Origin of the sequence: Viridibacillus arvi, from assembly GCF_001274945.1 — a bacterium.
GTDB classification, from domain to species: domain Bacteria; phylum Bacillota; class Bacilli; order Bacillales_A; family Planococcaceae; genus Viridibacillus; species Viridibacillus arvi.
On the sequence record NZ_LILB01000001.1, the window covers coordinates 1,874,691 to 1,961,011 of the forward strand.

The following is an 86,321-nucleotide window of genomic DNA, read 5'->3' on the forward strand; positions in this document are numbered from 1 at the left end:
TCTACTTCTGTTTCAGCAATAGCTTGGACTTCCTCTACTTCTGTTTCAGCAATAGCTTGGACTTCTTCTACTTCTGTTTCAGCAATAGCTTGAGCTTCCTCTTCCTCTGTTTCAACATTAGATTGGGCTGCATTTATTTCTGTTTCAGTAATAACTTGAGCTTCTTCTACTTTTGTTTCTACAATAGTACTTTCTTCTGTAGCAGTAATGTGTTGTGACTCTATTACTTCTATAGTAGCCTGTTTCGTTACTTCTAAATGATTTTCAGTCTGTTTTAGTTCATTGGATTCATTGCCCTCTAGCTGGTCATGAATAGAACGTACAGGTGGCTTTTGAAAACCATAAACGGGTGAAGGTACATTTGTAGGTTTGAACTTTTGTTTTTTTACATTCTCTGGCTTTGTGGTAGTTACAGTTTCGGTTTCACTCTCAACTGATCTACGACCTAGTGAAGAACTTGGTCGTTCCCTATAAGGTGCAGTAGTATCATAATTTGGCTTTGGATTAAACGGATTAATACGCTCTTGTTTTGATGGTGCCTCGTTATAACGATTCTTCGTTGTTGGTCTCCGCTGCTCTCGTGTTTCGAAACGAGCTGGCTCCTGATATTGCTGTACCTGATTATCAAATGGTGACCTTCTATTTTGCGATGTTGTTTGATTTTGAGCAGTTGGTTGAAAACGATCTTGTTTTTGCCTTTGTCGTTGTTCTTGCCATTGATCTGGTTGAACGGATTGTGGCTTTGGTTTAACCTTTTTATTCGATTGTAGTGGAGCTTGCTTGCTTGGAGTTTCCTTCTGTATCATTTGCGAGCGCTCTGAATCAGATATAACCGGGAAACGGAAAGCATCTCTTTTACGTAAAAATGCGGGAATAGAATCTTCTTGTTGTACTGTTTCAAATTCTTGTTCTATATATTCTTCATATGTATCTTGTATTTCAATTCTGTCATTATTAATCTTTTTTTCATTATCATATTCTTCTATTTCGTCACCCATAATACGAGCAACTACATTTTTAAACCATTTCATAAGAATCACTCTTTTCCAAATCGTTGCATTCATTTTATCAGTAATAACGCCAAGTATGCAATGAGAAGCGAAAGAATGTACTAGAAAATTACCATTTTTCTCAAATTCATTTCGTATATTAATATAATTATTTCTTTTTTGTTACAAAATAAAAAATCGACATACCTATATTACGATATGTCGATCTAACAATATTTTATTTAAGCTTGAAAAGGTGTACCTTCAACTGCATCATCTTCAAGTACTAAAATACCTTTTACTTGAGGAGCGTTTGGTATTGCTAATTCGCGAGCTGAACAAATCATTCCAGATGAAGGAACGCCACGTAGCTCAGCATCTTTGATTAACATACCTGAAGGCATAACTGCTCCCACTTTAGCAACAACTACTTTTTGACCTGCTTCAACGTTTGGAGCACCACATACGATTTGTAATATTTCATCTCCAACATTTACTTTACAAATATTTAATTTATCTGCATTAGGGTGTTTTTCTTTTTCTTCAACAAGACCAACTACAAATTTCGGAGTTAGGTCAACATCTAAGTTTAATGTTGCGCCATTTTTAGCGATAGTTGCATCAATTGCTGCTACTAGCTCTTCCGTAATTTCAACGTTGCCTTGTTGTTCAATTTGCATATACTTACTTGCATTAAAAAGGTTAAACCCTTTTACTTCGCCAGTAGATTCTTCTTTTAAAAGAACTAAATCTCCGTGCTTTTCTAAAACTGTTTTTACGATTGCTTCTGTCGATAATTGAACGAGTAAAACGTCTCCAACATAAGCTTTGTTGTATGATACGATCATTTTTTCTCTTGCTCCTTTTTCACTCTGTTTTTAGCTAATATAAAGATTGGCTCTAAATCGCCATCTTCATATATAAATGACAGTGATGTAATTGGTACAGTACCTACAGTAAAGAAATGCATAGTCATTTGTGCTAATACATCATATCCTGCTTCATTACGAATATCACCTATGATTAGCACGTCTTGATGCGGTACTGACACAGTCATATCCCCTTCAATCTTACCACGCATTTCCTTTAAAAAGGCATCATTTAAAATACGACTTGCATCATAACCATCATTTTCATTTAAAAAATAGAAAACATTTTCGGCTACTACGTCTTTTTTTACTTTCGTATTCAGCTTTCTTATTTGAAAGCGTGCAGCTTCTGTTATTTGCTCTGCTGATACATTTAGCTTGTCCAACATATCAACATCGATTAGACGATACGTATTGCCAAGATCAAGAGCATAGTAAATACGTGTTTCTGCTGTGTGATCAGTTGTTACGAAAGCATGACCATCTTTTGATTTTTTCGGAAAAGATGTGGAGCGAATGATTGGGAAAATATTATCTAGATTCTTAAATCCTTCTGCATGCTCTTTTTCCATTGCTGAAAATGTCTCTTGAATTGTATAAATCACTTCATCAATTGCAAGTTCTTTTTTCGTTTCATATTTAGAAAGGATACCTGGTAAAGATATGTCCATCCCTTTACCTAGCTCTTTATGATCTAATCTTACTTTGTTGTGTTTTTCATCAAATTGCCATTCAAAGTGAGTATCACTCAATCGTTCTTGTAGCTTTTTGACTAGCTCTTTAGATTTCAACTGCTTCAACTCCCTTTATTTTCACATAAACAAACGGTTCACTTTTTTGTGAACCGTATCACATAGCTTTAATTTCACTATCTCTAATGACTTATAATGATTCTAAAAACTCTTCAATTTCAATTTGTGTTTTACGATCTTTACTTACAAACCGACCACTTTCTTCACCATTTTCGAATGCGACGAAGCTAGGTATACCAAATATATTTAAGTCTCCACATAAATCGATAAAATCATCACGATTAACTGATACAAATTGAATATCTTCGAATTTTTCTTCTATTTCTGGCATAAACGGATCGATAAAATGACAATCTGGACACCAGCCTGCTGTAAATAGAAAGACTGTTTTTCCTTGTGATTTTAAGTCTGAAAATTGTTCAATAGTTTGTAAACTTTGCATGTTCTTAACCTCACTTTTTAGTAATCTTCACTGATCGAACAATTTGCATCATTTGTTCTATTAGTTCATCGATATTTTCACCCTTTGTAATGGTCGTCAATTTAACACCACCACTACTTACAATGATCTCATATTGTTTGTCTTCTTTCTTTATAACACTTGCAAATCCAAATCGGTTCTTCTTTTTAAATGTTTGTTCTTTTACTATATTAGCTTTTTTATCGGCTTTCAAAGCTTTATAAAATCTTTCACTATCATTACTTTCATTAGGATTAATAAATAGAACAAATGCATTTTCATCTTTAGATAATAAAATATTGGTATCATCTGATGAAGTTTCTTTTGTAAAACCTGAAGGTAGATAGAAATTAATTTTATTGGCTTGCTCTGTACTTTTCTCAGGTTTGGCGTTAAATACACTTTTGGCATTCTGCATTCCCTGATCCATCTGTTCTTCAATAGTTTGTCCGCAACCTGCTAGACTTGCTAGTACAGAAATGATTAGTAACAATACAATGGTATATCGTGACATGCCATCCTCCATCCTTGCTTGAACTCCATTCTATTTTAAAGATGTTATAGAGTCCATGCAACTTTAGTGCTCTCCCCACTAAACTGCTAATAAAGAGGGAAAAGTCATGCTTTTTGGAAGAAGTATTGCCCAATTAACAATTTTATAACATGTTCAAACATTTCTTTTCGATCAATTAAATCATGAGTGAAAATACCAATTGCTCCAGAATGTTGTCGAATATCATTTTGTTGAGTATATTCATCCATTACAGGACCTAGCTCTCTGCCACTTTTCACATCTTCTGCAACTGTTTCTGGCAATGGAATTTGAGCCCCTGCAGCTGTAATGACTTGTCCATCTTTTAATACAAGAGCTCCCCAATTGCAAACATACATAACCCCATCAATTTCTTTTACTCCACCTTCTAATCCAAATGAAAAATCTGCATTAGATACATTACGCGTATTTTTTGCACGATTAATTGCACCTTCTCTTGTTTCAGCATCTGTCATCGGTTGTGCGGATACGCCCGATGCAACTTCAACATGTTCGAATACTAATTCTTCATTTACAAATTGTTTTACAACTGCTTCAACAGCACCTGTCTTAGCTTTATTTTTTGTTCCTATTGCTATTAGCATTTTCATACTCCTTCAATTAATCATTTATGTACAGAAAAAGAGGGCCCTTGTCGGAACCCCCTTAATAGTATAACAAATTAGCCATTTGCACGGATTGTTTCTAACGTAGTACTGTCTGCATTTTTGACAAGCTTCACGATTAATTCCTTCGCTGCATCTAAATCATCCGTATGAATGATTGAAGCATGTGTATGAATATAGCGTGAGCAAATACCGATAACAGAACTTGGTACACCATCATTAGAAATATGTACATTTCCTGCATCTGTGCCACCTGGTGAGACGAAGTATTGATATGGAATATTATTAGATTCAGCTGTATCTAGAATGTATTCACGCATTCCTCTATGAGTAATCATTGTGCGGTCTAAAATACGAAGTAACGGACCTTTACCTAGTTGACCGAATTGTGTTTTATCACCTGAAGTATCATTAGCTGGGCTGGCATCTAAAGCAAAGAAAAGATCAGGTTTAATCAAATTAGCTGATACTTTAGCTCCGCGTAGTCCAACCTCTTCCATTACATTCGCACCTGAATATAATGTGTTCGGTAGTTTTTCGTCTTTCAGTTCTTTTAATAGTTCAATTGCCAGTCCACAGCCATAACGATTATCCCACGCTTTTGCCATAATTTTTTTCGGGTTTGCCATCGGTGTAAATGGACATACTGGAATAATTGATTGCCCTGGAATAATGCCCATCTGTTCTGCATCTGCTTTATCGTCTGCACCTACATCGATTAACATATTGCTAATTTCCATTGGTTTTGACTGCAATTCTGGTGTTAATAAATGTTTTGGAACAGAAGCAATCACACCTGGTATTGCACCATTTTTTGCATATACTTCAACACGTTGCGCAAGCATTACTTGATTCCACCATCCACCTAGAGGTTGGAAACGAAGCATACCATTTTCAGTAATTGAAGTTACCATTAAAGCAACTTCATCCATATGACCTGCAACTAGAATACGTGGACCATTTTCGTCACCTTTTTTTAATCCGAAAATGCCACCTAAATTATCCTGCACAATCTCATCAGCATACTTAGATAACTCTTGTCGCATAAAAGCGCGCACGGCACGTTCATCACCCGGTGCCCCCGGTAATTCAGTTAATGTTTTAAACATATCTAAAGTTTCTTGATTCAATTGAAAAGCCTCCTTTAATGAGCCACTATATCTTTTATTTTATCCAAAAACTGCTTTTAATACTAGCACTTTATTTCGGCAACCGAAATGTGGAAGGCGCTCATTCAACTAACAGCGTGGCCAGCATGTATAAAACATCCCTCATTTTGAAATAGTATCCCCAAAAGTGCCACCCTCACATTTTCACTCCATATAATGGATGTGGTACACTAGCTTCATATGAAATTTAGGGAGGCAATGATCTATGAAATTACGTGATTTCCTACTTGGCGTTGCAACAGGACTTGCTGCAGCTTATGTAATTAAAGAAGCTAGCGAAAAAATTTATCCAAATAAACCAGCTAACTCAGTATTGACTGACATTAAAAACTTATTTAAACAAGAAGGTCCTATCGATGGATCATGGATTTTCATGGAACCAGAAGTATTCAAAAAAGAAAACATCGAAATTCCTGTGTATAAAGGCGGTATTTCTCGCGTTCATAATGGGGAAACGCAAAGCTTTGAATTCGCTGCAGATGCGAAAACAGGCTCGATTATTGACTTAGTACGTGTTTAAACCTTACGTTCTTCTAAAACTCCTCGTTATAGAGGAGTTTTTTTCATTCTTAAACCTGTAACTTCTCACTTCCGTAGTTAACCACTCTCCTATTCACATAAAAAAGGTATCTCATGAGCCGACCTTCCAGCTCAGAGATACCTACTATAATGAAAAGAAAAAGAATTATCCTTTAAGGACAGTCTCTTCTTTCATCTCTTCTCTTGTACGTTTCAATTCTCCGATTACTTCTTTACCTGTCTCATTCCACTTAATGAGTCGATAGTATGCATCATGATAGAAGCTAAACCAATAGCCTTTTTCTAATGCTTCCTTCATTAACTTTTCTTTCGCGAAAACTGATGTCATTGGATAATCATCGTAAGCAAGTACCCATAGTGGATTTTGGTGAGCATGTGTTGGCATAATGTCCGCCATATGTAGAATTGTCTCACCATTTTGCGTTAGCTTGATAATACTATGCCCATTACTATGTCCACCTGTGTGGACCATTTCAATTCCTGGTAATACGTCTAATTTATCAGTGAAAGGTGCTACTAAATGTTGCACCGGCTCCCAATTCTCTTTCCAATACGTATTAGCTGAACGAATATTTGGCTCGCGCATTTCATCCCATTCAACTTGTGATACAAAAATTTTAGCATTCGGGAAAGTTGGTACCAGCTTGTCCTGTTCCCATTTTGTTAGACCACAAGCATGGTCAAAATGTAAATGTGTCATAAGTATATAATCTATGTCTTCAGATAGTAATCCCATTTCGACTAAGCCATCATCGATAAATGATTGCTCTGTCACACCGAAATTTCGCAACTGCTTTTCAGTAAACTTGTTGTTGCCAACACCTGTATCGACTAACATATTCTTACCTTGATACTGAATAAGAATTGGATCTGTCGGTAGTTCAATTTGGTTATTTTCATTGACTGGATACTTGCGTGACCAAAGTGGCTTTGGCACTACCCCAAACATTGCTCCACCATCTAAAAAAGTGGTTCCCCCTTTGAGCCATGTTAATGTCATATCATGAAATTTAAATTGATCCATTTCCTTTTCCCCCTTGTTAAAAATTAAGGTGCAAGCATTTCTATTTTTATACAAAAATGAATATTCCCTCATATAAATTGTAACATGTACAAAAAAGTTGTTCTATTTTTTTCTATCCTTTTCCATTTTCACAAACAAAAAAATGCAGTAGCTTTATAAAAGCTCCTGCATTTTCAAAATCATTATTTTTCTTCTGGTAATTGGAATTGTGCTTCCACGCGATAAATAGGTTGACCTTTTGCAGAGAATTTCTCTTCGTATTCAGTCATAATATTATCTTCAGGCATTTCTTTGTGTAAGTCTAAAGAAACATAAACAAGTTTCATACCATATTGTGACATACTCACTAAAGAGTATTCAAATAGGCCTCGGTTATCTGTTTTGAAGTGGACTTCACCGAAATCAGGTAAGATATTCTCATAAATACTTAAGAAACCAGCGTGTGTTAATCTTCTTTTTGCATGACGTGTTTTTGGCCATGGATCAGAGAAGTTTAAGTATAAACGGTCAACATCGTTTTTCTCAAAAAACTTTTCTAAATCCGAACCGTTTACTTTTAATAATCGTAAATTTGATGGCTGACCAGCAGCTTGTACTTTTTCAACCGCCTTTACGATAACACTGTCAAAAAGCTCAATACCGATATAGTTAATCTCTGGATTAGCAAGCGCCATACCAGTGATAAATTGTCCTTTACCCGTTCCTACTTCAATATGCAATGGATTGTCGTTTTTAAATACTTCATTCCATTTACCTCTTTGTTCTTCAGGATTTGGAACGACGATGTCTGGGTGACTAGCGATAAATTCTTCAGCCCATGGTTTATGTCGAAGTCTCAATTGTTTTCCTCATTTCTGTTATTTCTACTGTTCAACTACTCATTATTAAAGAAAGCTTTCCATTCGTCAAGAAGACTTTCTTGCCAATTGCCAAGCTTTATTGATTACGCCAAAGTGAATCGACTCATATTCTTTAGTCTTACCAGCAAATTCCCCATCTGTATGAGCCTTAACCTCGTTATGAATTTCCACTTTGAATTCCTTAGCAGAATACTGCTGAACTGCTTTTAAACGAGTATGTTTACCAAAAAAGACAGTACTAAACAGAAACAATAGTTTTAAACGAGAGATTGCATAAACAATGGTCAATTCGATATGGTGATCATTTGGGATAGAGTATGGCGAGACTTTCATTCCACCACCAAAGTATGGCTGATTACTTGCTACAACAAGCCATACTTTTTCAAAAACTTTCTCTTGCCCATTATGTACAACTTTAGCCGAAAATGTTTTAAAATTTAGTAATGCCTTAAGTAAAAAATAAATATATGTCAGTTTCCCCAAACGAAGAATATTAAAGTATTGTTTAAGCTTCGATTCATTCGCCTCCTTGGCTATATATGCGTCGATGCCAATTCCTGCGTTATTAACAAAATAATATGTATCGCCATTTCTTTGCATAGTACCGATATCCATTAATTGACCAACACTATGTTGCTTAACATACGCTTCTATTTCTGCTGCTGTTTTAAATGTTTCATATCCTCTTCCAAAATCATTTCCTGAACCCGCTCCAATTGCGCCAATACATACTTCTTTATTCTCTAGAATGCCTTGTACAACTTCATGAACTGTTCCATCTCCACCAATCGCGATCAATAGATACTTTTCTGATTGCACTATCGCTGAATTAGCATATCGTTTTGCAATTTTGGTTGCATGACCTGGGTAAGCTGTAAACTCTATTTGATACGGGATTTGCAAGGACTTTTCTAGATAGCTCCATTTCCTCATAGCAGCTCCATTTCCCGCTTTTTCATTAATAATAAAGACAACTTTCACTGATCCATATCCTTTTCCTCAATCTTTGTATCCCAATTCGTACGATGAAATGATGTTGTTTGCACGGTATTTAATATCGACTGTGCAGCTTTAAACTGCATATGCTTCATAGGAGATGGGTTCTTTTTTAAATGTGAAAACCATTCTGGGAATTTGCGTTTATCGATAAACTGAACACCATATGCAGAACCTGGATAGTCGATATAGCCATTACGTGATAAGACGATCTTATGGATTGGTATATCAATTTGGTCATTTGTAAACAATTGTTTCAATATAGATTCCATACGATTTAAACTAATTAATGGACTTAACACTTTTTTGTCTGATGTACCTACTTTTTTCAACCAAAAGCGATCTCCACTACCGATAAATGAAGCTCGTTCTTCCTCTTCAAGAACTTGAATACATAGACAACTTGTTGGTGTTAATAAAATAACCCCCATCTCAATAGGTGCTTTTTTCAATTGTAGAATAGGATAGTAGAACAACAAATAACTATCTGGAAGGTTTTGAGTCAATGTTCGTAATAACGAATCACGTTGATACCTTGGTTCAACATATGATTTTTCTCTTAAAGTTGAACTAGCCCATTTTAATTGAAAGTGAAATAGCTGATCAACATACATTCGTTTTAATTCTTCAGCCGTTTGTGGTCGATAAAGTATATTTGGTTCAAAATCCAAAGTCATTATTTCCTCAGGCATGTCTTCCTCATCTGTTACGCTATGACTTAGACTAGATTCATCTAGTAATTCGTCATTTTGCTCAAGCTCATCTTGCTCAAAAGCTTCATCTTTCTTTTTAAGAGAGAAAGAGAATACCTTTTTAAAAAACGGATTACGTTGCTTTTTTTCTAATTCTTCAGACTCATGCTCCCATTGCTCTATTTCAGCTCCAGTTTCCCATTCCTTTTTCATACGTTCCCATTGAATCTGTTTTAATCGTACAAATTGCGATGGATAGCGTTTTAAATTAATTTGATAGCGTGAAATATAATCTTGTAGCTTAACTAATTGTGCCATTTTATAAGCGTCCCTTCTAAAATAAATTCGTTCAAAAGTAGGGTTATTTCTACTGCTTTATCTACCCATTCTACATGACGTAATGAAAAAAAAATAGAGAAGGCGTTGATTTCGCCCCCTCTATCTCTATATTTTGTAAAATTATAAGGACCCTAACTGCTGTACACGTGCATCAAAAGCAGCTTGTAATTTTCTAGTCCATTCACCTGGTTTTCCATTACCTATAATGTTGTCATCAATTTGAATAATAGGCGTAATTTCAGAACTTGTTGAAGACATAAAGAATTCATCCATGTCTATTGCTTGGCCTGTTGTGAATGCTTCTTCTATAAAAGGTAAACCAATTTCTTCACAAAGAGACATTATAACTCTTCTTGTAATCCCATTTAGGATTAAATTGTTAGTTGGATGTGTATAAAGTACACCATCTTTTATACCATACATATTTGAAGAAGAACCTTCAGTTACAATTTCACCACGATGTTGGATTGCTTCATAGCAACCTGCTTGTTGTGCAGCTTCTTTTGCTAACACATTCCCAAGTAAGTTTAAACTTTTAATATCACAACGTAACCAACGAATATCTTCTACAAATTTAGCTTTTACACCCTTTTCATACTTCTCAATTGAACGCTCACCTTTCATTGTATAAGCGATGAAGACTGGTTCAGGCGTAGGCGTTGGGAATGCATGAGCACGAGGTGAAGAACCACGAGTAATTTGAAAATAGACATAGCCATTAACAATTTCGTTGGCTTCAATCAAATCATAGACCATTTTATGAAGTACATCTTTTGTATACGGAATTACTATATTAATTTTTTCAGCACTTTCATAAAAACGGTCAATATGCTCAGTTACTGTGAACATTGAGCCATTATAAATTTTTATCACTTCATAGACGCCATCACCAAATTGATAGCCACGGTCTTCTATAGAAAGTTTGATTTCTTCCTCTTTTACCAAACGATCATTCCAAAGCATTGTTGTCATTCAAGCATCTCCTCAAGTTGTTTCTACACTAATTTTACTCTTAGTTATCTGCATCATTTTTATCACAATCACAAAAAAAGCGCAATGAGTAAATATACTTCATTGCACTTTTAGGGATGAAATTTAATTAGAGGTATTATTTTTTTAGATATACTTTTTCTGGTTTTAAGTAATTTTTAAACTCTTCATTAGATATTCGGATAAAATCTTCTTTCATGTTCTGTCCATTGTTCATAGCTAATGCTTTTTTATTCGCTTCACTTAAATCATTGAAAATAGTTTCATATTCTTCCCCTGGTCCATTATTCTGCCAAACAATAAATTGCATCGCACGGCTTACGTTAGTAAACACGTTATTTTGGAAAGTAGGATTCACCGCACCACTTGCTAAAATACCACGTAAATTACCTTCATTTACATTTGTAATTGTATTATTTTCAATAACTGAGTTTGACCAATTCATCACACGAATTGCATCTGAACGTGTATTGGAAATTTCATTGTTTCGAATAATAATGCGATCATGGTATTTTCCGCCTGAATACTTATGTGTGCCCACTGCTCGGTCAAGTAGATTAAATTTATTGTTTTCTATAACTACATTGAAATTTGGTTGTGCGTCAAATTTACTCCAAATTTGGCTCCAACCGCTTGTTTTTGCATCTGGTGTATCAATGTTGATGGCTTCTTTATTATAGCCCATATAGTTTCTAGAGCCGTCAAATGTACAGTTTTTCACAACTACGTTTTTTGAAGCATCCATCTCAATAAAATGTCCTGAGTACATATTTAAAAATGTAATATTATCTACAACTATATTTTGGTTATGTCCCATAATAATGGAGATAGCAGAAAGATCATAATCCATATCAATCGTTACTTCTCCACGGCCGATTAAGGAAATATTTTTTTCCCCTTTAAATTTTCCAAATGCATCATCTTCTTTTGCTTTAGAAGGTCTCACAAATTGGAATATTGACTTGGCTGGTTTCATGCTAGAACCCGTATCTGTTCCCTTTATTATTCTAACACCATCTTCAAATTCAATCGTTACATTAGATGGTACATAAAGTGCATTTGTAACTGTATATGTACCTTCATTCAAAATCAGTGTTCCGCCACCCGTACTTTCTAGTTTTTCTAGATATGAACGTAACATATAATATTGCATCGTTTCACTAGTAAATGTGGAATAGGTCATATAATTTTCATTGATGGGATCTGATAAAGGAGTAACTGTGTATACAGGCTTATCCTCTGCATTTGCTGATTCTGTAGATATGTATAATAGTAGACTGAAAAATAGAAATGTTGCTCCAAATAAAATACTTATTCTCTTAACATTAAGCATTGATCTAAAATCTCCTTTATGTTGAGTATAATATTTAATAAACCCCCATCCAAATATTAGAAAGGGGGTTAATATTTAGTGTACTATACTTTTCCATTTCAAAAAAGGTAAATCTTACTTAGTTGCAAGTTCGACAATGGCATCTGCATAAATAGCAGCGGCCTTCACTAAGTTTTCAACTACCACAAACTCATCTGCCTGGTGCGCGATATCAGGCTCACCTGGGAATAGCATACCAAAAGCTACACCTGTTTTTAATTCACGTGCGTAAGTACCACCACCAATTGATAATAACTCGGCTTTTTCCCCAGTATTACGCTCATAAACTTTAACTAGTTTCTGGATTAACTCTTCTTTTTCATCTACATAATGAGGAGCTGAGTTTTCTGCTATATCTAATGCAAAGCCATTTTTGGCAAGCTGTTGTTGAGCTGCAGTTATTTTTTCATCATATGGATATGTGACAGAATAGCGCAAACTTACTTGCACTTCTCCACCTTTCCCTGATTCGAATGATACTACCCCTGCGTTAAGTGTAGTATCTCCAGACATATCATCATGAAAATTAAGTCCTAGAGCATGACCACGTGTTTCTTCACCAAATGCAGTTACTAAAAACTGTACAAATTCTTTTGAACCTGTAGTGGTTAATTGTGTATTCAAGAATGCTGCTAATTTTACCGCTGCATTCACACCAGCATTTGGCTCCATTGCGTGAGCAGATTTCCCCTTAATAGAAACAATAAACACTTCAGATACCTTTTCAATCGCTCCTTGTAAGCTCTCTTGTTGCAAATATGTTTGAAATGCTGCTTCAAAATCAGCAGATACATTTTGAATTTCAGCTGTTGCATTATCAGGTACCATATTCGTACGATGACCTGCTTTGAAAGAAATTAATTGTTCGTTTTCAGCTATTTTTTGCTGTTGGCTAAATACTAATACAGCTATTCCTTTTTCAGCATTAATAATTGGAAAATCAGCATCTGGGGCAAATCCTAAAGTAGGCATTTCTTCTTTTTCAAAATATCGAGTTACACAACGGAATCCAGTTTCTTCATCAGAGCCGATAATTAATCGTACCCGACGATCTAGTTGAATCCCTGCATCCTTCACCATTTTCATAGCGAGCCAAGCAGCCATTGTTGGACCTTTGTCATCAATTGACCCTCGTCCAAATAATTTGCCGTCCTCTACAACACCACCAAACGGAGGATGTTGCCAATCACTCCCTGCAGGTACTACATCAACATGACAAAGGATTCCGACTAGTTCTTCACCTTGTCCCATTTCAATATGCCCTGCCATATTATCGATATTCTTTGTCGTCAACCCTTGCTCTTCACCTTTTTGTAATAGCCATTTCATCGCTTTTAATGGACCTTCACCAAAAGGTGTTTCTGATGTGATTGTTGTTTCATCTAAAACACTTTCTATTTGTACTAATTCCTGCAATTCTTTAATCAATTCATCTTGTCTTTCTTGAGCTTGTTTTAACCAATTCAAATTTGTTCCTCCTTACACTTTTTCATAAATCCATTTTACACGGTTACTTACTTTGAAGATAGAAATAACATAGACTTAGGTAAAACACGAACATTTTACCATTTTAACCATAAAATAATTCGTAAATGACCATAAACATACTGTTGCAACTTTGTAAATTCAAACAAAATGTTGGAAAAGTATAAGATTTTTCGTTATAATCGAATTGTCAGACAATCATATTCTGACGATCAACTAAGAGAAGGGGATGTCTAAGGCAAAAGAAAAAAAGGCCTGAAATGCCTCGCATATATTATCGTCCGCTAGTCTTTGCCATGAGAAATAAGATGAAGGAGTGGTTCAACTTTGAAACCAACTACTGATCGGATGCTCAATCGTATTAAAGATGTGTATATGTACATTCTTAGCAATGGGACTGTAACTACACAAGATTTAGTCGATGAATTCGGCATTACTCCTCGCACCATTCAAAGAGATTTGAATGTGTTAGCCTTTAATGACTTGGTGGAAAGCCCAAGTCGAGGTAACTGGACAACGACGCGTAAAAAAGTGAAAATGACATCATAGAACCATTCGACGAGTTAGATCTCACGCTTTTCGTTGAACAAGACGTTAACATTTGCCTTTATTAAGATTTATCATGCTGATTGCAAAAACGTCTTTTCAAAACTACTTTTAATTTTATTACATGTAAAAAAAGAATGACCATGCTGCGTCGCTTGGTCATTCTTTTTGTTTTAGGATTTTAAGCTATTTAATTCTTCCTCAGTTAACTCGCGGTATTCACCAAGTTCTAATTGCTCATCTAATTGTAATGACCCCATTGATAAACGTTTTAAATAAGTCACCTTTTTCCCAACTGATTCAAACATACGCTTCACCTGATGGAATTTCCCTTCTGAAATCGTTAATTCAATTTCAGATGTAGGACCAGCATTTAAAATAACTAGTTCACCAGGCTTTGTCATATAGCCATCTTCTAACATTACCCCTCTAGAAAATGCTTCAATATCAGCTTCTGTTACTTCACCATCGATTTTAGCATAATACACTTTCGGTACATGCTTTTTCGGGGACAATAAGTTATGTGTCAATCCTCCGTCATTTGTGATCAACAGTAAACCTTCTGTATCTTTATCTAAACGTCCTACAGGGAACGGCTCAAAATGTGCATGAAAAGGGTCTAGTAAATCGATAACCGTCTGATCATGCAAATCTTCTGTTGCTGAAATAACACCCGGTGGCTTGTGCATCATTAAATAAATGAATTCTTGATAATGCACACGCTCTCCAAGTACTGACACATTTTGTTTTACAGGGTCTACATGTTTTGATACATCTTTTGCTACTTCGCCATCAACAGTTACTGCTTTCATTTTCAGTAACTGTTTAACTTCTTTACGCGAACCGTAGCCCATATTTGATAGTAATTTATCTAAGCGCATTTTTTCCTCCTACATGCCAAGCTTGCGTGAAATTCTTGTAATTCGTTCTCCTAATAATTTTTGGGCTAAGCCAACTCTCAGAGAACAATATCCGTATACAACGACTCCTACAGTTGCACAAATCGTTAAGTATAGTAGTGCTTGCCATTTTGTTTCTGCCACACCCATTAACAATAATAGTTTATGGACGATGATAACAGTAGCAGCCATTATGGCCGTTAAAATAGTTATTAAGATTGAACGTCTAATAACAACAAATGATTTGTAATTTAACGCTTTTTTCAGGACGACCATATTGATGGCGATTGATACTGTATAGCCAATCGCAGTCGCAATGATTGCACCTTTTGCTTGGAATGCTTCAATTAGTGGTATATTGACGATAAGTTTTACTAAAATCCCTGTTAATAAACTGAAGACAATCCACTTTTGATAATCGATTCCTTGTAATAAGGCTGCTGTCACTTGGAAAAAGGCAAATAAAATCGCTACTGGTGCATATGCTGCTAAAATACTTGCTCCCATTGCATCATTTGAATATAACAAATGATAAATATCTTTAGACAGTATCGAGATTCCAACTACAGCTGGTAAAGTGACAAATAATAAAATTTGATACGTTTTATCCATCGCTTGAATAAGCTGTGTATGCTCTCTGTTTGTAAAATATTTTGTAATTGTTGGTACTAAAGCCATCGAAAAACCTGTTGCAAGCATGACTGGAATAATAACAATTTTATGCGTTGTAAAATTCAACATACTTAAATATAAATCCGTTACACTCGATAAACCTATATTGCCCATCGCTGTATTAAATGTTAGCATATCAACTAACTGGAATAGAGGATTTGCTACCCCAACAAATACAAATGGAATGGAATAACGAATGACTTCGGAATAAATTTCTTTATACGATAACTTACCAGAAGAAACACTTTGAGAAAGCTTCAAATCAAACTCCGGTTTTAATCGTTTCCAATAATAATAGAGAACAAATAATCCCCCAAGTGCTCCGATAAATGCTGAGAACACCGCAAATGACACAGCAGTCTCTGCTAAACCTCCAAATACTTTCACTATTAAAAATGAACCTATTAATAGCGCAATAATACGTGCAATTTGCTCAATCAATTGGGAAATAGCAGTTGGTTTCATATGGTCATAACCTTGGAAAAAACCACGAACTAAACTCATAAATGGTACGACAATAAGCGCGAAACTAACCCAGCGAATAACTGATGCTATTTGAGCAACAGAAAAAACTTGCTCTTCATCTTTAATAACTAAATGAGCAATCGGCGTTGCTAATAAATAAAGGACTAAAAAGGATAAAAAACCAGTGATTGTCATGATGAGTAATCCAGACTTCACAAGTTTTCGCCCTGACTCATAATCACCTATACTATTGTATTTCGATACAAATTTTGAAACTGCAATTGGTGCGCCTGAAATCGCCACCGACAGCATTATTGTATATGGAATGTAGGCATACGAATATAACGCAACATTTTCTTGCCCTATGATGGCGTAAAACGGGAATACGTAAACGAGGCCAAGTACTTTCGATAAAAACATGCCAATGGTCAAAATGGCAGTGCTTTTCATTAATGATGACATACAACCCTTCCATTCTTCGTAAATCTAATGAACCTAAATGATAGTTTACAACTCAAAGAACAATTACTCAAATAGTTTATTTAAATCATGTATAATAAATAAAAAAAGAAAGTGAGTTCACATATATGTATGACGTCATAATAATCGGTGGGGGTCCCTCGGGCCTAATGGCTGCAATCGCTGCTGGAACTGAAAGAAAGAAAGTATTACTGCTTGAAAAAGGAACAAAATTAGGTAAGAAATTGGCTATCTCAGGAGGCGGTCGCTGTAATGTCACAAATCGTCTACCTGTTGAAGAAATCGTCAAACATATTCCAGGAAATGGTCGATTCTTATATAGTCCGTTTACTGTTTATAACAATGAAGATATCATTGCCTTTTTTGAAGGCTTAGGCGTCGCTCTAAAAGAAGAAGATCATGGACGTATGTTCCCTGTCTCCAATCGTGCACAAGACGTTGTAGACTCTATGATTAATGAATTACACCGCTTAAAAGTAGATGTTCGATTAAGTACAACCGTTAGTAAATTATTAATGGATGATGACAAAATTCTAGGTGTGCGTTTATCAAATGGCGAAGAAATACGTTCAAATGCCGTCGTAGTTGCAGTTGGTGGTAAAGCTGTACCACAAACAGGTTCTACAGGAGATGGCTATCCCTGGGCTGAGAAGGCCGGCCATACTGTAACAGATCTCTATCCAACTGAAGTACCCCTATTATCTAACGAAAACTTCATCCGCCTTCGCGAACTACAAGGATTAGCATTACGTGATGTAGCTGTTTCTGTCCTAAACAAAAAAGGTAAACCACTAGTAACACATCAAATGGACATGCTATTTACCCACTTTGGTTTAAGTGGACCTGCCATTTTACGCTGTAGCCAATTCGTTGTAAAAGAAATGAAGAAAAACGGTGGTAACCCAGTAACTATTCGCATTCAATCATTAATGGATTACAACGAAGAATCTGCATTCCAAATGCTCTTTAAACTAGCAAAAGATGAGCCGAAAAAAGCATTAAAAAACGTGTGGAAAGGTATTGTACTTGAGCGATGGCTATTATTTCTTCTAGAGCGTGCTGGCCTTGACGCACAATCGATTGGTGCTGACCTTGCTGCAGAGAAAACACGTTTATTTGCAAAAGAGTTGGTCGCATTTGAAATGACTGTGAATGGTACACAACCATTAGAAAAAGCTTTCGTAACTGGTGGCGGAGTTTCAGTAAAAGAGATTGAGCCTAAAACAATGGCTTCTAAAAAGAAACTCGGTCTTTATTTCTGTGGTGAAATTTTAGATGTCCACGGTTATACAGGTGGTTATAATATTACTTCTGCACTTGTAACTGGGCGAATTGCTGGTATGAGTGCTGCTCAATTTATGAACTAGCTCCAATTTTTAATTCTTTCATTTCATTATTAAAGCCATTATTTCGAGTGAAATCGAAATAATGGCTTTTTATGTTATTTATAAAGATTTTTTATGAATTGCTTATATTATAGATAAAAATAAGTATCGACTTTATAAACCTAAATTTTTGGCAATGATTACTTTCATGATTTCGTTTGTTCCTGCGTATATAGACGCGACAGGTATATCTCGATATCTTCTAGCAATCTTATATTCTTCCATATAGCCATATCCGCCATGTAATTGCATACACTCACTGGAGATTTGCCTTGTAGATTCTGTCAGCCAATATTTCGCCATTGACACTTTTGTAACAATATCTTTTCCAGCTATATGATCTTCGATTAGAGACTCAAGGAATGTTTTTCCAAGTTCAATTTTTGTCGCAATCTCCGCAATTTTAAATTGAGTATTTTGGAAAGATGATATTGATTTTCCAAAAGCTTTGCGTGATTTTATATACTCCAACGTTGTCTCCAACATATCTTCTGCAGCTATTTGAGTTGAAATAGCAACTACTAACCTTTCTTGCTGCAGTTTTTCCATTAGATAACTAAAACCTCGCCCTTCTTCACCTAATAAATTACTTACAGGGACTCTACAATCTTCAAAATATAATTCAGCTGTGTCTTGTGCATGCAGACCGACTTTATCTAATTTGCGCCCTTTAGTAAAACCAGGTATACCATCTTCAACAACGATTAAGCTAACACCTCTATGCTTTGGTTCCGCTTGCGGATTTGTTTTAACAGCTACGACAAATAGATTGCCGTTAATGCCATTTGTTATAAACGTCTTTTGACCGTTCAACACATAGTAATCACCTTCTCGAGTAGCTGTCGTTTGAATATTTGCTAAGTCTGATCCAGTTCCTGGCTCTGTCATTGCAATCGCTGTAATAGTATCGCCCGTCACACAATTCGGCAACCACCGTTTCTTCTGTTCCTGTGAAGCAAATGACTCAATATACGGAACAACAATATCATTATGTAGGCCAACTCCTACTAAACTAGTTCCTACACGTTCTAACTCTTCTGAAATAATAACATTAAAAGTAAAATCTAAACCAAGACCACCATATTTCTCTTCTACTTGGGGACATAGGAAGCCCATCTCAGCAAGACTCTTCCAAAAGGCAATTGGAATTATTCGATTTTTTTCCCACGTATCATAAAAAGGTGTAGCTTCTTTTTGTAGAAACTTACGCAGCGATTCCCTGAACATCTCATGTTCTTCTGTTTCAAATCTATATCTCGTCATACGTATTCCTCCTTACTCTATACGTTCAATAATAGTCGCATTTGCCATACCCATTCCTTCACAAATGGAAAGTAAACCGTAGCGGCCACCAGTACGTTCTAATCGATTCATCAAAGTCACTAAAAGCTTAGTTCCAGTAGCTCCTAACGGATGACCAAGTGCAATTGCCCCACCATCAGGATTTAACTTTTCAGGGTTGGCACCTACCTCTTTCAGCCAAACTAATGGAACTTGTGCAAATGCTTCATTGACTTCATATGTGTCTATTTCATCTATAGTAAGACCTGCTTTTAAAAGCACTTTCTTAGTTGCCTCAATTGGTCCTGTTAACATTAGTGTTGGATCTGATCCTGTAACACTTCTAGCAACGATACGGACTTTCGGTTTCAAACCAAGCGCATCTGCTTTTTCACGTGACATTAGAAGAACAGCAGAAGCTCCATCACTCATCTGACTTGCATTACCTGCAGTGATCGTTCCATTTTCATCAAAAACTGTCTTCAACTCACCTAAAACTTCCACAGTAGACCCTTCACGAGGTCCTTCATCAATTGTGAAGCTCATTGTATCCCCATTTTTTAATTGAACATCTACAGGAACAATTTCTTTTGTAAAATGCCCATTTTCGATTGCCTCAAATGCTTTTGTATGGCTTTCTGATGAATATTGATCAAGCTCCTCACGTGTTAAATTCCACTTTTCAACCATTCGTTCCGAGGACAATCCTTGATTAATAATCTCGTATTTTGCAGTTAATTTTTCACTTGGTTTTGCTTCTCTAATGTTCGAAAACATAGGTTCTCTTGTCATACTTTCTACTCCTCCAGCAATGACGATATCCATGTCCCCTGAAGCAATAGCTTGTGAGGCAAAATGGACTGCCTGTTGACTAGATCCACATTGTCTATCAATCGTGACACCCGGCACATGAATTGGGAACCCCGCAATTAGTGCTGCTGTTCGCGCAATATTACCAGCTTGTTCTCCTGATTGTGTTACACATCCTAAAATAACATCATCGACTTCAGCCTTATTTACACCTGTACGTTTTACAAGTTCATCAAGTACAACTGCCGCTAGCTCGTCTGATCTATAGCCAGAAAGCATTCCTTTTCTTCTCCCTACTGCTGTTCGTACTCCTTCTACAATTACCACTTCTGTCATTTTAATCCCACCCATTCAATTAATTAATATCCAAGAAACTCAGCTTTTCGCTTCTCTACAAAAGCTGCTCTTCCTTCTGTGAAATCTCTAGTTTGAAATACAATAGATTGGCCATACGCTTCCATTTCTAGAACACTTTCCAAGGATGCGTGTGTAGCTTGGTGCATAATTCTTTTAGCAATACCAAATGACTTTGTCGGTCCTTTTGCCAATGAAACTGCAAGTGCTCTACCTTTTTTCACAGCTGTTCCATCTGGAACAACTTCGTTAATCAAGCCACAATCCAGCGCTTCATGGGCCGTTACTTTTTTGCCAGTGAACACTAATTCCGCGGCTTTATGCATGCCAATCTTTTGTGGAAGGAAATATAATCCCCCCATATCAGGGATTGCTCCTACTTTTGCGAAAATCTCTGAAAATATGGCACTTTCATCCGCAACGATCAAATCACAGCAAAAAGCAATATTGCACCCTGCTCCAACTGCCGGGCCATGAATCGCTGCAACAACAGGCTTTTCCATATTATAAATACCCGTAATTGCCTCATGCCCTTTTTGCAAAAACTCTTTAACTGCAACTGTATCAGTGGTGTCGATTCCGAAATCTTTCAAATCACCGCCCGAACAGAAACCCCTTCCGTTTCCATATAGTAAGACTGCTCGTATATTCTGATCATTTTTTGCCTCCGTTACCGCTGCGGCTAAATCAGATACTAATTCATAATTTACTGCATTTAACTGATCTGGCCGATTTAACTCAATTTCATAAACGCCATCTTTAAATCTAGTAATAACTGTAGACACCAAATTCCCCTCCTTTAACGAGGTCTAATGCTATGACAAATTGTTCATACTGAGTCATGTTGTAGTTTTTTGATTTAAATATTCTTCACGTATCACGCGCTTCAATATTTTACCTGCTCCGCTTTTTGGCAGCTCCGATAGAAATTCAATCGATTTTGGTACTTTATAATTTGAAACTATTGGACGGATGGAAGTAAGAATCTCCTCTTCTGACGCAGCAGTATCCTGTTTTAATACAACAGCAGCTCTGACAACTTCTCCCCACTGCTCGTGCGGAACACCAAATACCGCGCATTCTAATACAGCCGGATGGCTTGATAGTGCTTGCTCGACTTCCACTGAATACACATTTTCTCCACCCGTAATAATCATGTCTTTTGCTCGGTCAACTACATAGAAAAATCCTTTTTCTTCTTTATATCCCATGTCTCCAGTAAAAAACCAACCATTCCGAAGAGCTTGCGACGTTTCCTCAGGCAAATTCCAATAGCCCTTCATGACATTGGGACCCCTTGCGATAAATTCGCCCACTTGACCAATTGGTACCTCATTACCTTCCTCATCCACTACCTTCATTTCGATGAACTGAACAGGTTTCCCACATGAAGCAAGACGCTTTTCCTCTTCCTTCGTCCCATTAATAATATGATCTTTCGGCTTCAAGAGAGTCAGAACCGGAGATGCCTCGGTCATGCCATATGCCTGAAACAACTGCGCGTCAGGCAACATTGTCATGGTTTTTTTTAGTAGTCCCGTAGCCATAGGTGAAGCACCGTATAACATTAACCTAAGTGAAGTCGTGTCATATTTCTCGAAATCTGCTGAATGAAGTAGCATATTAACCATCGTGGGCACTAACATAACAGCTGTCACCTGTTCTTTTTCGATGACATGCAATACATCTTTCGGTGTAAACTGGCGCACCACTGTGTGTGCTCCTCCAGCTAACGTTACCGCAAAAGTAGATGCTTGGTCCGCAAGATGGAACATAGGTGCAGCATGCAGATAAATATCACTTTCCATATATTCAAAATTCAAAGCAACATGAAGTGCATTTGTCAGCAAATTTTTATGTGTTAACATGACGCCTTTGGAGCGCCCAGTTGTCCCTCCTGTATAGAACAAACCAGCTACATCCTCTTCCTGTACGTCTTCGTAGACAAGCTCTTCTACGGACTCCTCATCAAGCAAGGCCTCATACGAATGTATATCTGAGTACTCATTTAGCTCCGGAGCATCTCGATTTTCAGACAAAATTACATGTTTGATACCAGATACTCGCTTTTTCAACTCGTCAACGATAGGTAAAAATTCTTTGTTGACGTATAAAATCTCTACCCCTGCATCATTTAGCACATAGGCGTTCTCTTCTAAACTAAAGCGCGTATTCAGTGGCACAACGATTCCGCCCATTGCTGTTATACCGTATATCAATTCAAGATAGCGAAAATCGTTCAGCAGGAGTAAGGCGATACGCTCTCCTTTTTTCACTCCCAATTTTTTTAGCGATTCTTTCAGTTTCGCAGTCCGCCCCTCTAATTCCTTATAACTATATCGATGATGCCCGTCGACAACTGCCAGTTTCTCTGGACAATTTCTAACCGTACTAAGTAGACTTTTTGTTAGAATCATTATCTTTCACCTCGGTATAAGTTTTTTAACGTCTAATTGTTGAAAAAAAGAGTCCCTACAAATCCGCTCCGGCTGCCACTTGATATGCGCCTATACTCAATTTATATAGTTATTTATTCATTAATTACTTTTAACTGTCTCTCGCAGTTGAAACTTCATCAATTTCCCAGAAGTATTGCGGGGCAATTCGTTTTCAAATAGCACTTTTCTTGGAATTTTATAGCCCGATAAATTCTTTCTACAATAAGCTTCCAACTCTACAAGATCTATCGTCTCTCCATTTTTTTGTACAATAACCGCCGTCACGACTTCTCCCCACTGCGGATCGGGTGTTCCAATGATTGCGATATCTGCAATTTGTGGGTGTGCGCTTAACACGTTCTCAACCTCAACAGAGTAGACATTTTCTCCACCTGAAATAATCATGTCTTTACTTCTATCAACTATAGAAATGTATCCTTCGTCATCTTTTACTCCTAAATCTCCGGTGTATAACCAACCATCTCTTAAAGTACTTGCCGTTTCCTTAGGCTTTTTATAATATTCTTTCATAATCGTACTACCTTTAAGAATAAGTTCTCCAACTTCACCTGCCTTTGTTTCAAGCCCATTAGGTGCAACGACTTTCACTTCCGTTAACAACAAGCCGTCCTTACCAGCTGATCCAACTTTTGTCTTATGTTCCTCCGGAGATAAGAAAACACCTGTAGGACCTCCTTCTGTTAATCCACATAAGCTGTAAAAATTATGCGTTTTGAAAAATTTGATACATTGATTGACTTGTTCAGCAGACATAGGTGCTGCACCATAAGAAAAACGGTTAATAGATGAAACATCGTATTGATCTTTATCCGCATATTCAAGCATTAATTTATACATTGTTGGAACAGCGAAAAAGTTCGTGATTTTATATTTCTCAATGTCTCTAAATATAGCTGCAGGGTTAAATTCACGGTGTATCACGTTAAATCCACCTACGAAAAAACTACTTGTTAAACATATTACTAGCTGCGCCGCATGATATAACGGCGCAATATGAATAAATTTTTCCTGTGCGTTGTAACCAAACGTTCCTATCATCCCCACATTTACATTTGTCACACGTTGATGGTCAAATAGTGCACCCTTTGGATCCCCCGTAGTTCCTGAGGTATACAAAATATGAAGGTCGTCCGTACCATTAATTTCAATAGATGGCTCAGAAGTATCCTTAGATAAGATAGCTTCAATTGACAAATTTCCTTCAATGCTTGGCGTTTCAACAGTAATCACTTGGCGGATAGCAGGAATTCCATTTTTAGATGCTTGAATTAACTCTTCATAGTCTTGATCGCAAATGACAAGGACACTATCAGATTGATTCAAGATGTAATTCGCTTCTCTTTCAACTAACCGAAAATTCATCGGCACAATGACTGCACCTATTTTGGCGCATGCATAATAAGAAATAGCGAAGAAATCGGAGTTTTTCATCATAAGAGCCACTTTTTCTCCCTTGTTCACTCCCAAGTCAAGTAAACCGTTGGCAAATCGGTTCACAATTTCATTAAACTCGCCATACGTATATGAACGGTCTTCATAAACAACTGCCATTTTTTCCGGGTGTCTTACTGCATTTTGCGCTAAAATATTTACAATGTTCATCCATCCATTCCTCCATCGCAATTTAATTGAATATTTAGAAATTTATTTAGACATTTTGATATAAAGTAACGCAGTCCGCTTCGTTTCTACTGAACCATTCCTTAACGTGGAGACATCCGAATTCCACCATCTAGACGAATCACTTCTCCGTTTATATACTCATTTTCTACCATGAATAGTACCAATGATGCGTATTCAGTCGGTTTTCCAAGACGTTTCGGAAACTCGACCATGCTTTCCAATTTCTCAACCACTTTTTCTGACAAAGTCTCTGCCATTGGTGTACGGAACAAACCTGGCGCAATCGTATTAATTCGAATGCCAAAAGAAGATAGGTCGCGTGCAACTGGCAAAGTCATTCCTGCAACTCCAGCTTTACTTGCACCATAAGCTGCTTGCCCCATTTGACCATCAAAAGCAGCTACTGACGCCGTGTTAATAATAATTCCACGCTCGCCAGCATCTGTAAGAGGTTCATTTTTTGCCATTTCTGTCGCTGCCAATCTCAATACATTAAACGTCCCATTTAAGTTGATATCTATCACTTGTTTAAAGTTTTCTAAAGGCATTGCTCCTGAACGGCCCAATGTCTTTTGAGGTGTTCCGACACCAGCGCAGTTCACACAAATATGCACAGCTCCAAATGTCTCCATCACTTTCTCGATTCCAGCCTGTACAGATGCATCGTCCGTAACATTTACAAGAGCGTAAACAACGTTTTCACCCAATTGCTCACATGCCAGTTGTGCTTTTTCTTCATTCAAATCAAAAATGACTACTTTTGCTCCTCTTTCTACTAAACTTGTAACCGTACCAAGTCCTAAACCTGAAGCTCCACCTGTAACAATTGCTACTTTACCTTTTATATTCATGTTCTCCACTCCAATTCTTTTATTAATCAAAATTTGTGGTTTTCACCACTAGTATTCTTTTTATAAAGTAATAGTTTGAACTACTAATGATTAAGGTTAATACCCTTCAAAAACTGGTTTTCTTTTTTCTGTGAAAGCTGCTAATCCTTCTGCCATATCGTATGATTTTGTATGCGCCTTCAACGATAACAATTCTTGTTTCAATGCTATTTCAACAGGTTGCTCCAATCCATCCGTTACAAGTTGTTTCATCTTGCGAAGGACCAAAGGACTTTTTTCTGAAATCTTGTCTGCAATTGCTTGTACAGTAATTTCTAATTCCTCTGGACTAACTACTTCTTGAACAAATCCGTATTCCTTCATTTCAGCTGCACTAATAAATTCGCCAGTGAACAGTAAGTACTTTGCACGGTTAACACCAATTTTCCGTGGCAACTTCACAGCGCCACCTGCTCCAGGCAACACACCGAAATTAGCATGAGCATCCCCGATTTTCGCTTTTTCAGACGCAATAACAAAATCAGCCGTCATCGCAAGCTCTAAACCGCCAGCCAAAGTAATACCGTTTAATGCGGCAATTAAAGGTTTACTCAACTTTTCTAACTTCCTAAAAAGCTCTTCACTTAAATCTAATAAGCCCGGTTCCTTTTGATACTTCACCTCAAGGTCTTCCAAAAGTTCCTTTAAATTTGCTCCTGCACAAAATGCTTTCCCCTTGCCTGAAAGTACAATAACACGGACATCATCATCGTTTTCCGCTTGGACAATTGCCTCTTTCAAAGCAAGCAATAAAGCTTTTCCTATTGCGTTCATTTCGTCTGGACGGTTTAAATAAATCCATGCTGTTTGATTACGTTTTTCATAAATAATTGGTTGATTGCTCATTGTAAGATGTCCCCCTTTATTTAAATACGCCTTGTTCTTTCCATTCTCTAATTTGATGTATACTAAATCCTTGTCCTACTAAAATATCTGTTGTATTTTCACCGATAGCTGTACCTACATGCTGATAAATTGGTTTAGCTGATGAAAATTTGATTGGAGTAGCCATTTGTTTTTGACTGGCTCCATTCACTTTAGGAACATCTACTATCATTCCCCTTGCTTGAAGTTGCGGATGATCGCACGCTTCGGCAAACGTTAATACCGGTTCCACGCATCCTTCTAAATCTCCATCAAACACGGCCAGCCATTCTTCATAATTCTTTGTTAAAAAAACTGCTTTAATTTCTTTCTTAAACATTTCTTGATCCGCGGCCTTTTCACTCATTCCTATACCAAATAATTCAGATTTCCCAAGAGCCTCACAAAGTATTTTTTTAAAAGGCGGCTCAATGCTCCCCACGGAAAAATATCGACCGTCTTTCGTTTCATAAAAATCATAAAATGTGCCACCATTTAACTGCATTTCTTCTGGTTGCGGTTCTATTCCTCCAGCGAGATATCCAGAGCCATAAACTGCATTCAGAGAGAAAGCAGCATCAGTCATGCTTATATCGATGTATTGCCCTTCCCCCGTCTTCTCACGATGAACAACTGCTGCCAATATGCCAATAACTGAATGTAATGACCCTCCCGCAATATCTGCAATTTGGATACCCATCGTTGTAGGAGCTTCTCCTTTACGCCGCGAGTAGTCCATTACACCAGCTACTGACAAATAGTTATTATCATGCCCCGGTCGATTGCGGTAAGGCCCTGTTTGACCGTATCCTGTCAGCGAGCAGTAAATGAGTTTAGGGTTCACTTTCTTTAGTGATTCATAATCAAGACCTAAACGCTCCATAACACCCGGCCTAAATTGTTCAATAACGATATCGTATTCGGCCACTAACGTTTTAATGATTTCCACTGATGCTTCATGCTTCAAATTCAATGTCAACGAGCGTTTTGAGCGATTCAAATAACCGTGCGCAGCAGACAGTCCCTCTTTATCAAAAGGTGGCATCACTCTAATCAGATCGACTCTCGCCTGAGACTCCACCCGGATTACTTCCGCTCCCATATCAGCGAACATCATAGTGGCATACGGTCCAGGCAACAAGGTTGAAAAATCTAGTATTTTCAATCCTTTTAAAATGCTCATTATCCGTCCCCCCTGCTACTCTTGCTTTCCAAAAATACCTCTACTAATAATTTCTTTCATAATTTCAGAGGTACCTCCAAAAATCCTTTGAATTCTAGCATCCACGAAAGCTCTAGATATTGGATATTCCTGCATGTACCCATACCCTCCGAATAATTGTAGGCAACCATCTACGATTTTCCCTTGCGCTTCAGTGCATGTAAGTTTAGCCATACTTGCTGTTTCAGTATCAAGGTCTCCTCTTTCTATTAAATACAGACATTCATTAACAAATGAGCGATTCACCCTTGCTTCCGTCTTCATTTCTGCAATGCGAAATCTAGTATTTTGAAATTGGCTAATTGGTTTTCCAAATGCTGCGCGTTCATTTACATATGCAATCGTTAAATCTAATACTCCTTCTAATGCTCCTTGTGCACCAATTGCGATTGTTAGTCTTTCTCTAGGAAGCTCCTTCATTAATGTAATAAACCCTCTGTTCAATTCGCCTAAAATTGCGTTATCAGGTACTAATACATCCTCTAAAAACATTTCAGAAGTATCGCATGCATGTAATCCAATTTTTTGAAGGTTTTTCCCTCTGCTTATACCTGGGGTGGATAAATCTACTATAAATAATGTTGTTCCTTTTGATGCAGGTACTTTCAGGTCCGTTTTAGCAACAACAATCACAAAGTCACAAAGTTGACCATTACTAACAAATGTTTTTGAACCATTTATTACATAAGTTAATTGATCTTCATCAAACTGGGCTATTGTTTGAATTCCTTGAAGATCACTTCCTGCGCCGGGCTCAGTCATTGCAATTGCACCGACAAGTTCACCGGTAGCCATTTTCGGTAGATAGTAATTTTTTTGTTCTTCATTTCCTGAGCTCAATATGTAATGAGCAATAATATTAGAATGAACCGATAAATTAACCGCAATTGCTGCATAACCTAGTCGATTCAACTCATCGATAACTGTTACAGAATAAGAGAAAGGCGCTCCTGACCCACCGTACCTTTCTGGAATATCTATACATAACAACCCTTCATCTCCAAGCCTTTTCCAAAGATCACGAGGGATGATGCCATTTTCTTCCCAATTACTATATTCCGGTTCAATTAATTTCTTTGCTATAGATTGAATGGATTTACGAAATAACAACAACTCATCTGCTTGATGCATCTCACTGATTGCCATATATATATCTCCTTTACACTTTGATGATGTCTGCCACCTTGGCCATTAGTACGCTTTTTCCATGTTGATTGTATGTTGTTAATGAGATCGTAATAATTCCCTGTCTTCTTTATCTTGAATCATATGAAGAATTTAAGTTCTTCCGATAAAACTTTAGCTTTACTCTATATAAGCAAGACCCATGCCAACTTTATTTTTAATTGATACCCTTGAATATTAGGTGATTTCTAAAATATATATGTCCATAATCGTGAACACATTTCCGTTAATAAGTGATGAGTGTTAACAAATAAGTGTAAACTGTACACCTATTTGTTATAATATTTTTAATTATCAGTAAATTTAACGAGTGGAGGAATTTTATAATGCGTGTCGAGGATGTCATGATGAAAGATTCGCCTACTTGTACAGTAAATTACACAATTCAAGATACATTAGAAATTTTCGCTAAAATAAATTCGCAAATTATTCCGGTAGTTAACGATGATAAAAGATTAATAGGTTTATTAACAAAAAATAAAATTATTCAAATACTAGCGGAAGGTTATTCATTTCAGTACCCTATTTCATCTTTTATTAATTTTAATCCCATTTTCTTATATCCAGATCAAGATATTAATGAAACTCGAAAATTACTACTTAATCATCAGATTGGACATGCACCTGTCGTAAATCGACAAATGCAACCTATTGGCATTCTTTCTACATCACAAATATTATTTGCATACGACCTTGTATATGATCGATTGCAAACCCAACAATCATTACTATTCGAAAACTTAAATTTCGGATTATTTTCTGTTGATACTAAGTTTAAGGTTAACGCCATAAATCCTGTAGCAGAAAAAATCCTTCAATTATTACCCAATAAACAACATGTATTCAATGAATTAAACGGACTCGGGGAGATTACTAATCTATTAACTGGGATATTGCATCATAAAGAACAAATAATGAAAAAGAAGATGCAATTAAATGGCCATAGCCTTGTCGTACAGAGTTATCCATTGATAGAAAAAAACAAACTAGTTGGTTCCATGGTCATTATGGATGATTGGACTAATATCGAAAAAATAGCCAATGAACTGCGTTTTTCTAAGGAATGGGAGGAAAAGTTACGAAGCGTTATTGAACTAGCTTATGATGGCATTATTTTAGTTGATCAAAAGGCAGAAATAACGATGGTCAATAATGGCTTTTGTGAGTTATATAATGTTCAAAGTAATGAACTTTTAGGGAAATCCATTTCGAACATGTACCCTGATTTAGGGTTAGATGAAGCTTTACAAACAGGTGTCAGAATAACGAATGTTGCAAAATTAATTGGTAAGACACAATGTCTTATTACAATTTTACCTATAAAAAACAATGAAGAAATTATCGGAGCAATTTGTAAAATTACATACCGTGGTTTAAAGCATTTGCAAGAAGCTATTAAAAAGGTAAATAACTTGGAACAACAAGTCACTTACTATCAAAAAGAATTGAATGAACTTAAGGGAACAAAATACTCTTTTGCTAATATTATTGGGGAATCTTCCAATATTAAACGGATAAAAAATGAAGCCTTAGCTGCTTCTAATAGTTTATCAACGGTTTTAATTTTAGGGGAAAGTGGCACCGGAAAAGAATTATTTGCACATGGAATCCATGCCTCTTCTTCTCAAACCGGTATGTTTATTCAAGTGAACTGTGCGGCAATTCCTCCAGAGTTATTGGAGTCAGAATTCTTCGGTTATGCTGAGGGCTCGTTTACTGGTGCAAAAAAGGGTGGGAAAAAGGGCAAATTTGAAATGGCTCAAAATGGAACATTATTTTTAGATGAAATCGGTGATATGCCTCTTTCACTTCAATCAAAACTATTACGAGTTTTACAAGAAAAGGAGTTTGAACCAATAGGGAGCAATCGTATTATTAAACTCCAAACTAAAATTATTGCTGCAACAAATCAAAACCTTGAAACACTTATTAAAGAGGGGAAATTCAGAGAAGATTTATATTATCGTTTAAATATAATGAGGATTAACATTCCACCTTTACGAGAACGAATTGAAGATATACCTGACATTGCAGAATCCATTATTTCAAAACTAAAACTTTCAGGATTTCATTTAAAAGGAATCACTCATTCTGCATTAACAAAGTTATTAAACTATAACTGGCCAGGTAATGTTCGTGAGCTACATAATATTTTAGAAAGGGCAGCAAATCTAACAAGTGATGGATATATAGATGCTCAACACCTTCCAGAATCGTTCAATGCTAACGCTAATATTTTCACATCAACTGAAAATATAAGAATAGATCAAACAAATACACTTCTAGCATATTCAGAGGAACTTAATAATAAACCATATTGGAATGCTATTGATCATAAAGAAAAAGAACTCATACTTGCTGCACTTAAAGAAACAAATGGAAACAAAGCAAAAGCAAGTAGAATATTAGGTATCAGTCGCACGTGGCTTTACGAAAAGATAAAAAAATATAATATAAGTATTTGAATACACCTACAATATAATCCATTTCTAGCAAACTACCGATTAACCTGCCTTACAGTCAAGAAATATTCTTAAGTTCCAATAATAAAAAGCGAGGAGAAAACATACTGTTTTTCTCCTCGCTTTTTTTATTAAAACACTTATCATTTACTACCTTACTTGAATAAACTGCTGTGTCCAGTAATGTTTATAAGGGCCACCGTTAGCATAACCTACTCCAATATGAGTAAAACGGCTATTTAGCATGTTTGCTTTATGACCTGGGCTATTCATCCAAGAATTCATAACATCTTTTGGCGATATTTGGCCAGCCGCAATATTTTCACCTGCATAGTAATAACTTATGCCGTAGTTACGCATCATATCAAACGGAGAACCGTATGTTGGACTAGTGTGGCTAAGGTATTGAAGATTACGCATGTCTTCTGATTTAAGAGTAGCTGTTTTCTCTAGTCTTTTGTCTATTTTAAGTGGTTCTACTCCTACTTTTTTTCTTTCTACATTCACAAGATTAACTACTTGTTCGCTAAAAGTTACAGGTTCAGGTTTTGGTTCTGGTTTCTTTACAGGTTCTTTTTTATATGGTGATTTTAATTTACCTTTTTTATAAAGAATCCCATTGTATATGTATTGAGAAAATGCTCCTCGTTTAACTAAATCACTTGCACCAAATTTTGTTGATGATTTTCGTTTACCAACACCGGAAGTAACAAATGCTTGTACATCTTTATAAGCTTTATTTTTCTTAGATACATCTGAATACGACAGGTTTTTAACGGATTTTAATTTAAATGCCTTTGTTAACATTGTTGCCATTTCAATCTTCGTTATTTTACCTTTTGGATTGAATTTTTTTGATTTCTTCCAAATTTTTTCGTCCACTAAAGTTGCAGCATATGGATATGCCTTACTCGATTTTTTTAAATCTGTAAATTTCGGATTAGGACGGTTCTTAGTAGAAAGTTTTAAAGCTTTAACAATTGCTTTCGCCGCATCTTCGCGTGTTACATAACTAGACGGTTTAAATTTGCTACCTTTATACCCCGTCATTATTTTTTTTGAAACTACATACTCAATTGCTTTTTTGTTTGAATGAGTTTTTGAAACGTCTTTAAATTTAACATTAGTCGCCGCAAATCCCGTTGTCGACAGCGTTCCTACCATAAAGATGATTGCAATCAAACATGAAAATATCTTCTTATACATCGTACTTACTTCCCTTCTGTTGCTTTAATTGCCTAAACTTTAATGCACAACTTTATTATATTAATATAATTAAAAATAGTTTAATAGGACAAGAAGTACAATTTCTTATCAAATAAATGGATAATTTAATAAACCTTATATTACATTTTAAAATAAATTACTCAGTTAATTTGTATTATTCTCCATAAAAAAAGACAGGGAAAGCATCTCATTCATGCTTTCCCTATCTTTTTATCAGTTAATCTCGATCTAGTATGTTTTTTAAATGGTAAATGAGTTTTAGTAATTCCGTGAATAAGTTGATGAAGTCCAAGTATAGATTTAATGCAACGAGTGGCACTTCTTCATCACTAATATAACTTCGAGCAATTTGATTCATATCATACAACGTATAACCGACAAACAGCATTACACCAATTGCACTTGCAAAGACCATTACAATATCGCTAAAACCAACGAAAATCGTAATGATAGAAAAAATGATGACACCGATTAATACGATAAACAAAAATTTGCCCCAGTTACCTAAATTACGTTTAGTATTATAACCAATAATACCTGCTACGATAAAGATTGCCGCTGTTGTACCGAAGATAACTAGTACTAAACTTCCACCTAATGCACCGATGTAAAATTGGAGCAAGCTATATAATGTCACACCTGTTAAGAAAGCAAATAGGATGGATATCGATTTGCTCGCTTTTCTTGCTGCACGACTAAACATAACGATTAACAGTAAAACAACCGTTGCGATACTAATAGGCATTACTAGTGATACGGGAACAAATACACCAGCAAATAGCCCGATTGCTGTGACTACCCAAAGCAATGTAAAAAACCGAAGAACTTTCGGAAATTGTGATTCCATTAAATTTATCTCTCCTATATTGTTAAGCTACTTTTATTATAATTCTTTTTTAAATAAATGTTTAATAGTATGGATATATCAAACTATCAAACCTCATTCCCTTTCGAACAATAGTGAAATTCTTCATTAGCTAAAACTATATGTTTATCTTACACTTTTGCATTCCATACTTCGATAACAGTTGAAATATTCAGCGTTTATACTAGCTATAGATTAGTCATTATAATATGTAGGGAGATTGAATATGAATACTTTCAAATTTATACCGTTGATACTTTTAACGACATTTTTAATGGGTTCTTCTTTTGCAGTAGTTAAAATTGGTTTGCCTTATTCATCACCATTGTTATTAGCAGCATTACGCTTTACACTTGCTGGAATCATCATGGCAATAATCGTGATTATTTTAAAAAGACCTCATCCAACTTCAAAGGAAAGTTGGATAAAGTTGCTGATAATAGGTAGTTTGCAAACAGCTGGCGTTATGGGCTGTATCTTTTTAAGTTTACGAACGATTACGGCTAGTGAATCCTCAATTCTCACTTTCACAAACCCATTACTCGTTGTAGTATTCGGCACCATCTTTTCTCAAATACGCTATAAATATTATCAATGGATTGGCGTTCTTTTCGGTTTACTAGGCGTAAGTATTACGATGGGAGCACAAATTGAATTTAAGATTGGTATTCTTTTTGGCATTCTATCTGCTATATTTTGGGCGATGGCCACATTATTAGCTAAAAAATGGGGAGCATTTTTTGATAACTGGGTTTTATCCGCCTATCAGATGCTGTTTGGTGGATTAATATTATTACTTGGTAGTTTTACTCTTGAAGAGTCATTTTTCATTTTGAATAGTAATTCAATATTCATTTTATTATGGCTAAGTATTATGTCATCCATTGTTCAATTTGCGGTCTGGTATTATCTTTTACAAAAAGGTGATCCAGGGAAAACGAGTGCCTTTTTATTTTTAGCACCTTTTTTTGGTGTACTAACTGGATGGTTATTATTAGATGAACCATTATACCCTTCTCTTATAGTTGGTGGCCTATTTATAATTATTGGTATTTATTTAGTCAATAGTAATTTCAAGCAAAAAAATAATCTAGTTCAAAGTACTATAAAAGTAAATGAATAGATTTCGTTCAATCGTAAAACCCTCGCCTTATCTACATATTTAGGCGAGGGCTTTTCATATCAACATTACATATTTATATTGAAACTTTGTTTGAAACCTACTTTTCCTTTGTCGGTAATTTTTACAGCACGTATAGATGGCACTCGAACTATCCATCCTAAATCAAAAAAGTGTGTCATTAGTCCATGTCCTAAAGCACCTGCAAGATGATGTTGACGCTCACTCCAGTCTAAGCAAGCATGGGAAAATGAGCGGCGTTTTCTTTTTAGTTTATCTAAATCAATGCCTAATTCAGTAAAGAATTGTTCTCCTTTAAGAGTAACTATAAATTCTCTCTCTTCTTTTTTTAGATAACCTGAATGCAACATCGATTCGGTTAAGTTTATGCCTAATTTACCAGCTAAATGGTCATAGCAAGTTCTAGCTTCCTGAAGTAATTTTACTTGGCTAGATTGTTTTAATGAACGAACTTCAGGAGGTGGCGAAATGGCAAGAAAAGATTCCAATATACGTGCAACTTCTCCACCCACCAGTTGATAATAGCGATGACGTCCCTGTTTCTCTACTTTCACCAAATTACCTTCTACTAATTTTGCTAGGTGAAAGCTCGCTGTTTGAGGTGTTACAGCAGCCATATAAGCTAATTCACTGGCTGTATGAAAACGCCCATCCATTAAACTTGTAAGTATTGTTGCTCTTGAGGTTTCTCCAAGGAGAGAAGCAACTTCAGCCACATTGGGATTTATACTCATTTCCAACACCCTTTCCGCATTCCATATTTCGATTATAGTGGAAGTATGGAATCCCTACAATATTCACCAAAAACACTCAGCTTTATCGTATCTATTTCAAAACCCTTTGAAGTATTAGTGAAATAACCCCGTGTCTTTAATTTTAAAATTAATTATCTTTGCAACTATTGTTGTTTTCAAACGTATATAGGGTATCATATCTATTCAGGAGGTATTGTATATGTTCATAATCCCAACTATTATTGCTTTTTTATATGAATTATTATTAGCTATACCTATTTTAGGTGGAGCTATTATGATTGGTTCTGGATATTCAGCTTTAACGACTGCGCTTGTTATTCACGTAATCGTTCTTGTTCTACGCTTTGTGACTGGTCACTCAAAAGTTGTACCTATTTTAGCGATTATTTTAACTTTACTGACTTGGATTCCTATCCTTGGATGGACTATTCATATTTTAATCGCCGTTGCTTATTTCATTGATTTTTTTATGGGTTTAGGCAAAAGTTCGATTAAAAGGGATTTTTAAATTAATCAATTTATAGTACACAGTTTCAATTCCGCAAAATTGAAACTGTGTATTTTTGTGCGAACTAAACCTTGCGCTATAAAAAATGAAAAAACCACATCCTCTCTCCAATTACAGAGAAGATGTGGTTAGTCTGCTAAACAGCAGAAGTATTATGTGGTAAAGCTTAAATCGCTACAATATTCACAAGTTTCCCAGGAACAGCGATAATTTTCTTAATTTCTTTACCCTCAATTAGTTCTGCAATTTTTTCATCTGCTAATGCAATTTCTTGTAAGTCCTCGCGAGATGCGTCTTTTGCTACTAATATCTTGGTTTTTACTTTACCGTTTACTTGCACTACTACTTCGACTTCATCGTCAGTTAATTTCGACTCATCAAATGTTGGCCATGAAGCGTACGTTAATGTTTCTGCTTTACCAAATTTCGCCCATAACTCTTCTGCAATGTGAGGAGCAATTGGCGCTAACATTTTAACAAAGCCTTCAGCATAAGCTGTTGGCACGACATCTGCTTTGTAGCAATCATTGATGAATACCATCATTTGTGAAATAGCCGTGTTGAAACGGATATGCTCGTAGTTTTCAGTTACTTTTTTCACTGTTTGGTTATACACTTTTTCTAAAGTAGCATCATCTGAAGCTTGGATTTTATCTGATAGTGATCCATCTTCATTGATAAATAGACGCCAGATACGATCTAAGAAGCGTCGTGCTCCATCAAGGCCATTTTCAGACCATGGAATAGATGCTTCAAGTGGGCCCATGAACATTTCGTAAAGTCGAAGTGTATCTGCACCGTGGCTCGCAATAATATCGTCAGGGTTTACTACATTCCCTTTTGATTTAGACATTTTTTCATTACCTTCTCCTAAAATCATCCCTTGGTTGAATAGTTTTTGGAAAGGCTCTTTAGTTGGTACAACACCTAGATCGTACAATACTTTATGCCAGAAACGAGCATATAGTAAATGCAGAACAGCGTGCTCTTGACCACCAATATAAATATCAACTGGTAACCAGCGTTTTAATAATTCTGGATCCGCAAGCATTTCATCATTTGTTGGATCAATATAACGTAGGAAGTACCAACTAGAACCAGCCCATTGTGGCATAGTATTAGTTTCTCGACGACCTTTTTTACCTGTTACAGGGTCAACTACATTTACCCACTCTTCAATATTCGCAAGAGGTGATTCTCCAGTTCCACTTGGGCGGATATCATCAGTTTTAGGTAAAATAAGAGGTAGCTCTGATTCATCAAGCGTTGTTACTTCGCCATCTTCCCAATGAATAACTGGGATTGGCTCTCCCCAATAACGTTGGCGACTAAATAACCAGTCACGTAAACGATAAGAAATTTTCTTTTCACCTACGCCTTTTTCTTCTAACCACTCAATCGCTTTAGCAATCGCTTCTTCCTTGCCTAAACCATCAAGGAATCCAGAGTTAACATGTTTACCTTCTCCAGCATATGCTTCTTTTTCGATATCTCCACCCGCTACAACTTCAACGATTGGTAAATCGAATTGTTTTGCAAATTCGTAGTCACGTTCATCGTGAGCAGGAACTGCCATGATTGCACCTGTACCATATGTTGCAAGTACATAGTCAGCGATCCAAATCGGCATTTTCTCACCATTAATCGGATTGACTGCATAAGCGCCTGTGAAGACACCCGTTTTTTCTTTTGCAAGGTCAGTACGTTCAAGGTCAGATTTCATTTTCACTTCATCTAGGTATGCTTCAACTGATGCTTTTTGTGCATCTGTTGTAATTTCAGCTACTAGTTTATGTTCAGGAGCAAGTACTGCATAAGTAGCACCAAATAATGTGTCCGGGCGTGTTGTAAATACACGGAACGATTGATTTGTGCCATCTACTGTATATGCCACTTCTGCGCCTTCAGAGCGACCAATCCAGTGACGTTGCATATCTTTAATATTTTCTGGCCAATCTACATCTTCTAAATCGTCAACTAAACGATCAGCATAAGCAGTAATTTTAAGCATCCATTGTTTCATAGGACGGCGTTCAACAGGGTGTCCACCACGTTCAGATTTACCGTCAATTACTTCTTCATTAGCAAGTACTGTACCAAGTGCTGGGCACCAGTTAACAGCTACCTCATCAATATAAGCTAAACCTTTTTTGTATAGTTGAACGAAAATCCATTGAGTCCATTTATAGTAGCTTGGATCTGTTGTATTGATTTCGCGATCCCAGTCATACGAGAAGCCAAGTTCTTGAATTTGACGTTTAAATGTCGCAATATTTTTTGCTGTAAATTCAGCTGGATCATTACCCGTGTCTAAAGCGTATTGTTCAGCAGGTAGTCCGAATGCATCCCAACCGATTGGGTGAAGGACATTATAGCCTTGCATACGTTTGAAACGACTTAAAATATCTGTTGCTGTATAACCCTCAGGGTGTCCAACATGTAGACCCGATCCTGATGGATAAGGGAACATATCTAGTGCATAAAATTTTGGCTTTGATTCATCATTGACAGTTTTAAATGTATTATGTTCTGCCCAATATGATTGCCATTTCTTTTCGATCTCTTGATGATTGAAATTCAATGATTTCTCCTCCTTAAAATAATAAAACAAGCTTCGCCATATATTTTGTCATAATATTCCTATACTTTAGACAAAATAAAAACTCCCGTCCCTAGAACAAGGGACGAGAGCTTAAAAAGGTTCCCGCGGTACCACCCAAATTAGTGTATTACACTCAACTTGATTCCTTAACGCGGAAAACGGCTTTGGTTACACTTGTATTCACCATTGCAGACTCCAAGGCGAGTTCAATTTATCCATTTACTAGCTTACACCACCCGCTAGCTCTCTTGAAAATCAAATAAATTTACTATTCCTTATCATAGTCTTGTTATATTGAATCTAATTCTAATCGAATTGAGCCAAAATGACAAGCAATTTAAAAATCTTGGAAATAAAAGGGTTATGATGTTCAGATCGAAGTTTTCTTTATAATATGTAAAGGGTTCGATTTCTACCCTATTTATATGTGAAGAAAAGGATATCAATAAAGTACACGAATTATTTTTAATGTAAAAAAAGAAAGGCATATCTTACTATGCCTTTCTTTTTTATATAGGATATCACTTATCTAATAACTACATTTTCCTGGACATTTTCTACATTTAAATCAGCCCCAGTAGCTGCAATAACTTCTTCTACTGTATACCCTTCAAATACTTCTCTTAATACCAGTCCTATAGGTGTTACATCAATAACAGCGCGATCCGTAATGATTTTGTCGACAACAGATTTTCCTGTTAACGGTAGTTCACAAGTCTTTTTAATCTTAGCAGAGCCATCTTTTGCTACATGCTCCATTATTACAATAATTTTCTTTGCACCATGTACTAAGTCCATTGCTCCGCCCATACCTTTAATCATTTTCCCTGGAATCATCCAATTGGCTAGGTCACCTGTTTCAGATACTTCCATTCCACCTAAAATGGCTACATCAATATGGCCACCGCGGATCATCGCAAATGATTCAGCATTGCTAAAAAAAGCAGAGCCAGGAATAGTTGTAACCGTTTCTTTCCCTGCATTTATCAAATCAGGATCTACTTCATCCTCTGTCGGATATGGTCCTATTCCTAATAACCCATTTTCTGATTGTAAAATTACTTCTTTATTTGAAGCTATATAATTAGCCACTAATGTTGGCATACCAATTCCTAAATTGACATAATTCCCGTCAGCAATTTCCTGCTCCGCACGACGTGCAATTATTTCTCTTACATTCATATCTCAAAGTCCCCTTTCTTTAAGAACGAATCATTAAGCGTTCAATTCTTTTTTCTTGTTTCGCCTGAAATAGGCCTTGTACGTAAATGCTTGGTGTCTGCACTTGGTTAGGGTCAATGTCACCCGGCTTCACTAGTTCCTCTATTTCAGCAATCGTAAATCGTCCAGCTGCAGCCATGATTGGATTAAAGTTTTGTGCTGTTTTGTTATAAATTAAATTACCAAAACGATCTGCCTTAGCTGCTCTTATTAATGAAAAGTCTGCACGTAAGGCTTCCTCTAAGACATATTCCTTACCATCGAATATGCGTGTTTCCTTCCCTTCTGCAATAGGAGTCCCCACTCCCGCAGGTGTATAAAATGCTGGAATCCCTGCTCCACCTGCACGAATTTTCTCCGCTAGTGTACCTTGTGGTGTCAGTTCTACCTCAATTTCACCAGATAGTACTTGACGCTCGAATTCCTTATTCTCACCCACATAAGAACCAATCATTTTCTTTATTTGTTTTTTATGTAGTAGTAATCCAAGTCCCCAATCATCAATGCCGCAATTGTTAGAAATGATGGTTAAGTCTTTCACTTCTTTTTCAACTAAAGCTAGAATGAGTTGCTCTGGAATACCAACTAAGCCAAATCCACCCACCATGAGTGTCATACCATCTTGAATATCAGCAATCGCTTCACTTGCAGAAGTATAAATAGGCTTCATCTTCACTACCCCTTTCTTCACTTGAAATTTCTCCCTCTTTCATTTTCTCAAACATGTAACAAATATTCAAATTCTAGCAAATATATATATTTATGTAGTATTTTATGCAAATAAAAAACTGAGAATCTCAAAGACTCTCAGTTTTTTTCTCTTTTAGCGGTCGATCATACACGACATAAGGTACTATAGCAATCGCAAGGAAAATTGTTAAAACAATGAACATAATATGCATACCTAATTGATCAGCCAGCACACCACCTATAAAAGGTCCTACCATTCGTCCTATCATCGCAGCACTATTTACAACCCCTTGATAAAATCCATCTCGTCCTTTGGGCGCTAACGTGCTAGCAATTGTAGGAATTGCTGGCCATACGAACATTTCTCCAAAAGTCAAAATGATAATTGCAACCATGAACATTTGGAATGATTCTGCAAAGCTCACTACAATAAAGGATACGATATAGATGGAAATCCCTAACACTAGTTGCGCTTTCATAAGATGTTCCAATTTTTTTACAATCGGATTAATCAGTGGTTGCCCGATTACAATCAATAATCCATTTACAGTCCAAAGCAAACTATATTGCTTCAATGAAATACCTAAATCTTGTGTATAAGATGAAATTGTTGTCGTCCATTGTGAATAGGCAATCCAACTGAATAGGAAACCAGATGATATTATTAATAGTGCGATAAAAGAAGATTTATCTTTCACACGCTTACTTTCACTCACAACAGATGTTGGCCCCATTGATTGTTCACCCATGGACCGGAAACCAAAAAAGGCAATGAAAAAGAACACTACGTACATTAGTAAATTCGCACTAAATAAATAGTCAAAGCTATACGACGCTACAACTCCTGCAAGAGCTGGACCAATCGCTACACCTAAGTTTTGAGCTAAGTAAATGGCATTAAATCCACGCCGCCCTCCTTCTGGCCAAGCAGTACCTACCATTGCGAACATACTTGGGAATACAACCCCACCACTAAAACCAATAAGCGTTAAAAACCACACGTAATGAGGCCATCCATGCCAAATTGTTAAGCAGATTAGACCTAAAATTGTCACAATAATTCCAAACATGATCGCCTTATAACCGCCATAACGATCAAATAAATAACCACCTAGTAAGTTTCCAACAACACCTGCAGCAGCATTTGCCATTAACACAAGCCCTGCAACAGAGAGAGATTGCCCTAGATGATCATGCATATAAATTGTATTTAAAGGCCATAAAAATGAACTACCTGTAACATTTACAAGCATACCAATTATTAATAGCCAGACACTTTTTGGCATCCCCTTACCCCCATTATTTCGTATAACTAAATAATCTTATTTCATTTCCATTATTTCAACAACCCCATAAAGCTTTTTTCTATTAATTTTTTTCACTTGAAATAAAATGATTCGATGAATTGGCCATTCCCATGTTAAAATAGTTCGTTAGAGGAGTGAAAACGCATGACTGAAAATTTATTTCCGTTCCCTTCTGATGGGAAACGTTATTATACATGGAATCGATATTTACGTGATGAGTTTGGTCACAAAGTATATAAAGTAGCTTTGGATGCAGGCTTTGACTGTCCAAACCGTGACGGCACTGTAGCATTTGGTGGTTGTACATTTTGTAGTGCAGCCGGCTCAGGTGACTTCGCTGGTGATCGCGTAGATCCAATTCCAGTTCAATTCGAAAAAATCAAACATAAGATGGAGCAAAAATGGAAAAACGGCAAAACGATGGCCTATTTCCAAGCATATACAAATACACATGCCCCATTACCAATCTTGAAAGAGAAATTCGAGGCGGCTTTAGCTCAAGAAGGTGTTATGGGGATTAGTATTGCTACCCGACCTGATTGCTTGCCTGATGATGTTGTTGAATATTTAGCTGAACTTAATGAAAGAACTTATTTATGGGTAGAACTAGGTTTACAAACAGTCCATGAAAAAACAGCAACAATGATTAATCGTGCACATGATTTCGCGACTTATGTTGAAGGCGTCGAAAAATTACGTAAGCACAATATACGAGTATGTAGTCATATCATTAACGGGTTACCTCTTGAAACAAATGAAATGATGATGGAGACTGCACGAGCTGTCGCTAATCTTGACGTACAAGGGATCAAGATCCATCTACTTCATTTATTAAAAGGTACACCGATGGTTAAACAATATGAAAAAGGCATCCTTGAATTTCTGGATAAGGATGAATATATTAAGCTGGTAGCTGACCAACTAGAAATCATCCCGCCTGACATGATCGTGCATCGAATTACAGGTGATGGACCAATCGACTTAATGATTGGACCAATGTGGAGTGTTAACAAGTGGGAAGTGTTAAATGGGATTGATGCTGAACTTGAAAGACGAGGTAGCTGGCAAGGCAAGTTTTATAATGCGGAAGTGCCATCTAAATGAAGCTCCAGCGCGTATTACAATACACTAAAGATTTACTAGCAGATACAGTAGTAGCTGGTGATTCTGTGGTTGATGCGACAGCTGGAAATGGACATGATACAGCCTTTCTAGCAGAGCTTGTAGGCACTACAGGACATGTCTATGCTTTTGATGTTCAGCAGCAAGCAGTTGACGCGACAAAATTACGCCTTGAGGAAAACCAATTAGACAAACAAGCTACAGTTATTTTAGATGGCCATCAAAACGTTAAACACTATGTATCAGAGCCTATTAAAGCAGCTATTTTCAATCTCGGTTATTTACCTGGTAGCGAACACTCGATTGTCACAAAGCCTGGTACAACAATCGAAGCAATCTCTGACTTATTAGACCTATTACATGTAGGCGGTATGATTATTCTCGTTGTTTACCATGGTCATGAAGGCGGCAAGGATGAACGCGATAAATTATTAGCTTATGTTAGTGACTTACCACAGAAATACGTTCATGTTTTACGTTATGAATTTATCAACCAAAAAAATGACCCTCCATTTATCATTGCTCTAGAGAAAATGAAGGACTTACCATAAACAAATTACTACAATACAAGACTTCTATTACCGTTCATACAGGTGATGGAAGTCTTTTTTATATCTCTCACCTCATTTACATACAAAAATACTTGAATAAAAGACATTGCACATAGTGATACTGATAATATTCTATTTTTATAAGGAGAATCAGTATGCCAAAAATTCATGCAGTTAGTACATATAATCCCCCTTTTACATTAGTACAAACTCAGGCTGAGCATTTTGTTCGAACTCTTTTTTCACAAAAAATAACTCAACTAGAGCGCTATTTACGAGTTTTTGAAAATGGTGAAATTCTTAATCGCCATCTTACTATGCCAATTGATTGGTATAAACAAGATCACGATTTCGCCGAACGTAACCGACTTTATATTGAACACGCTGTCTCTTTTGGCGTTACTGCGATTGAGAGCTGTTTAGAAAAAGCTGGCGGGGTCAGTACGAAGGATATTGATGCCATTGTATTTATTTCTAGTACCGGCATTTCAACGCCAAGTATTGATGCTCGAATTATGAACAAACTCCCTTTTTCTGAACATGTTGTACGAATTCCTATTTGGGGACTAGGTTGTGGCGGTGGTGCCGCCGGAATTAGTCGGGCTAATGACTACTGTATTGCCCATCCTGCTTCAAAAGTTTTAGTCTTATGTGTTGAGCTTTGTAGTCTTACTTTCCAAGCGAATGATTTAACTAAAAGTAACCTAATAGGCACATCCCTTTTCGGAGATGGTGTCGCTTGTGCGCTCGTATGTGGAGATGCTGTCATGGCATCTTCTCGCCAGCCACTACCCGCTATTAAAGCGACTGCTTCCAAATGGCTTCCTAACTCAGAGGATGTCATGGGATGGGCTGTTGAAAATACAGGTTTTCATGTCATATTCGCCAAAAGTATTCCTAGCGTTATCGAAAATTGGCTAGCCCCTTTTGTAGAAGAATTTTTACAAACTAACAAAACAGGGCTTTCAAACCTCCATCATTTTGTAGCACATCCAGGTGGAAAAAAAGTATTGGTCGCTTATGAAACTGCTCTACGAATAGATTCGCAATTACTTATACCAAGTAAAACCATATTACAAGATCATGGTAATATGTCTTCTCCCACTGTTTTATATGTATTAGAAAAGACAATGACAGAGTATGCTAATAAAGGAGATATTGGCTTAATGGCCGCTCTAGGACCGGGTTTTAGCGGAGAACTATTACTCTTAGAATGGAAGTGATGACTTGCTATTTTCTATCGTCTTCATACTAATTTGTTTACAACGCTTAGGAGAATTAATGGTTGCACGGTCAAATGAGCGCTACCAAAAACAACAAGGGGCAATTGAGGCTGGTCAGGGGCACTACCCACTTATGGTGATAATGCATACTCTCTTTTTATGCAGCCTACTCTTTGAATACTTATGGCTCAAACCTCCATTGAGCCCACTATGGCCTTATCTACTAATAGCCTTCATAACGCTACAATTTGCACGTGTTTGGGCTATTCAATCACTTGGTCGATTTTGGAATACGAAAATCATTATTTTGCCCGGAGCCAAACTAGTAAAGCAAGGACCGTATAAATGGATGCCACATCCAAATTACGCCATTGTCGCTCTTGAAATCGCCATTATACCTCTTATTTTCCAGGCATATTTCACTGCTATTATTTTTACGTTCCTTAATTATGGGATGATGCTTATACGTATTCCGATAGAAGAAGAAGCACTTTCACAATATAGCAATCACCCTTCTAATGAACCAGATAAAATTTCTAGTTAAAAAAATAACCTCTACATAGCTAAATTTGCTAAGTAGAGGTTATTTTTATAGTATTTCCTTTGCAATTAGTTCAAAGGATTTTAATTTGTCTTCAAAATGATAAGCAATCGTTACTAGCATCACTTCTTCTGCTTGGTATACTTCTGCTAAGTTTTCAATTTGTTCTTTTACTTGTTGAGGATTTCCCACAACTAATCTTTTACGAAATTCCTCAATACTTTGCAAATCATAAATTGTATATGGATAATTCATAGCTGTTTCAATAGACGGTGTTCCAGCAGATGGCTTACCTTGTACTAAACGAAGCATAGTCAGTTCCTTCGATGATGCAATTCTCTTAGCATCTTCTTCAGTCTCTGCACAAACTACAAAGACAGCTACTGCTTGCTTTGGCTGTTGTAAATATTGAGAAGGTTTAAAGCGATCTCTATATGCCTTAGCATAAGAAGGGCCTCCATCACCATTAATAAATTGAGCGAACATATATGGCAAGCCTTTTTCCGCAGCTAAATATGCTGAATTAGCACTTGAACCAAGCATCCAAACAGGTGGAGCGCTATTGGTCGTCGGTGTTGCTTTTAAACCTTGGAATTGATGACCTTCTGGTACTGCATCATGCAAATATATTAGTAAATCATCAATCTGGTTAGGGAACTGATTGACATCACGAAAATCCCCATCATGTAAAGCATGAGTTGCACGTGGCATTCCACCTGGTGCTCTCCCCATCCCTGCATCTATACGCCCTGGGTATAAGGCTTCTAATAACTTAAAATTCTCTGCAACTTTATATGCTGAGTAATGTGGTAGCATCACACCACCTGACCCAATGCGAATACTCTTAGTTGCTGACGCTAAATGAGATATTAGTATTTCAGGCGATGAACCCGCTAAAGTTGTTGTGTCATGATGTTCTGAAACCCAGAACCTTGAATATCCCCATTCCTCTGCTTTTTGTGCTAAAACAGTTGTTTGTCGCAATGCCTCGACAGCATTGGAACCTTCAGAGATGGGTGACTGGTCTAATATACTTAATCGAATGTCCAAAAAATCGCCTCCTAGCTAAAGAGTACCGAAACATATAAAATAACACCAATAAAAAGTACTAAGGGTAAATGGAATACCCTTAGTACTTAGAATGTTATTCTGATTTTTTATTTTTATTATAGTTAACCCAGAAGTCTGCATTTTTGATACCTAATTGTTCTGGATTAAACACAGGGTCTTTTCCTTGTTTCTTCTGGGCTTCATAGTCTTTTAATGCAAGTAAAGCTGGCTTCATAATAAATAGTATACCTATGACATTTACCCAAACCATTAACCCTAATCCTACATCACCTAGTGCCCATGCTATAGTAGAAGTTTTTACTGTCCCATAGAATACGGCAGCCAAGAAAACAAATTTCATAACCCAAATCCATAACTTTTCTGCCTTTCCTTTAAATAGATACGAGATATTTGTTTCTGCTATATAGTAATATGCCATTACAGTTGTAAAAGCAAAGAAGAATAAAGCAATGGCTACAAATTCTGAACCGAATCCTGGTAAAGCAGAGTCCACTGCGTATTGTGTATACGCCGCACCAGCTTCAATATTAGACGCTACAATCCCTTTTCCAAAGTCACCTTGATGAAGGTATGTTGCATTCGCTTCATCATAAACATTAAAAGTCCCTGTAAACAAAATCATGAATGCTGTTGCTGAACAAACTAATAACGTATCAATGTAAACGGAAGCCGCTTGCACGATACCTTGTTTGGCTGGATGAGATACTTCTGCTGCTGCTGCGGGATGGGCTCCTGTACCTTGACCAGCTTCATTTGAGTAAATACCACGTTTTACTCCCCAGGCGATTGCAGCTCCAATGATCCCCCCAAAGGTTGAATCCAAAGCAAAGGCATTTGCAAAGATTAATTTAAATACTGCAGGTACTTCAGAAATATTCATTAAAATAATCACAAGGGCCATTAAAATATAGGCAATAGCCATAAAAGGTACAACATATTGGGCTACTTTTGCAATTGATTTAATACCACCAATAATAATAATTGCTAATAAAACAACGATGATAAGTCCGGAAATCCACATTTTAATACCAAAAGCACTTTCCATTGCCCCTGCAATTGCATTAGTTTGTACACCAGGCATTAAAACTGCCATTGCGATTAATGCAATAACGGCAAAAACTATACCAAAGCTTTTCTTCCCCAAGCCTTTTTCAATATAGAAAGCTGGACCACCACGATATTGATCATCTTTTTCTTCCTTGTAAATCTGAGCAAGTGTCGATTCAACGTAAGCTGTCGCGGCTCCAATAAAAGCGATAGCCCACATCCAAAACACTGCACCCGGTCCGCCAAATGCAATAGCTGTAGCTGTACCTGCAATATTACCTGTTCCTACACGACCAGATAGCGCTATCGACATAGCTTGGAATGAAGAAATACCTTTTTTTGACTTTTCTCCTTTAAACATAAGAACACACATGTCTTTTATCAATCGAACTTGTAAAAATCGTGTAATGATTGAGAAAAGTAAACCTACTGCGAGTATGCCATAAATCATCCACGGTCCCCATAAAAAGTCATTCAGAAGCGAAACGAAACTCTCCACCTATTCTCCTCCTTTTTTATTTTTTAGTTAAAACTTCGTATTTTCTTTTTAATGATAGGAATATAAAATTTATAAAAAAGCATTAGTGGATATATGTTACATTCTGATATATAACTAAATTTCATAATCCGTAAATCATTATATGTGTTATATATCAGAAAAATCCGAGGGGTATACATTATTATTTAAGGATAGAGCTTTATCTTTTAATTATTAAATCAATATTTTCCCAGTAAACTCAATTAGAGAATATTATTCTCTTCTCCACTTATAGCAAACCAAAAATCCTTAACAAAAAAAGGCGCCTCGTTAGTCATTTACAGACTAAGAGACGCCCTATTATATTGTAAAAATATTGATATCATTTATGCATATTAAACTCCATTATCGAAAAAACAATTCATTTATCAGTTTAATGCTTATTTACTTTCTTTATTTTTTTGTTCCCAGAAATCAGCATTTTTAATACCTAATTTAACGGGATCAAATTGAGGATCAATCCCCTGCTTTTTCTGCTCTTCATAATCTTTTAATGCTATTATAGACGGTTTCACCAAGAATAATAGCGCGATAATGTTTACCCAAACCATTAGCCCTAGACCAATGTCACCTAAAATCCAAGCTAAATCCGATGTTCGAACGGCACCATAGAAAGTCGTAGCAATAATAATAATTTGCACGGCACGTATGCCAACTTTCTGCCGCTTCCCTTCAAACATATAAGCAATATTCGTTTCAGCAATGTAATAATAGGCCATTGTCGTTGTAAAAGCAAAGAAGAATAATGCAATGGCAACAAAGCCTGAGCCTACCCCAGCACCTGGGAATGCACTGTCGACAGCTGCTTGAGTATAAGCTGTTCCTGCGATAACACCGGGAGCATTTTCAACTAAATATTCACCTTTACCATCATCTAATTGGACATTATACATACCTGAAAATAGGATCATAAATGCTGTTGCCGTACAAACTAAAAATACAGCTAAGTATACAGAAGCTGTTTGTACTAGACCTTGTTTTACCGGATGAGATACCTCAGCAGCTGCTGCTGGGTGAGGGCCTGTACCTTGTCCAGCTTCACTTGCATAAACACCACGTTTTACTCCCCACGCTATTGCAGCACCTATCATCCCACCAAAAGTAGAATCTAGACCAAACGCACTTCGAATAATTAAAGAAAATACTTCAGGTACCTTCTCAATATTAATAACAATAATAATGGCTGCAACTAGAAGATATCCTAACGCCATAAACGGTACGATAAAAGAAGCTACTGAAGCTATACGTTTTACGCCACCTAAAATAATGGCACCTAAAATAACACAAACTACTAAACCTGAAATCCAATGTTTTATGCCAAATGCAGTATACATAGAGTCAGCGATAGCATTCGACTGCACAGTTGGTTGTAAAAATGCCATTGCTACAACTGCTGCTACAGCAAAAATCATTCCTAACCAACGCTTCCCTGTACTTTTTTCGATATAAAATGCAGGTCCACCTCGATAAACACCATTTCTTTTTTCTTTATATATTTGTGCTAAAGTTGATTCTACATAAGCGGTTGCAGATCCGATGAAGGCAATTACCCACATCCAGAAAATTGCACCCGGTCCCCCAAAGGCAATTGCTGTAGCAGTACCTGCAATATTACCAGTCCCAACACGACCAGATAGCGCCATTGATAATGCTTGGAAAGAGGATACACCTGCTTCAGATTCTTTGCCACTGAAGATTTGTTTAAACATGTCTTTCAATAAACGGACTTGTACACCTTTTGTTAATATAGTAAATAATAATCCGACTAGTAGAATACCGTAGATCATCCACGGTCCCCATAAAATTTCATAAACACTGGTAATAATGGCTTCCATCTATTGTCCCCCATTGATCATAATAAATTATTCCATAAATAATATATATTGCCAATTTCAAATAAAAGAAAAATTAATTCTATTAAAATAGCAATTGTTATGTATTATATATCAAAACCATAAAATTGGGAATATCCCTTATGTGTTATATGACAATTGAAATCGGTTACAAATAAAAAAGACGGAATTTTGTAAAATTCCGTCAAAGCTTAAATAATATATCCAACTGATTTTAATGTATTAAAGATAAAACTTTCCATATATGAATAAATGTCTTCGCGTTCAGGTTCTTGAAACAAATCATGATAACAGGCTTTCCATTCCTTATATTGATACTCTGATAAACTTTGTTGCGCGAGCCATTTTTTACTATACGCTACATCCGCTATTTTATCATTGCCACCAGTCATTAATAAAATCGGGATATTTGGAAATACCGTTTGTTGTGATATTCCCTTCATAAAACCATGAAGTTCACGATACCAATTGACAGTAATGACATCATTATAGTAAATATCATCTTTTTCCTCTTTATAAAATTCATAGCTTCTCGTTAAGTGTTTAATATTGATTTCATGATTGATTTTCAAATTGCCTGTCAGTTTACTTAGACCTGTTAAAGCATTTGATAATTTTGATGGTTGGTGTTTTAAATGCATCCAAGGTGATGTTATTATCACACCTGTACATTCGTACTTGAATTTTTCAACAACATGGATTCCTAATATAGCCCCTAAACCATGTCCCACTACAAATACAGGTAAGTTATATGTTAAAGCTGCTTGCATTAGTTGTTTAACGAATGTTTCGTAACTTTTAAATTCTTCACTATGCACCCGTTTATGTCTACTATCTTCTCCATGTCCAGGTAAATCTCCTGAAATAACATGGATACCAGACGTTCTTAAATTTTCGATTAGCCACGCATAACGACGATGATGTTCGTATGCACTATGTATAATTACAGCGACTGCTCTTGCTTGACCTTCCGTTTCCCATTTCCACATTACTATCTCACCTCATAAATTCCTATGTATATATTAACGTATTCTGCCTATTTCAGTTCCATTCATAGCTTCCTTTTGTTACGATAATAATACATAATAACTTGAAATGAGGCGTTTTTCGATGATTTATCCATTTAGAGACAAAAAACCATCTATTGACCCATCCGTTTTTATCGGTGATAACGTAATTATTACTGGTGATGTTACTATTGGACCTGATTCTTCTATATTTTACAATACAGTTATTCGTGGAGATGTTTCACCTACGATTATCGGACGCAAAGTAAATGTACAAGATTTATGTTGTTTACATCAAAGTCCTGCATATCCACTAATCTTAGAAGACGACGTGACAATTGGACATCAAGTAACATTACATAGCTGTACTGTAAAAAAAGGCGCTCTAGTTGGGATGGCTTCGATTATCCTAGATGGTGCTGAAATTGGTGAAGGTGCATTTATAGGTGCCGGCAGTCTCGTTTCACAAGGCAAGAAAATCCCTCCAAACACATTAGCATTTGGACGCCCTGCAAAAGTTATTAGAGAGTTAACAGAGGAAGATAAAAAAGATATGGACCGTATTGTTAACGAGTATTACGAAAAAGGACAATATTATAAATCACTTCAAAAATAATTCATTCAAGTTGCCTGAGTATCGTTATTCAAACGATTTCTCAGGTTTTTTATTCTCTTACTACGAGTTTCTTCTATATTAAATAAAAAATATCCCGAACTACAATGATTACTTAACTAATCACCATGTAGCTCGGGATATTTTATGTTATTGATCAGATTAAATTATAGTCCCGCTTTTTCTTTTAAAACGGCAGCTTTATCTGTAGCTTCCCAAGGAACATTCAAATCTGTACGGCCGAAGTGACCATAAGCAGCTGTTTGTTTGTAGATTGGGCGACGTAGATCAAGCATTTTAATAATGCCAGCTGGGCGTAAATCAAATAATTCACGAACCCATTCAACTAAATCTGCTTCTTTTACTTTTCCAGTACCAAATGTATCGATTGCAATTGAAACTGGTTGTGCAACACCAATTGCATAAGCCAGTTGTACTTCACAACGCTCAGCAAGTTCAGCTGCTACGATATTTTTCGCAACATAACGCGCTGCATAAGCTGCAGAACGGTCAACCTTAGTCGCATCCTTACCAGAGAAAGCACCGCCACCATGACGAGCATATCCACCATAAGTATCTACGATAATTTTGCGTCCCGTTAAGCCTGCATCACCTTTTGGTCCACCAATTACAAAACGACCAGTTGGGTTGATGAAGTATTTTGTTTTTTCGTCTAGTAATTCAGTAGGTACAACTGGAGCAATTACACGTGCTTGTAAATCCTCTTTAATCTGCTCTAATGTTACCTCTGGATCATGCTGAGTTGAAATAACAATTGTATCCACACGAACTGGACGATTATTTTCATCATATTCGATTGTTACTTGTGTTTTACCATCTGGACGTAAATAATCTAACTCTTTTGTTTTACGAACTTCTGTTAAACGTCGTGCTAACTTATGTGCCAAACTAATAGGTAGAGGCATTAACTCAGGTGTCTCGTTACATGCGTATCCGAACATTAAACCTTGGTCACCTGCACCAATTGCTTCTATATCTTCATCTGTCATTGAGCCTTCGCGTGCTTCTAGTGCTTGGTCAACGCCTAATGCGATATCAGCTGATTGCTCACCGATTGCCGTTAAAACAGCTACGTTTTCGCCATCAAAGCCATATTTACCACGTGTATAGCCGATTTCCATTACCGTTTCACGAACGATTTTAGGAATATCAACATAAGTTGATGTTGTAATTTCTCCTGCTACTAATACAAGCCCTGTTGTTACTGTAGTTTCACACGCTACACGTGCATTCGGGTCTTTTGAAACGATTTCATCTAAAATGGCATCCGAAATTTGATCACAAATTTTATCTGGATGTCCTTCTGTTACACTCTCTGATGTAAACAGTCGACGGTTTGTCATTTGGTTTCCTCCTATTATCTGCGAGATTGCCTCGGAAATGATACGGTACTCATTACCCATGTTAGTTCTTTCCAGTAGGATTGAACGCCAAGCCGTTGCTGCCTTTAACACGAGGATTCTAGAAAGTGCCACTATATATAAATAGAACCGCATAAATTACATTTACTTATTAAAAATTTAGGAATTGGTCTATTTTAAATAAAAAAACCCTTCCCCCCATTATTACTAATGAGTGGAAGGGAATAATTCATAAGCACCTTTCACTCTTATCGTTCAAGGATTAAATCCTTGCATCAGATTGAGCACCAGCGCATCACATAAAATCACAATGCAGGTTGCCGGGTTTCATAGGGCCTGACCCTCCACCAGCTCGGGATAAGAGTATCCGTTCAATTTCTCATGTTAGAACATTATAGCTTAGTTGTCAACCTCTTTTTTATTTCTAAAAAAAAGTACAACTTTCATAGAAATTAAATGGTAATTAGTATAGATTATTTAGCTAAATGTGTTATACTAATTTCCGAAATGAATTATAAATCCCCTCTAATAAGAGGAATAATATAAAAAGGATGGTACGTAAAACGATGAATTCAGTAGAAATTACGAATGAACTGAAGGAATTATTGAAAGGTGAAAATATTCTTGAACAACTTTCAGTACCACAATTAACAGAAAAAGCTACTTCACGCGGTGAGGCAATCCTAACTGTTGATGGTGCAGTCAGAGCAGTCACAGGAAAATATACAGGTCGTTCTCCTAAAGATAAATATATGGTTGAAGAAGATAGTTCGAAAGACAAAATTGATTGGGGTAAAGTAAATAGACCAATTTCGTCGGATATCTTCGACTCATTATACACTAAAGTAATAAACTACTTAAAAGAAAAAGAAGAATTATTTGTATTTAAAGGTTTTGCAGGTGCAGACCCATCATCTCGTTTAGCTATTCGTGTAGTGAATGAATACGCTTGGCATAACCTATTTGCACATCAATTATTCATTCGTCCTACTGAAGAGGAATTAGAAACTCATGAAGCTGACTTCACTATCGTTTCTGCTCCAACTTTCAAAGCAGATCCAGCAGTAGACGGTACTGATTCAGAAACTTTCATTATCGTTTCCCTTGAAAAACGTATCATCCTTATTGGCGGAACTGAATACGCTGGAGAAATGAAAAAATCTATTTTCAGTATCATGAATTACTTATTACCACAACAAGGTATTCTTTCAATGCACTGTTCAGCAAACGTTGGTGAAGCAGGCGATGTAGCATTATTCTTCGGTTTATCTGGAACTGGTAAAACAACTTTATCTGCAGATGCAGATCGTAAACTAATCGGTGATGATGAACATGGTTGGTCTGACAACGGTGTATTCAATATCGAAGGCGGTTGCTACGCTAAGACTATCAACCTTTCTAAAGAGAAAGAACCTGAAATCTACAATGCTATCAGTTTTGGTACTGTATTAGAAAACGTAGTAGTAGATGAAGAAACACGCATTCCTAACTACGATGATGTTTCGCTAACAGAAAATACACGTGTTGCTTACCCAATCCAAAATATCGAAAATATTGTTGATCCATCTGTTGCAGGCCATCCTAAAACAATCATCTTCTTAACTGCAGATGCATTTGGCGTATTGCCTCCAATCAGTAAGTTATCAAAAGAGCAAGCAATGTATCACTTCTTAAGTGGTTTCACATCTAAACTAGCAGGTACTGAGCGTGGCGTTACTTCACCTGAACCAGTATTTTCAACATGCTTCGGTTCTCCATTCTTACCTCTTCCAGCAACAGTTTACGCTGAGATGTTAGGTAACAAAATCGACGAACACGAAGTAAACGTTTTCTTAGTAAACACTGGTTGGACTGGTGGCGAGTACGGTGTTGGTAACCGTATGAAACTTTCTTACACTCGTACAATGGTTCGCGCTGCAATCGACGGTAAACTAAATAACGTCTTTACTGAAAAAGATGCTATCTTCGGATTAGAAATGCCTGTAGCTATTGAAGGTGTTCCTACTGAAGTATTAAATCCACGTAACGCTTGGGAAGATAAAGAAGCTTATGATCAAAAAGCTTCTGCACTTGCTGGCATGTTCCGAGAAAACTTCAAAAAATTCGGTGTTGTATCAGAAGATATCGTGAAAAATGGCGGTCCTATCGCTTAATTCATCCAATATAACAAAAAGACCACTCTTCGAGTGGTCTTTTTATTTTAAAATATGTATAAATTGAAAAGACCGTTGATTTCCACTACGGTGGGCGCAAGCCGCGGGAGCCGCGATCTCCGCTCCAATCAACTTCACATATAATATATACAAATCTTTCGAAGTTAGAAAATGATGGCGAATATAATTCGAAGATGCTACTTATTTAGAGTGGCCAATAATTAATTTTAGCCCCCAAATTACACAAACACATTAATTATCCCTAACACCATATTCAAAACAATAAAAATTAAAATAATTGTAATAATACGATGCAATGTAAAAACCTCTACTTCTTTATCTTTATAACGCTCATAAAGAATCCATAAAACAATTACTCCTAATAAATAAATTAAATTAAATGCTAAATATACAATCTTAAAAATAGTCAACTTTTCAAAAACACCTGTCTTTTTTCTGAGTTAAATCAGCTTTTTTAAAATAAAATGGTTGGTGAAAATATGTTATGTATAGATACGTAGCGGGCATTCAAAACGTATGCGAATGATAAAGAGTTTACGCGCTATCGATTTAAAACGATTGCAGAATGATCAAAAGGCATTTATCATAAAAAAAACTTACGCCCAATAAAAGAATCAAGCGCAACGATTCTCTTAAGAAAAATGATATTGCTTTTTCGCAATACGACTAAGCAACACAACAAAGACCATTCTTTTCCTTATATTCATTTACTATAAAAAAACAGGGCGGAGTATCTTAAATAATAATCAAACAAAAAACATTCAGGATATGAACATTCTGAATGTTTTTGTTATATTATTCAACATCAACATCATAAAATACTGCCTCTGTATGAGGATTAGAAAATTGTTGTATCACTTCTTCAGAATATGCTCCTGTGACTTTATTAAAGCGTACCTCAAAGCCGTAATCCCTAACCTCTATTCTGCCATTCCCATCTTCATCATAATAGCGCATAGAGAACCATTTTAATTTCCCCTCTTTACTAGCAGCATGATTTTTTAAAAATGTACGGTTATCATCTTTTAAGGGAATTCTTTGGATTTTTATAAGACCTTCATCTTTAGAGACATCTGCTATTTTTTCCAATTCTTCAATAACCCCATGTTCTTCTTGCCAACTTTGAATTTCTACAACTACACACTCTTTTGTGAATTCATCGCAAAGAATTGCCCAAAATGGATATGTTTCCTCAAAACTTGCATCAACTTTTACTTTTTCCGGGTCGACTGTTATTTTTACATAACCTAGCATAAGTTCACCCCTTTTGGAGTTTCATCCAATTGCATGCGCTCGTAACCATTTTGTGATTGACTGCACTAGGGAAAAAATGAGTATAGTCATTAAAATACCAAGTTTCTACATGCTTATTAAATGCCTTTAAGCTTTCTTCAAGCAATAAAGCATGATGCAATCCAACGTTCTCATCCTTTTTACCATGAATAATTAATACCGGTGTATTTAATTTATTTATCTCCGCAATTGGTGAACGCTCTTCATATGCCTCAGGTATCTTAGAAGGTGACCCGCCTATTACCCTTTTCATCATTCTGCGCATATCTATACGTTCTTCATACGTAAATTTAGGATTAGAAACGCCTGCCCAAGTCACAATAGATGTAATGTCATCTCGCAAAATCCCAGTCCAAAGCGCCATCAAACCGCCTCTAGAAAATGCGAATATATGAATGCGATGTGTATGACAATATTGTTTTAATACATCGACACCGTTTACTGCATCATAACGGTCATTTCCACCAAATTCATCTCGACCTTCTCCCCCACGATTTCCGCGGTAATACGGCGCAAAAACAACTAATCCTTGCGATGCAAATTGCGCAATACGAGCAGGTCGAACCATACCAATACCTTGCATACCACCACGTAGATAGAGTAGTCCTTCATAAATACCCTTTGCGACTGGCTCTGCAAGTAATCCTTTCACTCGTAAACCTTCTGACCAATATGTAATTTCAGTTAGACGAACTTTGGGATTTGGAGACGGATAATCACGACGACTTTCAACGAAGCCATTTATCTTCACGCTCACTCACCTTCTCCAACATTTTTTTCATCCCTGCATCTTTCATGTAGAAGCTTAGTCGATCACTATTATGTAACTCTTCATCCGATAGCAATACAGCTCCATTCGTTTCAAATTTTCGCTGAATGTCATCAATTTTCAAGACATTTGCCACATAAACTGCTTTACTAAATGGACACTCATCATGAACATAGTATGTTGCTAACCACTCTATCTCATGAATGATGGCACCGGTTTCTTCATATACTTCCCTTTCAGCAGCTTGTTCTAACGTCTCTTCTCCTTCTACTTTACCACCTGGAAATTCAAGGCCCCGTTTTGGATGATCCGTTAATAACCACTGTTCATGATATTTAGCCAAAACTAGTACATGCTTAGGCGCCATGTTAAAAGCATTTTTCTTAAAAGATAATTCAACACCATTGCCGTTTAAATCCGTAAATGTAAACATACCTTCGATCACTCCCTATTGCTCTAAGTGTAACGAAGGTATGTTTTTCAATCAACTATAATATGGCATTTGTTCAATTAGTTGCTTCGTTTCAGTATCACCAAATTCGTGAACTAGTGCATACAGTTTCTTTAAACGTAGATCAACTTCATCGTTTTCCTGATCTAAATGGTATGGAATGTAAGGTAATTGAGCTCTCCATATACTCTTCCCATCAAAGTATTCCGCTTGATTAAATAGTTGGTCAAAAATTTTTATATATTGAGGTTCAATCTGAAGTTTAAATTCCCATGGGGATTCGTCAGGGGAAGTATAGTAACGCTGATTTGCAATCGAAACGTAAAGTGTAATGGGTTTATTCATCATATCATCCTCTTTTTTAATATAGGATAACCTAATCTAAATCAATTATACTTTGACGTCCAGCAAACATAGCAATATTCACTTGTTGATCAATAGAGAAAGGTTGTTTATGTAAGGCATCTAAAACTATTTTCATTAATGTTTCATAAAAGCATTTCTAAATGATGCTCTTCACTGATAAACGTAGTATGAATAAAATGTAAAAACCCACCTTTACTAATCTTTAAGTAAAGGCGGATTCAAAGTTTTTATTTTCTTTCTCAATCAACTTATATCAAATTCAATTTTTCCACAAATTGGATTAAGGCTTGAATGATGCTCTTTAGTTTACACGTTGTACGCTTCGTTTTCTTAACAATTTCGCAGTGTCTACCATTATCTCAAGTGCTGCTAAAGTTTCATCGGTTTTTCGTGTTTTTAAACCACAATCCGGATTAATCCAGCACTGTTCTGGTGAGAGAACTTCAAGACTGTCATTTACTACAGCTACCATTTCATCTATTTCAGGAATTCTTGGACTATGAATATCGTATACACCTAAACCAATACTATTTGTATATGTTGCATTTTTGAAAGCCTCAATAATTTCACCATGACTTTTCGATGTTTCAATTGAAATAACATCCGCATCAAGTGCACGAATTGGCTCAATAAAATCATTAAATTCACAATAACACATATGCGTATGAATTTGTGTCTCATCCTCGACTCCTGAAGTAGCTAATTTAAAGGCATCAACGGACCAATCCAAATAAGCATCATGTTTTGAAGCTTTTAATGGTAAACCCTCTCTAAGTGCAGGTTCATCTACTTGAATAATACGAATACCAGCAGTCTCTAATGCTTCAATTTCCTTACGTAGTGCTAAGGCAATTTGTTGAGCTACTATACTACGTGGAACATCATCACGAACAAATGACCAATTTAAAATTGTAATAGGCCCAGTCAACATACCTTTAACAGGTTTAGTTGTTAACGATTGTGCGTACACTGTTTCGTCGAGCGTCATTGGTTTTTCCCACCTAACATCTCCATAAATAATTGGTGGTTTAACGCAACGTGATCCATATGAAACGACCCACCCTTTTTCTGTAAATGCAAATCCTACAAGCTTTTCTCCAAAGTATTCAACCATATCTGTTCTTTCAAATTCACCATGAACTAAAACATCAAGTTCTAGTTTTTCTTGGTACGCAATCCATTTTCTTATTTCATTTTTTATGAAATTATCATGTTGTTCCTTATCAATTAGTCCTTTTTTCAGCTGTGAACGATTGCTCTTCACTTCAGCTGTTTGCGGGAAGCTACCAATTGTTGTTGTAGGAAAGTCTGGTAGTTGTAAAAGCTTTTGCTGACGATCTTTTCGAATAGCATATGCTGATTGACGTGTTATTTGAATTTCACTCAACCTTTTAATATTCTTCTGTACTTCTTCTTGTTGACGTACTAAACTGCTATTTAGCAATTCTCTTGTCAATCGGTTTTGTTCAAAAGCCTCTTGATTAGCATCACGTTTATTTGTCAAAGCGTTCTTCAAAATAGCTAACTCTTGTAACTTTTCGTTAGCAAATGCTAAGTTTTCATATAGCTCTTTAGGTAATTTAGTTTCTGCGGTTAAACTTACTGGCACATGCATTAGGCTACATGACGGCTGAATCCACAGATGATCAGGGGAAACTAAACTTTCTAATTCAATTAGTAATTTAAATGATTGTTGTAAAGGAGTAATCCAAATGTCACGACCATTAATAATGCCCGCGGCTAGAACTTTATCGTTTGGAAATCCATATTTTTTGATATTAGAAACATTCTCTTCTAGACCATGTACAAAGTCTAGCCCGATGCCTGCTACAGGTAATTTAATCAATTCTTCATACCATTCTGCTGACTCAAAATATGTTTGTAATAGCAAATTGCTGGTGTAATTAGCAGTGTTTAGTTGTTCATATATTTCTGAGATTATTTTCATATCTCCCTTAGATAAAGAAGTTGATAGAATTGGTTCTTCTATTTGAATCCATTTTGCACCGGCTGCAGAAAGTTCACTCAACAGTTGACTATAGACATTGATTAACTGAAGTAAATATGACGGCTTATTCAGCGTAGCAACTTCTTTTGTTAAAAAATAAAATGTTCCTGGGCCTATGATGGTAGGCTTTAGCTCTGCATTAAAGTTTTCCTTCGCTTCTAAATAATAGCGCAATGGTTTATTGTCCAATAATTTTAAAGTTTGTCCTTCATACTCAGGTACAATATAGTGATAATTCGTATTAAACCACTTTGTCATTTCACTTGCAGGAGCAGATTGATTTCCACGTGCCATCGCGTAGTAAGTTTCTAGAGATACTAAATCTGAATTCCATTTATAACGTGCAGGAATAATTCCAAACATTGCTGCTAAATCTAACATGCGATCGTAGTATGTAAAATCACCTACGGTTACTAAGTCAATCTTTGCATCTAGCTGAACTTGAATATTTGCTAATCTATACTCTTTCATCTGTACTTCGAATTGTTGTTCACTTATTTCTTTTGACCAAAAAGCTTCGATAGTTTTTTTCCATTCACGATAAGGCCCGATATATGGATATCCAATAACTGTACTTTTCATCTTTCCATCCTCCAATTCAATAAAAAAACCACCATCTAATGAAAAACATTAAAAGGTGGTTGATGATTTTTAAAATAGTAAATACCGAAAAAAATCAGGAATAATAAATGAAGACACACTATTCCCTTTCAAATTCGCTTATCGTACTAGGATATAATAATCCTTGAAAAAAATCTCTCTAACACCCCCTATCCGCGTAGGTTTTTTGGTGTGTACTAAACTAAGGCAGGTCTCCTGGCTTGTCATCATCGCTTACTTTTCCTTCCCATTACAAATCTAACAGTGGATTTAAAAGTTTGCTCCTACATACAGTTGCGGGACAGCATCGGATTCTAACCGATTTCCCTTTTAAGCGACTATCAATTTAAAATAGCGCACCTTAGCCTACACGATATTTAATTGTTCACTTACTATAACACACAAACTTTAATTTGTTCGGTATATTCAAAATTTAAAGATAATTATATTTTATATGATTACCAAACCGTTAAATTTAGTTTTTCAGTATAAATGTCAGTTACACTTTCATCTTTTCTTCAATACTAACTTCAATCAAATCATGTGGGTAATATACCAGTTCGCTATACACACTTGAATATGCCTTTTCTAGTTTACCTAATTCTTCTTCAATATTTTCAATTCTACTATTTTCAATGGAGCTTTCAATCATGTTTTTCGCCTGCAATAAAGTACAAACTGTATCTGTAACTTGTGAAAGCATCACCATCGATTTTAACTGTAATTTAAACTCTTCAATATTCATTCTTATTCCCCTTATCTGTTCATTAAAAAAACACCTTTTATCAATTAATAAAAGATGTTTTTATGATTAATTAATATGTTCCCTGTTGCGACAATACGTACTAGAATAAACGTTTCTATACTTAGAAACAGAAGTTTTTATCACTTCTAAATCCTCATTAGTCCAAACGCTTTCTCTAATACGCTGTCGTACAGTGATCATATAAATAGGGTTTCTATTCATTATCACATAACACCTCCTATCCACGTAGGGTTTTGGTGTGTACTAAACTAGGCAGGTCTCCTGGCTTGTCATCATCGCTTACTTTTCCTTCCCATTACAAATCTAACAGTGGATTTAAAAGTTTGCTCCTACATACAGTTGCGGGACAGCATCGGATTCTAACCGATTTCCCTTTTAAGCAGCTATTTATTGAAAATAGTGCACCCAATTCTACACGTTATTCAGTTGTATCACCATCTTACCATAGTGTAATGCGATTATTCATAATATTATTTGCGAGTAATATAAAAAAGGATTTACATTGAATAAAAATTATTGAAGTGATTTTTCGATAGAATATTAGTATTTCTGTCTACTAATAGCAAAGAGTAAGGTTCTTTTTATAGATATAAATGAATTATTCAATGGGGTGTACGAAAAGGAGGGACTTTATATTCAACTACTATTTCAAAAAAGTTGATATTATTTAGACAAACTATATTAATGTGCCAAATTATATTGTATAAAGAACTAGCAACTGTTCTAAAATTTAAACAGTTGCTGTTGTTTATACAATATTTTTTATTCATCTTACTAAAGCTTGGATAGTACTGCGAAAAGTTTATCCAACACCAAATATATTAAGCTTCTTCAGCCTCATAGCTAATTTGCCATTCGATACCAAACTTGTCCTTTAAACTTCCATAGCATTTGCTAAAAAATGTTTCTTGTAGCTCCATAGCAACTTTTCCGCCAACTTTTAGTGCTTCAAAAGCAGATTTAAGTTGTTCTTCATTGTCACTAACAACGGCTAGGCTAACATTATTTCCTACTATAAAAGGAGAACCAGGGAAAACATCAGAAAACATAACATTACTTCCAAGAATGTTTAGTCGAGTATGCATGACTAAATTTTTTGCTTCCTCTGGTAAAGTATATTCAGGGTTTTGTGGCGCATCACCAAAAGTCATAATTTCTGGTTTCTCTGTGTTAAAAACCTCTGCATAAAACTCTGCTGCTTCGCGACAATTTCCATTAAAATTAAGATACACATTAATAGCCATTTAGCACACTCCTCTTTTCACATCATATTGTTTCAAACATAATTACATTCTAATTTTATATTTCCAACATATAGTAGTCAAATTTTTCAATTTTATAACTCGTTATTTGAACTTTTTCAACCCATCAAAAAAACCACGCACTACAAAGTTGGAGTACGCGGCCTTAGCAAATCATACTTGAATGTCAATAGTTGCCCCTTTATAAGGGTGCGCCGCTTGAGCAGGTTCTGGCATTGCTTCTAATAACTGTACAGCTGCTGTTGCTTGCATATTCATCGAATTTTGCAAAACGCTCATTTGTACGGTTTGTTGAAGCTGAGCAAGGTCCATTGACATCATAGAGTTAATATCCATTAGTATCACTCCCTCATCTTTAATAGTATCGGAAATTCTAAGTTATTATTAAATGGATGCAAAAATCCGTTGTAGCATTTACTTGTCCAAGGGAACTATCTTTCATCTTAGTTCGTAGATACCTCTGAGCTTTCAATTGTAACCGTGACTCCTGTTTCGCCATATTTGCCATACGCCGCATGATAAGCAGGACCTACACCTTGTATAAAACCAAATGAATGACGGATGCCTGCTGAGATGAATTTTTTCGCCTCAATAACAGCTTCTGGTACAGTTTGACCTTTTGCTAAACCTGCAGTGATAGCAGCGGAGTATGTACAGCCCGCACCATTTGTATGGATTGTATCGAATCGTGGCGCCTCCAATAAATAGAATTGTTCACCATCAAATAAGACATCAATTGCAGGGCCCTCTAATCGACCGCCCTTTACAAGTACATATCGTGGTCCTAATTCATGTAATTTCTTTGCCGCTACTTTTAAATCTTCTACCGAATTCAGATCCATACCGTCTAGTAAATAAGAAGCTTCTGGCATATTCGGTGTGATGATCGTTGCTAGAGGAATTAGTTGCGTACGCATCGCTTCCATTGCATCTTCTTTTAATAATGCAGAACCAATTTTCCCAATCATTACAGGATCTACAACAATATTTTTCACACCCGATTGTTGAATCCATCTAACCACATTAATTATTATTTCATGTGTGAAAAGCATTCCTGTTTTAATTGCATCTGCACCGATATCTTCTAAAATCGTATGAACTTGTGCTTCAATCGCTTCAACTGATTGCGGAAAAATCCCTAGTCCTGTGTGAGGACTTTTTGCCACAATAGCAGTAATAGCTGATGTCCCGAAGACATCTAGCTCCTGAAAAGTTTTGATATCTGCTTGAATCCCTGCTCCACCTCGTGCAGCTGACCCTGCAATTGTTAACGCTCTTGATACTTTCATTTTCAATCTATCCCTTCAGTTATCTTTCTATTAATTCCGCTTTACTAGAAGTTTTGACTCTTACTGACTTTGTCATAATCATAAGTCTTACGATAAAGATTGGATATTGAATCACGGTACAACTTTACCTACTAACCACACCCTGCCTTTAATTCTTTACAAACTAAAGTGTCTTTTGAATTGCCGGTACAAGAGTTTGGAGAGGGGTTAGAATATCACTATTTATTTGTTTACTTGCTTCTACCATCGATAACTGAGCCACTGCAATTGCTTGAGTACTGTCTTTTACCAACTTCTCTAACTCTTTAGCTACAATTCTATTGTGCTCTTCTAGTTGACCTTCCATAACTAACTTGAATGCACCTTCAATAATATGTACTTCAATGTCTAATGATTTACTAACTTTGTTTGCAAATTGATTCAAGCGATTGATGGTTCCTTCAACTGTTGCTGGATTCGTGAATACAATTTTTAAAGGCCTTGATAAGTCACAAATTTCTTTGAAGAAAGGTTCATCTAATTTAATTATTGGTTTCATGCTCTGATAATTTTCATCCAATAAAGCAATATAATTCGTACAAGTAATCAAAATCGCATCTACACTACTGTTCTCTATCCATTGAACCTGCTCGATTACTTTGCGTTTTGCCTCTGCAATTGAAAATGTATGATCGTGATTGATGCGATTTATTAACCCTGGATCAACAAAATGCTGTAACTCCACATTCATTCCATTTAACGCCTCTTCTATATATCGTATATTGGAATAATGGGCATGTAGACATCCTAATACTTTCAACGTACATCCACCTTTCTTATTCAGAAAATAATAACTAGATATGTAAAGCCTATATGAAGACACATAAAAAGACCAGTAACTTTTGGTTACTGGTCTTAGCATTATTAACAGTTAACCTAAGAATGCTTTTAACATCCAAACATGTTTATCAAGACTTTGATAAGTAGCATTTAATAAATCTTCCGTCATATCATCCTCTTCTTTTGCCGCTTCAACCATTCCTGATTTTAAGGATTTCATCACGATTTGAAAATCACTTATAACAGCTTCAACCATTTCATTTGTTGATTCGTTACCAGTCGCTTCTTTTACATTGGAAATTTCCAAATGTTCTTTTAATGTTGCAACGGGTTGTCCACCTAAAGTTAATATACGTTCTGCGATTTCATCTAAATGAGTTGCTGCTTCATTGTACAATTCCTCAAATTTCTCATGTAGCGTAAAGAAAGATGGTCCTTTCACATACCAATGGTAGTTATGTAATTTTGTATAAAGCACCGACCATGAAGCTACTAGTTGATTTAATTCATTTTGTAAAGCTGACATAAAACTTTCACACTCCTCTTTCTGTTTTAAGCACTATACTGTTAATATACCGCTATTTTAAGTAAAATAAACATGAAGAAATCATTGAGGTGAAATAAATGTCGATTGCTTGGATTGCCATAATGCCTGTTGTTATTTTGACAGTAGCTTTAGCAAGTTATTTAATTTACTATATCGCAAAAAACAACCAAAAAGATTCACATAAAACGATTGATCCTAAACCAACGCAGCCTTTTTATACTGCCGAGAAAGAAGATAAGTAAATGAAGTATATTTTCAAATTCCTTATTCGCATTTATCAAAAAGCGATTTCACCTTTGACTCCACCATCATGTCGCTTTTACCCAACATGTTCAAATTATGGGTTGGAAGCGATAGAAAAACACGGTGCTTTTAAAGGCGCTTACTTAGCAATCCGTCGCATTTTACGCTGTAATCCGTTACATCCAGGTGGATATGACCCTGTACCTGAAGAATGGCCTCCGAAAAAAGATTAGTTTCGGGGCTTTTTTTATTGTGTTTTTTTATAAACTCTTGTATGATAAAACATGTTGAAAAATAAATCGTAATGATTACTATTTAAGAGGTGCTAATATGAAAAAGGCTCTATCTATATTTTTAATTGCTATAATCGCTTTATTTACGGTTGCCTGCAATGCAGAAGACCAAGCAAATCAGGAAAAAAGTAAAAAAGACGTACTATCTATTTACACTACTGTTTATCCTTTAACTTACTTCGCAGAACGTATTGGTGGTAAGCATGTTGAAGTTAATTCCATTTACCCTCCTGGATCAAATGAACATTCTTTTGAACCAACGCAAAAAGATATGATGAATTTAGCAGACGCAGATTTATTTTTCTATGTTGGTTTAGGTCTTGAAGGCTTCGTAAATAATGCCCAAAAAACATTAAAAAATGAGAATGTAGAATTTATTGAAACTGCCGCTAATGTATCTGAGGAAAAACTAGACGTTAGTACAAGTGTTGCACATGAACATGAAGCTGAAGAAGAAGATCATGATCATGCACATGGTGATATTGACCCCCATGTATGGCTTTCACCTATTATCAGCCAAGATTTAGCACTTTCTATTAAAGACGCTTTAGTAAAAACTCAACCAAATCACAAAGAAGAATTTGAACAGAATTACAAGGCTTTAATCTCAGAGCTTCAAGATTTAGATAAGGAATTCAAAGAAATGGCAGATAATGCCCCTTCTAAAACATTCTTTGTATCTCACTCTGCATTTGGTTACATTGCTGGAACATACGGATTAACTCAAATCTCAGTAGCCGGATTGAATTCACAAGACGAACCCTCTCAAAAAGAATTAACAAAGATTGTCGATCAAGCAAAAGAGAATCATATTCACTATATCCTGTTTGAACAAAATGTTTCTTCTAAGTTAGCAGAAGTCATCCAAAAAGAAGTTGGTGCAGAACCACTTACTCTTCACAACTTAAGTGTTCTTACAGATAAAGACATTAAAAACGAAGAAACATACTTTACTTTAATGAAAAAAGATATCGAGACATTAAAAAAAGCTTTAAACGAATTAAAATAATATGAGCTAAACAAAAATTAAACCCGTACAAAGAGTCCGTATATCGGCTCTATGCACGGGTTTTTCTTATTCTAATAAATGTAGAAACCTATTTAATCATTTACTTTTCTTTTTCTGTTTCTTCCATAAAGCTCCTAAAGTTCTCAACGATTTCTTTTGATTTCGTATAATGTAAATAATGTTCTCCTTCAAATTCCATTACTTTTCCATGTATAGAATGTTTTATTTGTTCTTCATGCTCTACTTTCCATCCTTCAACATCCGTAGTATCTTTAACTAAAAAGAATATTACAGGAAGATTTTTGGGGAATGAATAGTTTTCAGCCGCTTTAAAATTATATTTAAAATTTTCCCCTTCACTAATAATATTTGGATTAAACGCGTTCTTGAGAGAAAGCATTCTAATTTGTTCTCTCGTGTCCTCATCTACTTCTGGAGCAAGCAGTTGGTCAGAATTTAGTTTCATTATCATTCTGTAGAAACCTGATTTATTAATCAGTTTATAGATTTCTGATGGAAATTCATCATCATTGCCACCTTGTGTTGGAAAACTACTATCAATCCCAACAAATGCATTGACTTCTTTTTCGTATTTGTTCACATATTCCAGTCCGTAAATTCCAGCTATGGAGTGTCCCATCAGAGTGTATCGATCAATATTTAGCTTTTGTAAACATTCATGAATCTCAGCTACAATATTTTCAATGGTTCTTTCTTTTTCTGTTACATCACTTAATCCATAACCAAAGGGCTCAATTACTACTACTTTGTAAAATGGAGATAGCTCATCCACTAGCGGCTTAAAATCAAGAGCTGGCGCTGCTGTTCCATAACCTGGTAATAGTACAACTGTTTCTTCACCTTCTCCTTGAATCGTAACATTCATATTTTTCCCATCTACAGATACAAACTGACCATAGGATTCTATATTTCCTTTCTCCAATTTATTGCAAATAATATTAACTGTAAAAACAATTGCTAGAAAAACTCCAATTGCTATAAATATTGCTACTATTATTTTAAGTAGAATTATTATTAGTTTTTTCATGATTCTATTCCTTTCTTAATGAGGTTAGTGGAGGTGAAATTGCTTCATTAGATATTTTTAAATCGATTTCATCCAATGAATACTTTAAAGTTTCGAGCTTGTCCCGGAACTCTCCCATAGATGTCTGTAAAATTATTGGAATAAACCATATGCTCAGTAGTAGCCAGAAAAAGTCTGACAGGCCAGTCATTGCTGAATAAGCTTTACTTAAAATAATTAACAGATGGATTTAACTTTTCTAAATCATATCCACGGTATAACTCGTTTGAATTTTCAGAAATATTATACAAGACAATAATATTGTTATTGTCATAAATAATTTGAAGATTAATCCACCATTCGTTTTTTAAAGGTAACCACTGTAGCAATAGCTGCTATAATAATCCAACCAATAATCACTGCAAATGGCTTAATTAAATCCCCTAAAGCAAAACTTTTTTCAAGTAGCTCTCCCAAAAGAATAATTTGAACACTTGGGAACCATTCGATCACTTTCAATATAGGATAATTTTCAATATACGCCATTCCCATAGGTCCTAATGAAAATATAGCTAGTACGGGTAATACAATAACAGACGATTCCATTACAGACTTAGCAAAAAGACCTAAAAATGTTCCGACAGCTATATAAAATACCGCTGATATCATTAGTGCTATTGCCATCACCACAAAATTCCTTGGCATATACCCTGAGAGATACATACATCCCCCTACAATAAGCATAGTAGAAATAAATGTTAGTGTACTTTTACCAATTAGGATTTCAGAAGTCGATGCTGGAGATAACATTAAACTCCTCAGTGTATTCTTCTCTTTCTCTTCAGCAATCAAGCAACATTGGACGTAGGTAGCTACCATCGAAAATGTAATGTTAATCGACATAAAGTACCCTTGAATTGTATCAACACCCACTCGAGCGTAAAAAGCTGCTAAAATAAGCGGTAAAAAAATCATTGATGATACTGCTAAATTACGCGAAAACTCCTTGTAGTCTTTCACTAAAATTGCTTGAATTCTTCTAACTGATGTATTCATAGTAGTTCCCTCCCCGTTACTTGTACGAAAATATCCCCTAGACTTGGTTCATTAGTCGATATACGTTCTACTTGATTATTTTGCATCCATTCAAACATTTGTTTAGCATCTCCCGAACCTTTACCAATTATTTCCTTCTTACCATCTAATAGTTCAACTGTTAATGTGTCATCTCCAAATTGACGTTTTAAGTCGGTAGGTGCTCCAATTGCACGTATAGTCCCTTTATCAAGAAAAGCTACACGATTACAAAGTACCTCAGCTTCTGCCATATCATGCGTCGTTAAGAAAATTGTCGTTCCCATCTCATTCAATTTACGTAATCCAGCATAAATATGATTAGTGTTCACTGGATCAAGCGCAGAGGTCGGCTCATCTAAAAATAACAATTCTGGTTTGTGTAAAATAGCACGTGCTAATGTAACTCGTTGGATCATTCCTTTTGATAAAGTATTAACACGTTTCTTACGTTCTTCATATAAGTTAACAAACTTGAGCGCCTCTTCAACTGATGAATCAGATAAATCATATAATCTACTATATAGTAGGAGGTTTTCTTCAATTGAAATTCTCGTATATAAACCACTATTATCTGTTAAGATACCAAATCGACTACGTGCTGCTGGTTGTTGCAATGCTCTCGCATCATTATTAAAGACTCGTACATCTCCACCTGATGCAGTAAGTTGCCCAGTTAAAATTTTTATTGTCGTTGTTTTCCCCGATCCACTTGGCCCAAGGAAACCGAATATTTCCCCTTTTTTAATTTCAAAAGAAACATCTCGAATTGCCTGCTCCTTTTGAAAACTCTTTTCCAAATGGCTTACTTCAATTATTGTTTCCATTAATATTCCCCCTGTATTCGATCTTGACCTAAGAATACAAGAGGCTTTATGATTGCGCATTATATATCGGGTGAAAGGAGCTATATGATGGTGAATGATATCAAATTATGGGTGAATGGAGACCGATTATTTCCTGAGAAATAATTTATATTCCGACTATTTTCTTCAATTCTACTAACTTACTTTTCGATAAAGGAACATGCGTTCTTTCGTTTTCAGATAAAATTAAGCTATAGCTGTTTTTAGTCCATGTCACAATTTCTCTAACCTTTTGTAAATTAACAATATAAGAGCGATGGCAACGGAAGAAACCGAATGGCACTAGACGTTGTTCGAGATCATTAAGTGTTAAAGTACATGGAAATGCATCTCCACTGACATATACATTCACTAATCCATCTACACTCTCAATATAATCAATTTCAGGTGGATTAAATAATATAAATTTGTCGTTCAGCTTGGTAGGAATTTTCTCTAATTTGATCAGCTGACTTTCTGTTTCAGATGTTTTCTCGGATTCTTTTCTCTCTTCTTGTAAATCCAATGGTTCTAAACCGGTTGAATCAAGGCGATAAAGTTGATCTGATGAACTCAGTAAATCTTCCAAATTATTAGCCAATAGATATACGATATATCCTTTTTCCTTTAATTTTGTAATAACAATATCAACAATACGTTTAGTTTCAACATCTAGATTCTGAAAAGGCTCTTCTAAAATATGTATAGGTTGTTCATGCATTAATAATTTGGCAAACCGAACTCTTTGAACTTGTACCTCATTTAAATCCTTAATTTTCACACTTTTTTTATCCATCAACCCAGTCATTTTAAGAATATCTTCAAGTACTTCATTAGAACTATATAAAGCCTTTTCAAACTTCAGGCTTTCCATTATCGTTAATCGTTCGTAGCACCCTTCTTTTCTAAAGTGAAGGTTTATTTGATTGTTGTATTGTAGTTGTTGTACAATATATCCTATTTGCTCTACATCAGAATATATACCAGTTACAGCTCCCTCATTAAATGGCAATTCGAATGAAGGACAAATTGTGACACCACCAATAACTGACTCAGGAATAACAATTTGCAGAAAATCTTTTGTCATGATTTATAACTTCCTCTCACAAATAATAAAATTATACAACATAATGGAAATTAATTCATTATAACCAATTTTAATACATATAAAGACAGCTGAATTCATATAAATATCAATGCTATTAATACAAATTTAAACCATCTATGATATTAATCATCATAGATGGTTTAATTAATTTAATCTTAATTTTATTCTTTGTTTAATAACTCTTTTAATTTTCTTCGCAATAACTTATTTGAACCATTACGAGGTAATTCACTAACGATATAAATTTGATGGGGTACTTTATAATTGGCTAAATGTTCCTTGCAAAACGCGAGCAATTCATCTACATTTATTCTTTCTTTTAATACAACAAATGCATTAGGTACTTGACCCCATTTATCATTCTCTACTCCACATACACCGGCTTCACGCACAGCTTCATGTGAAACAAGTACATTTTCAATCTCCGCAGGATAAATATTTTCACCACCGGAAATGATTAAATCTGAACGACGATCAACGACATACAAATAACCTTCATCATCGAGATAGCCAATATCTCCTGAATGTAACCAGCCATTTTCCTGAGAAGACTTATCTGCAAAACGCCCAATATATCCAGGTGTGACATGGGGACCACGAATTAAAATCTCACCTTGATCAAATGCTTTCTCTGCACCATCGATACGGATTTGATTGAAAAAGAGTGCTTTACCCGCAGATCCTAGTTTACGCAATGCATCTGTACTTGATAAAGTTGCTGTTTGAGAAGATGTTTCTGTCATACCGTATGTTTGGGAAACATTAAGCCCACGTTGTTCAGCTCGCTTCAAATAATCGATTGGAACAGGACCGCCCCCCGCAAGCATTGTTAAAAACTTAGGAGAAACTTTAGCATTTCTAGCTTCCAACTCCGATATAATTCTTTCTAAAGTGACAGAAACAACAGACATTCTTGTTACAGTACCTGCTACTAATTCATTTACTATTTCTTTTACGTTAAATTTAGGATAGAGTTTAATTTCAACACCATGCAATAATGATTTAGCTAGCATGGAAAATCCACTGATATGAAATAATGGCATTGTGCAAAGCCAGCAATCACCATCTACTAAGCCCATATTATAAACGGAGGAAGTAGCACTTGAAACGTGATTCCCTACTGTTTGACGAACCCCTTTTGGATAGCCGGTGGTACCAGATGTATACATGATTGTCATCGTTTCATCATCATTCCACTCACTTGCAAGATCGAAGTCTAGCTGATGACTTTTATTAATTTCATTAAAAGTCAACGTTGGCACTTTATTAACAGGTAATTTCTCCAGTAGTAAGTCCTCTACTAAAATAAAATCAACTGCCGCATCATCAATTTGATAAGCTAGCTCTTTTTCTGTTAATCGTAAATTTAATAGCACCATCTCACATTGCAAATTCATACAAGCATACATCATCCAAATAATATCGGGATGGGATGGTGCATATATAGCTACACGCGATTGCTGCTTTACGCCATTTGCAATTAATTTTTCAGCTAGAATAAGTGCTTTATCATTCGCTTCTTTAAAAGTCCACTGTTCTTCTTCAAAGCTAAGTGCAATCCGCTCAGGTGTTAATAAGCTACGTTGTATAAGCCAGTTTGGTATCATTTTTTCACCCCGCCTTAATTATGTTGATAAAAAAAGCTGCCCTTAGAGGACAGCTTAAAATGACAACTTTTCTGAGCTGTCATTTGTTGGAAATTAATTGAAGTATTTACTCGACAGTCCCAGCTTTAGGCGATAATTGCTCGCAGCTGGACGAGCATTTTGTTGCTCATGCAACCGTTACGACAAACTTATGTTGTCTTCCTTAGCTATTAAGGGAAACGTGGGAACTGGCCAAAGTCTGGTTCGCGTTTTTCTTTAAATGCGTCGCGACCTTCTTTTGCTTCGTCTGTTGTATAGTATAGTAAAGTTGCGTCTCCAGCGAATTGTTGAAGACCTGCTAAACCATCTGTGTCTGCGTTGAATGAAGCTTTTAGGAAGCGTAATGCAGTAGGTGATTTAGAAAGCATTTCTTCACACCATTGAACAGTTTCGTCTTCTAATCTTTCTAGAGGAACAACTGTATTTACTAAGCCCATATCCAATGCTTCTTGTGCATCGTATTGACGGCATAGGTACCAAATCTCACGTGCTTTTTTATGGCCAACGATACGTGCTAAGTAACCTGCACCGTAACCAGCGTCAAATGAACCTACTTTAGGTCCAGTTTGTCCAAAGCGAGCGTTTTCTGCTGCGATTGTTAAATCACAAACGATGTGTAACACATGTCCGCCACCAATTGCGTAACCAGCAACCATTGCTACTACAGGTTTTGGTGTGATACGGATCAAATGTTGTAAGTCTAATACGTTTAAACGAGGAATGTTGTCATCTCCAACATAGCCACCGTTTCCGCGAACTTTTTGGTCTCCGCCTGCACAGAAAGCTTGGTCGCCTTCACCAGTTAAAATAATTACACCGATATTTGCATTATCACGTGCACGTGTAAATGCATCGATTAATTCTGAAGTTGTTTTTGGGCGGAATGCGTTGCGCACTTCCGGACGATTAATTGTAATTTTAGCGATACCATTATAAGATTCATACTTAATATCTTCGTATGTACGCTCTGTTACCCATTGACGAGTCATATATATGATCCTCCTACTTGTAATTATTAAATTTGTTCCTCTATTATTGTAGCAAAAGTTTCAGGATTTTCCACATGAATTGCATGTCCAGCTTTTGGTACGACTACATGCTTACAATTTTGGAACAAATTTTTCATGTCGACAGCTATTTGATAAAACTTCTTATCTAACTCTCCTGTTACTAAAACAACTGGTTTAGTAAAGCGTGTCAACTCATCCCAATATGATTTCTGTTGTCCTGTACCTACGCCTCTTAAACTGTTTGCTAAACCTCTTTCATTTTGCAATAAGCGCTCTGCACGAATTTCCTCTTGAATGTCTAGAGGTAAGTTTTTTTGTGATTCGAATAAGGATATGTTCTCCCAATGATCCACAAATGCTTGTATTCCCTCTTCTTCAAGACGATCTGCTAGAGTATTATCAGCTTTTACTCTGACAGTGCGTTCTTCATTCGTTTGCAAACCTGGTGAAGCACTTTCCAAAATAAGTTGTTCAATTGTTTCAGGATATTGCAAAGCATAAGCTAATGCGATGCGCCCCCCCATAGAATAACCTACTAACGTGAAAATATTAATACCACGTTGAACAAACAATTCATGTAAAACTGCAATTTGCTTTTCTATAGAATAATGCTCTACGTTATTCGGGCTATCTGTGTAACCATGACCATTCAAATCTATTGCAATGATACGTACTTGATCACCCATTAAACTCATTACTTTATCCCATGTTGCAGAGCTGCCAGTAAAGCCATGTAATAATACAACGGTTTTTTCGACGCGCGGATTAATTATTTTATAATGCACGTTTAAGCCGTTTACTGTCATTATTACGCTTGCCATTTTGCATCTAACTCCTCACCAATCGCTCTCCATAATTTACGGTGTGTCTCAACATTTACTTGACGATTTGTAAATACTTCTATCAAACGTAGAGGTTTTTGTTTTGGGGTTTGTAACACTTCTACAAATGCCTCTTTTGTTTCTACAGCCTGATATTCTGCTCCATACATTATCGCGATTTCTTTAAAGTTAAGTCCTGAAGGTGTTCCGAATAATTCTTCATAATGCGCTTCTTCTGTAGCTTGAGCTAAATATGAGAAAATACCACCGCCATCATTATTCATCACAACGACCGTTATATTACACTTTTGATATCGTGTCGTGATTAGTCCATTCACATCATGTAAAAACGCTAAATCACCAATCAATAAATACGTTTCACGCTGTCTAGCAAGTTGTAAACCAAAAGCAGTAGATACAACACCGTCAATGCCATTTGCACCACGATTCGCAAAAACTTTTACATCTTTTACCGTTTTATTGAAAAATGTATCTACATCTCGGATTGGCATACTACTACTAGCAAATAAATCACTTGCTTCAGGTAAATTTACAAATAGCGTCGCTGCCATTGCACCCTCATCAGATTGTTCTTCTAAATACTGCTCAATATGCTTTGTTGCAATATCATTCGCAGCCATCCATTTAGATCTATAAATAGTATCGATTGTTGACTCAACAGTGACATCTTTTAACCAGTCACTGACACTAGCATGTATGTGGTGTGTTGCAATTGCTAAAGAATCACGGAACATCGGATCCTCATCTATTACTATAAATGTATCTGGTTTAACCAAAGTTAAAAATAATGAAAGAGGTTTTGATACTAGCTGTGCACCAAAGCGAATAACAGTATTAGGTGCCATAGAATTTTTAAAAGCCTCATTTTTCAAAATAGCATCATACTGATCAATGATATAATCCATACAATCTTCAGGAATATTCGAGCGTAAATGAGATAGGCTCTCTACAAGAACTGGCCATTTCACCTTTCGAATAAAATCCCAAACAGCTTCTAAATCCGCTACTTGATTCATCTCACCAAAGATTAATAATCCTTTTTCAGCTTTGTTAATTGCAGCCTCTAATGTATTAAATGCTTTTTTCGAAGGGCGTAATTCAGCTCCGAAACTTTCCACAAAGGTTCCAACTGGTAATGTATCTTGGAAATTGATGAGTAGTGGTTCACGGAACGGTACATTAATTTGTACAGGGCCAGCAGGTGCAGTTGTCGCAATCGACATCGCACGTGCTATATGGCGTTCGATAAATGACATTGTCCCTGTTGATGTATCTGGTAGTGGGAAGTCCACTGACCATTTTACATGCGTACCATATAAATTTACTTGATCGATTGCTTGTGGTGCTCCGACTTCACGTAATTCATGTGGACGATCCGCCGTTAATATGATCAAAGGTACACGCGCATAGCTCGCTTCTACAATAGCAGGGAAGTAATTCGCTGCCGCTGTACCCGATGTACAAACTAGCACAACCGGTCGTACACTTGCCTTTGCAATACCTAATGCCAAAAAGGCTGCAGAACGCTCATCTATTTGACGGTATAAATTAAATTCCTTTGAAGAAGCAAAAGCATAAGCAAGTGGAGTTGAGCGTGAGCCTGGACTCACAACTACATCTCGTGCACCTGTCTCATATAATGACGCAACGAGCTTATAAACATAGCTCGTTAAAGTCTCTTTCTCACTCATGTAATTGTCCTCCTAAAGCTCGTAACATCGGACGGAATTTCACTAAAGTTTCATCGTATTCACTGCTTGGTTGTGAATCAGCCACAATGCCACCACCAGCATATAAAAATGCTTGATCTTTAGCTAATAGAGCCGAACGAATAGCTACAGCAAATTCCCCGTTACCTTGAGCATCTAGCCACCCAATTGGAGCTGCATAGAGTCCGCGATTCAATGGTTCATATTCTCGTATTACTTGCATTGCCTTCATACGAGGTACGCCCCCTAAAGCCGGTGTTGGGTGTAATGTTTTTACTAATTGTAAAACAGTCGCTCCTTCTTTCAATGGACCTTCAACTGGTGTAAACAGATGTTGTATATCTCTAATTTTCAGCAACTGAGGCGCATTTGGAATTTGATAACTTGCACAGTTTTCTTTAAATGTCTGTAAGATCATATCCACCACATATTGATGCTCGGAAAGGTTTTTCGTATCATTTAATAAGCTTTGTCCTAGCAAGTCATCTTCTTCAGCCGTTTTCCCGCGTTTGATAGAACCTGCAATACATGAAGAGTAAGCATATTTATCGGAAACCTTTACTAAACGCTCAGGTGATGCTCCGAAAAACAATTTACCTTGTTCTTCTAGGCCAAATAAATAACTGTCTGGCTGCTCCATCATTACTTGTGACAACACATTAGGAGATGTTACTTGTTCTTCAAATTGCAAAGCGAGAGAGCGTGCAATAACAACTTTATCTGCTTCTTTTTGGCGTATTAAAGACGTCACCTTGCTAATTGATTCCAAGTATTCTTCTTTATAAGGCTCATAACTGCTCTTAATTTGTGGCTTGGCATATTTTTTTAACGCCTTTACTTGCGCTGTATGAATCAATTCATCACGCTCTTTGCGTAAGGCATTAAGCGCTTCTGTCGTATTCTCTTCATCAGTGATCAAATGAATACTCACATAAGCTTGATCATTTTTCACTACAAGTTGGTATGTTGCAACAGCAAAAAAAGCTTCAGGAAAACCTGTCCATTCACCAGACACTTCATTTTCCGTATCAAATGTAAAACCACCAAACAAAATAGGTTGAATATTGTTTTCATCATTCACAACATTTTGCGTTAGCTTTTTCCATTGTTGTTCTACGTCATCAAATCTATGTTCTTTTGCATCGCTTGAAATTGTTTGAGCATGACCCAAACCTGCAAGCGTAAATGTTTTTTCACGATTTTGCCAAAAAAATCGTTGTCCAGCAAATGATTGCTCACCCGCTTCAAAAAAGGCGAGCGCTGACAATCGACTTACTTCTATTGTTTCTATATGAAAATATAATGTCGATTGCTCTGTTTCAATTCGGTCGCCGGTTGTTGCTGACAACTTCCGATTCATGAAAATTCCCTCCGTCAACGAATACCACCAATTAATGGAATCCACTCGTACATACTTAAATATCCTATACTATCATACATCTTTATTGGCAATTCGGCACTTCATTTGCAAAGTTCAATCGCATTTTCTATGTATTTACACTACGGATTTATAATAAATTATGCTTTTTTGGGAAATAATTATATTTTATATCAAAACAGTTGATTAAAGATATTCCTCAATGCGGTGGTATAGGATTTCTACGGATTATTTTTATTAATAATATAACGATGTTATTTCAAAAAAAATGACCCGACAATATGCCGAAGTCATAAATAGTAGCTAAACAATTCAATTTCTATTTCTATTTCTATTTCTATTTCTATTAAAAATTTAATTTCTTATATACTTCGTCCATATTTAATATCTCAACTTTAATTTTTTGGGGGATTTTATCCGAAATGATACAAATATGATATTTAAGGTTTTTGAAGAATATACTTTCAAAAGCTTTACCTTTTTCTTGTGTTCTAATTACTCTTCCATATTGTAAATTTTTAGGGCAAATTAGATTATTCTTCATTTCTATAATTCGTCCACCATGTCTTTTTATAAATGCCTCTTTGTAACATAATGTATTCCAATAATACTCTCTCTTTTCTTTTTCTACTAAGGAATGTAAACGACTCTTTTCTTCTTTACTAAAAAAGAAATTAATAAAATTATTATTTATTTTTCTTTCATACAAAATATCTATTCCTAATTCTTCCTTAGTTATTCCTAAAATAATAATATCTTTACTATGAGATAAATTATAATTAATATGCTGTTTTTTGATAAATGGTTTTCCGTTTGCACCATACAATAATTTTATTTCAGAAATATCATGATTTTCCTTTAACAACGCATAGCGTAACAATATATCTCCAGCAAAAATTGTTTTTTTTCTATTGTTGCTTATACTGTTAAGATATCTTTTTCTATTTTCTAAAATACAAGTATCTAATAATCTATAGTGTCTTTTATCTATAGAATTCATATTTAATAAAAATAATCTCATGGTTATTTATTTTGTCTTTTAAATATCATTATAGATACCGTAGTAAATACAATCATTGTGATAATAATAATCCAAATACTATATGATGTACTGATTAACCTATTATTCAGTTCATATACTATTCCATAATGTTTTTCATACTCCAAAATTTGATCTGGTGAGGCTTGTTTAAAAACTTTTTGGATTGAATCAGTCATAAATGCTTCTCTTAACAATACAGCTGTATGACTGATTGGAAAATACATTATTATATTCTGAACAAAATTAGGTACACCACCTATTGGAACATAAACTCCACATAAGAAACCTATAGCAGTTCCAACAACTGTACTTAATGTGGAAAATGCATTTTGCGTATGAATAAAAAGAACCAAGAATAAATTTATTGAACTAGATAATGCCACTGAAAGTACAATGATACCTATTACCTTAAGCATCCCCATGATACTCAATACTTTTCCACCTGCTAAAATAAGAAACAACTCACATCCAACAAAAGCAAGCAGCGAGAAAAAAAGGCCGATTATAAATGAATTTATTACATAACTTAACTGTATTGTAGCCCTTGATAATGGTGCTGTTAAAAAATCATGTGTTTTTTTGCTTTCTTTATCCTTTACCATGATTCCAAATGCACCTAATGTTGTTGTCACTGCAGTTATTGATAATAGACCTGCAACCATCCATTCATTAACCATAACTTTTGACTCATTAGTCACCCCCACAATTTGTTTAATTGCATCAATTTGTGTCTGCTGTAAAAATACTGCGTATAGTAAAATTACAATAAAGACTGACAATAGAGAAAGAAGTAATAATGTTCGATCGCGACGGTATATTTTATTGTTCCTACTAATCAAATAGAATAAAGAATTCACAGTACGATGACCTCCTTCTCCTCAATAATATTGATAAAGACATCATCCATACTTCCTTTAATGACCTCAAAAGATTCTATTTGATTCTCTAATTTCTTTAGTATGTCATAAGCATCTATAGTAGTTGCTAAGCGCAAGGTATAAATTGAATTTTTAAATGTATATGAAATTTTTCTTTCTTTAAACCATTGCTTAGAGGAAAATGTGTTTTTAAAAACTAAATGTAAGCTATCAAAAGCATACTTATCCTTTAATTGATCGGGCGTACCCTCAGCTACTATATGCCCTTCTTTTATCACGACTACATTATCTGCAACTGCAGCTTCTTCCATATAGTGTGTTGTTAAGAAAATAGTCATATTAGTTTCTTCTTGTAATCTTTTAATCGCTTCCCAAACAAATAACCTTGTTTGTGGATCCAAGCCCGTTGTTGGTTCATCTAAAAATAGAATAGTCGGTTTATGAATAATAGCTCGTGCAATATCTGATCTTCTTCTTTGCCCACCAGATAGTGCACCATATTTTTTATCTTTTATATCATCTAGTTTTAAATATTCAGAAACAAACTGATAATTATCTTGAATTTGCTCCTTACTCAAATTGTAATATTGTCCTCGATTAAGTATATTTTCATAGACCGTTAACCGTTCATCTAATACACTTTCTTGAAATACAACACCAATTTTTTCACGAATATTATTGTTTCCCTTTATATCACCATGTTTATAACCATCAATATAAATATCTCCTGTATTTTTTTTAGCAAGTGTACAAAGAATATCTATTGTTGTAGATTTACCTGCTCCATTTGTACCAAGAAAAGCAAATAACTCTCCTTTTTTTACAGAAAAGGATATTCCTTTTACAGCTTCAAAAGCCCCATAACTTTTTCTTAAATTATCCACTTTAATAACAATTTGTTCTTTTGACAATACTTTCACCTCTATATATCAAAAATTAAACTATATTGATAAACCACCATCTACTGTAATTATTTGTCCGGTTATATATTTCGAATTTTTTTCTGCTAAAAAATATGTCAACTCACTTACATCATCTGGGTTCCCAAATTGTTGTAAAGGTATCATTTTCACTAATGTGCTTTCATCTAGTTTTCTCGTCATATCTGAACAAATTTCCCATTTCTTCACCTCCTACAGTTACTAATATTAATGTATAATAATACCTATATTTCAAAATAGTCTTAAAAGACTAAAGCTAATGGAGGATATTTCATGTACGAACAAATTGGTCAAACCATTCAAAAAATCCGAACTGAGAAAGGATATTCTCAAGAATATTTACTTGATGGAAAAATTACTCAGAGTGCATTTTCTAAATTTGAACTCAATAAAACAGATATTCGTTTTAAAACACTTGTCCATGTATTGTCGAAATTAGAAGTTTCATTTGAGGAACTTACATATATACATAATGACTTTAATTTTTTTAAACGTGATAAAATCATTAATGATTTTTTTGACTTAGCTTATAATAACAAACAGGAAATTCAAGAAATACTACTTCGAGCAAATGATTATCTAGAAAAATACGATGATGCATTGATTAATGATATTAAAGAATTATGCGAAGCTTTGTTAATACTTAATCTAACAAATGATTATACAAAAGCTAGTTTACCCGCTATAAAAGTATGGAAAAGACTATCAAAGAGAAATCAACTTTATATCACAGATCTCTATCTTTTAAATTCAATATTATTTTTATTCCCACTTGAAACAATGATAGAAATTAAGAAATTTGCATTAAAAAGTATAGAGCGATATAAAAATTTCCAGTGTATTCAACGTCTAAGAATTAATATGGGTATAAATATTTCCTTAATGTTTATAAAAAATGGATTACACAATGATGCAATCTGTGAAATAGAAAAAATGATTAATTTAAGTAAGGAACAAAAAGCTTATATTCATTTAGCTATTTGCTATATACGAAAAGGTATTTGTCTAAACAATTTGGGTAAACCTGATGAAATGTGGATATTGAAGGGACAGAAAATTTTACTAATATTAGAAGAAAATCAGTTATTACAAATGATTGAAGATGAAATAAAACTATATAAATAGAAAAAATGTTTATTTATTCAAACTATAATTAGCTTACTATTAGTTTTTGATATAGAAAAAAACGTCATGATAAGTTACTTCATGACGTTTTTGTTAGCTTACTTTTTTATTTTTTTCACATAAGATAAGAAGTTATTACTCGCGATACCTTTCACTTCATCCTTAGTAAAATGTTCTTGCAATTTCTCTAACAAATTTTGAGTTTGAGATGCATTCTGTAAATTCTCAACAAACTGGTGAATGCCGTCAAAATCTGATCCTAACCCTAAATTCTCTATACCAACTACATTTGCTAAATGCACAAAATGTTGAATCAATGCCTGCATCGTAGCGGATTCAGTAGGATTGACAATGAACTCTGGATAATACACTAGATGTATATGACCACCATGTTCTACAAGAGCCTTTGCCTGCTCATCCGTTAAATTACGAGGATGGTCACATAATGCACGTGCATTCGAGTGACTAGCAATAATATGTTTAGCTATCGGTAGCACATCCCAAAATCCTTGCATATTTAAATGTGATACGTCTATAAGTATGTCACGTTCATTTAATAATGCCACAACCTCTTTTGCGATATCTTTCAAACCTAAATTAGGGTCATTTTGTGCACCATAAGCAACAGCATTCTCATTATTCCAAGTGAGGCCAACTAGTTTCACTCCTGCGTCTAATATAGCCTGTAATTTGAATAGATCGGCTCCGATGGCATCACAACCTTCTAATGTTAAAACCGCTCCAATTTCACCTTCTTGTAGCGTTTCTAGTTGATGCCAATCTGTAATATGTACCATCTCCGGATTTGGAGCAAGCACTTGTGTTTGGAATAATTCAATTTGACGGAGTGCCTCTAAGTATTTTCTTCCTTGAGGTATATCTTCATCTACGAAAATCGCAAAAAATTGCACCTTCACTTTTCCTTGCTTTAAGCGTTCTAAATTTGCTTGTAATTGTGGTGCATTTCTAAAATTAAGTGGTTCTTCGGCTATGGACAATTTCCATAATACATCACAATGCAAATCGATAATATTCATATTTTGTACCCCCATTAGCTATCTTACTGCACATATTATACATGGTTACGATGTTTCAGCATAATATCGCTTGTTTGGTTTTTGAAATACTTGTGTGCACAATATGACCGATAGTAGCACTGCTATTGCCGAAAATCCTACAGCCACCATTTGTAAAGAAAACCATTCAGCTAGAGCACCGATAATAAAAGTAAATGAAATTTGTATTATACTTAAGAACATTGCTGTAACACTACCAAACCGCCCCATAATTTCTGTTGGCACATTTTTTTGATAGAAAGTATCATATCCTGAGTTGGAGAATGACATAAAGAACCCTAAAAAGATAAATGCTGCAGTTGCTGTCCAAAACCCTACAGAGCTGTAAAATAATAAATAGCCAATTGTGGTCATCAACATACCTACGGCAAAGTATATTTGTAATGATATTTTTTTCACCAACATTGCTGATATTGATGCCCCAATAATTGAGCCTATACCCGTAATGCTAACGATTACTCCATACATTTGATTAGATAATCCTAAGTTTTGCTTAATAAATGTCACCTCTTGTGAATCTAGAGAAAAAGCAATCATTAAAGCAACTTGGAATAATAAATATACTTTTATAAAATAATGATCTTGTTTTATATATGACTTAACAACTTGCCAATCTGCTAACATCATTTTTAATGTAATTGGTTCACGCTTTAAAATTGTTTCATCTTCGATATTTGGCAACAAGTAAATACAAAACGCACAACAAAAGAATGTAACTGCGTTAATCACGACACATATCGTTGTACCAACTGTTGCAATTAGTATACCCGCAAGCGCAGGGCCGATTAAAAACGAACCTGAATTCATCATACTCATGATTGAATTAAAACGTCGTCGATCGGTTTCCTTTACAAATTTCGTAATATAAAAAGTAGAGCTGGGCCCAAAAAAGGAGCCGGCCATATTTGCAACAAATATGATGGTATAAATTATCCAAATCGACCCCATAAAAGGCACAAGTAGCACAAGTAAACCTCTTATCACATCAGAAATTATCATTAATCTTCTCTTATTATGCCTATCAATTATGGAGCCGGCAAAGAAATTCGTTAGTAACTTTGCAACAGGACCTACAATATAAATACCTGCAACTGCTGCTGCTGATTTGGTCATATCAAGAACCAATACATTCAACGCGATTATGTAAATCCAATTTCCAAAAAACGAAACGCCAATTCCACTAAGTAATAAAGAATACCTTTTCCACATCCCTATTTTCACCTCTTATTTGTCAATCGGTTGATGAAACTATAATTTAACCTCCACTACATACAATTAAATCTATATATTTCCATTTTACAATTATAGAAACTTAATATGAATATAAATTTCTGAAAATTCCATAAAATAATTTTCTAATTTCACATGGTTGTCACTAATATTGAGCACAACAAAAATGGAACTGTATCTCCACAGTCCCATTTTTACGTTATTCTATTTGATCGCTAGGTGAATCTGAGGAACCGTATGCTTCTACCTCTAGAAAACTGTCCTCATTATCAACAATCGATCTTTCATCCTGGATAGGTCGCTCTGTTGAAGCATTTAATAGTTCCTCCTCAACAGGTCTGTCAGTAGGTACCTTATTTTCTGGTACATGTTCAACACATGTAAGTGCTGTTGGAATAGCCTCTAATCGTCCAAATGGAATGTCTTCTCCACATTCACTACATTTTCCATAAGAACCATCATCAATAGCTCGCAACGCAGCCTCAAGTTTTTCAATTTGTTGTTCATTATGTTCACCTATCGCCATTTCTGTTACTTGATCTGTTAAATCAGTTGCTTGATCTGCAGGATGGTTGTCATAATTGGATAACTCTGTTGAATCTGGGGGCTCGTGTGTATATTTTCTTCCCTGCAACACAAATAATTCTTGTATCATTTGATTTTTTAAATTTTGATATTTTGTGTTCGTCATTTTATTCCTCCATTAATATAACCTATTTATTATTATTTCCTATATTTTTTAAATCAAACATAAAAAAGAGTACTGCTTTTTGCAGTACTCTAATTATTCATTCCAGTATAGATTAATATAGCATCTCTTAAAAGTTGTGCTGTACCAGTTTGCTCTTTATCATAATAGTTCGTGAAACGTTCATCTGCTATATACATTTCTGCAAGTCCAGCATGTGCTTCTTTACTATACTTTGGCCAATAATACATTAACCATCGCTTATGTGCTTCGGCAGCACGCTGAGCAACATCACTTTCAGCTTGACCAGTTTCCATTGCTCGCTTTAATAAACTCATCACTTCTTGCTCCAATGCTTGCACTTCTTCATATTGCTGCTCAGTCATTTGTTGGACTTTATTATTTGATGCATCAACTGTAGAATCTCCGTAATTTTGTCGTACCTCTTCGCCATATTGTTTTTCATTTTCTAAAATCATTTTTTCCTTTAAACCTTCAAACTTTTCTTCGTTTGACATTTGAACTCCTCCATTCATAGCTTTGATTGTTTTAGTTACAGTTGTTATCATGACATCTAATTGTTGGCGTTTCTCCATTAATGCCTTATAATGCTCCATTAGGGCATTCTTATAGTCAAAATTATCGACTGTTATGATCTCTTTAATGACTTCTAACTTAAAGCCTAATTCACGATAAAATAGTATCTGCTGTAACAAATCAATCTCTTCTTGCTCATAAATACGATATCCTGAGGAATTTACTCGTGCAGGCTTTAACAATCCAATATCGTCATAATAACGCAATGTTCTTGAACTAACTCCTGACAGCTGAGCAAGTTTTTGAATCGTCATTTCCATCTCTTTTCACCTCCATGTTTCTACTATATAGTTTGACGTAACGTTAAGGTCAACAGTATATTAAATAAAAAATCTAAGTATCGGCAAACAGCTCTTACTTAGTATGTTACTTCATATATTTATGATGATTTTATCTTGCCTAATGATAAAGAACTCTCAAATTTAACGATTTCATTTAATGTTACTGTCTTTTTCATAATCTGCAAAAATTGCTTTAACTCATTAAAAAAACGCCTTTTCAATTTACTTTCCAAACGCAAAAAAACCATTAGAATCAAATATGATTCTAATGGTTTTTTAATATGACCCCTACGGGATTCGAACCCGTGTTACCGCCGTGAAAGGGCGGTGTCTTAACCGCTTGACCAAGGGGCCTATATGGCGGAGAAGGAGGGATTTGAACCCTCGCGCCGCTTACGCGACCTACACCCTTAGCAGGGGCGCCTCTTCAGCCACTTGAGTACTTCCCCATATATGGCTCCGAAGGTAGGACTCGAACCTACGACCGTCCGGTTAACAGCCGGATGCTCTACCACTGAGCTACTTCGGAAAAATTTTAATGGTGGGCCTAAATGGACTCGAACCATCGACCTCACGCTTATCAGGCGTGCGCTCTAACCAGCTGAGCTATAGGCCCATAAAATTGGAGCGGGTGAAGAGAATCGAACTCTCGACAACAGCTTGGAAGGCTGTGGTTTTACCACTAAACTACACCCGCATCATGGTGGGTCAGGACGGAATCGAACCGCCGACACTTAGAGCTTCAATCTAATGCTCTACCAACTGAGCTACTGACCCATGATGATTAATACAATATTTTTAAAAAATGGCGGTCCGGACGGGACTCGAACCCGCGACCTCCTGCGTGACAGGCAGGCATTCTAACCAACTGAACTACCGGACCATTTGGTTGCGGGGACAGGATTTGAACCTGTGACCTTCGGGTTATGAGCCCGACGAGCTACCGAACTGCTCCACCCCGCGATAATGATATTATGAAATTAACTTTTAAAAAATGGAGGAGGAAGAGGGATTCGAACCCCCGCGCGGTATGACCCGCCTGTCGGTTTTCAAGACCGATCCCTTCAGCCAGACTTGGGTATTCCTCCAAAAAATATAACGTTGTGTAGATGGTGGACCTTGCAGGACTCGAACCTGCGACCGGACGGTTATGAGCCGTCTGCTCTAACCAACTGAGCTAAAGGTCCTTTAGTTTGGTTAGTATGGCGGCAGAGGGGATCGAACCCCCGACCTCACGGGTATGAACCGTACGCTCTAGCCAGCTGAGCTACGCCGCCATGATGGTATTAAATTTAGTAATAAATTGGTGGAGCCTAGCGGGATCGAACCGCTGACCTCCTGCGTGCAAGGCAGGCGCTCTCCCAGCTGAGCTAAGGCCC

81 protein-coding genes, 11 tRNA genes, 3 riboswitches and 1 other annotated feature are annotated in these 86,321 nt (G+C 35.9%); of the genes, 16 read left to right on the top strand and 76 right to left on the bottom strand.

The genetic code is table 11. The features are described 5' to 3' along the window. From AMD00_RS23965 to AMD00_RS08940, 7 genes are all read right to left on the bottom strand, one after another. Positions 1–1,031 (bottom strand): hypothetical protein (locus tag AMD00_RS23965; RefSeq protein WP_245639464.1); only part of this gene is annotated, 1,031 nt, incomplete at its 3' end. Between the two features lie 200 nt (positions 1,032–1,231). Next, entirely contained in the window at positions 1,232–1,837 is a 606-nt protein-coding gene (gene ytpR / locus AMD00_RS08915) for a YtpR family tRNA-binding protein (RefSeq protein WP_053416654.1), read from the bottom strand. Then, positions 1,834–2,649 (bottom strand): DUF1444 domain-containing protein, encoded by an 816-nt coding sequence (locus AMD00_RS08920; RefSeq protein ID WP_053416655.1) that lies wholly within the window; start codon positions 2,647–2,649, stop codon positions 1,834–1,836. The genes ytpR and AMD00_RS08920 overlap by 4 nt, the downstream gene beginning before the upstream one ends. Positions 2,650–2,740: 91 nt before the next feature. Then, entirely contained in the window at positions 2,741–3,052 is a 312-nt protein-coding gene (locus tag AMD00_RS08925) for a thioredoxin family protein (protein ID WP_038187920.1), read from the bottom strand. A gap of 10 nt (positions 3,053–3,062) precedes the next feature. Continuing rightward, the gene (locus AMD00_RS08930) at positions 3,063–3,584 is read right to left on the bottom strand and encodes a hypothetical protein (RefSeq protein WP_053416656.1); all 522 of its coding nucleotides are present in this window, start codon (positions 3,582–3,584) and stop codon (positions 3,063–3,065) included. A gap of 104 nt (positions 3,585–3,688) precedes the next feature. Continuing rightward, positions 3,689–4,207, bottom strand: a complete 519-nt coding sequence (locus tag AMD00_RS08935) for a DUF84 family protein (RefSeq protein WP_211258625.1) — start codon at positions 4,205–4,207, stop codon at positions 3,689–3,691. A 77-nt stretch (positions 4,208–4,284) separates the two neighbouring features. Next, positions 4,285–5,358, bottom strand: coding sequence for a M42 family metallopeptidase (locus tag AMD00_RS08940; protein ID WP_053416658.1), 1,074 nt, complete (start codon positions 5,356–5,358; stop codon positions 4,285–4,287). A gap of 244 nt (positions 5,359–5,602) precedes the next feature. Here AMD00_RS08940 and AMD00_RS08945 point away from each other — a divergent pair, with 244 nt between their 5' ends. Beyond that, positions 5,603–5,917, top strand: coding sequence for a peptidase M4 (locus AMD00_RS08945; protein WP_053416659.1), 315 nt, complete (start codon positions 5,603–5,605; stop codon positions 5,915–5,917). 165 nt (positions 5,918–6,082) lie between these two features. On the opposite strand, the gene AMD00_RS08950 is transcribed toward AMD00_RS08945, so the two are convergent. The 7 genes from AMD00_RS08950 to pepV all read right to left on the bottom strand — a co-directional run bounded on the left by AMD00_RS08950 (position 6,083) and on the right by pepV (position 13,677). Beyond that, positions 6,083–6,961, bottom strand: coding sequence for a YtnP family quorum-quenching lactonase (locus AMD00_RS08950; RefSeq protein ID WP_053416660.1), 879 nt, complete (start codon positions 6,959–6,961; stop codon positions 6,083–6,085). Between the two features lie 182 nt (positions 6,962–7,143). Beyond that, positions 7,144–7,800: a tRNA (guanosine(46)-N7)-methyltransferase TrmB gene (gene trmB, locus AMD00_RS08955; protein WP_053416661.1), complete on the bottom strand. Its 657-nt coding sequence runs from the start codon at positions 7,798–7,800 to the stop codon at positions 7,144–7,146. A gap of 66 nt (positions 7,801–7,866) precedes the next feature. Next, positions 7,867–8,802, bottom strand: a complete 936-nt coding sequence (locus AMD00_RS08960; RefSeq protein ID WP_053416662.1) for a diacylglycerol/lipid kinase family protein — start codon at positions 8,800–8,802, stop codon at positions 7,867–7,869. Continuing rightward, positions 8,799–9,827, bottom strand: coding sequence for a nuclease-related domain-containing protein (locus tag AMD00_RS08965; RefSeq protein ID WP_053416663.1), 1,029 nt, complete (start codon positions 9,825–9,827; stop codon positions 8,799–8,801). Before AMD00_RS08965 ends, AMD00_RS08960 begins: the two co-directional genes overlap by 4 nt. A 141-nt stretch (positions 9,828–9,968) precedes the next feature. Then, on the bottom strand, positions 9,969–10,820 hold the full coding sequence (gene dat, locus AMD00_RS08970; protein ID WP_053416664.1) for a D-amino-acid transaminase: 852 nt from the start codon (positions 10,818–10,820) through the stop codon (positions 9,969–9,971). 136 nt (positions 10,821–10,956) lie between these two features. Beyond that, positions 10,957–12,171: a right-handed parallel beta-helix repeat-containing protein gene (locus AMD00_RS08975; protein ID WP_053416665.1), complete on the bottom strand. Its 1,215-nt coding sequence runs from the start codon at positions 12,169–12,171 to the stop codon at positions 10,957–10,959. 114 nt (positions 12,172–12,285) lie between these two features. Then, on the bottom strand, positions 12,286–13,677 hold the full coding sequence (gene pepV / locus AMD00_RS08980) for a dipeptidase PepV (protein WP_053416666.1): 1,392 nt from the start codon (positions 13,675–13,677) through the stop codon (positions 12,286–12,288). Positions 13,678–14,022: 345 nt separating this feature from the next. Between pepV and AMD00_RS08985 the strand changes: the two genes are divergently transcribed. Further along, positions 14,023–14,244 (top strand): DeoR family transcriptional regulator, encoded by a 222-nt coding sequence (locus AMD00_RS08985; RefSeq protein ID WP_038187960.1) that lies wholly within the window; start codon positions 14,023–14,025, stop codon positions 14,242–14,244. A gap of 170 nt (positions 14,245–14,414) precedes the next feature. On the opposite strand, the gene AMD00_RS08990 is transcribed toward AMD00_RS08985, so the two are convergent. Both AMD00_RS08990 and AMD00_RS08995 read right to left on the bottom strand, forming a co-directional pair. Continuing rightward, the gene (locus tag AMD00_RS08990) at positions 14,415–15,122 is read right to left on the bottom strand and encodes a pseudouridine synthase (RefSeq protein ID WP_053416667.1); all 708 of its coding nucleotides are present in this window, start codon (positions 15,120–15,122) and stop codon (positions 14,415–14,417) included. Between the two features lie 9 nt (positions 15,123–15,131). Then, positions 15,132–16,739 (bottom strand): putative polysaccharide biosynthesis protein, encoded by a 1,608-nt coding sequence (locus tag AMD00_RS08995; protein ID WP_053416668.1) that lies wholly within the window; start codon positions 16,737–16,739, stop codon positions 15,132–15,134. A gap of 125 nt (positions 16,740–16,864) precedes the next feature. On the opposite strand from AMD00_RS08995, the gene AMD00_RS09000 reads away from it, so the two are divergent. Next, positions 16,865–18,124 carry a BaiN/RdsA family NAD(P)/FAD-dependent oxidoreductase gene (locus tag AMD00_RS09000; RefSeq protein ID WP_053416669.1) on the top strand — a complete coding sequence of 420 codons (1,260 nt, stop codon included), beginning with the start codon at positions 16,865–16,867 and terminating at the stop codon, positions 18,122–18,124. Between the two features lie 132 nt (positions 18,125–18,256). Here the strand turns inward: AMD00_RS09000 and AMD00_RS09005 are convergent, their stop codons facing one another. The 9 genes from AMD00_RS09005 to AMD00_RS09045 all read right to left on the bottom strand — a co-directional run bounded on the left by AMD00_RS09005 (position 18,257) and on the right by AMD00_RS09045 (position 28,791). Then, positions 18,257–19,405 (bottom strand): acyl-CoA dehydrogenase family protein, encoded by a 1,149-nt coding sequence (locus tag AMD00_RS09005; protein ID WP_053416670.1) that lies wholly within the window; start codon positions 19,403–19,405, stop codon positions 18,257–18,259. Between the two features lie 12 nt (positions 19,406–19,417). Continuing rightward, positions 19,418–20,569, bottom strand: coding sequence for a thiolase family protein (locus AMD00_RS09010; protein ID WP_053416671.1), 1,152 nt, complete (start codon positions 20,567–20,569; stop codon positions 19,418–19,420). Positions 20,570–20,592: 23 nt separating this feature from the next. Continuing rightward, positions 20,593–21,372 carry an enoyl-CoA hydratase/isomerase family protein gene (locus tag AMD00_RS09015; RefSeq protein ID WP_053416672.1) on the bottom strand — a complete coding sequence of 260 codons (780 nt, stop codon included), beginning with the start codon at positions 21,370–21,372 and terminating at the stop codon, positions 20,593–20,595. 54 nt (positions 21,373–21,426) lie between these two features. Continuing rightward, positions 21,427–23,004, bottom strand: a complete 1,578-nt coding sequence (locus AMD00_RS09020; protein WP_053416673.1) for a long-chain-fatty-acid--CoA ligase — start codon at positions 23,002–23,004, stop codon at positions 21,427–21,429. A 120-nt stretch (positions 23,005–23,124) separates the two neighbouring features. Continuing rightward, positions 23,125–24,648 carry a long-chain-fatty-acid--CoA ligase gene (locus tag AMD00_RS09025; RefSeq protein WP_053416674.1) on the bottom strand — a complete coding sequence of 508 codons (1,524 nt, stop codon included), beginning with the start codon at positions 24,646–24,648 and terminating at the stop codon, positions 23,125–23,127. Positions 24,649–24,749: 101 nt separating this feature from the next. After that, positions 24,750–25,520, bottom strand: a complete 771-nt coding sequence (locus tag AMD00_RS09030) for a 3-hydroxyacyl-CoA dehydrogenase (RefSeq protein WP_053416675.1) — start codon at positions 25,518–25,520, stop codon at positions 24,750–24,752. Between the two features lie 96 nt (positions 25,521–25,616). Beyond that, a complete protein-coding gene (locus tag AMD00_RS09035; RefSeq protein ID WP_053416676.1) occupies positions 25,617–26,405 on the bottom strand; it encodes an enoyl-CoA hydratase/isomerase family protein in 789 nt (262 codons plus the stop codon). A gap of 16 nt (positions 26,406–26,421) precedes the next feature. Further along, a complete protein-coding gene (locus AMD00_RS09040) occupies positions 26,422–27,606 on the bottom strand; it encodes a CaiB/BaiF CoA transferase family protein (RefSeq protein WP_053416677.1) in 1,185 nt (394 codons plus the stop codon). A 15-nt stretch (positions 27,607–27,621) separates the two neighbouring features. Beyond that, the gene (locus AMD00_RS09045; RefSeq protein WP_245639465.1) at positions 27,622–28,791 is read right to left on the bottom strand and encodes an acyl-CoA dehydrogenase family protein; all 1,170 of its coding nucleotides are present in this window, start codon (positions 28,789–28,791) and stop codon (positions 27,622–27,624) included. Positions 28,792–29,156: 365 nt separating this feature from the next. On the opposite strand from AMD00_RS09045, the gene AMD00_RS09050 reads away from it, so the two are divergent. After that, positions 29,157–31,295 (top strand): sigma-54-dependent Fis family transcriptional regulator, encoded by a 2,139-nt coding sequence (locus AMD00_RS09050; RefSeq protein ID WP_053416679.1) that lies wholly within the window; start codon positions 29,157–29,159, stop codon positions 31,293–31,295. Positions 31,296–31,442: 147 nt separating this feature from the next. Here the strand turns inward: AMD00_RS09050 and AMD00_RS09055 are convergent, their stop codons facing one another. Further along, a complete protein-coding gene (locus AMD00_RS09055) occupies positions 31,443–32,498 on the bottom strand; it encodes a CAP domain-containing protein (protein ID WP_053416680.1) in 1,056 nt (351 codons plus the stop codon). A gap of 238 nt (positions 32,499–32,736) precedes the next feature. Beyond that, positions 32,737–33,366 (bottom strand): Bax inhibitor-1/YccA family protein, encoded by a 630-nt coding sequence (locus tag AMD00_RS09060; protein WP_053416681.1) that lies wholly within the window; start codon positions 33,364–33,366, stop codon positions 32,737–32,739. Between the two features lie 244 nt (positions 33,367–33,610). On the opposite strand from AMD00_RS09060, the gene AMD00_RS09065 reads away from it, so the two are divergent. Further along, the gene (locus AMD00_RS09065) at positions 33,611–34,507 is read left to right on the top strand and encodes a DMT family transporter (RefSeq protein WP_053416682.1); all 897 of its coding nucleotides are present in this window, start codon (positions 33,611–33,613) and stop codon (positions 34,505–34,507) included. A 65-nt stretch (positions 34,508–34,572) separates the two neighbouring features. Here the strand turns inward: AMD00_RS09065 and AMD00_RS09070 are convergent, their stop codons facing one another. Then, positions 34,573–35,259 carry an ArsR/SmtB family transcription factor gene (locus AMD00_RS09070; protein ID WP_053416683.1) on the bottom strand — a complete coding sequence of 229 codons (687 nt, stop codon included), beginning with the start codon at positions 35,257–35,259 and terminating at the stop codon, positions 34,573–34,575. A gap of 220 nt (positions 35,260–35,479) precedes the next feature. On the opposite strand from AMD00_RS09070, the gene AMD00_RS09075 reads away from it, so the two are divergent. Then, positions 35,480–35,788 (top strand): hypothetical protein, encoded by a 309-nt coding sequence (locus AMD00_RS09075; RefSeq protein ID WP_053416684.1) that lies wholly within the window; start codon positions 35,480–35,482, stop codon positions 35,786–35,788. Between the two features lie 166 nt (positions 35,789–35,954). Here AMD00_RS09075 and leuS read toward each other — a convergent pair whose 3' ends face one another. The 4 genes from leuS to AMD00_RS09095 all read right to left on the bottom strand — a co-directional run bounded on the left by leuS (position 35,955) and on the right by AMD00_RS09095 (position 41,587). Further along, complete coding sequence (gene leuS / locus AMD00_RS09080) at positions 35,955–38,369, bottom strand: leucine--tRNA ligase (RefSeq protein WP_053416685.1); 2,415 nt, start codon at positions 38,367–38,369, stop codon at positions 35,955–35,957. Between the two features lie 96 nt (positions 38,370–38,465). Beyond that, positions 38,466–38,681 (bottom strand) — a binding site (T-box leader). A gap of 234 nt (positions 38,682–38,915) precedes the next feature. Then, positions 38,916–39,572 carry a 3-oxoacid CoA-transferase subunit B gene (locus AMD00_RS09085; RefSeq protein WP_053416686.1) on the bottom strand — a complete coding sequence of 219 codons (657 nt, stop codon included), beginning with the start codon at positions 39,570–39,572 and terminating at the stop codon, positions 38,916–38,918. 19 nt (positions 39,573–39,591) lie between these two features. Continuing rightward, positions 39,592–40,281: a CoA transferase subunit A gene (locus AMD00_RS09090; RefSeq protein WP_053416687.1), complete on the bottom strand. Its 690-nt coding sequence runs from the start codon at positions 40,279–40,281 to the stop codon at positions 39,592–39,594. 127 nt (positions 40,282–40,408) lie between these two features. Further along, complete coding sequence (locus AMD00_RS09095; RefSeq protein WP_053416688.1) at positions 40,409–41,587, bottom strand: MDR family MFS transporter; 1,179 nt, start codon at positions 41,585–41,587, stop codon at positions 40,409–40,411. Between the two features lie 165 nt (positions 41,588–41,752). Here AMD00_RS09095 and AMD00_RS09100 point away from each other — a divergent pair, with 165 nt between their 5' ends. From AMD00_RS09100 to AMD00_RS09115, 4 genes are all read left to right on the top strand, one after another. Continuing rightward, positions 41,753–42,712: a TIGR01212 family radical SAM protein gene (locus AMD00_RS09100; protein WP_053416689.1), complete on the top strand. Its 960-nt coding sequence runs from the start codon at positions 41,753–41,755 to the stop codon at positions 42,710–42,712. Then, positions 42,709–43,281: a class I SAM-dependent methyltransferase gene (locus tag AMD00_RS09105; RefSeq protein WP_053416690.1), complete on the top strand. Its 573-nt coding sequence runs from the start codon at positions 42,709–42,711 to the stop codon at positions 43,279–43,281. Before AMD00_RS09100 ends, AMD00_RS09105 begins: the two co-directional genes overlap by 4 nt. Before the next feature lie 155 nt (positions 43,282–43,436). Further along, the gene (locus tag AMD00_RS09110) at positions 43,437–44,504 is read left to right on the top strand and encodes a type III polyketide synthase (RefSeq protein ID WP_053416691.1); all 1,068 of its coding nucleotides are present in this window, start codon (positions 43,437–43,439) and stop codon (positions 44,502–44,504) included. A 58-nt stretch (positions 44,505–44,562) separates the two neighbouring features. Next, entirely contained in the window at positions 44,563–45,048 is a 486-nt protein-coding gene (locus AMD00_RS09115; protein ID WP_245639466.1) for an isoprenylcysteine carboxyl methyltransferase family protein, read from the top strand. Positions 45,049–45,093: 45 nt separating this feature from the next. Here the strand turns inward: AMD00_RS09115 and AMD00_RS09120 are convergent, their stop codons facing one another. The 4 genes from AMD00_RS09120 to AMD00_RS09135 all read right to left on the bottom strand — a co-directional run bounded on the left by AMD00_RS09120 (position 45,094) and on the right by AMD00_RS09135 (position 50,543). Continuing rightward, the gene (locus AMD00_RS09120) at positions 45,094–46,095 is read right to left on the bottom strand and encodes an LLM class flavin-dependent oxidoreductase (protein ID WP_053416693.1); all 1,002 of its coding nucleotides are present in this window, start codon (positions 46,093–46,095) and stop codon (positions 45,094–45,096) included. Between the two features lie 94 nt (positions 46,096–46,189). Then, entirely contained in the window at positions 46,190–47,662 is a 1,473-nt protein-coding gene (locus AMD00_RS09125; protein ID WP_053416694.1) for an alanine/glycine:cation symporter family protein, read from the bottom strand. Between the two features lie 419 nt (positions 47,663–48,081). Next, on the bottom strand, positions 48,082–49,536 hold the full coding sequence (locus AMD00_RS09130; RefSeq protein ID WP_053416695.1) for an alanine/glycine:cation symporter family protein: 1,455 nt from the start codon (positions 49,534–49,536) through the stop codon (positions 48,082–48,084). Positions 49,537–49,745: 209 nt separating this feature from the next. Further along, positions 49,746–50,543, bottom strand: a complete 798-nt coding sequence (locus AMD00_RS09135; protein ID WP_053416696.1) for an alpha/beta hydrolase — start codon at positions 50,541–50,543, stop codon at positions 49,746–49,748. 121 nt (positions 50,544–50,664) lie between these two features. Here AMD00_RS09135 and AMD00_RS09140 point away from each other — a divergent pair, with 121 nt between their 5' ends. Further along, positions 50,665–51,177 carry a gamma carbonic anhydrase gene (locus AMD00_RS09140; RefSeq protein WP_053416697.1) on the top strand — a complete coding sequence of 171 codons (513 nt, stop codon included), beginning with the start codon at positions 50,665–50,667 and terminating at the stop codon, positions 51,175–51,177. A 164-nt stretch (positions 51,178–51,341) separates the two neighbouring features. Here AMD00_RS09140 and metK read toward each other — a convergent pair whose 3' ends face one another. Then, positions 51,342–52,538 (bottom strand): methionine adenosyltransferase, encoded by a 1,197-nt coding sequence (gene metK, locus AMD00_RS09145; RefSeq protein ID WP_053416698.1) that lies wholly within the window; start codon positions 52,536–52,538, stop codon positions 51,342–51,344. Between the two features lie 263 nt (positions 52,539–52,801). After that, positions 52,802–52,920: riboswitch (SAM riboswitch) on the bottom strand. 202 nt (positions 52,921–53,122) lie between these two features. Here metK and pckA point away from each other — a divergent pair. Beyond that, the gene (gene pckA / locus AMD00_RS09150; protein WP_053416822.1) at positions 53,123–54,709 is read left to right on the top strand and encodes a phosphoenolpyruvate carboxykinase (ATP); all 1,587 of its coding nucleotides are present in this window, start codon (positions 53,123–53,125) and stop codon (positions 54,707–54,709) included. Between the two features lie 816 nt (positions 54,710–55,525). Here the strand turns inward: pckA and AMD00_RS09160 are convergent. From AMD00_RS09160 to AMD00_RS09210, 11 genes are all read right to left on the bottom strand, one after another. Next, entirely contained in the window at positions 55,526–55,984 is a 459-nt protein-coding gene (locus tag AMD00_RS09160; protein WP_053416700.1) for a hypothetical protein, read from the bottom strand. 4 nt (positions 55,985–55,988) lie between these two features. Continuing rightward, positions 55,989–56,774, bottom strand: coding sequence for an alpha/beta hydrolase family protein (locus AMD00_RS09165; RefSeq protein WP_053416701.1), 786 nt, complete (start codon positions 56,772–56,774; stop codon positions 55,989–55,991). Beyond that, positions 56,752–57,225: an RNA deprotection pyrophosphohydrolase gene (gene ytkD / locus AMD00_RS09170; protein WP_053416702.1), complete on the bottom strand. Its 474-nt coding sequence runs from the start codon at positions 57,223–57,225 to the stop codon at positions 56,752–56,754. Before ytkD ends, AMD00_RS09165 begins: the two co-directional genes overlap by 23 nt. A gap of 51 nt (positions 57,226–57,276) precedes the next feature. Beyond that, positions 57,277–57,591 (bottom strand): transposase, encoded by a 315-nt coding sequence (locus tag AMD00_RS09175; RefSeq protein WP_245639467.1) that lies wholly within the window; start codon positions 57,589–57,591, stop codon positions 57,277–57,279. A 319-nt stretch (positions 57,592–57,910) separates the two neighbouring features. Continuing rightward, positions 57,911–60,199, bottom strand: coding sequence for a 5-methyltetrahydropteroyltriglutamate--homocysteine S-methyltransferase (gene metE, locus AMD00_RS09180; protein ID WP_053416704.1), 2,289 nt, complete (start codon positions 60,197–60,199; stop codon positions 57,911–57,913). Positions 60,200–60,406: 207 nt separating this feature from the next. Next, positions 60,407–60,596: riboswitch (cobalamin riboswitch) on the bottom strand. Between the two features lie 120 nt (positions 60,597–60,716). Further along, a complete protein-coding gene (locus AMD00_RS09185) occupies positions 60,717–60,962 on the bottom strand; it encodes a hypothetical protein (protein ID WP_053416705.1) in 246 nt (81 codons plus the stop codon). Between the two features lie 255 nt (positions 60,963–61,217). Beyond that, positions 61,218–61,407, bottom strand: a riboswitch (cobalamin riboswitch). 397 nt (positions 61,408–61,804) lie between these two features. Continuing rightward, a complete protein-coding gene (locus AMD00_RS09190) occupies positions 61,805–62,227 on the bottom strand; it encodes a VOC family protein (protein WP_053416706.1) in 423 nt (140 codons plus the stop codon). Positions 62,228–62,398: 171 nt separating this feature from the next. Then, positions 62,399–62,581 (bottom strand): YjfB family protein, encoded by a 183-nt coding sequence (locus AMD00_RS09195; RefSeq protein WP_053416707.1) that lies wholly within the window; start codon positions 62,579–62,581, stop codon positions 62,399–62,401. A gap of 107 nt (positions 62,582–62,688) precedes the next feature. Next, entirely contained in the window at positions 62,689–63,534 is an 846-nt protein-coding gene (gene thiD / locus AMD00_RS09200; RefSeq protein ID WP_053416823.1) for a bifunctional hydroxymethylpyrimidine kinase/phosphomethylpyrimidine kinase, read from the bottom strand. A gap of 163 nt (positions 63,535–63,697) precedes the next feature. Next, the gene (locus tag AMD00_RS09205) at positions 63,698–64,333 is read right to left on the bottom strand and encodes a hypothetical protein (RefSeq protein WP_053416708.1); all 636 of its coding nucleotides are present in this window, start codon (positions 64,331–64,333) and stop codon (positions 63,698–63,700) included. A 111-nt stretch (positions 64,334–64,444) separates the two neighbouring features. Continuing rightward, a complete protein-coding gene (locus tag AMD00_RS09210) occupies positions 64,445–64,879 on the bottom strand; it encodes a Dps family protein (protein ID WP_053416709.1) in 435 nt (144 codons plus the stop codon). Between the two features lie 98 nt (positions 64,880–64,977). Between AMD00_RS09210 and AMD00_RS23200 the strand changes: the two genes are divergently transcribed. From AMD00_RS23200 to AMD00_RS09220, 3 genes are all read left to right on the top strand, one after another. Then, on the top strand, positions 64,978–65,142 hold the full coding sequence (locus tag AMD00_RS23200) for a hypothetical protein (protein ID WP_157059205.1): 165 nt from the start codon (positions 64,978–64,980) through the stop codon (positions 65,140–65,142). Continuing rightward, positions 65,143–65,376 carry a membrane protein insertion efficiency factor YidD gene (gene yidD / locus AMD00_RS09215; protein ID WP_038188145.1) on the top strand — a complete coding sequence of 78 codons (234 nt, stop codon included), beginning with the start codon at positions 65,143–65,145 and terminating at the stop codon, positions 65,374–65,376. It begins immediately after the preceding gene. A gap of 97 nt (positions 65,377–65,473) precedes the next feature. Beyond that, a complete protein-coding gene (locus AMD00_RS09220; protein ID WP_053416710.1) occupies positions 65,474–66,445 on the top strand; it encodes a metal ABC transporter solute-binding protein, Zn/Mn family in 972 nt (323 codons plus the stop codon). 100 nt (positions 66,446–66,545) lie between these two features. On the opposite strand, the gene AMD00_RS09225 is transcribed toward AMD00_RS09220, so the two are convergent. The 13 genes from AMD00_RS09225 to AMD00_RS22850 form a co-directional block, all read right to left on the bottom strand. Further along, positions 66,546–67,493: an alpha/beta fold hydrolase gene (locus AMD00_RS09225; protein ID WP_053416711.1), complete on the bottom strand. Its 948-nt coding sequence runs from the start codon at positions 67,491–67,493 to the stop codon at positions 66,546–66,548. A gap of 327 nt (positions 67,494–67,820) precedes the next feature. Beyond that, positions 67,821–68,528, bottom strand: coding sequence for an ABC transporter permease subunit (locus AMD00_RS09230; protein WP_053416712.1), 708 nt, complete (start codon positions 68,526–68,528; stop codon positions 67,821–67,823). After that, complete coding sequence (locus AMD00_RS09235; protein ID WP_053416713.1) at positions 68,525–69,373, bottom strand: ABC transporter ATP-binding protein; 849 nt, start codon at positions 69,371–69,373, stop codon at positions 68,525–68,527. Before AMD00_RS09235 ends, AMD00_RS09230 begins: the two co-directional genes overlap by 4 nt. Positions 69,374–69,518: 145 nt before the next feature. Then, the gene (locus tag AMD00_RS09240; RefSeq protein ID WP_053416714.1) at positions 69,519–70,478 is read right to left on the bottom strand and encodes a response regulator transcription factor; all 960 of its coding nucleotides are present in this window, start codon (positions 70,476–70,478) and stop codon (positions 69,519–69,521) included. Between the two features lie 182 nt (positions 70,479–70,660). Further along, on the bottom strand, positions 70,661–72,106 hold the full coding sequence (locus AMD00_RS09245; protein ID WP_053416715.1) for an o-succinylbenzoate--CoA ligase: 1,446 nt from the start codon (positions 72,104–72,106) through the stop codon (positions 70,661–70,663). A 209-nt stretch (positions 72,107–72,315) separates the two neighbouring features. After that, on the bottom strand, positions 72,316–73,134 hold the full coding sequence (gene menB / locus AMD00_RS09250) for a 1,4-dihydroxy-2-naphthoyl-CoA synthase (protein ID WP_038188163.1): 819 nt from the start codon (positions 73,132–73,134) through the stop codon (positions 72,316–72,318). A 26-nt stretch (positions 73,135–73,160) separates the two neighbouring features. Next, a complete protein-coding gene (menH, locus tag AMD00_RS09255; RefSeq protein ID WP_157059206.1) occupies positions 73,161–73,976 on the bottom strand; it encodes a 2-succinyl-6-hydroxy-2,4-cyclohexadiene-1-carboxylate synthase in 816 nt (271 codons plus the stop codon). Continuing rightward, positions 73,964–75,688 (bottom strand): 2-succinyl-5-enolpyruvyl-6-hydroxy-3-cyclohexene-1-carboxylic-acid synthase, encoded by a 1,725-nt coding sequence (menD, locus tag AMD00_RS09260; protein WP_053416716.1) that lies wholly within the window; start codon positions 75,686–75,688, stop codon positions 73,964–73,966. Before menD ends, menH begins: the two co-directional genes overlap by 13 nt. Beyond that, the gene (locus tag AMD00_RS09265) at positions 75,681–77,066 is read right to left on the bottom strand and encodes an isochorismate synthase (protein ID WP_053416717.1); all 1,386 of its coding nucleotides are present in this window, start codon (positions 77,064–77,066) and stop codon (positions 75,681–75,683) included. The genes menD and AMD00_RS09265 overlap by 8 nt, the downstream gene beginning before the upstream one ends. 364 nt (positions 77,067–77,430) lie before the next feature. After that, a complete protein-coding gene (locus tag AMD00_RS09270; RefSeq protein ID WP_053416718.1) occupies positions 77,431–78,084 on the bottom strand; it encodes a 4'-phosphopantetheinyl transferase family protein in 654 nt (217 codons plus the stop codon). Positions 78,085–78,107: 23 nt separating this feature from the next. Next, positions 78,108–78,983, bottom strand: a complete 876-nt coding sequence (locus AMD00_RS09275; RefSeq protein WP_053416719.1) for an ABC transporter permease — start codon at positions 78,981–78,983, stop codon at positions 78,108–78,110. Further along, a complete protein-coding gene (locus tag AMD00_RS09280) occupies positions 78,980–79,915 on the bottom strand; it encodes an ABC transporter ATP-binding protein (protein WP_053416720.1) in 936 nt (311 codons plus the stop codon). The genes AMD00_RS09275 and AMD00_RS09280 overlap by 4 nt, the downstream gene beginning before the upstream one ends. Positions 79,916–79,945: 30 nt before the next feature. Further along, positions 79,946–80,107: an SDR family oxidoreductase gene (locus AMD00_RS22850; RefSeq protein ID WP_245639468.1), complete on the bottom strand. Its 162-nt coding sequence runs from the start codon at positions 80,105–80,107 to the stop codon at positions 79,946–79,948. A 111-nt stretch (positions 80,108–80,218) separates the two neighbouring features. Between AMD00_RS22850 and AMD00_RS09285 the strand changes: the two genes are divergently transcribed. Beyond that, positions 80,219–81,070 (top strand): helix-turn-helix domain-containing protein, encoded by an 852-nt coding sequence (locus tag AMD00_RS09285; RefSeq protein WP_053416721.1) that lies wholly within the window; start codon positions 80,219–80,221, stop codon positions 81,068–81,070. 98 nt (positions 81,071–81,168) lie between these two features. On the opposite strand, the gene AMD00_RS09290 is transcribed toward AMD00_RS09285, so the two are convergent. The 15 genes from AMD00_RS09290 to AMD00_RS09360 all read right to left on the bottom strand — a co-directional run bounded on the left by AMD00_RS09290 (position 81,169) and on the right by AMD00_RS09360 (position 86,219). Then, a complete protein-coding gene (locus AMD00_RS09290; protein ID WP_053416722.1) occupies positions 81,169–82,107 on the bottom strand; it encodes a dipeptidase in 939 nt (312 codons plus the stop codon). A gap of 45 nt (positions 82,108–82,152) precedes the next feature. Beyond that, positions 82,153–83,355: an MFS transporter gene (locus AMD00_RS09295; protein WP_211258626.1), complete on the bottom strand. Its 1,203-nt coding sequence runs from the start codon at positions 83,353–83,355 to the stop codon at positions 82,153–82,155. Between the two features lie 220 nt (positions 83,356–83,575). Further along, a complete protein-coding gene (locus AMD00_RS09300) occupies positions 83,576–84,067 on the bottom strand; it encodes a TraR/DksA C4-type zinc finger protein (protein ID WP_053416723.1) in 492 nt (163 codons plus the stop codon). Between the two features lie 89 nt (positions 84,068–84,156). Then, positions 84,157–84,921: a MerR family transcriptional regulator gene (locus AMD00_RS09305; protein WP_053416724.1), complete on the bottom strand. Its 765-nt coding sequence runs from the start codon at positions 84,919–84,921 to the stop codon at positions 84,157–84,159. A 303-nt stretch (positions 84,922–85,224) separates the two neighbouring features. Beyond that, positions 85,225–85,296: transfer RNA gene (locus AMD00_RS09310), tRNA-Glu, on the bottom strand. Positions 85,297–85,300: 4 nt separating this feature from the next. After that, a tRNA-Ser gene (locus AMD00_RS09315) sits at positions 85,301–85,391 on the bottom strand. A gap of 5 nt (positions 85,392–85,396) precedes the next feature. Continuing rightward, a tRNA-Asn gene (locus AMD00_RS09320) sits at positions 85,397–85,471 on the bottom strand. A gap of 10 nt (positions 85,472–85,481) precedes the next feature. Then, positions 85,482–85,558 (bottom strand) — tRNA-Ile (locus AMD00_RS09325). A 7-nt stretch (positions 85,559–85,565) separates the two neighbouring features. Continuing rightward, a tRNA-Gly gene (locus AMD00_RS09330) sits at positions 85,566–85,639 on the bottom strand. Between the two features lie 4 nt (positions 85,640–85,643). Continuing rightward, positions 85,644–85,719 (bottom strand) — tRNA-Phe (locus AMD00_RS09335). A 29-nt stretch (positions 85,720–85,748) separates the two neighbouring features. Next, positions 85,749–85,825, bottom strand: a tRNA-Asp gene (locus AMD00_RS09340). Between the two features lie 3 nt (positions 85,826–85,828). Further along, positions 85,829–85,905: transfer RNA gene (locus tag AMD00_RS09345), tRNA-Met, on the bottom strand. Positions 85,906–85,937: 32 nt separating this feature from the next. Next, positions 85,938–86,030: transfer RNA gene (locus AMD00_RS09350), tRNA-Ser, on the bottom strand. A gap of 22 nt (positions 86,031–86,052) precedes the next feature. Beyond that, a tRNA-Ile gene (locus AMD00_RS09355) sits at positions 86,053–86,129 on the bottom strand. A 16-nt stretch (positions 86,130–86,145) separates the two neighbouring features. Next, positions 86,146–86,219: transfer RNA gene (locus AMD00_RS09360), tRNA-Met, on the bottom strand. Positions 86,220–86,321 lie beyond the last annotated feature (102 nt).

Bases quoted from the DNA above. Each gene is read 5' to 3' on its own strand.
- AMD00_RS09025 (WP_053416674.1), bottom strand. From the start codon at position 24,648: ATGAACATTGTAAATATTTTAGCGCAAAATGCAGTAAGACACCCGGAA.
- AMD00_RS09285 (WP_053416721.1), top strand. From the start codon at position 80,219: ATGTACGAACAAATTGGTCAAACCATTCAAAAAATCCGAACTGAGAAA.
- AMD00_RS09270 (WP_053416718.1), bottom strand. From the start codon at position 78,084: ATGAATTCTATAGATAAAAGACACTATAGATTATTAGATACTTGTATT.
- pckA (WP_053416822.1), top strand. From the start codon at position 53,123: ATGAATTCAGTAGAAATTACGAATGAACTGAAGGAATTATTGAAAGGT.
- AMD00_RS09065 (WP_053416682.1), top strand. From the start codon at position 33,611: ATGAATACTTTCAAATTTATACCGTTGATACTTTTAACGACATTTTTA.
- AMD00_RS09070 (WP_053416683.1), bottom strand. From the start codon at position 35,259: ATGAGTATAAATCCCAATGTGGCTGAAGTTGCTTCTCTCCTTGGAGAA.
- AMD00_RS09210 (WP_053416709.1), bottom strand. From the start codon at position 64,879: ATGTCAGCTTTACAAAATGAATTAAATCAACTAGTAGCTTCATGGTCG.
- AMD00_RS08950 (WP_053416660.1), bottom strand. From the start codon at position 6,961: ATGGATCAATTTAAATTTCATGATATGACATTAACATGGCTCAAAGGG.
- AMD00_RS09130 (WP_053416695.1), bottom strand. From the start codon at position 49,536: ATGGAAGCCATTATTACCAGTGTTTATGAAATTTTATGGGGACCGTGG.
- AMD00_RS09050 (WP_053416679.1), top strand. From the start codon at position 29,157: ATGCGTGTCGAGGATGTCATGATGAAAGATTCGCCTACTTGTACAGTA.
- AMD00_RS09300 (WP_053416723.1), bottom strand. From the start codon at position 84,067: ATGACGAACACAAAATATCAAAATTTAAAAAATCAAATGATACAAGAA.
- AMD00_RS09090 (WP_053416687.1), bottom strand. From the start codon at position 40,281: ATGAAGCCTATTTATACTTCTGCAAGTGAAGCGATTGCTGATATTCAA.
- AMD00_RS09230 (WP_053416712.1), bottom strand. From the start codon at position 68,528: ATGAATACATCAGTTAGAAGAATTCAAGCAATTTTAGTGAAAGACTAC.
- AMD00_RS09020 (WP_053416673.1), bottom strand. From the start codon at position 23,004: ATGATTCTAACAAAAAGTCTACTTAGTACGGTTAGAAATTGTCCAGAG.
- thiD (WP_053416823.1), bottom strand. From the start codon at position 63,534: ATGAAAGTATCAAGAGCGTTAACAATTGCAGGGTCAGCTGCACGAGGT.
- AMD00_RS09105 (WP_053416690.1), top strand. From the start codon at position 42,709: ATGAAGCTCCAGCGCGTATTACAATACACTAAAGATTTACTAGCAGAT.
- AMD00_RS08925 (WP_038187920.1), bottom strand. From the start codon at position 3,052: ATGCAAAGTTTACAAACTATTGAACAATTTTCAGACTTAAAATCACAA.
- AMD00_RS09005 (WP_053416670.1), bottom strand. From the start codon at position 19,405: ATGACGAGATATAGATTTGAAACAGAAGAACATGAGATGTTCAGGGAA.
- AMD00_RS09190 (WP_053416706.1), bottom strand. From the start codon at position 62,227: ATGGCTATTAATGTGTATCTTAATTTTAATGGAAATTGTCGCGAAGCA.
- AMD00_RS08965 (WP_053416663.1), bottom strand. From the start codon at position 9,827: ATGGCACAATTAGTTAAGCTACAAGATTATATTTCACGCTATCAAATT.
- AMD00_RS09140 (WP_053416697.1), top strand. From the start codon at position 50,665: ATGATTTATCCATTTAGAGACAAAAAACCATCTATTGACCCATCCGTT.
- AMD00_RS08975 (WP_053416665.1), bottom strand. From the start codon at position 12,171: ATGCTTAATGTTAAGAGAATAAGTATTTTATTTGGAGCAACATTTCTA.
- AMD00_RS09085 (WP_053416686.1), bottom strand. From the start codon at position 39,572: ATGAATGTAAGAGAAATAATTGCACGTCGTGCGGAGCAGGAAATTGCT.
- AMD00_RS09110 (WP_053416691.1), top strand. From the start codon at position 43,437: ATGCCAAAAATTCATGCAGTTAGTACATATAATCCCCCTTTTACATTA.
- AMD00_RS09160 (WP_053416700.1), bottom strand. From the start codon at position 55,984: ATGCTAGGTTATGTAAAAATAACAGTCGACCCGGAAAAAGTAAAAGTT.
- AMD00_RS09115 (WP_245639466.1), top strand. From the start codon at position 44,563: ATGGTTGCACGGTCAAATGAGCGCTACCAAAAACAACAAGGGGCAATT.
- AMD00_RS08990 (WP_053416667.1), bottom strand. From the start codon at position 15,122: ATGCGCTTAGATAAATTACTATCAAATATGGGCTACGGTTCGCGTAAA.
- AMD00_RS08995 (WP_053416668.1), bottom strand. From the start codon at position 16,739: ATGTCATCATTAATGAAAAGCACTGCCATTTTGACCATTGGCATGTTT.
- AMD00_RS09225 (WP_053416711.1), bottom strand. From the start codon at position 67,493: ATGAAAAAACTAATAATAATTCTACTTAAAATAATAGTAGCAATATTT.
- dat (WP_053416664.1), bottom strand. From the start codon at position 10,820: ATGACAACAATGCTTTGGAATGATCGTTTGGTAAAAGAGGAAGAAATC.
- AMD00_RS09175 (WP_245639467.1), bottom strand. From the start codon at position 57,591: ATGATGAATAAACCCATTACACTTTACGTTTCGATTGCAAATCAGCGT.
- AMD00_RS09055 (WP_053416680.1), bottom strand. From the start codon at position 32,498: ATGTATAAGAAGATATTTTCATGTTTGATTGCAATCATCTTTATGGTA.
- ytpR (WP_053416654.1), bottom strand. From the start codon at position 1,837: ATGATCGTATCATACAACAAAGCTTATGTTGGAGACGTTTTACTCGTT.
- AMD00_RS09290 (WP_053416722.1), bottom strand. From the start codon at position 82,107: ATGAATATTATCGATTTGCATTGTGATGTATTATGGAAATTGTCCATA.
- AMD00_RS09195 (WP_053416707.1), bottom strand. From the start codon at position 62,581: ATGGATATTAACTCTATGATGTCAATGGACCTTGCTCAGCTTCAACAA.
- metE (WP_053416704.1), bottom strand. From the start codon at position 60,199: ATGAAAAGTACAGTTATTGGATATCCATATATCGGGCCTTATCGTGAA.
- AMD00_RS23200 (WP_157059205.1), top strand. From the start codon at position 64,978: ATGTCGATTGCTTGGATTGCCATAATGCCTGTTGTTATTTTGACAGTA.
- AMD00_RS09235 (WP_053416713.1), bottom strand. From the start codon at position 69,373: ATGGAAACAATAATTGAAGTAAGCCATTTGGAAAAGAGTTTTCAAAAG.
- AMD00_RS09295 (WP_211258626.1), bottom strand. From the start codon at position 83,355: ATGTGGAAAAGGTATTCTTTATTACTTAGTGGAATTGGCGTTTCGTTT.
- AMD00_RS09075 (WP_053416684.1), top strand. From the start codon at position 35,480: ATGTTCATAATCCCAACTATTATTGCTTTTTTATATGAATTATTATTA.
- AMD00_RS09265 (WP_053416717.1), bottom strand. From the start codon at position 77,066: ATGAATCGGAAGTTGTCAGCAACAACCGGCGACCGAATTGAAACAGAG.
- menB (WP_038188163.1), bottom strand. From the start codon at position 73,134: ATGACTCGTCAATGGGTAACAGAGCGTACATACGAAGATATTAAGTAT.
- AMD00_RS09000 (WP_053416669.1), top strand. From the start codon at position 16,865: ATGTATGACGTCATAATAATCGGTGGGGGTCCCTCGGGCCTAATGGCT.
- AMD00_RS09045 (WP_245639465.1), bottom strand. From the start codon at position 28,791: ATGGCAATCAGTGAGATGCATCAAGCAGATGAGTTGTTGTTATTTCGT.
- AMD00_RS08945 (WP_053416659.1), top strand. From the start codon at position 5,603: ATGAAATTACGTGATTTCCTACTTGGCGTTGCAACAGGACTTGCTGCA.
- AMD00_RS09245 (WP_053416715.1), bottom strand. From the start codon at position 72,106: ATGATACCAAACTGGCTTATACAACGTAGCTTATTAACACCTGAGCGG.
- AMD00_RS22850 (WP_245639468.1), bottom strand. From the start codon at position 80,107: ATGACGAGAAAACTAGATGAAAGCACATTAGTGAAAATGATACCTTTA.
- AMD00_RS09100 (WP_053416689.1), top strand. From the start codon at position 41,753: ATGACTGAAAATTTATTTCCGTTCCCTTCTGATGGGAAACGTTATTAT.
- AMD00_RS09030 (WP_053416675.1), bottom strand. From the start codon at position 25,520: ATGAATATAAAAGGTAAAGTAGCAATTGTTACAGGTGGAGCTTCAGGT.
- AMD00_RS09035 (WP_053416676.1), bottom strand. From the start codon at position 26,405: ATGAGCAATCAACCAATTATTTATGAAAAACGTAATCAAACAGCATGG.
- AMD00_RS09305 (WP_053416724.1), bottom strand. From the start codon at position 84,921: ATGGAAATGACGATTCAAAAACTTGCTCAGCTGTCAGGAGTTAGTTCA.
- AMD00_RS09060 (WP_053416681.1), bottom strand. From the start codon at position 33,366: ATGGAATCACAATTTCCGAAAGTTCTTCGGTTTTTTACATTGCTTTGG.
- AMD00_RS08935 (WP_211258625.1), bottom strand. From the start codon at position 4,207: ATGCTAATAGCAATAGGAACAAAAAATAAAGCTAAGACAGGTGCTGTT.
- AMD00_RS09240 (WP_053416714.1), bottom strand. From the start codon at position 70,478: ATGACAAAAGATTTTCTGCAAATTGTTATTCCTGAGTCAGTTATTGGT.
- AMD00_RS09010 (WP_053416671.1), bottom strand. From the start codon at position 20,569: ATGACAGAAGTGGTAATTGTAGAAGGAGTACGAACAGCAGTAGGGAGA.
- yidD (WP_038188145.1), top strand. From the start codon at position 65,143: ATGAAGTATATTTTCAAATTCCTTATTCGCATTTATCAAAAAGCGATT.
- metK (WP_053416698.1), bottom strand. From the start codon at position 52,538: ATGACAAACCGTCGACTGTTTACATCAGAGAGTGTAACAGAAGGACAT.
- ytkD (WP_053416702.1), bottom strand. From the start codon at position 57,225: ATGTTTACATTTACGGATTTAAACGGCAATGGTGTTGAATTATCTTTT.
- AMD00_RS09095 (WP_053416688.1), bottom strand. From the start codon at position 41,587: ATGCCAAAAAGTGTCTGGCTATTAATAATTGGTATGCTTGTAAATGTT.
- AMD00_RS08930 (WP_053416656.1), bottom strand. From the start codon at position 3,584: ATGTCACGATATACCATTGTATTGTTACTAATCATTTCTGTACTAGCA.
- menH (WP_157059206.1), bottom strand. From the start codon at position 73,976: ATGGCAAGCGTAATAATGACAGTAAACGGCTTAAACGTGCATTATAAA.
- AMD00_RS09135 (WP_053416696.1), bottom strand. From the start codon at position 50,543: ATGTGGAAATGGGAAACGGAAGGTCAAGCAAGAGCAGTCGCTGTAATT.
- AMD00_RS09220 (WP_053416710.1), top strand. From the start codon at position 65,474: ATGAAAAAGGCTCTATCTATATTTTTAATTGCTATAATCGCTTTATTT.
- AMD00_RS09185 (WP_053416705.1), bottom strand. From the start codon at position 60,962: ATGAATATTGAAGAGTTTAAATTACAGTTAAAATCGATGGTGATGCTT.
- AMD00_RS09040 (WP_053416677.1), bottom strand. From the start codon at position 27,606: ATGAGCATTTTAAAAGGATTGAAAATACTAGATTTTTCAACCTTGTTG.
- menD (WP_053416716.1), bottom strand. From the start codon at position 75,688: ATGAGTGAGAAAGAGACTTTAACGAGCTATGTTTATAAGCTCGTTGCG.